Below are 115,343 nucleotides of genomic sequence, written 5' to 3' on the forward strand. Positions count from 1 at the left end.
CCATGCAACTGTCGTAACTATTGTAGGCGAATCGTACCGATTGAAGGATCATTTCGTTCAAGAGGACAAGTGATTTTGTACATCCTTAAACAAGCAAAAGTGTACATGTTTATGTTGACATTTACAATTCCAGACATAGCAAGCCGATGACAGAATGTATGACGAAATGTATGAGCAGACACCCTAACATCTTTAAATTTCATTTTTTGTCCTAGATACTTGAAAATCAACATCAATGCATTTTCAGTCATTTGGTTATTGTCTCTCTTCACAAAAACGAACTCACTTAAGTCTCCCCAATACTTCTTGCAATAAATTTGATATGATGCTAATTCCTTCGATAGCTTATCAGTTATCGGAAGGGTATCTCTTCTTCTACTTTTCCCGAAAACTGCAATTGTTTCATTGATGAAATCAATATCCGACCACTTTAGATTAATTAGTTCTCCTCGTCTAATCCCAGTCCCAAGTATGGTAACTATCATCATATAATCTCGATAAGCAACATAACTTTTTTCTCGTTGCTTTATTCGTCTGTAGAAGTTCAGCATCTGACGTATTTGGTCATCTGTGAAAACATCAATCTTAACATCTTCTTTTTGCATTTTAACTCGTTTAGCTGGATTCTTCGCTATAACTTCACATTCCACCATATAGTTCAGGAAGGCTCTGATTCGCATAAGTTTCGTATTGATTGAACCTGCTTTATTCCCCCGCTCCTGACATTCCATAAGATGCTGACGTACATGGTTATAAGTTATGTCCTCTACACTTACAACCTCTTGCTGATTACAATATCCTACAAACTCCCCAAGCATGGTTTGATAATTCCTAATGTTCTTTTCTGTTGTATTTTTAAAGCGTCTGTCATCAAGAAAATCCTGAAATGCAAATTTTAATAACATAAAAAAGACTACCTCCTGTTTTTAGGAAGTAGTCTACACTTTAGAAAATAGTTTTTAACGTAACCAGTTCTCAAACTGGGCTGAAATAGCCTAGACTACTTCACAAATATAGGGAGTGAAAACCCTACATCATGCCGCCCATTCCACCCATACCGCCCATATCAGGCATGCCGCCGCCAGCGCCTTTAGGCTCTGGTTTGTCAGCTACAACAGCCTCAGTTGTCAGGAACATAGCTGCAACGGAAGCTGCGTTTTGAAGCGCAGAACGTGTTACTTTAGCAGGGTCAACGATACCAGCTTCGAACATGTTTACCCATGTGCCAGTAGCAGCGTTGTAGCCTACGCCGATTTTTTCGTTTTTCAGACGCTCAACGATAACCGAACCTTCTTGGCCTGCGTTCGCAGCGATTGTGCGAAGCGGCTCTTCAAGGGAACGAAGAACGATGTTTACGCCTGTTTGCTCGTCGCCTTCTGCTTTCACAGCAGCAACAGCGTTGTATACGTTAATGAGGGCAGTACCGCCGCCCGATACGATACCTTCTTCAACTGCTGCACGAGTGGAGTTGAGGGCATCTTCGATGCGGAGCTTGCGCTCTTTCAATTCTGTTTCTGTAGCTGCGCCAACTTTGATAACTGCAACGCCGCCAGACAATTTTGCAAGACGCTCTTGAAGCTTCTCACGATCAAAGTCGGAAGTTGTTTCTTCCAGTTGAGCGCGGATTTGGTTCACGCGAGCAACGATGTCAGCGGAGTTGCCGCTGCCGTCAACGATGATTGTTGTTTCTTTTGTGATACGGATTTGACGAGCGGAACCTAGGGATTCCACGCCAGTTGATTTCAGCTCAAGGCCGAGCTCTTCCGTAATCACTTGGCCGCCTGTAAGAGCAGCGATATCTTGAAGCATTGCTTTACGACGGTCGCCGAAGCCTGGTGCTTTAACAGCCACGCAAGTGAATGTTCCACGAAGTTTGTTCACGACTAGAGTCGCTTGAGCTTCGCCTTCTACGTCTTCAGCAATGATTAGCAATTGCTTGCCGGATTGTACGACCTTCTCAAGAACCGGAAGGATCTCTTGAATGCTCGTAATTTTTTTGTCAGTGATCAAGATGTACGGGTTGTCAAGGATCGCTTCCATTTTGTCCGTGTCAGTAATCATGTATGGTGATACATAACCACGGTCAAATTGCATACCTTCTACAACTTCAAGCTCTGTAACGAAGCCTTTCGACTCTTCTACAGTGATAACGCCGTCGTTGCCGACTTTTTCCATAGCTTCTGCAATCAATTGGCCCACTTCATCATCAGCAGATGAGATCGATGCCACTTGTGCGATCGATTGTTTGCCTTCGATTGGTTTAGAGATCGCTTTAAGCTCTTCAACAGCAGCTTTAACAGCTTTCTCGATGCCTTTGCGGATAACCATAGGGTTAGCGCCTGCAGTAACGTTTTTCAAGCCTTCGCGAATCATCGCTTGAGCAAGAACAGTAGCGGTAGTTGTACCGTCACCAGCAACGTCGTTTGTTTTTGTAGCTACTTCTTTAACAAGTTGAGCACCCATGTTTTCAAAAGCATCTTCAAGCTCGATTTCTTTCGCAATGGATACACCATCGTTCGTGATAAGCGGGCTTCCGAATTTTTTCTCAAGTACTACGTTACGGCCTTTTGGACCTAGTGTAACTTTAACCGCATTTGCAAGAGCGTCAACTCCGCGCAGCATTGCGCGACGAGCGTCTTCGCTAAATTTAATTTCCTTAGCCATGAACAGAAACCTCCCAAAATAGTTTAAGTACAGATATTTCCCGTGTCTTGCTTTCTATGTGACCCAAATCGGGCTGCTATTCAAAAATCGCGTGAATTTCGCTTTCTTTCATAATCAAATACTCTTTGCCTTCGTATTTGATTTCAGTGCCTGCATATTTGGAGAAAAGAACGCGGTCGCCTTCTTTTACTTCCAAAGCAATACGAACGCCATCTTTCAGCGTACCGCTGCCTACTGCGATAACTTTGCCTTCTTGCGGCTTTTCTTTCGCCGAATCCGGCAATACGATACCGCTAGCGGTTGTTTCCTCTTTCGCGATTGCTTCGATCAATACGCGTTCACCCAAAGGTCTGATCATTGAAAATAGCCTCCTTCAAAATTTGTCGCTGCTTTTATTCTCGTTAGCACTCGAAACCTTCAAGTGCTAACAACTATTTTTATCATACTCATTTTCGTTCTTAATTTCAAGTGCTTGGTCTCAATTTTCCGTTTATTTACACTGTGAGGCCCAATACCTGCTGTAACATACGAAAAAACCGAAGAGGATGCCTCTAAGCCAGCATCCTCTTCCTATCATGCATCGCCGTTATTTGCGTTTTAATTTACGGTTGCGGATGAGAATAAAGGATACGCCCGCCAAAATAATAACGACTGAAATGATGGATGACGTCATCCATCGCTTGGAACTCGCTTTCACAGGTTCAGCTTCGCCAATGAGCTCGGCGCTGGTTAGCGTTGCATCTCCACCCACAGAGGCTGTGACGACCTCGTTTGTTTCTTCAGTCACTTCAGAGGAGGGCACCTCTGAAGGAGCTGCGCTTGCTTCTACGGCAGACTCCTCATCCGCTTTCGGAAAAGGCTCTACTACCGCAGTAGGCTCTGCTGTTGATTCTGCTGTGCCCGTCGAGGATGCCTCGGTTGGAGCAGGCTGATCTGTTGCCTTGCCTGCTTCCACAGCTGGCGAAGCGGCTGCCGTTTGAGCTGGCTTGCTTGTAGGTGCCGCCGTAGCAGCCCCCTGCTTCGTCCCTTCAGCTGGAGCCTGTGTCGCTTTTGGCGCAACTGTAGCTTTTGGCGCTTGTGTCGGCGCGGCCGTTGCCGCAGGCTTTTCTTCCTTAACAGCGGGCTTGCTCACTAGCTTCATGCTCTTTTGATCAAAATCAAAACGAATCGTATAATCATGATCATAGTCAATGTCCGGTACGGTTACGTGAATTTTAGATAGCATTGTGGAGGAAAGGTCAGGTACGCTGAATTGCGTCACACGGCTGTCCTCGGCTTTGTTGCTGCTAATCACTTTAGTATTGGCATAGCCGCCGCTGCCATCCGGAATCTTAAATTCAGTCACCCATTTGCTATGGTTAACGACGACTTGTATCGTTATTTTCCCATTCTCTACAATGACTTTGGCAGGCTTCTCCCAGTAGTCATTAGCCATGGATGCTGATTCATCCTCTGCTTTCTTAATCACATAGTCAATCGTATATGTACCGTCCTCAACCTCCGCTGCATGAACGGCAGGTACTGTGAACAGTATAACCAATAAAGCACAAAAACCGATTAAAAATGACAGCTTGCGCATGTTTTTCTCCGCCTCTCTTCTATATAAATAATGTATAGGTACAATCGCCTATTATGAAATACTCAATGGAATCATATATAAGCCCGTCTCTTCATCCTGTTTCATCACGACATCAACGCCATAGGTTTTCTTAACGACCTCTTCCGTAATCACGACTTCTGGGGTGCCTTCCGTCACGATTTGGCCTTCCTTCATGACAATAATCGTATCGCTGTAACGGATAGCCTGATTAATATCGTGCAGTACCATTACGATCGTTAACCCGTACGTTTGATTCAAGGCGCGAACGAGCTGCAAAATTTCAATTTGATAAAAAATGTCCAAAAATGTCGTCGGTTCGTCCAAAAACAAAATTTGCGTCTTTTGGGCAAGCGCCATGGCAATCCAAACGCGCTGCCGCTCCCCGCCGGATAGTTGATCCAGCTTGAGCGCCCGCTTCTGCTGCAAATTCGTACAGGTCAACGCCCATTCGATCGCTTGCTCATCCTCCTCCTCTGTCTGGCCCAGGAAGCTTCTGTGCGGCAGTCTGCCGAAGCTAACCAGCTTCTCCACCGTAAGATCGCTCGGTGCTTCATTCTGCTGGTGAACGACAGCCAGCCGCTTCGCCAGCTCTTTGGGCTTCGTCTGACTTAGTGCCTTCCCATCAAGCAGAATCTCACCCGCTTTGGGCTTGTAGTTTTGTGACATCACGCCCAGCAGCGTTGATTTTCCGCAGCCATTCGGCCCAATAATGGTCGTCACCTTGCCAGGTGCGATTGTACTCGAGATTTGCTTAAGCTGGTCGTTCTTCTTATCGTAGGAAAAGGTGACTTCTTTAATTTCCATGAACGCGATCACTCTTTCTAAGCATGAATATAAGGAAAGGGCCGCCGATTACAGTCATAATAATCGAAGCGGGAATCTCCGTTGGCGCGAGAATCGTACGTCCCAAAGTGTCCGCGGTTAAAATAAGCAAGGCGCCGCCCAGAGCCGAGAAGGGAATCAGAACTTTGTGATCCGATCCTACCAGCAAGCGGGCAATATGCGGCACAAGCAAACCAACAAACGCGATCAAACCTCCGATTGCTGTAGCGACAGATGCCAGCAGCACGGCGACGACCGAAATGAGCAAGCGTGCTCTCGTCACACGTAGCCCCAAATTTTTGGCCGTTTTGTCCTGAAGGCTGAGCATGTTGCACCAAGAGCTGAGCAGCAAGGAAAGCAGTAAGCCGACAATGCCATAAATGGCAATAATATTGACATCCTGCCAGGTCTTCATCGTGAAAATAGAGGATATCGCTTGGTTTACGCTTGTGACAGCATAGCTCCCCCGATAATTAAAGGACTGCCCCAGCCCAGTAAACGTGGCATTGATTGCGATCCCGACTAGAATCAGGCGCAGCGGACTGAGCCCGGATCGCCATGAGAGCGCATATACCAAGTAACAGGCAAACGCGCCACCAACAAACGAAAATAACGGCATCCAGAAAAACAGCCCTGGAAAAATCGTAACGACCAGCAGCGAGACCAGACCCGCTCCAGATGAAATACCGATCACCCCTGCATCGGCGAGCGGATTTTTCATGACCGCTTGCAAGAGGACACCTGATACGGCTAGCGCAGCGCCAGTGAGCATAGAAACGATAATGCGGGGAAATCTTAAATCTTTGATGACCTCTACATGCTCATTCGTTCCTGACAACAGCCCTTGAATAAGCTCGATGGCCGATACTTTAATGCTGCCTGTCATCGCAGATACAACGATGGCCGCCAACAGCAAAATGGCAATTATAACAAAGCTTCCGATCTTCTTAACCATAGCCAACTTCCTTCGTCTAGTGATCGATCTGCAAGCGTCTCTTTATACGCTTAGGGATAAAGCATGCCCATCAAAGCATCAATGGCATCTACCGCGAACAAATTGCCTGTCGTACCGAACAGAGACTCTTCCAAATCATACACACGATCATTTTGTACGGCCTTGAAATGCTTCCAAATGTCGTTTTTCTGGAATTCCTTGTCGAACATTTTTACGACCTCTTCAGGCATGCCATGCGCGGCGCGTAAAATAACATCAGGATTGGAATTATGTAAATATTCCGTGTTGGAAGCTAAGTATTCTACATCCACGCCCTGAGCGATATTAACCCCACCAGCCAAACGAACCAAGTCACCAATATAAGATTTTTCGGTTGCAACAAGATAACTGCCGGGTACGCCAAGCAAAATGAGTACGGTCGGTTTTTCTTTGCCTTCCGTCGCTTCTTTAATTTCTGCTACCTTCGCATCAAATCTATCTATAATGACTTGAGCCTGCGCTTGCTTGCCATAGGTTTCTCCAAGCTTTTTCAGCTCCAGATTCATACTTTCTACACTGGTCAGATTAAGAAAACCCGCTTGCATCCCTGCCGCTTCAAATACCGGCTTCAAATCATATTCCAACGTCGTGACCGACAATACCTCCGTTGGCTTGAGCGATTTCACCAATTCCATATCCGGGCTCATCGGATTTCCGACTCGTGTCACATCATCATACCGGGCAGGCAGTATCTTCGAGCTTGTCGGAACGCCTACCAAATCCACCTCTAGTGCATCAAGCATTTGCGTAATGGCTACTGTCGTGGAGATAACCCTCTGCTCCGGTGGAGCTGTGGCCTCAGGTATACTTGAAGCTTCTGCTTGCGTCTGGTTATTCGTAGCTGCGCTCCCCACATTAGAGCAGCCTGCTAGTAAAATAACGGCTAATAGCAGCATAAAGCCGTACCCTCTCTTCTTGTTCATCCGAACCGCTCACTCCTATCTATACATCGCTAATAGCATGACGAGGACGCCGGGTTTCCGGCATCCTCGCAGCAGCTATCGTGTAGTTTAGTTCATATGGTCCTTACTTTTGTTCAAGCAGTTTCATCACTAGCGTAAGCGCCTCAGCGCGAGTTGCGTTTGCGTTAGGGTCAAAAGTGTTGTTTCCTTTGCCTTGAATGAAGCCCGCTGCAACTGCTGCTGCAACCTCTTTCTTCGCCCAAGCAGGTACCGCGCTTGCATCCGCAAAGCTTAGAGCCGCATCCTCTTTCGTTTCGAGCTTAGCAGCTCGAACGATAATGACAGCTAGCTCAGAACGAGTAATTTGCTTGCTTCCGCGGAAGGTTTGATCGTCATAGCCGCCAACCAAACCGGCAGCTACGGCGCTTTCCACATGTGACTTCGCCCAAGTCGGAATTAGGTTTCCATCGTTGAACGTTGAAGCGGTATTGCTTGCCGGAAGCTTCAACGCGCGGCTGATAAGTACTGCGAACTCGGAGCGGGTAATCACGCCGTTCGGACGGAACTTGCCATCCTCGTAGCCAGCAACAATACCTAGGGACAAAGCCTTCGTAATGGCAGCTTCAGCCCAGTGTCCTTGAATATCTTTAAAGGACGTAGCGAGTGGTTCAGTTGCTTCTTCTTTGTCTTTGTCTTCGTCATCGTCTGGATCTGGCACGCCGCCTCCGCTTAACGGACTAATGCTAGCTTCATTAAATTGGATTTGAATGTTGTACTCGTGATTATAGCTCATTTCTGGCCAGTCAATTTTCACCCAGCCATCCATCACTTTCGATAGATCAGATACAGGGAAAGATACAACGCGCGTATTTTTATCTGCATTTCTGTTTTCAACATTTACATTCGCACCGTTAAACATCAAACCCGTAATTTGTTTATCTTGCTTCAACGTAAGATGGATACGTTTGTTGCCACCTGATACATGAAGCTTAGCTGTTGGAATAATGTAATCTTGCATAACCGAATTCTCATCCGTGCCATACTTCAAAATTCTAACACTGATGCTATACTGTCCATCCGCTAACCCCGTGCCCGGTGTTGTTGTTCCTGGATCTGTTCCAGGGCCAGTACCCGGTCCTGTCGTTACTTCCGACACGATATTAGCGAGCTGCATAGCGTAGCTTACCTCTGAAGTCGTTCCGCCTTCCGTAACATCAATAACGAGAGAGTAAGGAGCGTTAAGATCCTGCACCTTGAATTGAACTGGTGAAGTTACTGCAGCAGTTACAAATGTAGACGCAACCGAGAATAAAGCTGCTGTTTTGGAATAGGCCAGAGTCAATGCTTGAGGAAGCAAGGATGACCCTACCGGCAAAATTTCTTCATTGGTATTTCGGTTAATCAGCTTTTTAATCTGAACGCCCTCTTTTGGCGTAAAGCTAAGCGTGTTATTGCCATTTTCGATTACCAGGCTGCCTGCTGTTTCCAAATGCTTAGCGAAATCCTGGTTAGGTGATTTAAATTGAACCTCATAGCCACCGCTCGCAAAATGTTTGGACACTTTGAATGTATCCAAAGCTTGCTCAAGCGCCACTGTTGCCTCATTGACTGCTTGCTGGGAAACAAGCTCCGCTGCCGCTGTCTCAGCAGTTGTAATTGCCGTAGCCAGTATCGCTTTCGAGCCGGCAATGTAGCTGCCAGCTTCGCTACCTTCAACCGCTGCAGCATAAGCTGCTTTGGCGGTAATCAGCCCTTGCTTCAAGGTAGAAGCATCAACCTCTATCGGCGTATTTGGCTCTTCAATGTTCTCATTCGTCGCTTGCAACGAGCTTTCATCCAAACTCAGCTGAACATCATATTCGTGGAAATAATTCTGCTCCGCCCACTCGATTTTCACCCAGCCCTCAAGCTTCTCAGACAAGCTCGGCACTACAAAATAAACGACCCGTGTATTGTTCGCTTCATCATGGCTTGCCACTTGAACATTTTGACCGTTGAACTTCATGCCGGTAATTTCTTTGTCCTGTTTGACAGTAAAGAACAGCTTCTTCGTGTTACCTGATACCTTCAACAGGCCTGGGCTTACAACATAATCCTGCATGACAGAGTTCTCATCAGTGCCAAACTTTAAAATTTTAAAATCGATCAAATAATTCCCATCTGGAAGTGCGCTAATTACAGAATCTTTAAAGACAGTAACCGCTGCTTTAAGCGCAACTACTGCGCCATCAATTTGAGTTTGCGTGCTGCTAATATTTATTGCAATTGCGTTAGCTGCATCTATTGCGCTCTGCAATGTTGCCTTGGATTCAGCAGTGTATTCGCCTGATTCCGAACCAACCTTAGCGTTTTTGTGCACTTCTTTGGCATCGGCAACCGCTTGGGTTAGTTCGGCCCGGTTAATGTTGTTGAAGATCAAACGAATATCATGCGTAAGGTCATAGTTTTGTGCAGGCACGACCGTCCGAACCTTTGCCGCAATCGTTTCGGTCAAGCTCTCCAGCTTGAATTTCACGACTCTTTCGTTCGCTGCTTCGTTTGTGCTTAAAATTTCAGAATCTACAAACTCTCCGCCTTGCATGACTTTAAACTCTGCAACAGATGAGCTTGATTTGATCGTAAAGACCGCATAAGTCGAACCATTTTCTGTAAAGACTGTAGCTGGTTTAACGAAATAGTTCTCCATTGTGGAGTAAGCGTTATTGGTTGCATGCAACGCCGAGAAATAGACAAGTTTGGAATCCGTCTCTTCAATTACAGATGCTTTAAAGGCTGTAACTGCCGCTTTCAGCACAAGTACTGCGTCATTAATTTGCGCTTGCGTGCTGCCTGTATTTGCCGCAATCGCATCAGCTGAATTAAACGCGTTCTGCAACGTTGCTTTGGATTCAGTGGAATAATCTCCCGATTCCGAACCAACCTTAGCGTTTTTGTGCACTTCTTTGGCATCGGCAACCACTTGGGTTAGTTCGGCCCGGTTAATATTGTTGAAGATCAAACGAATATCATGCGTACGGTCGTAGTTTTGCGCAGGCACGACTGTCCGGACCTTCGCCGCGATCGTTTCGGTCAAGCTCTCCAGCTTGATTTTCACGACTCTTTCATTCGCCGCTTCGTTTGTGCTTAAAATTTCCGAATCTGCATAATTTCCGTCCTGCATCACTTTGAACTCTGCAACAGATGAGCTTGATTTGATCGTAAAGACCGCATAAGTCGAACCATTCTCCGTAAAGACGAATGCTGGTTTAGAGAAATAGCTCTCCATTGTAGAGTAAGCGTTATTGGTTGCATGCAGCGCCGAGAAATAGACTGGGCGAGAAGCCGACGTTTTGAATTGATCCATTGCGTTCTGCAAAGCAGCAGTCGCTGTCGTCAATTCCGTTTTGGTTGCTGCCGCATTGTCGCTAACTGATTTGCTGTTTGCTATCGCTGCTGCTAATGCTGCCTTAGCGCTTGTAGAATATTGGCCTGATTGCGTGCCTTCAATTGCTTGGTCATGTATAGCTTGAGCTGATGACTCCACAGCATTTAAGGCCGCTAGCTCTACATCATTAAAGTTCAAGTAGGCAACCTTTTGCTCCGCAGAACCTGTCAGATTGTAATAAACAGCGACAACCCCACTTGTAATCGCCGTATTGCTGCCATTAAATATCAATTGGCCCGTATAGGCTCCATTTGCTTCTTCGCTCTTGCTTACTTCTCCAAACTTTGATTGCGAAGCACTAAATGTAAGCAGTCCGGTGTTTCTAGGTTGCAAATAATAAACGCTCGATAGATCAACACCCGCACTATTTGGAATCGTGATGTTGGCATATAACTTGCTTCCCGATTTCAAAATGGTTGCTTTCGGCCCGAAATTAGCTATTTGCCCCGTAGATACAATCCCTGCTGGGCTAATCGCGTCAAGCACTTTAAGTGATACATCGCCTAGCGATACGATAGCATCGCTGTAAAAGTTGGTTAAATTATTTTTTAACAAGTAAATCGCTGAATCTATATGATCCTGCGTAGCCAGTTCAGAGTTCAATACCGTTTCGGCATTGACGATGTAGTCCAAGAAACTGTTTTTCACATTGGCAGGATATTCTCCAATAGACCGCACAGCTGTATTTCCGCTTGCTTCACCAAATATTTTTGCTTGCTGCTGACTAGCTCTGCTGTCCGCGATCAACTGCTGTAATTTATCTTTTGTTATGGTGACGAGCATTAGCTCGTAAGTTTGTGCTGCTTTAAAGAGTGAGGCATAGGCTGCCTGTATCGCATCATCAGCAGGATTGTTATCCGCTACCGCTTTAGCAGAAACAATGGCTTGATATAGCGAAACTTTTGAGCCAGGCGCATAATTTCCATTAGCCAGTCCCTCGCTAGTATTGTCATAAACTGATTGCGTTACGGATATCAGCTCATTAAGCATAGCCAAATCTGCTACTGGCGGCTCTTCATTTCCACCAGACTCCACGGGTACGATAGGAAGTCCTTCCGTATAGATCTGCAGTTGAGCATTATACCAGTTGTTGTAGGTAAAATTAGGTATGCTTGTAATATTAATATGCATAAGTATTTCTTTTTTCTTAAGAAGGTTATCAATCGGAATAGCGACGGTACCAAACGCCCCGTCCACGTTTGCAATCGGTGTATAGTCTTTGGCTACAAACTCATCCTTCTTGTAATCATCAGCCGATGCGTAAGTATAAGGAATGCTTTTCTCTTTCCCCTGTTCTAGATAACCTAGATACTTAAACCAATCATAGCTGCTAAACTCATTTTGAAAAGTAATGAAACCGTTTTTGACAATTAATTTACCTGAATCAGGAACAACAAAATTTTGCATGTAGGAGTCCTTATCAGAGTTATCCGCCAAATATCTGAATTTAACCGGATATTCACCATCCGCTAGCGTAACCGCTGGTGTCGCTGACACCGCTCCCACATTTACAATCGAAAGCAAGACCACTGCCGCCAATATCATAGCGACCCATTTTCTAAACTGTATCTTCAACTCTATGACACTCCTCTTTGTTGGTTTGAGAAGGCTAAATCACTAATTAGTAGCTAATGATTATCATTCTCAATATATTTTCAAAAAAAATAACTTACTCCACTGAAGCCTCCAAGACCTCCTCCATGTACTGCTCCGCTAACCTAGCATTGCTGTTCCATGATAGATATCATCGTAACCTCATGTCTCTACTTTTTGTCTTATAAACCCGCACCTCTTCCAAAAATGTTCGGCTCATTAAACTCGTTATAGATATTACTTCAAAATTTTAGCAACCGTCAACCGTTATTAAATTTTTAAATAGTGCGCATTTTCATGCACTAACTATGCTATCCTAAATGGAAATTATAAACAGATGATGCGGCAGAAATATATTGACAGAGTCAGCGTCTTTCACTATTCTATAAATGATATTGATAATCACTATCATTTATTTTTAGCTTGGAGGGCTCTATGAAGAAAGGCTTGTTTATTTGTTGTGCTGCTTTTTTATTATCACTTACTGCTTGCAGTGTTGGAGCGGGCGGCTCAGGCCAAGCCGCGAACCAACAGAATGCACTCATCCAAATTGAGGATTTTGCCAATCGCAAAATCGCATTCGATCAGGTCCCCCAAAACATTGTTGCGCTAAGCAACGGGGAGACTGACATTATTTATGCTTTGGGCGGAGAACTCGTCGGCAGACCCACCTCTACTACCCCGCTTGCAACAAAAGCGGCGGAACAAGTGGAACAGATTGGATCTGCGCATGAGGTGGACTTGGAGAAAATCACGCTGCTCCGTGCTGACGTCGTGCTTGGCAACAACCCGATGAATACGAAGGATGTGCCTATTCTCGAAGGAGTCGGTACCAAGGTCATTCTAACCAGCGCTAACTCGATTAACGAAATTGAGAAGCAGATCGAGCTGTTCGGTCAGCTCCTTCAGAAAGAAGAGCGTGCTTCTGAACTCGTTCAAGAAATAGAGAAAAAGTTGAAGCAGTATGAGACTGCTCCGGGAGGCACTAAGCCAAGAGCACTGCTCGTATACGGCGCACCCGGCACTTATATGGCTGCTCTGCCTAATTCCCTTAGCGGCAACATTTTAGAACTGGCCGGCGGTACGAATATCGCATCCGACTATCCCAGCCTGCAGAGCTACCCGCAGTATGCCCAGCTCAATTCGGAGCGAATTGTTGAGGCTAATCCACAGCTCATCCTGATTATGACACACGGCAATCCGGATGAAGTGAAAAAAGGCTTCCTTAAGGAAATGCAGACGAATCCTGCTTGGAGCAGCCTAGAGGCCGTTAAGCAAAATAAAGTGGAAGTGCTGCCGTCCGATTTATTCGGCTCCAATCCGGGAACCCGCATCATGGATTCGCTTGACTACCTGCATGAGAAGCTCGAAGGGTTAAAGCAATGAAAGGATTGACATGAATAAACAACTACGAACAAAAAGACGAAAGATTGCTCTAATTACAGCCCCTATCCTGCTGCTGTTAAGTGTGTTTTATGGCCTATCATACGGCTCAGTATCTATCTCTCTCAGCGAGATATGGACAATATTAACGACTGACGGACAATCCGCGCAAGACACAATCATTATGAACTTAAGGCTTCCGCGCGTACTCGTCGGTTTGCTCACGGGCGCATGTCTCGCAGCTGCCGGCGCTATTCTGCAAGGCGTCATGCGCAATCCGCTCGCCGATCCCGGCATTATTGGAGTTTCAGCTGGAGGCGGGCTTGCTGCTGTGGTTACGATGGTATTGCTGCCTCAGCTGAGCTATCTGCTGCCAGCAGCGGCTTTTGCCGGCGCGTTCGTTTCCTCTATCGTCATTTATCTAATCTCTTGGGACAAAGGAACTTCACCGGTCAAAATCGTGCTTGCCGGCGTTGCAGTCAACGCTCTGCTCGGCGCCATTATGAATGGGATTATGGTCGTTTACAGCGATCGTGTTCAGTCGGTTCTCCCTTGGCTATCTGGTGGCCTGAATGGACGCAGCTGGCATCATCTTTCTTTTATGGCTCCCTATGCCTTGGTTGGACTCGGGCTGACGCTGCTAGCCATCAAGCCTGCCAATCTCATGCTGCTTGGGGACGACTCTGCAAAGCTGCTAGGGCAAAAAGTCGAGCTTCAAAGGCTGCTGCTCATTCTGCTCTCTTCCCTGCTTGCGGGCGCTGCCGTTAGCGCTGCCGGATTAATTGGCTTTGTCGGGCTTGTTGTCCCACATGCTGTTCGGCTGCTCATCGGAGAGGATTATCGGTACCTTCTTCCAGTCTCTATTCTTGGAGGAGCAGCTCTGGTCGTATTCGCAGACACGATTGCGCGCACCTGGTTCGATCCTATCGAGCTTCCGGTTGGCATTTTGCTTGCATGCGTGGGAGCACCGTTCTTTTTAATTTTACTGAGGAAACGGAGTAATTGGAGGTGACTATGATGAATAAAGCGATTGATTTGAAGGATATTGAGCTGGAAATGGGGATGTTTCAGCTCTTTGACATAACGACTGCCATTCCCGAGGGCAAAATGACTGCCATTATCGGTCCCAACGGATCAGGCAAATCCACCCTGCTCAAAATCATCACGAAGCTGCTGAGCGCTGACAAAGGCGAGGTCGCTATTCAAGGGAAAGAAGCAGGCGACTACTCGAGAGCAGACTATGCGCGTACCATTTCGATGCTGCCGCAAGCCAAGGATATGCTGCCTGAGCTGACGGTCCGTGAGCTCGTCGCTTACGGGCGTTCTCCGCATAAGCGGCTGTTCAAGCAGCGCTTGACGGAGGAAGACCAGAAAATCATTGATTGGGCGATGAAGACGATGAGTATTCGCCGTCATGATGATCGTATGTTTCATACTTTGTCGGGAGGTGAGCAGCAAAAAGCGCGTATTGCGATGGCTCTCGCTCAAAAAACGGATATTATTTTGCTCGACGAGCCTACGACCTTTTTGGATATTTCCCACCAGCTCGAGGTCATGGGCATGCTGCGAAAGATCAATCAGGAGCATGGCATCACCATCGTAATGGTCCTGCATGATTTGCAGCAGGCTGCCGCCTATTGCGATCATCTCATTGCGATGAAGGATGGCGAGATTATCTCGACAGGAACGCCGCAGACGGTGATTACCTCTCGCTTTTTGAGGCAAGTATACGAGATTGAAGCGAAGGTCAGCTTCGATCAAAACTATCCCGTTATTATTCCAATCCCTAAAAATTATGAGGAGGATGCTACTATGATTATTGTAACGAACACGTCCCACATTACGAAAGGAAACGGCGATAAGCTTATCGAGCGTTTCGACAGAATTGGCAAAGTAGAAGGAATGGAAGGTTTCCTCGGACTTGAGGTTTTGCTGACGCAAAACACGGCTGAGTACGACGAGGTATCCGTCGTTACGCGTTGGAATTCCAAAGACGATTTCCAAGCATGGACACGAAGCGAAGCCTTCCGCGAATCCCATTCCCACCGCAAAACGCCGGATTACATTATTTCGAACAAAATTGTTTTCCAAGAAGTCAAAATCAAAAGAAATCCGCTTCCTCCTGTGCATGCTGAGGCCATCGCAGAAGCGAAAGCGCAATAACAGTCGCTACGGACTTCTTTCATTCCGTTCTTAATGATATGATCGGTCGATAAAAAAACAGGCAGACGACGGAGTCATCCATCGTCTGCCTGTTCTTTTTTTCCCATATACCTTATTTCAATGCCGTATCAAGCCTAAAGCCTAGCCCCGACCAGGCTTTCTTCGAAGTCCAGGGCTCCGCAGCGCCACTCCAAAATGGATGCGTGTCTGGTAAGCCCAAAGGCAAGAAGACTTCGGAGCATAGATATAAGCTTCCAGTCGATATGTAGCGTTCGCCAACCCCCGGCTGATGCCCGCAGAAGCCAATCGTTAGCCAGCCCGCAGCCGTAAAGTTACCTGGCACTTCCAGTGTACGGCGGATCGCTGCGGTTAATGCGCAGCGCACCTGCGCGCCGCTAACCGATTTCGGCAGTGTATCCAGATACGCACTTTGAGCTAAGCTTTGGAAGGCTCCAAAGCGATATGCCAGTGATCGTCCGATCGGCGGGTATGTGCCATCCGGCCCAATTAAACGCTCAAGCACCTCTGCATAGCGCTGTGCACGGCTCGTAATGGTAGGTCGCATAGCATCCCATTCCCCATATTGATCGCCAACCGCCGCAAGCACGTCAACCAGCATCGGCTGAATGACAAAGCTGTTGTAATAATCCCAGTGAAACTCGGGGCCATCGCCATAGGCACCATCACCAAGATACCATTGCTCATGCTGCTTTAGGGAGTAATCGACCCTCATCGAATCCCAATCGCTTTCGCCCAGCTTGAACAAAGCGGACTCTGTCGTTGCTGCAAACAGCAGCCAATTCGAGAAGACAGGCTTTCTTGAGCGCGTCTGCTTCAGCGCAGCTACCACATTCGCTCTCACGCGCGGCTCCAGCTTTTCTCCCAGCTCTATGGGCGCTCTCAGAATTGCCTGCGCTAGAAACGCCGCGTCCACAATTGGCTGTAAGCCTTCGCCGAAATTCATATAATCTGGCGACCTCGGATCAGTTCCCGCGTCAATCGCTGCCCGAGCAAGCTCCGCATAACGACTCCGAGTCTCCTCTTCAGCTCCAACGGACAGCTTATTCTCTAACCAAGGAGCCATGCCGGAAAGAAGGCGCCCAAGCGCCTCCAAATGGGTGAATTTAGCCCGATCAGCTAATAGTTCCGCTTTTTCCTCATTCGATGCTCCCGCCATTTGTGCGCATTCAATCGGCATTTTCTCTTTAAGTCGACGTTCGGAAAGTGCGTTAAGAACTGGATCGCTTATGGCGAGCATTTGCTCCAGCCAATATTCACGATCAGACAGTAGAGTGCTGCCCAGTTGATTCGATTGCAATGCCCTAGCCCCCATTCTACCAGAAAGTATCGGCATTTCCTCTTAGTCTCGCCAAGCCTTCAACAAAGAAATAATCTCCGTAAATTAGCGGTACATCCACGTTTCTTCGCTCCGGATAGTGGCTAGTCCCATGGAGAACCAACCCTTCTTCAGCATCATTATCCCAAGCTCCATAGTTTTCGTACATCGAGCGCAGAATCCGCTCGCCTAGCGCTTGATAAAGCTCTGCCTCCTCGCCTGGCACCGATCTTGCGATTTCAAGCAAGCCGCATGCCGCACATGCGCCGGCCGAGGTATCACGGTAGCGCTCAACGCCGGATGGCAGGCGGAAATCCCAATGCGGTACCGAATCCTCAGGCAAGTTTGCCAAGAAGAAATGGGCAACGCGCTTTGCAGCCTCCAAATATCTAGGCTCGCCGGTATATCGGAAGCTCAGCGCCATCCCATAGATCGCCCATGAGGCCCCACGTGACCATGCCGAGTTTGGAGCAAAGCCCTGTCCACCGTTTACGCTTACAAATTCACCCGTCTGTGGATGGAAAATAACGATATGATTGACGGAACCGTCCGTCCGGATAAAATGCTCAAGCACCGTATCGGCATGCTCCATCGCCAAATGCTTGAACCTCGGATCACCAGTCGTTTCGCTAGCCCAGTACAGCAGAGGCAAGTTCATCATACAATCGATGATCGCCCAGCCTTCGTTGCGATCGCCTTCGCTCCATGGATTCCACGCTCTAATATAGTTTCCTTTGACATTGAATCGTCCACTTAAAACGCTTGCAGCCAGCAGCGCTCGTTTGCGTGACTGTTCTTCTCCAAGCAGCTTGTACCTAGCAACACTCGTAAGTGACCACATAAAGCCGATATCATGATCCAACTTGTCAAATCCAGTTAATACTTCATCAAGCTGCTGCTCGCAAGCTTCTGCAATGTCTTTGTACCTCTCATCCTTCGATTCCGAGTCACGGTATAACAGCCATAACAAACCCGGCCAGAAGCCTGCGGTCCACCAATGAGGCGCCTCTAGCACATAAGTGCCATCCACGCTGGCATGTGGAAATCTAGCGCCAATGCGATTGCTCGTTCTCGTAACCTTCTCATGTACCTTTTCCCAAGCTTCATTTACCCAACTCGTTTGCACCATATTTCTTCCCTCTCCCTGCTGTATCCTTTTCGATCAGGATTCAAATTGAAAAACAAAAGTCCCAATGAGCGGCTTTGCATTAACTGCCGTCGCTTGAAAATCAAGGGTATGCCAGAAACGTTCAACGCCAAAATGGTCAATGTCGCTTCTAGCGGTTACGACAGGCGTCCAAACCAAAGGATCGTAAGACAAACTTAGCTTTCGCTTTCCTTCGATGAGGATTCGCCCTTCTCTATCTTGCATGGGAGTTAACAGCGTAATAAACCTCTCTGCTACGGCCCGCTCAGACGAATGGTTAACATTCATATCAAATAAAAAAGTATCGGTCAGCTCAAGACGAGGAAGCGCTTCCTTATTCCAGCTGAAGCTCCGCTCAAGCTGCTCCAAACCCGTGTCTGCATAGGCGGAGCTGAATTCCACTACTAGCTTATCAACATCATCGCCAGAGGTCGCCTCGATAATCTCAGACCGATAGGATAAACCACTTTGCTGGTAACGACCATCTATAATCGGAACCGAATGACCCTGCGATCCATTGCACCATAACGTATAACGCTCTGGGCCAAAATATTGCGCCGTATATTTACCGCTGCCGAGGTCTGCCAAATAAGCTTGTCCATCCGCATGCACCATAAAATGGCCAATATCGTTATGATTATGCGGTTCTTCATTGTGACCGCCTTTGGCTGCAAAGCTGTACAAAGCCCCATCCTCTTTGACATCCCTGGACAAAAGCCACTGCACATCAGGCAGATAATACGATTCAGACGGCCACATAGCCTTGTCTCCCGAGCTCGTCAGCCATTCTTCTTGCGTCCAAAGCAAATTGCGTATAGCCGGAGCCCAGCGCCCGCAATGGTCCGCAGCATACGACGCTCTCAAGCTCGCATCTGGCACGGCCACTTCTTCATACTCCTTATGCAAGCAGCAGCTTAATCCCATGAAGATGCCGCTGGAAGCGGGAGAATCCGAGAAATTGATAACCATGCTCCCGCTCGTAAAACATTTCTGCTGGAATAATGCGATTTGCTTAACCTTGTTGGCAGCAAACAAATCAATTTCGCCGGATGTCGCTGTCTTCAAGAGCTCGGCAAAATAAACATAATAGCCAAAGCCATACTGCCAATATAAATATCCTTCCGCGCAAGCCCCGTCTTCACCAAAGCCGCTTAAATAGCACGCGAGAGAACCAAGAACTCTCTCCAGTATAGCAGACAAACTTATTGAATCGTCCATGAGATGCAGTGCGGCTGCGCCAATTGAGCCCGCACATACCGCTGACCAATTATGATCAGCCGTTTCCCAGCCGTAAGAACCTTGCTCAAGAAAAGGTAGGAAAATCCTCCGCTCTACTTCGTCTGTAATCTTAGCTTTCAACAAGGCAGGCATCCGCTCGCCTAATAACGCCTTCACTTCGCTAAGCGCAAAGGCCGTCTCCGCAGCAAACAAATCAATGTCCGGTCTCACTGCACCCTCATTATAGTGGGCTGGAAGACACCAGGTAAACTCATTGCAGATGGACCAGACGATATTCCATGCCGCCTTCTCATAACCTGAATGTTGAGGCTCAAGCAGTGCCATAATAACAAAAGCATTCAACCTTTTGCGCCGCTCAAAATAAACCTTCTCGTAAGCTAGCCGCTCTCCCGTGTCGCCATATAAACGAAACAAATCGTAGGTGAGCTCCGGATCGGGCGTTTGCCCAAAATGGTCAGCCTCTGCTTTCATTTCATCAAGCAGCGAACGATTAACCTTAGAGCTGTGCAGCCTTGCAGCCAGCAGCTCAATTGAACTGTCGGGAGCAAACAGCGCAAGGCCTCGTTTTCTGCTGGTTTCGACAATTACGGCGATCTGATCGCGATTCATCTTATCCCTAAGCTCCTATTCTGACTGTCCTGTTTCTTCGTTCCGGATAACTATGTATTCGTTATAAATGCTTTGTGTTTGCAGCAACTCTTTCTCATGGCGTGCCACATATAAATTGTACCAGTATTAATTCCGATTCGTCTATCTTCATATGCCATTCCTCCATATAAAAAAGAATACCGCTTTGCGAATTCTCGCTAGCGGTATCCTGTAATCTTTATTTATCTCTATATTGCAATCCGCCCATGATGAACGTGGTTAAATCCTCAATCAACGGCTCCAATTCAGGATCAGCCTCTTCAAGTATGATAGACCAATACTCGGTATGCCTATGGAACAATAGCGTGCCAATAATGGACATTAATGCGGTATCGAGCGAGCGAAAATGGAATAAGCCCTGTTCCTCGCCCTGCTTAAGCCATTCCCGAAGCAGCCTCCACATCGGCATCACATGCTCCCGTATTTTTCGAATACGGTCTGTGTTCATAATAATTTCCTGCTGAATGATGCAAATAAGCTGACGATCGCTGAATCGGAATTTGGTTACTTCTCTGATAATAAGCTTAACCCCCTCGACCGGGTCCAGCTTTTGATCCACTTTCGAGATTTGATCATTGGGGAAAAAATGCTCGAATATGGCGCCAAACATATTTTCTTTTCCGCCAAAATGGTAGGACACGAGGGCGACATTGGCTCCAGCCTCCTCGCAAATTTGCCGTACGGTCGTTTTTTCGAAGCCGTACTTAGCGAACAGCTTTTTGGCAGCTAGCAAGATTTTAACTTTGATATCCGCATCTCCTGTTGACATGTCGGTCCCCCATTGAAGCGTATTTCCTTTATTTTGAACGATACTTAGTCAAACGGCAAGCGCCTAGCTAGATTAACGCTTCTGGCCTGCCACGACAACCGTTGGCTGCTGCTGAAGCACAGGCTGTTTCTTCATGGCTACGGCAAACATGCTAATCGCGATGGCAATCACTGCGATCAAGCTAAGCAAAAGGGCGTCAGAAGTAGCAGCTGGGCCGCCGAACAAAATATTCATTGTGCCTTCTACTGCATAGGTAGCAGGAAGGGCATCTCCTAGCTTGATGTAGAAGTCCGACAGCAGCTCGCGCGGAACGATGGCACCTGAAGTAACCAACTGCGCAGACAATAAAATAATATTAAACAGCATGCCAGCCATTCCAAACAAGTATAGAAATAACTGCGATACAAAAATAAACGTGAGTACGAACAACAGCTGGAATAACCAGATATGAAGGAAGCCCTGAACCATTTGGCCCCCGAAGGAAGCAAGCAAGGTGGAGCCAACCAGCGAAACAACAACCGCCGCGATTACATTAATTACGCTTCTTGCTGCAAATCGGCGCCATCTGCTTACCGATCCGCTTACAGCCATAGACGATTGTTCAAAGTTCATGCCCATAATCATGGCCCCAACATACGAAGCGAGCACCATCATCATCGGAACCATCTGGTTGTTCATTCCCTTTACCACGTTCGTCGATTGAACGTCCGATATGACACGCTGTGATAATCCTTGCGCCGCTGCTGCTGCTTGATCAGCCGGCATGCTCATATTGCCAAGCACGGTTTGAATGCCGCCTGCGACCGCTTGACCGTTAATTTGGGCCGTAATTTGCGCTGCCGCGCCGCTCATAATGCTTTTAATAAGCGCAGGATTCGATTCATTAATCAAATATTGAATGGAAGCCGTACCATCCGCTGCAGATGCTTTTTGAGTAAAATCAGTCGGAACGACAACGACCATCTGTAGCTCACGAGCATTTAGCTGATCCTTGGCATCGTCAAGGCTGTCGATTTTACTCATATTAAAAGGCAAGCTTTGAAGCAAGCCAGTGGAAATTTGCTGCCCCATTTGTTGATCCTCGCTGACTACGGCAATTTTCAATTGATCAATGCGATCCGTAACGCCATTATAGCCTGTCATCCAAATGACAGAGAAAATAACCTGGAACATAATGGCGGTAATAAGCCCAACCCAAGTCGTTGGACGTTTCATAAAGGCTTGTAATGCATTTTTCATTCCTATCCACTCCTATTGTCTATTTAAACGTTTGTTTTAAACACCTGTTTAAATACTACGAAGAATCTAAAGTTTTGTCAACAACTAAAAAAAAGGAGAAGAGGAATATCCTCTTCTCCTTTTAAGCCTTATGAAGCGAGTCGTCAAATTCAGATTCCCATTTTGCATCTGCAGCAAGCTGCTTCTTATGCACCGTTCCGGATAAAAACACACTAATCTCATACAGGATGATCAATGGAATAGCGACCAGAATATCCGAAATAAAATCAGGCGGCGTAATGACTACCCCGATAAACACCATGACGAAATAAGCAAACCTGCGCATCTTGCGAAGGCGTTTCGGGTTAACCAGCCGAATGGCCGTTAGAAACATAATAACTAGCGGCAGCTCAAACAGCAGGGAGATCGGTATTAATAAATTGAACATAAACGTAAAATATTGCGCAATACCGTACGTCTCCTCCAAGTTCAAATGCTGTGCAACCGTTCTTGTAAAGTTGAACGCGAGCGGAAATACGACAAAATAAGAAAAAGCCAGACCGATTAAAAACATAAGCAGAGCGAACGGCACGTATTTCAGTGTGGATCGCTGCTCATTTTTGCGTAGTGCAGGCTTTACGAACGCCCAAAGCTGAAAAGCAATCATAGGCAATGCCAAGATTAAGGCGATGACGAACGCAAATTTCATATACATGCCAATACCGTCCCAAAGCGAGAACGTATGTAAGGAGATGGTATTGGCTGGCTTCTGGCTCATCAGGAAATCATAAACAGGCTGCGCGAATACAAGTCCGACCACCAAGCCTAAAACCAATATAATCAACACGTAAACGAGTCGCTTTCTTAGCTCTCCAAGATGCTCAAGAAGCGGCATCAGCCCTTCTTCGCGAAGCAGCGCTTTACGTGACACCTGCTCTGATTTATTTTTTGCTTCCGTACCCACCTGTATGTACCTCCTTCACTTACCGTTTCCAGCTCTTTATTCAAGAAAAAAGCGGGCCCGATTAGTCCGGAAGCCGCTTGTTGTCTTTATCATTATTTTCTGAGCGATTCACTTCAGAACGGCTCGAATCCTTGTCCTTGCGATCATCATCGTCCATTATATCTCTTGCACCTGCTTTGAATTCACGCAGCGTCCGTCCGAAAGCACGGCCGAGCTCCGGCAGCTTGTTTGGTCCAAACAGCAGCAAAGCGACCAAGACTAGCAAGATAATACCCGTTGCACCTATTCCTGACATCTTATTACCTCCTCCAAGTCTTACGAATCCATATGGCTTCGTAAGCATTATAAACTTAGCAGTTGTTTAACCCGCCGTATCCCATGCTGACGATATCTTCACGCACAATCGTATCCCCCGCCAAAATCCGTGGCAGCAGCACATCAAAAGATGTATAGGGATCATGCATCACGCAGCCCGGCAACCCCATAATCGGCACTCCATTCAAATAACCGATGAGCAGCATCGAGCCTGGCAGCATCGGTGTTCCATAGCTTATAATCTCCGCGCCTGATGCTTTAATCGCGCCCGGCGTGCGGTCATCGGGATCCACCGACATTCCGCCTGTCACTAGTATCATATCATAACCTTGCTCAAGCAAATAGTGTATTTCCTTGACAATTGTTTGTCGATCATCCGGTGCAAATCTCTGCTCGCCTACTTCTGAGCCAAGAGCTTCTAGCTTGCTCCTCACGGCCGGACCGAATTTATCCTCGATTCTGCCGTTAAACACTTCTCCGCCAGTCGTTAATAGACCTGCTCGTATCGTCCGGAAAGGCTTGACGGTTAGAGGAGAAACTCCCGCATGTGCTGCGCGGTATTCAGCAGCCAGTCGTTCTACAGCTTCTACTTTTACTTTCGGAACGACAAGTGGAATCGCCCTTGTTGCTGCAAGCTGCTGTCCAGGCTTGACAACCGTATTGGTCTTAATCGTAGCTAGAGCGATTTCTCCAAGCTCATTAATGGCATCCACCATGCTTTTATCCACGATCGCCAATCCGAGAAGATTAGATTTGATGCTCACCTTGCCCTCATGAGGTTCGGATAGAAGAAGCTGATCATCTTGCAAAGCCTTCGCCATCCGAATCGCCGCATCATCCTCATGCAGTTCATTTTCGCCAAGCTCCATAATATAAATATGTTCTTTGCCGATATCAAGCAGGTTAGGAATGTCTGCCTCGGTGATCACATGCCCTCTCTTAAAGAGCCGTCCCTTGAATTGGCCGGGAATAATACGCGTCAAATCATGTGCAAGCCGCAGCCCGATTGCATCATATACGGATACTTCACTTAGAATGGTCGTTCCCAGTTGCTCGACTCCGTCGTTTGCCTGCTGCTGATTTTGACTCATCCGCTATGCTCCCCCAGTTGACCGGACAAAATGCCCAGTGCATGCGGCAGTTGATCCATAATCGCCATCAAGCTCTCATGAACGCCTTTTGGGCTTCCAGGCAAATTGACAATGAGCGAGCTTCCACGAATGCCGCAAACGCCGCGGGAGAGCATCGCCCTTCTGGTCTTCTGCAAAGCCCCCATCCGCATCGCCTCTGCAAGGCCTGGCACGGCACGATCAATGACCTTAAGCGTTGCTTCTGGTGTGACATCACGCTGGGCAAGCCCCGTCCCGCCTGTCGTTAGCACAAGATCGGCATGGAAATACTCCGTCATCTCAATAATAGCCGCCATAATTTCATCCTGCTCATCCGGAACAATCCGGTAATCCACAATTTCGCCGCCGAGCTCTTCCTCAATCAGTTCACGAATAACCTGAGCGCTTGTATCCTCGCGCTCCCCGCGTGAGCCTTTATCGCTTGCCGTTAATATTGCTACCTTCCACCGCATTTCCCATTCCTCCCATTCCTATTCCGCTCATGGGTTTGACGAAATTTGATAATCTCCGCTCTTGCCGCCGGTTTTGGACACCAGTTGCGTCGGCCCAATGATCATATCCTTTTGCAAAGCCTTACACATGTCATACACAGTCAAAGCCGCCGCAGAGACAGCCGTTAGGGCCTCCATCTCAACGCCTGTTTTTCCAGTCGTCTTTACAACACCTTCTATGTATAGCTCGTTCGCCCCATTATCAGTGAATATAATATTTATGCCTGTGAGCGGAAGCGGGTGACACATCGGAATCCAATCTGCTGTTTTTTTTGCTGCCATTACTGCTGCAATCTGGGCAACAGCCAGCACATCCCCTTTTCCGATCTTGCCTGCCTTAATTTGCGCTAATGTTTCCGGGTTCATGATTACTTTCGTCTGAGCAACGGCAGTGCGTGAAGTGACTTCCTTCTCGGTAATGTCAACCATCCGCGCCCGTCCCTGCTCATTAAAATGCGTCAGTTCCACTCCTATCACTCCTTCTGTGCAAATAAACCTCATGCTCAGTAATTAGCCCATCCATGACTAAATCATGTCTTTCTAGAGGAACCTCGTCAACAAGCTGTTCTTCAAATGAAGCGCCGAGCCACAGTCGGTGGTCATTTCCAGCTGCGCTGCCTTGCATTTGTTCAGCGAATCGGTCGTAATAGCCTCCGCCGTACCCCAATCGTCCGCCATTCCTGTCGAAAGCAAGGCCTGGAACAATAATTACATCCGGTGCAACTCCTGTTTCCACCCTTGGCGCTACTGACGGATTAGGCTCCATGATCCCATAGGCACCCGTTGTTAGTTCGTCCCAGCTTCGCAAATAATAGAGGTTCATCGAACGGTCAGCAGCTATACATTTGGGCACGATAACATCACGTCCCGTTCGCCAGCCCCATTCAATAAGCTCAGATAAATCAAGCTCGCTCCTAAAAGCAATGTATACCATAAAAGAATCGACAGATCTGCTTTCAAGCAGCATTTGTGCTTTTGCACAGGCAGCGGCTGAGGCTATTTTCCTCTGCTCAGCTCGCAGTCCGTTACGTTTCATGGCCATCTGTTTCCGTATGTAAGTTTTATTGCCAATTGGATTTGTTTCAGCCAAAAGCATTCACCTATTCTGCATTACATCATTTTTCTTTCATTAATAGTAGTTTACCACTGTTATGCAACTTTCGCCAATGCAAGCGCTCGTTTATGGTACACTAAGGAGTAGTGAAAGCCTACTTAATTTACAATTATTTGTTGGAGGTTTCAAAATGCTGCTACAGGTTTCTAACGTAACAAAGAGCTACGGCGTTAACGTCGTGTTATCCAATATTTCAATGCAGGTTCAAGAAAGAGAACGGATCGGCCTGGTCGGAGTTAACGGAGCCGGCAAGTCTACGCTCCTAAAAATTATCGCCGGTGAAATGACCGCTGATTCAGGTGCCATCCACAAAGCAAAAGAAACAAAAATCGGTTATCTCGCTCAAAACAGCGGTTTGCAATCCAGCCGCACGATTGAAGCCGAAATGCTAGCTGTATTTGCTCATCTGCTAGAAGCTGAACAGGAGCTTCGAGAACTAGAGGTCAAAATTGCTGATCCTGCGCTTCATGATGATGAGAAAAAATACACCGATATTCTGGACCGCTATGCCAAACGCTCCGATTGGTTTCGAGAGCAAGGCGGATTCGAAATCAATACCCGTATTAATAGCGTTCTTCATGGCATGGGATTTGGCAATTTTCCGCCAGACACCCTAATTTCAACACTTAGCGGTGGACAAAAAACCCGTCTAGCTCTCGCCCGTATTTTGCTTCAGGCACCTGATTTGCTCATGCTGGATGAGCCTACCAACTATCTTGACATTGAGACATTAACCTGGTTGGAATCGTATTTGCGCGGATATTCCGGCGCTATTCTTGTCGTATCGCATGACCGGTATTTTCTCGATGCGCTTGCACAGACGATTATCGAAATTGAGCGACATACCTCGAAACGCTATACCGGCAATTACAGCCGTTATATGGAGCTTAAAGCTGCCGAATATGAAATTACTATGCGACAGTTCGAGAAGCAGCAGGATGAAATTTCTCGGATGGAGCAGTTCGTCCAGCGGAACATTGTCCGGGCCTCAACTACGAAGCGGGCACAGAGCCGCCGCAAAGCACTCGACAAAATGGACCGTTTGGACAAGCCTCAGGGCGATTTGAAAAAGGCAAATTTCACATTCGAAATTGAACGTTCGACAGGTAAAGACGTCCTTGCCGTTCAAGATGTTTCCGTTACCTTCCCAGAGAAGGACTCTCCGATATTCCGCAACGTCTCCTTCCAGCTTACCCGAGGTGAAACCGTGGCATTAATCGGACCCAACGGTATCGGAAAATCGACCTTGCTGAAAGTTATTGTCGGACAAAATGAGCCTACGACCGGTACCGTCCGTTTCGGAACGCATGTCAAAGTCGGCTATTATGATCAGGAGCAAACTAGGTTAAACGGTAAAAACACTGTTCTCGAAGAAGTCTGGGGCAACTACTCCCATATGGAAGAAGCCCGCATCCGCACCGTACTTGGCAACTTCCTATTCAGCGGCGAAGATGTATTAAAACGGGTTTCATCACTAAGCGGCGGCGAGAAAGCACGTGTTTCGCTAGCCAAGCTTATGTTAGCTCAAGCGAATGTGCTTATTTTGGATGAGCCTACCAACCATCTTGATCTCTTCAGTAAAGAAGTGCTTGAAGCTGCTTTGCTCGATTATGAAGGCACCTTGCTATTCATATCGCATGACCGTTACTTCCTGAACAAGATGGCAGAACGAATTGTCGAACTTAAACCTACAGGAACTGATCATTTCCTAGGAAATTATGACGAAATGATAGAGAAAAAAATTGAAATCGAAGAAGCAAGGCTCGAAGCGCTGTCAAAACAGGCTACCCGCTCGAAATCTACAGCTATTTCCGACAATGCTCCTGCCAGCTCCTATGAAGCTGACAAGCAAGCCAAGCGCGAAGAACGTGCAAAACAGCGCAAGCTTGAACAGTTGGAACAAGAAATTGCTTCACTTGAGCAGCAAATTACGGAGTTGGAAGTGCAGCTTACAGATCCGTCGATTTTTAACGACTATATTCGGATTCAGGAAATTCAGGCGGTCATAGAAACACGCAAAGCTTCCCTAGCAGCCGCCTATGAAGACTGGGAGCAATACATGTAACCGATCAACACAATCGTGCAAGGAAAGGACGGATCATAGAAGACAGCCATTTTACAGAATAACTCTATGATGTCGAAACCGCGAACGCCAGAAGCCTTCCTATCCCATTCAAAATGTTAAGGCCATTACTTTTATCAGCTTACACATAAAACGGCAGGTTAAGGATAAATCCTTAATCTGCCGTTTATGATTAACCGGATAAATGCTTTGTTACATAAACTGTCCCAGCGTATCAAATTTAATATTGCTCTAGACTGATTAAACCTAGTCTTTGTGCCTCTTTGATCGCTTCTGAGCGCGAGCGGACATTTAACTTATCAAAAATTCGTGATAGCTGATACTCTACATTTCTTTGGCTGACATGCAGCATAGCTGCCAGCTCCTTATTGCTAACACCGGTTGCTACCTCGTGTAAAATCGTCTGCTCTTTCTCGTTGATCGATACATCCTCTATTGTAACTTCGGTCCTGCCAATGGTAACCTCATGCCGTCTAAGCTGCTTGAGAAGCGTAATCGGGATAACCGTATCTCCCCTCATCACGCATCGAATCGCATTGTGCAGCTGCTCTCTAGAAACCGTTTTGGAAATGAAGCCTGATACGCCTGACTCTATAAGCAAATTAAAATGCGAGCCAATTTCATAACCCGAATAAATAATAACTTTTCGTTCAGGGTCCTGTTGAATGAGACGCTTGGTTAGCTCCAGACCGCTAATGCCAGGCATGTTCAAATCGCATAAAATCAGATCAAAATGTTCCACCTGCACGATATCAAGCGCCTCGATTGCCGATAGGACAACCGCTACCGACATCTCGCAGTCTTGCTCAATCATCGTTTTTGTTCCTTCCCCAACGGAAGGATGGTCATCAACTAATAAGATACGAATCACGCGATATACCCCTCTCCGATATGCCGGTTGTCATTGTTTCTGGCAACAAAATAACAACCTCTAGGCCGTTACCGCGTTGAGAATAAAATGAAATGTCTCCTTCAAGACCCGTCACCCGTTCTTTAATGCCTGACAAGCCCATATGCTCGAAAGAAACTGTCATTTGATTTACATCCATACCTACACCGTCATCCTGATACCGGAAATAGATCGTTCCTTTACGCAGCTCTAGCTCAAGAATAACTAATTTAGCTTGTGAATGTTTGTCCGCATTGCGAAGCAGCTCTTGCACAATACGGTATATAGCTGTAATTTGCTCCTCATTTAGCGGACGATTAAACGACTTTGCACGGAAATCAACTGCAAAATTCACACGCATTTGAGTATGCTCAATTATGGATTCCACAGCCTCAACCACGCCCATTTCCTTCAGAAGGGGCGGACGAAGCTCATTGCAGGTCTCCCTTATTTGATGAATAACATCGAGCAGACCCTCCTTAATATCCTCAAGCTCTCGTCCCAAACTATCCGAAATCGGATAATCCATCATGATGGATTCAAGTTTCCGATACCATAACAGCTGGTCCTGCAGTGCTGAATCGTGCAAATCTGCAGCGAGTTTCCTTCTCTCATTCTCCGACAAGCAGAATAGCAGGCGAAGCACCCATGGTGAAGTAGACTGCTCCTTGCGAACCTCGGATTCCAGATCCTCGATCAGTCCCTCAATTAAATATAAGTTTTCAAAAACGATGCTGGAATAGTTCGACATCGTCTTGAGCCAGCGAAGCTCATCCGAGTTAAAGCGAGTATGGTTCGTCTTCATGCCGATCCAGAGAATATGATACCTAGACCGCTGCCTTCCGATTACCAGTCCTAGACCGTAAGGTAATTCAATCAGCTCTCCGACCTGAAGGGAATTAACCGTTCCCAGCAAAAATTCTGCCGTGATCAATTCCTCCGGATGCTCTCCCATCGGATAGACGGTATTTTCCGATTGCTCGACCACCATGAACGTAATGCGATTGACTGGCAATAGGTCAGCAATTTCCTGCTTCAGCACAGCCTCCAAATCGCCTTGCTTCATAACTCTGGCTATTTTACGAGAGAAGCGGTCAAGGCTATCCTGGTAGCTGTACATCGCCTTGAAAAGCTTTGGTCTAAAGCGTTGATCGATTTGTTCCTTGGCATATAAAAACAACGTCATTCCGATGTAGATGACAAAAAACACGCCAAACCATGCGGCCCATGACGGATTGTTCTCTCCTAGTAATACAAACGCTACAAGAGCAGACACAATGACTGCGGGTACAAAAGCAAGCGCCGTGTAATATTTAAATCTCGTTAAAATAAAATCAATATCAAATAATTGATTGGAGGTGGATAAATAAAAATATACAATTGGAAGAATAAATAAAAATAGTGCCGTAAATGCTGCCGGGAGAATTTGGCTTTTCCCAAAAATTTGAGGAAGCAAATTCAAAGTGGCGAATGGTGTAAATGCTACCAAATGCGATATCAGCGTTATGGTAAACAGAGAGTGCAGCTTGGTATTCCGATATTTCATAAACTTGCTGACTAGCTTAAAAACGCATACAAAATTGCCTAAGAGCACCATACCGCTAAAGGCCATTTCAATATAGTTATAAAATTGGATAGGAAACAGATTGGTCCAAATATAGAGTAAGCTAGACGCTCCGACTAGCCCTATTACAGTGAATAAAGTACGCAGCAATTTCTTGCTGATGAAATTAACGTCGAATCTTTGCAAATAAATATTCATAAAACTCATGAACAACAAAGGAATGGCAGGCAATATCAAATAAATAACGGAAATGCCTACTGGATCGCTTCGATAAGAAGCAGCTGAGCTGTAATAGCTAATCCCAATAGAAATAAAAAATAAAATAAGCATAATGACAGACTTGTCATTTCTTCGCTTCACATATAGAAATGCAGAGAACGCGCAAAAAATAACAAGCGATATTCCTGGAATATACAATTGAAGCAATAGTTCCCAAAGCGAATGGTCACCTGTCCATCCTTTTGAAAAGGATATGGCTTGCTGAACGTTATCTTTATGTAAGAGAAGAACATTATCGGCGTTCTCAATTGAATTATACTTCTTCACATTGCGGAACTCATTGACCGGCTCGCCGTTAACCTCTAGAATCTGATCGCCTACCCTTATTCCCTTTACTTCTGCCTGACCTGCTGGCTCTATCGACTTCACGATATAGCGATCGTCAGTATCCTGAATCAATACAGCACCTATGGAGGGGACTCTTACGATTACGGAAGTCAAATAGAGGAGCGAAGCGAGAAATATTGCTAGGAAGAGGATTGCAATCATGCGGTTCAATACTGTAGGTTTCATGCTGTCCTCTTCCCTTCAAGCATAATCAAAATTTTAGCTCCACATGTATGCGTATCCGCTGTTCTTTTCATTTTTTTCTTTAAGTTCGCCAAGAAGAGCTTTTTGTTCCGCCGCAGAAACACCTGCAATTTGCAATTGTCCACCCATAGCCATAGACATATTACCAGTGTTACTTACCAACTGACGAATCGTTTCTTTCAACATTTTAACTCCTCCGCTTCTCTACTAATATGATAAAATATGATACTTCTCTACTATAACAGGAATAGAATCGACAGAAAACGCAAAAGTGATTCGTATTTACCGAAACGGCTTTTGCGCGGTTTGTTTTTATGCAATTTCTTGGTTTAAAATAGATAAAAAAGTCGATTTCCAAGGACTTATCTCCTGAATCGTATCCAAGAGCTCTTCAAAGCGATTATAGTGCATGCGGCTCATCACTGATCCATACAATGTGACGCCCGTTCTCTCGCAAGTTTCGAGAAAAAGCTCGCGCTTTGCTTCGATGTCCTGAATGGAGATAAAGCCTTGAAAATAATCTTTTATCCAAAGGTCCTCTTCCGCTTCTCCTTCTATTAAATAAAGAGTAAGCAAAGTACGTTTTCGTTGAATAAAGTCGCTCTTATCATCCCATCTTAGTAAATCACGGAGATCATTTTGGATTTGAGCTGCCATACCGATCTCGAGTGAATATTCAGCTACGACTGAATTCCATGGCTGACCTGCGAGCAAAACGCCAGTCATGCAGGCGAATTGCAGCATCGTTGCTGATTTTTGCTTAACCATATCCAAGTAATCTTGTTCGTCCTCTACAACATTGGCCAAATCCAGCATTTGTCCATTTGCTGACTGAAGCAGCTGAGTATTCATCATTTCCATTAGAGCAAGTCGGATCTCGTTACTAGCACTGCTGACCAGCATAGCCTGTTGAGATAAGGTTAGCAATGCCGTCGCCACGTGAATTGCAATAGGCTGCGGCGCTTGCATCCACGACTTATGTGGAGCATCTTGGTCCTGAAGGTCATCGAGAATGTCCGAAGCAAGTACAAACAGTTCAACCGCAGCCGCGGCCTCGTAGGCTTCATCACCCATACCGCCAAACATACGGTAGTGAATGACAGTCAGCTGTCCGAATCGGATGGATTCTGCCAGCTTGTCCTTAATAAACAGCTCTGCATAACGGATAAGAGGCTCAGCTGTGAAGTATTGCTGAACCAGCCTCCGCATATGCCCGGCTATAAGTGGATTACAATTATTCACTATGAATCCTCCGCAAATCATGATCATACTATTATACTATGAAACCGTTAAGTAAACATACGCTGAAGCATCGTTACACATTGCCCTAATCTGTTAAGTATCCATACGCCGTTGCAGTCGATGATTCGTGTGCGCTTATTCTCCGTCTCGCTTTCTTTCTTCGGACTATCCTCCTCATTCATTTGATAAACTAAACTTGCGATCATCTCCATTCTCTTCTCTAGTAGCTTTCTGCGCTCGACTGACGGACTTTCGATGTGATCGCGATGATCCATTGACTAAAAAGCCCTCCTTGAGGTTTACGTGTGCATCTTAGGCGATTGCTGAATGACGTCTTCTCTTATACGCTCACACTCCCATTGATTTCTACTGCATGATGCATATAAACAGCTTCCATTGTCATGCCGCCGCCTGGCAGCTGAGCAATAAGCGTCGTTGGATTATCACAAGTAATAAACTCACCTTTGCGCATGACGCATACCCGATTGCAATTGCGCTGAATTTCCTCCATATCGTGGGAAGCAACAACAATTGTTTTTCCTTGCTGCTGAAGCAGTTGCAATAGGGACCAATAATCCTTTTTCGCTTGTGGGTCCAAACCAGTGGTTGGTTCATCTAGGAAAATGATTTTAGGATCGTTAACCAGCGCGATTGCCAAAGCCGTACGCTGTCTCCATCCGCCTGACAAACGTTTTACTAATTTATCGGAGTAAGGACTTAGGCCAAACTGTTCGATGATTTGGTTTAAATCATTTTTTCTTTTATAAAAGCCCTGAAAAAGCTCCATCGCTTCGCGGACATTCATTTTGTCGACCAAAGAAGTGCTTTGCAAATGAATGCCGATATCTTCCTTTAGGCGTTCCGCGTCAAGCACTACATCATGCCCGTAGATCCTGATGCTTCCTTGGTCCGGCATACGGATTCCCATTAACATTTCAAGCAGCGTTGTTTTCCCAGCACCATGCGTACCGATAATTCCAAACATTTCTCCTTCATTTACTTTAAAGGATACCTTGTCCACTGCTTTGTTCGCACCATAATACTTGCTGACCGAGCTTACCTGAATGATCGTTTCCTTATCCATTCTTTGGTTAACCTCCATTCACACTTAAACCTTGTATGATTGATATAATTTAAGGTGAGATTTATGTTTTGGTATGCGTCATAGTTTCACGATAACCGATAGCGTTAACTTTTTCACCGAAAACCTGTTTAGTATTTCCCGCAATTTTTTTGCGTGACCGCAATTGAAGCGCAAAACTGTAAAACTTATAAATAGCAATAATTAACCAAAATAAAAACAGTCTAAACACTAAAAGATAGTGATTTGACTGTTTTATTTTTGATATTAGCCATATCATTCTTAACCTATACGTTATCCACAAAGATATCAACAGTTCTGTATAAATTGTTAGTTAATTCAGTCGATAGCCTAGGCGAATTTCAGTAGTAATTTCGCGGATTTCGTCGTTTTATAGGTCAAAACTCATAAGTCCTCTGGATTTATCCACGTTATTCACACTATCCACAGATCTGAGTCAAAGAATATATCCCCTTTTCGCACACAATGTTAAGCGTTCGTAAATCCAGTGTTTTCGGGCATTTCTCCGTTTTATCCACATTTTAGCGCCTCATTGTGGATAACTTTGTGCACAACACTAAATTTGGTAAATTTATTCGATTATTTTCTTCTCCCGATATAAAGCAAATGCGAAGACATGCCAAGAATATGAGTATTTTCAGCGGAGTCATATAAGAATTGCATAAACCTCGCGTATTCTGCGTTACCGAGCGATTTCCAGTAATCAAATTGCTCCTTCCCAAGTGAGCCTGCTGCACTAGAGGAACCAATGAGCTTAATCGTTTCAAAGCCATGCGCTTCCATAAACGGCGTTATCTCATCCACATCGTAATAGTATGCGCCTGTGAATCTTCCTTCGTCGCCATGATTGAATATGCCCGATTCCATAAACGCGGAGATGTCCGTCATATTATCGGTGGGCCTCCAGCTCAGGGGATTGGCAAGCGCTGTAAGCGCATGCCTGATTCGGGTCATGAATGAAACAAATACATAGCCGCCGCTCCTTGTTACGCGGTGCAGCTCATTAACGGCTTGTTTCCTTTCTTCGAGCAGTTGCAGGTGGTACAGCGGTCCCATCATTAAAGAGGCATCGAAGCACTCGCTGGAAAAGAGGCTTAAACTCCTCGCATCCGCAACATGAAAGCCTTGGAAGCGTTCTGCAAGCCCAAGCTCTTCCGCTTTTGCGCTCGCCACCTGCACAAGCCTTGGCGTTAAATCGGTCAACGTGACCTTATAACCGCATTTTACCAGCTCCATTGCATATTTTCCGGGACCGGCACCATTGTCGAGGATGTGTCCACTTTGAGGTAGGAAGCGTCTGATATAATGCCAATTTATATGATACTCAAGTGGCTCACGATCGAGACGTCCCCATTCGTCAAACTGGTTGTAATAGTTTATCGTGCGGCTATTATCCATCTCAGCAGCTCCTTTACTCTCAACCTGCAATTTTTGAACAAGATGGTTTTCCCATAATAGAAATTCCCTTCTCTACTATGGAAAAACCGCTGTTTATTTCATTCTATGGATTAATTAGCTGCCTGTTTAGCGGCCGATTTAACCGTTCTGCTGCCAGTGGTCATAACCGCTTGATTACAAGCAGCAACATAGGCTTGTGCCGCAGCAAGGACAATATCGTTGTGGGCAGAGGTTCCGCGGAAGCGCTGCTGCTCATGCAGGATGCTGACGACTGCTTCGCCATGCGCATCCTCGCCCGTCGATAACGAATGCAGCTCTAGATCCTCAAATTCGGCTGCAACGGGAATCGCTTGCTGAATGGCATGAATAACCGCTTCAATCGGGCCTGCTCCCATGGCCACATAGGTTTGCTCTGCGCCAAACTCATTTTCACGAATCGTTACGGTAGCCGTGCGAGAGCGCTGTGTTCCGGCATGGACTTGAAGATCGACCAGCACATAGGGGTCAGGCTGCGACTGAGTCAGCTCACCGGCGATGCGGATTAATTCGTCATCCGTTACGATTTTTTGCACATCTGCGGCTTCCTTGAACTTATCGTATACATCCTGCAATTGAGCCTCTGTCATCGCAATGCCATACTCCGAAAGACGGTGCTTGATCGCATGGCGTCCAGAGTGCTTGCCCAGAATAATCATGTTCCGTGGAATACCCATTGCCTCAGGGTCCATAATTTCATACGTACTTCGGTTTTTCAGCAGTCCGTCCTGATGGATGCCCGATTCATGCTGGAATGCATTACGGCCAACAATCGGCTTATTGTAAGCAATCGGGAAATTCATTGCACGGCTAACCATTCGCGAGGTTTCATAAATCTCTCCAATTTGAATGTTGGTTTCCGCTTGAATGGTATCCTTCCTCGTTTCAATGGCCATAACCAGTTCCTCCAGGGAGCAGTTACCCGCACGCTCGCCGATGCCGTTTACCGTCACCTCAATTTGCGTTGCCCCTCCTTGAATTGCCGCAATGCTGTTCGCAACCGCAAGTCCAAGATCATTATGGCAATGCGCGCTGTACCTTACGGTGTTGCCGCCTCTGGCTTCTTTCCTGACCACGCGGAACAGCTCTCTCATTTCTTCCGGCATGGCGTAGCCCAGCGTATCCGGCAGATTAATGATTGTCGCACCTTCAGCAATGACCGCCTCAACCAGCTGAATCACAAACTCTCTTCCCGAGCGTGTCGAGTCCATAGCGGAAAATTCAATTTCATCCACAAACTGCTTGCCGTAAGCAACCATCTCGCGGGCAATTTGTACGACCTCATCCCGTGATTTCCGCAGTTGATGGTTCAAATGGATGTCCGAGGAGGATATAAAGAGGTGAAGCCGTCTGCGGGCCGCATCCTGCGTAGCCTTGACAGCCGCATCAATATCCACTTTCACGGCACGGGCAAAGCCGGCAATCTCTACATGCTGAAGCTCACGGGAAATTTGCTGCACCGCGGCGAATTCGCCAGGACTAGAGACGGGAAAGCCTGGCTCAATGACATCAATGCCGAGCTTGCCCAGCTGACGGGCAATAATAATTTTGCGTTCTGGATCAATGGAAGCACCTGGAGACTGCTCGCCGTCCCGCAGCGTTGTATCAAAAATCTGTATTTTTTTCATTTCGTTTGTCATTGTAATTTCCTCCCAGTGTTAGATGGCCGTTCATGTATTTCAAATATTCACCGTATGTGAAGCATGCAACTTCTTCATTTCTTTGCACCAAGGTGAAACGGCTGTTGCCGTCCTTTGGCGGCGCAGCGCGTTTCATTCCGAAAAATGTAGAGAAAGGAAATCCCAAAGGTATACTTTCCTATCTTTCAAGCAAAAACGCCTTCGGCGTCCTTTAGACGCTGAAGTAGCTTTGACGGTGAAATATAAGCCTTTTATAAGCTAACAAACTTATAAATTCTTATATTAAAAAAAGCTCGTCGTCTCCTTGTAAGAGACGACGAGCTTTCGCTGCCGTGGTACCACTCTAATTGACCGGAACCTAGGTGCAGATGCATTACCCGTAAGGCCTGTGTATTAGACAGTCACGGGGCTGCATGCTGCGGGTTCCGAGCCCGCTTAAATGCCTGATGACGGCGGCTAGCCGTTACGGTGTAGGCGGCTGCTCGCAAGCATTCCGTGTTCCACCGTTCCGCTCCCAGGCGAGATTCAAACCTCAGCTTCGACCGCGTCACACCATCCCGCAGCTCTCTTATGCAAATTCGGCAATCCCGTGCCTTGCATCCGGGATATTCTCGATTTCGCTTTGCCAGCCTACTGTTCTACTGCTCCTGTTCATCGCGTTTAACTCTATGTTGAATTTTTCTTATTTACCTTAAAGGTCAGCTACTCCACTTCCCAGACAACAAGAAAAGCCTGTCATCTCTATGAATCAAGAGACGACAGGCTATAAAAAACCCGCGCGGTACCACCCTTGTTGACACCCATACACTCACAAACGAGCAGGGAAGCCCAACTTAAGCATATGGCCAGCTCCGGATGCTGACTCACATGCACCTGATCACGGTGGTTAACCGTAACAATGTACCTGCATGGCACATGAACATTTCATCATGCCGCCATCGTTTCCATCGTTCCGCTCCCAGGTGAGCTTCAAGCATCCTTCGACTGCGTTGCACCATCCCGCAGCTCTCTGTGTTCCAGCATCGACGTTGAATGATGATCATTCCCCGTAAGCTGACAACGTTCCCGGACTCGCTTTACTGTTCCTGTTCTTTGCGTTTGTTTCGTATAGGGTTAAAGTTTGAAGTATTGCTGCTTATTATATGCTCTTGAAAATAGTCTGTCAATTCGGTTTTCGTATTTATTTGAAATTTTTTCTCGTCGTTAATCTACGCTGCTCTCGCTACCAGCAGCTACCGACCAACTCTCTAACGAAAAGCCGGGATCTGCTTTCATGTCAAGATCGGTAAATTCCGAACGCTTTAGCTTGAGGTGGGCAGCCGCACCAATCATCGCCGCATTATCGGTGCATAGTGCGTTTGGCGGAATAAGCAGGGGCAGCCTTTCTTTCTCGCAGCGAGCGGTCAAAGCGGCTCGCAAGCCGCGGTTAGCTGCAACTCCTCCGCAGAGAAGCAGCTGCTTCGCCCCATATGCCCGTACCGCGCGAAGCGCTTTGGTGACGAGCACCTCCGTCACCGATTCCTGGAATCCGCGTGCCAGAGCCGCCTCATCCAAGACTAGACCCTTCATTCTCGTTTGGTTAATAACGGCGAGTACAGCAGATTTTAATCCGCTGAAGCTGAAATCATAGCTGTCTGCCTCAAGCCAAGCGCGCGGCAGCACAATTGATTCCGCAGCTTCCACCGCAAGCTTGTCAATATGAGGCCCTCCCGGATAGGGAAGCCGCAGCGCCCGGGCTACCTTGTCATAAGCCTCTCCGACGGCATCGTCTCTCGTGCGGCCAACGACGCGGAAGTGCCCCTCGCTCTCCATCAGCACCAGCTCCGTATGGCCTCCGGATACAACAAGCGCCATGCTCGGGTATACGATGTCATGGACAAGCTCATTCGCATAAATATGTCCTGCAATATGATGAGTTCCAATTAATGGAATATTCAGTGCCATGGACAAACTTTTGGCAGCTACGATACCCACAAGCAGCGCGCCTACAAGGCCTGGCCCCTGCGTGACAGCGATGGCCGACATTTCCCTTAGCGTATAACCCGATTCCTTGACGGCTTGCTCGATAATAAGCGTAATGGATTCGACATGCTTGCGTGAAGCAATCTCCGGCACTACGCCGCCAAAGCGTTCATGGATCTCAATTTGACTGGACACTACGTTAGACAATATATGCTTGCCGCCGCGAATAACGGCTGCCGATGTTTCATCGCAGCTTGTTTCAATCGCCAAAATAAGTTCATTATTCCCTGCAGCATCGGCTGCCTTTTCTGACTGACTCACGTTCATTGCTCCCCTGCTTTCAAACGCTCATGGTCAAGCTCCGCCCACATAATGAGCGCATCTTCATTGTTATCCGAGTAGTAGCGCGGGCGTATACCGGCCGGTTCGAACCCATATTTGCGATACAGCTGCTGTGCGATTTCGTTGGAAGGACGTACTTCCAGCGTCATTTTGACTGCGCCAAAAAAAACCGCTGTCCGCTGCAGCTCAAAGAGCAAGCAGCTTCCGAGTCCATGTCCGCGATAATCCTCCCGTACGGCAATGTTCGTCACATGCGCCTCATCCATAATGACCCACATGCCGCCGTAGCCTATAATTTCGTCTTTATATTCCATAATCATATACCGAGCAAACAGATTGTTCATCAGCTCGTTCGTAAATGCCTCCGTGGTCCATGGGCTTGTGAACGCTTCCTGCTCGATCGCCACGATCGCAGGAATATCAGCCATCGTCATCGCACGGTATATCAGCTTCGTTACGTCTGCTTTCATACCTTGGCTTCACCCTCCTGCTTCGCCTTCCATACGACCTCCGCCTCAGTAAGCTGCGTGTAGTTCGGAATTAAAGTGTGCGGGTCTTCCGTCAGGCCGGCTTCAAGTCTTGCCAGGCCCAGCTTGGCAATCCATTTGCCTTCCTGTACAAAAGGAACAAGATGAATCATTACGCCTGCGTCCGCTCCAATCTGCTGCAACTGCTGTGCCCCTTGCTCATGAAGCGACAAATCCCCGACCAGTGACACGCTCAGCACGCTGCCTGCCGGCTGTGCAGCCAATCGCTGCCCTACCTGTTCCGCAAAATCCTTCATAAGCCGAACGCCGTCTTCTGACCAGCGGGTCCAACTCGCCTGAGCAGACATTGCAAAGCCAGCCGAGTATACTTGACCTCGCCTTGCATCCATAATCGGCAGCACCCAATGCTCTCCGCCTTGCTGCTTCGACTCCTCCGCTTGCTCGTCCAAAGCTTGATGCCAAGCTCCATAGGCTATCGCCTCAAGACTGGATACCGCGACAAGCGGTTTATCCCAGACCCATGCGAGTGTTTTGGCCACAGAGACAGCGATACGCATCCCCGTATAGGAGCCGGGACCATTGCCCACCGCAATGGCATCGATGCTTTTCTCGTCAAGCCCGCTGCTAGCGAGCATCTCCTTAATATGGCTCACAACATGGACGGAATGGTTTCTTTCGGCCATCGTTTGAATCTCAGCCCGTACCGTATCCCCGCTAATAATGGCAGCTGCCATGGCTGCGGTTGATGTATCCAGCGCCAAGATCGTATTCGTTAATACCTTCTGCTCACTTCTCATTTTCCTGCTCCTATCTCATTAACGGCTTCACACCAGCCTGCATACCTTTCGCCATAGCCGGTCAATTGAATACGCCGCGACTCATCGCCCAAATGCTCAATGTACAGCTCCAAACGCTGCTCAGGCAGCAGCTCCTTGATCAAGCTTGCCCATTCCACAACCGTTGCGCCTTCGCCAAAAAAATAATCATCCAGTCCCAGCTCGTCCGCTTCCTCCAGTGAAAGGCGGTATACATCCATATGATAAAAGGGAAGCTCTTTCCCTTCGTATTCCTTAATAATCGTAAAGGTTGGGCTGTTCACAATGCCCACTACCCCAATCGCAGCGGCAAAGGCTTGCGAAAATCTGGTTTTGCCCGCGCCAAGATCACCATCAAGCGCAAGAAGTGTGCCCGGTTGTACCCATTCAGCCAGCTTCCCGGCTAACGCTACCGTATCCTGTTCCGTTTGTGCCAGCCATATGGCTTGGCCTATCTTTTGTTCCATGCGATCCACCCGTTCATGACAAAAAATGATTGTACCCGCGCTTTTTAAGCTTGATGCGCTGTTCCTTCGCAGTGCCATGGCGCACGAGCTCTACATCCGGCTCGCCTGCCTCGGTTTCCCCAATAATAAAAAAAGGAATGCCTTCTTGATGAAAAGTCGCCTTTGTCGCTTCGGCATCCCTGGCATCGATCGTCCCAAGCAGGACATAATCCTCCCCGCCGTATAACATCCACTCCAGCGGATCTATGCCTACGCTGGACGCATAAGCCGCCATGCTGCCGCTCTTAGGCAGAAGCTTCTCCCTAAGCACAAGGCGCAGACCGGAGGCTTCCGCGATTTCCCAAGCCTCGCTCGCCAATCCATCGCTCACATCATTAAGAGAGCTGCAGCTTCCCTGCTCAAGGAGCAGCCTGCCAGCCCGTACAGACGGGCCCGGCCGCTGATGCGCCCGCACCAGCGGCGCAAGCGCCTGAAGAACCTCGCCTGCGCCAGCCTCTTCGCAGGCCAGTGCACCCCCGCGCGCCTCTTCGGCCAGCAGCGCGTGCAGCCCCGCCGCCGACATGCCTACGGCGCCGGTCACAAACACGGCATCGCCCGGCTTCGCCCCCGAGCGAAGCCGCTCCCGCCCCGCCTCCACGGTTCCCGTCAACGTGACGGCGACCACCAAATGCTGCGGCGACGACGTCGTATCGCCGCCAACAATGGCAACCCCGTAGCGCTCGGCGCACTCGTACAGCCCATCATACAGCCTCCGCATCCGCTCCGGCGTATAGGCAGGCGGCACGCTGACCGAGACGAGCGCATGCAAGGGCACGCCCCCCATCGCGGCGATATCGCTAATGTTGGCCGCAAGCGCCTTATAGCCGACATCCTCGTCCCGCATCGTCGCCGGCTTAAAGTGGACGGTCTCCACCATCGTGTCGACCGCCAGCAGCAGCCGCTTCGGCGCGGCTACGCCATCTGCCGCCGCCGACGGATCAACAACGGCCGTATCATCGCCGATGCCGATAACGACGCCGCGCTCCCGCTGCCACTGATCCGCTTGCCGTCCAGCTGTCCAGTGATGAATACTCGCAAACTCATCCAATGCCAATTCTCCCTCTTACCATCATTAGTGAATATCGCGTTTCTTAAACCGTCCGCCCTTCACATCGTGAATATTGCCTACAGCGAGGAAAGCCACCGGGTCCAGCTCATGAACGATCGACTTCATCTTGGCTTCCTCCAGCCGCGTTATGACACAAAAAATAACGCGCTTGCTCCCGCCGGTAAAGCCGCCTTCTCCATGCAAATAAGTCACGCCGCGCCCCAGCCTGCTCATGATTGCAGCACCGATTTCCTTTGCTTCCTCACTAATGATCCAGACGGCTTTCGATTCGTCGAAGCCCTCGATCGTAATATCAATGAGTCTGAAAGCAATGTAGTACGCAATAAGAGAATACATCGCGCGGTCCCAGCCGAACACGAAACCCGCGCTGCCTAAAATAAAGAGATTAAAGAACATGACCGTCTCGCCTACCGAGAATGGAAGACGTTTATTAAATAAAATAGCGACAATTTCTGTACCGTCAAGCGAGCCTCCGAATCGAATCACCATACCAACGCCAACACCCAAAATCACACCGCCGAAGATGGCAGCCAAAAAAGGCTCTACCGTCAGCGGAGGTACGGGATGAAGCAAAAAAGTGCCGATAGACATCACTGTGACACCGTACAATGTCGAAATGGCAAAGGTTTTGCCGATTTGCTTGTAACCCAAAAACAAGAAAGGTAGATTCAAAAGAAATAGAAAAAGACCGAGCGGCAAGGAAGACAAATGGGAAGCCATAATCGATATACCGACAATACCGCCATCGATAATGTGGTTAGGTACGAGAAAAATTTCCAGACCAACCGAAACCAGCGCCGCTCCGAGCGTAATAAACAATACTCTTCGCAGAACTTCGAGCTTCGATAGTCTGTGATGCTGTAATGTCCCCATATAAATGCACATCTCCTACTAGCTCTATTTCTCATTATTTTACCTTAAACGCATGCAGATATAAAGGTAGGCTACCATTATAGCAAAAAGAAACCTTCCAGCTTGCCCAGCAATCAATGCCGCTGCTTGGAAGGTTTCAGATGTTTTCTTTCTATCCGATGACCGCGAAAGCTTCTACGCCAGCCGGAATCGGTTTGGTCCGATAGACTCTGGCTAGGCTATCGTAGACCTGAATCGTATAGTCAACTGTCGTCAAGGTCGGCACTGAGCTAAAGAATACAACGCCAAACCGGTCGAAGGCTGCTGTCTGCACCAGCGTCGTGCCTCTGTAAATTGCTGCGAAAAATCCTGTCGTAATAAAGGGAACACCGTTATTATCCACCCATAGTACCGTCAGTCGATTGAATGTCGGACCGGTTTGCTTCTTAACGGCTTTTGTTTTTTTCAAAAGCGCTTTTTTTGTAACCATAGGCCCCAATAAGGGTGGTTTAACTCGAATAGCCATACTGTCCCTCCTTCCCGCATCTTCGTTACCATATGCGAGAGGGTAAGGGTTGGTATGGTCATGCTCCCAGCGAGAAAAACGAAATGTATCGCCTACAGCTCTTTGATAATCGTGATGTGCAGCTCATCCTTCAGCTCGATTTCGTAGGGCGAAGCGGGAGGCAGGCCACCCGACTCCATAATGATGCGCACGCGGGGACGGTGGACGGCAAGCTCATTATTTTCCGATACGACGCCAACCTGACCCGTACTCAGCAGAAGCGAGGTCGAAATCGGATAAATCGAGATATGCTTGCAAAAGAGCTTGATGAGGTCCAAATCAAAAAAGGTGCCTCCAGCTGCAAACAAAAACTCAATTGCTTCGCTGGCTGTATAACGCTTGCGATACGGCCGCGGCGAAGTTAAAGCATCGAACGTATCCGCTAAGCCAACGATTTGAGCATACATATGAATTTCATTTTCTTTAAGCCCGCGCGGGTAGCCCGACCCGTTAAATCGCTCATGATGCTGCAGCGCACAGTGAGCGGAAACGATAGAAATGTCATGGTATTTGCGCAGTATGTCAAAGCCATCCTTAGCATGGCTATGAAGAAGAATGCGTTCTTCTGCTGATAAACTCCCTTTGTTAGCCAGCAACTTTGGGGGCATCTTGGTCATCCCGATATCGAAGAGCAATGCGCCAATGCCAAGCTCCTCCAACTGGTTTCGGTTAAATCCTTTCGCAATGCCCATAATTCCTGCAAGCACTGCCACGTTAAACGAATGCTGAAACAAATAGGCGTCCATAGCGTGGATACTCGTGAGATTGACAAGCATATTCGGTCTGGATGACAAATCCTGCATGATTTGTCCGAATACAGCCCGAAAGTTACGCCCCATGTCAGGAGCGATTGTACGACCTTTTGAAACCGTTTGGTCCTTGAAGGAATTCATCGTTGTATAAATCGTATCGACTGCCTGCTTGCGCGTCTCATCTCGAATCGTATCCTCCGGTATCAAATCCGCCGTCAAACCGTCTTCGATGAATAGAAAATCAATGCCTAAGTTGAACAAGCGGTCGATATACCGATCATTCAGCTCAACGCCTTCTCCCAGAAGCACGTTTCCGTTTTCTTGAAAAATGGGCTTTGCCACTTTGTCACCAGGCTTGACCATTCCAATTTGCACTTTTCTCATTAGATTAGTTCCCGCCTTTGATAGTTATAGCGCTTGTAACCGGATAGCCTCTATTTTATCAGATGATTGTCCGACTGACTATGGAAAGAGCCTCAAGCGTAAACGGCTGGATATTAAAAAAAGGCCTGACCGCTTTCCGTTCAGGCACTCAGGCTAACTTGCGTTTGACCATTCGGTTCCGTCCATTGTACTTGGCCTCATATAATGCAGCGTCTGCTTGGGCTAGCAGCTCGCGTAAAAAAGCTTTTGGATCTGCAAGATCCGAAGGTTCAAAGTGCTCAATGGAAATAACACCCATGCTTATCGTAACCGAAATCGGCTGATCCCCGTTCCCCGTAATGACTTGATTATGTTCAACCGCTTCCATAAGCTGTTCTGCAATAAGATCCGCTTGCTCACGGTTCGTATGCGGCAAATATACCGTAAACTCTTCGCCGCCATACCTTGCCAATATATCTGTAAAGCGTAAAGTCTCCCTGACCGCAGCAACCGTACTGCAAAGCACTTCATCGCCTACTAAATGGCCGTATTGATCGTTAATCGACTTGAAATGGTCCAGGTCGAATAAAAAGATAGAGAAGGGAATGCCGTAACGAATATTGCTGACAACCTCCTCCTCCAGCTGATGCAGCAAATAACGGCGGTTAAAGCAGCCGGTCAATCCGTCGGTAATTGCCATATGCTCCAGCTTCTTATTCGCCTGAAACAGCTCGTCCTGCATGATAAGCAGGTCGCGGTTTCGATCCTGCAGTTGTTCATTTTGCGTATTGGTTTCCTGGACGAGCAATCTCAGTTCCGTGACGTCTTGGAAGGTGAGCACTCTGCCTACCAGCGTTTTCTTATTATTCAATATAGGTGCGGATTGAACGATCACATGCCTGTACTTGTCAAAATGAACGGCAATCTCAATCTCGCCCCGATCCAAAGGCTGCTTGCGCTGCGCTTCAAAAAAAGTCGAAAACTCTCTTACAGCATCCTTCTTGAATGGCGGGCCTAGGAGAGCGGGATTGAATTGGTCTCCGATACGAAGGCGAATGATTGATTTGATCACTTTATTAACCTCAATAATCGTATCATTCTCATCAAGCACAATAACGCCCATGGACATCGTATTCATTACATCCCGTTGCACCGTTTGAATAATATCCAACACCTTATTGCGCTTGATCGCGTGCACTAGGTATGAAGCGGCTAATGCCATTCCTATTGAAATCAAAGGAATGTAGCGCTCAAACTTTTCGATAATCAGCACATTGACAAGCAGGTCCGAAACCGCAAATAGAACAAGCACAAACATGCCATTGATCGCCGTCTTGATTAGCGTGCGCTGCCGCTCCGAGTTCTCTCCCCGGATCTTATGGAACATGATAATAAAGGATACCGTCACATAAAGGATTAACTGAATGATCATGATCCAATACAAGGGACCATGCTGCAGCTGCTTGAGGGGCGAGAGCTTCTCATTGATTTGCAGAAACATGCCGCCCGGATTGAAAATAACAACAGCAACTGAAATAAGGGCTGGAAGCGCAATTACGAACAACCGGCTCTTTCGGATCACGTACGACTGACCGGTAAGGAAAATAATAAATACAAACCAGCCGATCCCAAGCAGAGAAAGGCCCGTATAAGAAATCGATAGATAGAATATTCGATATAAGGTTGAAGTGGTTGTCTGTGAGACAAATTGAAAGAGTGTCCATACCATAAAAACGGTATGCAAAAATAAATAGATACGGTGCAATACCGTAACTGTGCCTGAGGCAAACACGTAGAAAAACAAGCCGAACAGCACTAGAAACATACTAAAGTCTAGCCAGATCATCCATCCCAATACGGTTCACCCATTCGTTTGATAGCCATCTTCTTCCATTGTATCAAATGTTAATTGTATCGACAATTACTTAAATTCATAATTAATAGCTTTCTGTTTTTCAGTCTTGCTTCGTGCTCGCTTCATGGCGACCAGGCCACCTGTCAGCAAGCATATGTTCTAGCGAAGGAGAGATGCTTAAGAACTGGCGGAACTGTTCATATTGCTCCCATTTTTTTGTTGAAACGCCATGCTGCTCGGTGCGAACGGCACGAATTAGCAAATTTTTCGGGGTATGCTCCGGATCTACGAATTCCAGCATTTGTACTTTATACCCGAGCACTTCAAGCAGTGTGCCACGGGCGGCATCGGTTGCCAGCGCCGCAAATCGCTCTTTCAGCAGTCCCTGCGACAGGATCGGCGACAGCGCATCATTGCTCACCTGTTTGAACAGCTCATGCTGACAGCAAGGCACAGACATGATAACGGATGCTCCCCAGTTCACGGCTTTGGCAAGCGCGGCATCCGTAGCTGTATCACAGGCATGCAGCGTAACGACCATATCCGCAGACTGCAGCTCTTCATATTCAGCAATATCGCCAACGAGAAATTTCAACTTGTCATAGCCGAGCTTCTCTGCCAGCTCTGAGCAAAAAGCGATCACATCCGCTTTCAAGTCCAATCCGATGATATTAATCTCTCGCTGCTGCTCCACGGCCAGAAGGTGATAAAGCGCGAAGGTCAAATAAGATTTGCCACAGCCAAAATCAACGATGGTCAGCTCGCGGTCCTTGGGCAAATAGGCAAGCACGTCCGTCACCATTTCTAGGAAACGATTAATCTGTCTGTATTTATCTTGTTTTTTGGCATGAACTAATCCCTCAGCTGTCATGATGCCAAGCTCAACAAGGAACGGAGCAGCCTTCCCTTCTGCCAGAACGCGCTGCTTCTGCCTGTTATGCTGCAGGCTTGTGGGACGAGCACCACCGGTAGGCGGTTTCTTCAGAATCGCTGCTTTTCCTTTCTTGCTAAAGAGCAGCTGCACATCAGCCTCAGTCGTTTTCACCAGCGCTTGGCGATAGCTTTCCTCAAGCTGGCTAATCATCATTGCAGCTGCTTGATCTGCCATTATATTTTCATGTGTAACCTTCGTAGGATAATGATATTCAAACTGGTAATGCAGACCATTCTTCAGCTCTATTGGACGAATAACCGTCTTGGGCGAGGCTGTTCCGTCCTTGCGCCTCGGCTGGCTGAACGTAGCCTGCAGCAGCTCTCCGCTATCGATCCAATTCATGATGTCTTGCTGCCATTGTTCCGTCATGCCCGACCACTCACTTCCAAATAAAAGTATTTAAAGCTGCGCTTGCTCCTTAAGCAGGGATTCTAGCCCCTCCTCAATTTCCTCGCGCGGCAACCCGCCTGCCTCAAGCCGTTCATTAGCTTGCAGCAGCATCCGTCTATAGATGGCTTCTGCTTCGTGAACGGTTAACGCGTCATCTCCGAGCAGCTCATGCATTATATTTTCCGCCAAATCGTAGTGCCCTTCCGCTTCCTGCCACTCCAGCAGCAGACGCTTCGTAGGCAAAGGCAGCTCATAAGGGAGGAGCTTCTCAAGCAGCTCAGCGATTTGCTCCCTAGGCTCCACAATGGTCGGCTCCGCATCAGCTAGCGACAAGCGAATGAAGAGATGCAGTGCCTTTACGTAGGCAACAAAGCTATCGTCCTCGCGGCCTAGCTCGCCATTCAGCTCAGCCTCTTGCCGCATTAAAACGGCAATGGCTTGCAGATGATCGCTTTCTAATATCCCATTGGTTGTCATGACTTTCATTAGATCCTCATCGGATAAAGAGCGGATCAGCTTGCTGCTGAGTCGAAACCGCTTGTCGAGAAGCTCGTCGATAAACAGAAGTGCATCCTCGTGTTTCTTCTCCCGCCGCAGATTTAAGATTTGGCCAACGGCCTCCGTCATCTGTTCAATCATTCTCATAAAATAATCCCGCTGGAACATCGGACTCCTCCTCTCCCGGCAATCTAAGGTTTAGTCTTAATGAATTCCAGTATGGCCGACACCAGTTCCTTCGGCTCTTCTGCCATGCTCATATGACCTGCGCTCTTCAGCTCAACTTTAACAGTTGCCGCATTGGCAGCGGCGAAAACATTTTCCACGGGAATCACTTTATCATTAGCTCCGGCTACCAGTAGAACAGGAAGGTCCGATTGCTCAATAACATGTTTGCGATCAACGCGTGTTTTCATTCCTTTTGCGGTACCGATTGCCCCTTGCAGCGCTGTGCCATAACCGATTTGCTTGCCTCGTTCAACCTCTTCGGCTAAAGTTTCGACATGGTTGGGAGCAAACAGCTTTGGAAGCAGACCATCCACAAATGGCTTAATCCCGTTTTCCTCCAAAGCAGCAACTGCTTTGTCGCGATTCTCTTTCGCTGCATCGCTGTCCGCAAGCGGAGTCGAATGAATCAGACCGAAGGCGGAAAGCTTCTTCGCATATTTCTCCGCGAAAGCAAGGGTAATATATCCGCCCAATGAGTGGCCAAGCATGACCGCATTATGGATTTGCAGACCGATTAACAATTCAGCAACGTCATCCGCATACTTTTCCATCGTATAGATTTCATCTTCAGGCGCTGAGCTTCTTCCATGCCCGCGGCCGTCCGGCGCAATCACTCGAACGTAGGGCTCCAAATCATCTACGATCTTCTCCCAGTAAGCTGAACTCCCGCAATAGCCATGAAGAAGAACCACTGTCTCTGTGAGACCATCCGCTGCTCCTCCGTCATCCGGATGGGAGTCATAATAAGCGAGCTGTACTCCGTTATTTAAAAACAGTTTGCGCTGCGCAATCGAATAAACTTCTGTGGACATGTAACGCACGCTCCTTTATATTACTGGAATTTGGGAATCTTGCTTTTGCTCTGCCGCTGTAATTCCTGTCGTTCTATTCCAAGCAGAGTCAATGGCGATAACAGCTTCTTTTGCCATTCTCAGCACCTGATATAACGATGTTGTTTGCAGCATCCAATAAGCCTTGGGACCATTCATATTTACAACGCCTGCCACACTATAATGCCCAACGGCTGGCAATCGACGGCCAATAGCTTTACCCGGCTGAAGCGGTCCGTCGGCAACGATGAACCGCCCCACAGAGACTGGCCTGCCAAGACAAGCGTCAATCGCGATAACAATCGAGGCTGCATCCAGCGCTTGCAGCTCCCGCTCAACCCCATGTGCATCGCAGGGGTTGTCCAAAGTACCGATAACATTCGGCCAGCCGCTCTCCTTTAACATCGTGCCCGTCAGCGGCCCGAAGGAGTCGCCAGTAGAACGGTCACTTCCGATACAAACAAATACAATACGGCTGACATCGCTGTGCCGGGCGGAAATAGTCTCAAAAAATTGCTCAATCTCACTTCTCATCGGTTGTTCCGTTTTCTTGCACCTGCCTTGTGTTCATTTGTTGATCATTTCTGCTTTCAATTGTATCCAATTTTAAGTTCCTGTTCAATTTATGGTCTTTCCCTTTTGAAACATGTTACAATTACTGCAAAGCAAGATGTGCGGATAAGCCCGTGCTTTGAGTGCCGATGACGGCCAGCAAACCAAATTCAGGAGGCAAACCATGACCAATTTAGAATTACAAACCCAAGAAAATGTAGCATTCATGATTGAAGTTATAAAAACAAAGCTGAAAATGGCTTCTGCAGCAGCAATGCAGGCTTCAAACTTCGACCTGAATAAATATGAGGATATTAAAGATCTCTATGAAGTAGTCGCCTCCAAGGAGAAATTCAGCATCAGTGAAGTTGAAGCCCTAGTGTCAGAGCTAGGTAAGCTGCGTATACAATAAAGTTCTATTTTCAAGCAAATTATTCCAGTATCAGACATTTCTTTTCATTTTTCTACATTAAAAGAACCGAGCTTGGCAATACCGCCAAGCTCGGTTCTTCTCCTAATTAGGCTATAAGCTATTCCTGCTCTTCCGTTTCCTGCTGAACGCCTTCAATGGACAGCTTAATCGAGATGTCCTTGTGCTCGCCCTTGAGGAAATGGGCAATACGCTCCAGCTTATCCGCCAGCTCTGGACCGCTTAGTGTTGTATTCAGATGGTAATCAAAGTTGTCCGACGGCAGCTTGCGATCCGAATAAGCATTCGACCCGCTCCAGCCGCGATCTCCGCCAGCACTTGCTCTAGCTGCAAGCTGCTCTTGAACCGGATAGAACTTATCTGATTTATTCACTACTCTCTCATAAATACGCAGCTTCTTCAGCAGCATATAATATTGCGCAGAATGCTTGAAGTTCCAAGCTTCGCGAATGTCTTTGAGCGTATAATCCATTTTCCAGCGCTTTAGCTTTTCCACTTGCTCATCCGTGTTCAGTTGCAAAAAGTCATCCAACGGCAGCATTTTTTCGGGCATCTTGACCCCTCCGATAAATAGTTAATAACGTTATGAAATAATAATTTATAATGCTTTGTTTATCATATAAAAAATACCATAAATTTTGGCTGTTTACAAATTAATATAATTTCACAATACATGATAATCAAACTTCGCAAAAAAAAACTCCTCAACAACAAAACCTCCATTCAATCGCCAGGCTTTCAGCGCAAATGGAGGTTTAGGCTTATTTATGATTTTTGGAGCCCAATTGTTGTAAGAAAGCGTTCAAATGCTGCGATGCCGTCGGCTGTGCGCTTGTACACGCCTGCATCCTTCAGCACTTCCAAAAACTTGCCGCCCGTCTCTGATTCCACAATCGTTTTTGCCTGCTCCGTGCTGTTGGATGTGCCAAAGCGCTCTACAAGAGAGAGCAGCCAGTCCGCATGCTTGTGGAGCGGATGAACGTCTGAGTGAAGCTCTGCTGCCTCAGCCGCTGTTGATCCTGTCAGGTAAGCCGCAATCAACTCCAGCTCCTCCTTCAGGCGCCCAGGCAGTACCGCAAGCCCCATCACTTCAATCAAGCCGATATTCTCTTTCTTCACATGATGCAAGTGCTGATGCGGATGGAAAATTCCGTCTGGGTGCTCATCGTTCGTACGGTTGTTCCGAAGCACCAAATCCACCTCATACTCGCCGTTGTCACGAAGCCGTGCAATCGGTGTAATCGTGTTATGAGGGGTACGTGATCCGTCTGCTTCTTCCGTGAACGCAAGAACTTCAGCCGATGCGTCGCTGTATCCACGCCACTCATCCAAAATGCGGCAGGCTGCGCTATGCACATCCGCCTTGGAAGTGCCGTTGACCCTCACGACAGACATCGGCCAGTTCACGATGCCAAAGCGTACGCCAGGAACTTCAGGGTCGACAAACAGAGTGTCGGTGGACGCTGCTTCCATCGGGAACACATGGCGGCCCCCTTGAAAGTGATCATGGCTTAGAATCGAGCCACCAACGATCGGCAAATCAGCGTTTGAGCCTATAAAATAGTGAGGGAATTGCTCAACAAAATCAAGCAGCCTCGCGAAGGACGAATGCGAAATGACCATAGGCTCGTGCGCGCCCTTGAAAATAATGCTGTGCTCGTTGTAATACACATACGGCGAGTATTGGAAATACCATTGCTCCGCTTGCAATGTAAGTGGCAATACGCGCAGGTTCTGACGGGCCGGATGATCGGGGCGTCCGGCGTATCCGACATTTTCAACACATAACAAGCATTTCGGATACTTCGCTTGAGGCATTGTTTTGAGAAGCGCGATCTCCTTCGGGTCCTTCTCGGGCTTCGAAAGATTAATCGTAATCTCAAGGCTGCCGAATTCCGTCTCATGAAGCCAATACTGGTTCTTGCGGATACGGTCCATTCGAATATAATTGGAATCGATGCTCAGGCTATAGAAGCCATCCGTTGCTGCCTTTAGCCCATCTTCCTTGACCTGACGATTGAATGCAGCGACAGCCTCGGATGGACGCGGCAGCAGAAAGCCCATAATGCGGGCATCGAGCAAATCGCGGTAGGTTGTCGTATTGTCAGGAAACAGTCCAATTTCATAAGCATAATCAAGCAAAGGCTCCAATAGCTCCACGGCGCTGTCCAAAGCTTCCTCTTGGATTGTACCCTCGTAAGGCTCCGTAAAGCGGAATAAATCAAGCAGCTCATTTCTTGCCGCGTGCACATCCAGCCGATCGTGCAGCAGCTTGCGCTGCACGGCGAATTGCAGCAGTCTTTCTATAAGAATCAGCGCATCGCTTGCTGATGTCGCTTGTTGTTCATTTGCCACGTGATGCAGCTCCCTTCGGTTTAGCAGCGATAATTAATCGTTATAGCCCTCTGGATTAGCTTCGTGCCAGCTCCAGGCGCTCTTAATAATGTCCTCCAGCTTGTCGCGTTTCGGATTCCATCCGAGCTCCTTGCGAGCGCGATCGGACGAAGCGACAAGAGTGGCAGGGTCTCCAGCACGGCGAGCCTCGAACACGGCAGGAATTTCCTTGCCTGTTACGCTGCGCGCGATATCAATGACCTGCTTCACAGAGAAGCCGGTTCCGTTACCAAGGTTGTACACAGCGCTGTCTGCCCCGCTGCGAAGGCGATCCACAGCGAGCACATGCGCGTCAGCCAAATCGCTCACATGGATATAGTCACGGATGCAAGTGCCATCCGGAGTCTCATAATCCTCTCCGAATACAGAGATGTGTGGACGCTGTCCAAGTGCTGCTTGCAAAACGATTGGAATCAAATGCGTTTCAGGGCTGTGGTCCTCGCCGATTTTTCCGCTCTCGTGTGCGCCAGCCGCATTGAAGTAACGAAGCGAGACAAATTTGATTTGGTGAGCAACGTCGAACCATTTCATCATTTTCTCCATCGCCAGCTTGGTTTCGCCGTAAGCATTTGTAGGAAGCGTACGGTCATATTCATCAATCGGTACGTTCTCCGGCTCGCCGTAAGTAGCCGCTGTCGATGAGAATACGATTTTGCGTACGTTGTATTCGTTCATTTTCTCCAGCAGACAAAGCGTGCCGAATACATTGTTATGATAATATTTTCCTGGATCCTTCATGCTTTCGCCTACCAGCGAGTTCGCTGCAAAGTGGATAACGGCATCGATTTCGTTTTCCTTGAAGACGGTATCCATGAAAGCCGCGTCGCGAAGGTCGCCAACGTACAGCTTACCTCCAAGCAATGCCTTGCGGTGCCCTTGCTGCAAATTATCGACAATTACGATTTCCTCGCCACGTTCCTGCAATGCCGCCACAGCATGCGAACCGATATAACCGGCTCCACCCGTTACTAATACTGCCATTGTTCATTTCCCCTCTCCGAGCTGTTTATGATTTAAACGAGACGCTCTACGCCATTTCCAATCGTACACACATAGAAGTCAGCCGTAAGTCCAGTTGCTTCATTGTATTTGCGTCCTACCTCTGCCTTAAAAGCCTCAACGCTGTCTTCATGCACAAGCGATACCGTACAGCCGCCAAAACCTGCACCTGTCATACGGGACCCAAGCACGCCGGGTACTTGACGAGCAGCTGCGACCATCGCGTCAAGCTCTTCGCCCGTTACTTCATAAAGATCGCGAAGCGAATCATGCGAACCGTTCATCAATTGGCCGAACTGCGCCAGATCGTTTGCTTTCAGCGCTTTCATCGATTGAAGCACACGATCGATTTCCTCTACAACGTGTTGTGCGCGGTTGCGAACGATATCGTCCTTAATCAAATGCTTGTTCGCGTTGAACTGCTCCAAATCGATTTGTCCAAGCAGCGTTAGCTCAGGAAATGCTCCCTGTAAATCCTGAACGGCTTGCTCGCATTGGGCACGGCGTTCATTGTACGCAGAATCCACAAGGCCGCGGCGCTTGTTTGTATTGCCGATCACGAGCTTGTAGCTGCCTGAGTCGAAAGGCACTAGATCATATTCCAGCGTATCGCACATCAAGAGAATCGCATGGTCCTTTTTGCCGTTTGCAACCGCAAACTGATCCATGATTCCGCATTGGACACCGTTAAACTCATTTTCGGATTTTTGCGCTAGCAAAGCGATTTTCACTTTGTCCGTCTCCAAGCCTTCAAGCGTTTGAAGCGCAAATGCCGTTACAACCTCGATGGATGCTGAGGAAGATAGTCCCGCTCCGTTAGGAATTTCACCATGGAAAAGCAAGTCGTAGCCGTTCTTAAACTGCACACCACTTTGTTGAAGCTCATATACAATTCCTTTTGGATAGTTCATCCAATCATCAGCGTCGTCATAAACGATGGAATCAATCGCAAAGCTCTTCGATGCCGGGAAGTTAGTCGTTGCAAGACCAAGCTGTTTATCAGAGCGAACGCGGATGAGAAGGGTCGTTCCAAAGGTTAGAGCTGCTGGAAATACATAACCGCCGTTATAATCCGTATGCTCACCAATCAAGTTCACGCGGCCTGGAGCGTGGAATACTGAAATATCGCCAGCTTCTCCGCCGTATTGCTGTATAAATTGCTGTGTTAGCGTATCAATGTTTGCCATTTGCTATCACGTTCCTTTTTTTGTTTTTTGTGGTTTGTTTATATGTTCAGTATAAGGTAACCGGCTCAAAAACGAAATGGCGGTAAGTGCTTTTTGTATGGATTAATGTGACTTCCCGCATAGCTTCAGGACATGCTATTATAAGGAAAACCCTATAGTTGTTCGCATTCCCAAACAAATATAAAGCAGGTGTAAAGTAAAATGCAACAGGATATGTATACCGTGGCCTCCAATCCGGTTATCACTGGCGGGGAGCAGGCTCCGCTTAATGTTTTATTTGCTGGCGAGAGCCAGACGAAGCCGCTTCATAGACTCGGTCCGAAGGTTTATGATTTTTACCTGATGCACATCATTTTAGAGGGAAAAGGCCTCTTTGTATGCGATGGGGAAAAGCATGAGCTTCGTGCCGGGCATACCTTCCTCATCGAGCCGGAGCAGCTCATCAGCTATGAATCGGATGGTACTGAACCTTGGCGGTATCGGTGGGTTGCTTTCACTGGCCAGCATTCAGCCGCTCTCGTATCCGCTGCCGGCTTCTCCGCCGAACAGAAGATTGTCTTCACTTCTGACAAAAGACGGGCAGCCTTGTTGTTCCGGCGGATTTATGAGACCTTTCGGCTTGGCGGAACGGCAGCTGATATGATGGCAGCCGGTTACTTGCATTTGCTGCTGGCCGAATACAAATCCGTGCTGCAAGCCTTAAGCGGCAATCCGCTCCGCACTGCCCAAGCGGAAGGTGATCATTTGCTGCAGCAGGTTGTTCATTACTTAACCACGCAATATGCACACCCTGTTTCTATTGAGCAGATGGCGGAATCGCTTGGCTACAACCGTGCGTACCTCTCACGCTTGTTCAAGCAAAGAACAGGTGTGTCACCCGTCAGCTTTCTGCTCAAGCTCCGCATTGACAAGGCTCGCCGCATGCTTCGCGAGCGGCCGGAGCTAACTATTGAGCAAGTCGCGGCATCTGTCGGACTGCAGGACGCACTTTACTTTTCCAAGCAATTCCGGCGTCTTCATGGTCAGTCCCCCACCGCATATCGGGAAGCCATGAGAAGCTTAGGTGGCCAAGAAAGGTAGATAAAACATAAGAAAAAAACACAGTATTATTATCGGCCAGAGTCAGCTTCATATTCAGGATTTCGGGTAATACTACTTTAGGGAGTGATGTCCAATGAAGGAGTTATATACCGGTAACCTATACTGGCCGGTCACACTAAAACCTACAAGTGAATACCCACCGCTTCGCCAAAACAAAAAAACAAAGGTAGCCATCATTGGAGGAGGCATGTCTGGCGCGATTTGCAGCTCAATCTTTATGCAAAACGGATTATCGACGATCCTTGTCGAACGGGGCGAAGTGGCAGGCGGGAGCACTTCTGCCAATACGGGACTGCTGCAATTCTCCAATGATATTATGCTCTGCGATTTAATCGAGCAGATCGGGGAGCGAGATGCCCAAATCTTCTACAGAGCTTGTAGGGATGCTGTGCAAATGCTGGAGGAAGCTGCCCGCTCGCTCCGTATTGATGTAGGATTCATTAGAAGAAACAGCCTTTATTACGCTTCATCCGAGCAGGATCTGCCCAAGCTTAGAAGAGAATACGATGCGCTTAAAGCTTGCGGGCTGAACGTTGAGTTCTGGACGGCAGATGACATATCCAAGCACTTTCCATTCCGTAAGCCCGGCGCCATCGTCACGCATGGCGATGCTGAGGTTAATCCTTTCCAATTCGTTAATGGATTAACAGATGCCTCCGTCGACCAAGGGCTTGAAATTCATGAGCAGACCGATATCATTGCCCATGAGACGCTTACGAGCGGACTTCATCGATTGATAACCTCGGATGGTTATGAGATTGAAGTTGAGCATGTCGTATATGCCGTCGGCTATGAGCCGGAAGAACTTCGCGGCAAGCTGATCAAGGCGGAAATCAACCGTTCATTCGCTCTTGTGACCGGCGTACAGCCTAATCTTCAAAGCTGGCATGAACGCTTTCTCATATGGGAAACCGCTCGTCCTTATCTCTACATGCGAACGACAGTAGACGGTCGTGTTGTCGTTGGCGGTTTGGATGAGGAAATCGAGGAGCCTCTGCATAGCGATGGCGAGCGTGCCAAACGAAGCGGGAAGCTCCATCAACAGCTCAAAGCGCTCTTTCCCGATTTGCAAGCTCCCGTCGAATTCGAATGGAGCGCAACCTTTGGGGAATCGCGAGATAGCCTGCCCTTTATCGGAGCAGACCCTGCTTGGAAAAATGTTTATTACTGCTTAGGGTATGGCGGCAACGGGACAGTTTACAGCATGCTGGCAGCCCATTTGATCAGCAACCTCATCCAGGGAAAGGAGCATCCGTTAACGGAAATTGTGAAGCTGGACCGTCAATCCTTGGCTAATGTCTAAACTAAGAAGAAGCCTCATCCCGGTCTCAGGGGGAACCGTTCCCACTGCGTCTAGAATGAGGCTTCTTATTGCGGCTCTTTTATTCAGGTCGTGCTTATACTCCCGCTGCAATTGACGATGCATTGCAGGCTCGAAACACTGCCTCTGCTGCGCCAAGCCGCGATAGATCCGGACCGCCATCTTTATCCAGCAGAGATTTGCTCTCATCCGTTTCTACAATAACAGCGATGGAACCGCTTTGCAGCTCTTTGGCGCATATCTCTGCTTCCTCGTCATCAAGACCCAGCGCGCGAAGCGCTTCGCTATGTTCGTCATCACCAAGCAGCATGGCTGCTACAAAAGGATAACCTCCCGCATTATAGGGTGCTGATCCGTAACCGGCCATCCCATAGACTGCATTTACGCCAGCGCCGGCATAACCGGTGGCTGCTGCCATTCCGAAAATGCCTAAATCATGGCGATCAGGCATGTCCTCGAGTTCTCTAAGCTCATCGACATGGATATCGCTTTCCGATTCAATGCGCCGCGAATGCTCCGAGTCTTTAGCCAGCACTTTAAGCTCGCCTTTTACAAAGCCTGCCTGCTCCAGCTGTTCAATTGCGGTAATGGCTTGCTGCTCCGTATTAAAAAAACCAATTTTTCTAGCCATGTTGTTTCCCTCCAGATGCTTTTGCCTATGCAAGTTTTTTTCGGCCGCGTCTGCTCAAAAAGCATAAATGGCGTACTTTCCTATACGTCAAAAAAAGCTACTGTTGGTATGCCCTGATTTTGACGAATTAAGTCGTTTTTTGTAGGTTTGATATCGGAATGTTAGAAGGATTTGTCTAATATGGCGATCTGGTTGTGCAACCTCGCCGTTCGCGGTATGATGGTGGAATAGATATCGGAAAATCGGACAAGCAGGAGGCAAAGCGATGATCCATCGGATGCTTCGCTATCCCGCAGGATGGGAATGGCATGTGCTGCAGCAAGCTCGAATGCAAGCTGCAAGGAAAGAACCTTTGCCAAGCAGAAAAGATGCCCAGAAAAACGCGGCTTCACGCGAGGAGCAAACTGCTTTTAAAGCGATAACAAAGACAGGCCAGGAACCGCATCAGCAGCAATTGGAAGAGCTGAAGCAGCTATTTCCAGCTTGTGCGAACTGGGTAGATGAATGTTCGGGCAGAAGAACCAATAGCATTTCTGTTGGCGAGCTGGCGGACTCTGAAAAACTCGTTTATGGAACGCTTATGTTTCAGGTTTCAGATGATCAAGCGGATGTTCAGCCCTTTCACTTTTGGCTCGCGGGACAACGGCTCATTACAATTCATGATGACATGCGTCTGCCGCTGCGGCTGCAATCTATCGAGCATAAGCCGAAGTTTGAAGAATGCGGGACTGCTCCGGAAGCTTTTTTCATCATGATTAGCATTATTCTGGAAACCTTTCATAATGGACTTGACGGCTTTGAGAAAAGACTTGGAGAGCTTGAAACGACGATGCGCAAGGAAAATCGGACAGGGCTTATCGATACGATTTTTGAGAGACGTTATGATTTACTGCATTGGAGTCATCTTTTCATTCCAGTGAGAGAAGTACATAGCGCAGCCCAGGAAGCGTTTATGGAAGAGCTTACTGATACGGACAGCTTCAAGCGGATCACGCACAAGATGGAGAGAATTGACGCCCTTCTAAAACATTACGCACTGGAAATCGATACCTTGATTTCTATGGATGATGCCATCTCCAACTTTCGCGGCAACGATATTATGAAGACACTGACGATTTTCACGGTACTCTTCCTGCCTGCAACCATTATCGGCGGCATCTGGGGAGTCAACTTTGATAACCTGCCCTTTAAGGATGACAAATGGAGCTTCGCGGCAATGATCAGTGTTATTTGCATCATCACATTATTGATGTATATCTGGCTTTGGAAGAAAGGCTGGACAGGTGATTTGCTTAACGGACGCAGTCCGAAGGAAATCGTTGCCGATGAGGCTTCCACCAGAGCAGGGCGATCCCGCAGCTCGAAATCAAATAAAGGGCGATCAGATTTTACTAAGCCTGCTGCGTCTGAGCATTCCGGAATGAAATCCCGTTCTCAAAGAAATCGCAATTAATTCTTGAACTAAGGTGCTCCGCACTGCAATGATAGTGCCAAAACACATCAAAAAACGTCCGCAAAGGGGTTACCTTCGCAGACGTTTTTTTGTGCTACTGCTTACAGCTTGATGGGCAGTCCGGTACGAGCCGAATCATTCGCCGCAATCGTAATTTGATGTGTTCGATAGGCATCTTCATAGCTTGAGAGAATACGGGACGTATCCCCTGTTCTAATCGCATGTAAGAAAGCCGCGTTCTCCAGCTCGTAGGGATCCGTCTGATTCGCGTATTCCGTTTTGCGACCGGCTTCGATATCAACCAAACCGCCATGCCCAAGCTCGAGAACCCCTTTATTCGTATAAATATGCAATCCCGCTTTGTCTCCTGCCGGAATGGCGCAAGTATTGCTAATCGTAGCGACCGTCCCACCCTCTAGTTTCAAAGTAACCGTTCCAACATCAGGAACACTCACCCCGTCCTCTATGGTGTGCATGTAACGATTGCCATAGGCGGCGTATACTTCGCTTACTTCACCAACCGTATAACGAAGCAAATCCACGATATGAGTGGTCTGCTCCACAAACTGGCCAGCAGAACCTTCCATTTTGCGCCACCAGCTTACTCCCGGCATAGATCCCATCCAATAACCGAGCGACATCAACGCTGTGCGCTCACGTAGAATTTCGCGCGCACGCGCTGTTCCGTCCATATAGCGGAAGTGATATCCGACGGATGTAATCAGCTTCTTCTCTGTAATTCCCTTCAGTATGGCAGCAGGCTGCTCATTATCAAGCGCTATAGGCTTCTCCACCAGGAACGGTATTCCCCGCTCAACTAGTGCGCTTTCAATTTCCCCATGTGCAAATGGAGGCACACATACATAAACCGCATCCAGCTTGCGGTCATCTAGCATCGTATGAACGGTATCATAGCCTTTTGCCCCTTCAAAGCGCTGTGCAGCCTCATCTGCTTTCTGTTGATTTGTCGCTGTAAAAGCAGTTACTTTAACGCCATCGAGTTTAGCCAGCTTCTCTGCATGCATCATGCCGAACCAGCCTGTCCCAACTATTCCTATTTGAAGTGTCATGAATGAATCCCCTTTCATAATGGGTTGCTTCTAACGATTATACTTGCAGACCCGCCAAGAAGTCCATGTTTTATCCGCAGGTACCCATCCGCAGGCTCTGTCATACAATACAACATCGATAACACCAGGGTCGAATGAGCGGAGGGATGTTTATGGGTGTCAACACCAGGAATGCGCAAGCAGCGCAGGAGCTCGATCTTCGAACTGCCCTATTCTTGGCTGCGGTTTGTGGTCAAACGTACATGCAATACAACAATAAGGATGGGCTTTTCCTTGTGCCTAGAGGATATAGTCTTGTCAGTGAATTTACTGCAAAAGCATACGATAACAGCGAAGAAAGGTTTGGTTTTGTGCTTACATCGGAACGAGCCTCCGTTCTTGCTTTCCGCGGCAGCGGTTCAGCAGTTGATTGGGTCTCTGACTTTATCGCGCAGCAAACCGTCTATCGTCCCGTCAAAAATTCTGGATTAACTCATAAAGGTTTTACCGATATTTATATGTCAGCCCGAGTCCAGATCATTGAAATTTTGAAGCAGCTTCCCACTCAGAAGCCTTTGTTCATAACCGGTCATAGCCTGGGCGGTGCTCTTGCCACGCTTGCAGCTCTAGACGTCGCCGCCAACTCCCCATTTTCTGCACCTATTGTTTATACGTTTGGCGCACCCAGAGTCGGTGATCCCAAATTCGCAAGCAGCTATAATGCAAAGATAGCCACACACTGGCGTTTCCAAAACGAATTCGATATTGTGCCTCATCTCCCTACACTCGTATACCAACCCCCAAAAACCAATCAAACCTACTATTACATGCATGCAAAGGGGGAGGTTAAACGTTCCTTCCGTATGGGCTCTGTTGCAGGAAATCACATCTTGTCCAGCTACTTCGCCGATCTTGTGAACGAAGATCCTGCCTTTGCCATGTCGATCTGTTCCGAGCCCCCCGGCTGGTGCCCGTCAATTGAGCTGTAATCTTATGAAAAATAATACGATTGAAACAAACAAAGGACATCCTGCTGGCATGCAGCTGTCTGCATGTCAACAAGGATGTCCTTTTTTTTTGTGTTGTTTAAGCCGGCAGTACGTAAAGCAAAATGGCGAAGAAATGGACGATCGAGCCAGCAAGAACAAATAAGTGCCATACCGCATGATGGTAGGGAAAGCTTCTCCACATATAAAAGATGGTACCAAACGTATATAGCAGCCCCCCGGTTACAAGCAGCTGTACGCCTCCAGGTGCAAGATGAGTAGTTAAAGGCTTCCAAGCAAACACGATGATCCAACCCATCGCAATATAGATCAACGTGGATGTAAATAGAAACCGCGAAGCGAAAAATGCTTTAAACACAACCCCTGCGAGTGCTGCTCCCCAAACGATGCCAAAGAGCACCCAACCCAGCTTTCCTTGCACAATATGAAATAAGATCGGAGTATAAGTCCCAGCGATAAATACATAAATAAAGGAATGGTCAAGCGACTCAAACACCCGCTTCGCCTTACCCTCCGGAAAGCTATGTACGAGCGTGGACGCAAGGTAGAGCAGCAGCATTGCTGTCCCATAGATCGTAAAACTCACGACATGAAAAGCGGTTCCTTTCGCCGAAGCGAATACGATCAGCAGCACCAGCGCCGCAATGCTCAAGCCTACCCCGATGCCATGCGTAACTGCATTGGCGACTTCTTCCTTCTTGGAGTACGTATGGGTATTAGCCATAAGAGACTCACCTCCTAAGTTGCAAGCAAACGGTCATAAGGCTATGAATCGCTGCTTGCTCTCCCTTAGTTTAAAGGATCACACCCACCCTTTCAACCAGCCGCGCATCCGATCGATCGTTTTGTCCAGATTGCAAATGGCTTCCTGGTCTGTATAATCCTGCGTATGACGGAAATAATCCGCGTGTCCGCCCACCGTCGGAATGCCCTCCACATAACCTGGAGCATATTTCATCCGATTCCACTTCGGCATCGCATACTTTGATTTGCTCCATCCCCCCCACGTCCCGATGCGGCTAATCGGATCATTAGGCTTGCCCAGACTGTCAATGGAATGAAAATAGCTGACATGCTCTTGCAGCTTAGGTTCGATTGGCGTTCTCGGCGAACCAATTTGCACGATTCGGAAATCCGCAATTTTATCCTGCTCATACAGCATTTTGGCCGCTTGGTAAGCAGCCGCTCCGCCTCCGCTATGTCCAATTAAGAGCAGGCGCTCGCCCGAGAGTGTCTGTTTGATCTTGGATAACGCATGCTGACCGCCTACCCTTCCCGCTGTTAAGCGGTTGGACAAGTCGCTTTTCACCTCCAGCACCTGCCTGACCAAACTGCGACTAGCATCTCCGTATGGAAATATGACATGTATTGCCGTTTCGTATCCTTCGGATTGAAACAAGCTTTCAAGCTTTATTTTGCACTCCGTGAATATACTATTGGATGTTGCGACACCGGCAAGCAAATAAATACTCATTCGTGATGGTTTGTCCGCCGTCATAACGAATCCCTCCGTAATTAAATCATTAACTAATAATCATTATGTGGGAATGCTGTTCATTTCATTCGTGTATATATATGTTATTCCCGTGTAGATTTACCTGATATCCAAGACCCTTGACAGTCTTCCTCAGAGGCAAGGCGTTTATCTCACGATAATTGAGTCTACATAGATGACCCCATTCTCCTCAAACAGACCGCCTCGGTAAGTAAATCGCTGCTCCACCTTCTGGTTTGAAGCTTCTGAAGTTTTATCTAGCTTGCTTAGAAAGTACCCGGACGCCGTTACTCTACGGTAAGCTTCCAGTAGTTCAAGCTCGTTGGTTAAAGAATAGTCATTCACCTGCCGTGCTTTATTATAAGCTGTAATATTATTTACATCAAAGTAATAGACAGCCTTTACTCTCGGGTAATCATTTTTCAAATGTCGATATAACCGCGACATGCGGTTCACCGGAAATGCGAGCATCGTCCATACCATAGCCACTTTTGGAGCTTCCTTCTCAAAATATCATGAACCATTCGCCAAGTATCCTTATAACTTGTTGGATTACCGCTCCACAAAAACCTGTTTTACTCACCATTCGCTATTGCGTTTGTGCTTATTCTAAGCTACCCAATTGAGTGTTTATCTGGAAGCACCAAAAAGAAGAGCGCACGGCTGTTGCCAGCCGGCGCTCTCCTTTGTTGCTCTTACTGTGCCGCAATTAAGCGGCTCCAGCAGCTATACACCCATTTTTTTACGCTGATTATTGACCTTCTTCGTGTTTTGGCTTTTCAGTGCCTGCGTCCCCGTAGATAGGTGCGTTTGGCCGGGAGCTCCGCCAGCTTTGTTTTGCTTCTTCTGAGCGAGCAATTGCTTCGCTTTCTCTGCTTGAGATAGCTTTTTCGGCTGCTCTGCAGATTCGTTTTGATCGATTGTAGACATAGGTTCACCTCGCTTCATGCACTACATAGTCTTATTCTACTACACTTATATATCTGGTAAAAGAGGCTTTACTCAGGGTTGTGCTTTTCTTTAAGTACCAAGAGGCCAACTCCAGCTGCCGCTCGATTGGCTGAGTCGTAACAATGACCGCCCGTTTTGCATATTTTCTTAGGCTCTCCAGCATGAGAAGCTGCTCTGATTCGGGCAGAACGGAGCATAGATTATAAGGCATATCCACGATAGCGGTATCGTAGTTCTCCTTGAGCAGCCTCATATCGCCAAGCCGAACCCGATCAGGATAACCAAAATGAGCAAGATTGACTCTGGCTCCCTTTACAGCGAGCGGATTGAGATCCATCCCTTCGATATCGATGCCCATCGATAGAGCTTCAATTAAAACAGTTCCCATCCCGCAGCAAGGATCAATGAGCCGCTGGGAGCTTATTTCACTGCCTGCCGCTAAATTAACGATCGCCCGAGCGGCTCGCGTGGGCAGCGCTGTCGAATAATTTTGCGGTTTGCTCTGGTGCTTGAGCCATAGTGCGTTGTTCTCGGCCGCTTTCCCGAAATACCAGCGCCCATTCAGCTTCATTAATCCAAACAGCCGTTCAGCCCTGCGCATATCCGCGGTTCCTCGGATCACTGCGCCTGCAGCACGCTCCAGTTGTCTCCGCTCATCGTAATTGAAAGAATCGTCGCCGCTCGTATACAGCACCTTGAACGTCTTTCCATCGAGCTCAATATGGGGAAGCTTGAGAAGAAGCTCCTCAAAGCTGTCAGCTTGCAGCTCTGCCGCAATACGCCGCTTGATAAATGGACTTCGGTCCACGGATAGCTTAATAGAGCTGCAAACTACGCCACCTCGAGCCTGCTCTCCGAAGAGGATCTGCAGCTCCAGCTGACACAAAGCAGCTTCCTCCTCATGGCTTGCGTACGTATAAATATACATGATTGGCCCCGCGATCTTGGTATCAGTTATTCTGTTTTTGGCACTGCTTCTGCTTCGGTCGGCTCAGTACGCAGCATAGCCTTGGTCAAGCCCAGCCGCTCAGCTTCAACCGTTAATTCAGAAAGCTGCTTCTCCAAAGCTTTGACCGTTCTTTTCAGGCGAATTTGACGAATCATGCCCAGCAGTCCTACGGTCAAGCCTCCCAGCAGCGTCGATGCCAGAATGACGAGAATAAGCGGCAGTGTCGTCTTCGTAAAGAGGAAATTCACCTCTACAGAATCGACATTAATAACAGCAAATATCGCGATGAGAAGCGCGAATACTAAGGCGGATATCAATATTCCTTGACTCTTCACGCCGATCCCTCCCTTTTTGCAAAATCATACCACAAACTCGATCAGTTCGCCTATCTTCTGCCTGCCTGATCGGATTTACGCAGTTGGGTCAAAGTTACTTTAACTAAAATAAACACAAGAACTGCTAGTTGCGGAAGCGTGCTCTCCCAAGTCGGATATACACCTAACGCTCCGATGGTCGGCATACCAGCCGTAGTATGCGAGGATACCCATCCAGAAACCTGCAAAGAGTGGATGCTCTCGCCAAGGAACCGGATAACCAGATAATAGATAAGTGCAGATGCGACCAGAAAAAAGGGCCGCACAGGCAGCTTCGCACTGAATTTGATGATGGCAAAGCCCAGCGCAAGCAGCAAAATAAACGTAACGCCAAAACCTAACGCCAGCTGGAGGGGATCAATGAACGGCGCCATCCCCACATAAAAAATCGTCGTCTCCGCTCCCTCACGGAAAATCGCTAGTCCCGACACCGCGAATAACGACCATAGACTACCCTTGGCAAGCGCGCTGCCCATTCGCTCATTAATATAGCTGTTCCAGTTGTTCATATTGGACTTGTTGTGCAGCCAGTTGCCGACCGTTAACATTAAAGCAACCGATAATAAGCCCGCTAGCCCTTCAATCGATTCCCTAGCACTTCCAGCAGCTACCTGCGCGATCGCATACGTCAGCACTACCGCCATTACACCACTTAACAGGAGGCCTGCCCACACGCCGGACCAAATCCATTTGCGCTTGTCATGATTCCCCGTTCGCTGCAAATAAGCCAGTAAAGCCGCCAGCACCAGTATCGCTTCAAGCCCTTCCCGCAGCAGGATCATTCCCGCGTCCCAAGCTGTATAACGCGTCTCCTGCATCATAGGTTCAAGCTGACCCAGCATTTCAGCAATGTTTTGCTCCGCCTTGTCCGCTACCGGAGGCGTTGAACGCAAATAACCGCCAGTTTCCGCCATTCGGATTTCGATACTGCTGTAAACAGCAGGAGCGCGCAATTGCACCGTTCCTTCTATCGCAGGCCACTGGGCAATAAATATCTCCATTTGCCCTGCTGCTTCCGGGTAATGTCCCAGCTGGATATCCTTAAGCGCTTGATTCAAAATATCAACGGCATCTGTAACAGTAAGGCCTGAATCCTTAGGAGCAGCTGCGATTTTACCATCACGGTAATCCTCAATCAGCTTGATTAACGCCTCTGCTTCCGTTGTTGCTTGCTCGGCACGCGGAGGATCGGCCTGAATGGCAATGCGGAGCATGCTCATGCGAGTCTCCATACCTCCATATACACTGAAATTATCCGCTCTAACCACTGCTTCAATGGAAGGCCAACCCGCATTCATCTCGCGGTACCCCGCACTCGCTTTTTCCCATTGTCCAGCCTGCACCTCTTCAAGCAGCTCCTGAACGAGTGGCAGCAAGCTTTCTGCCGCTTCTTGCCCGGAAAGCTGCGGTGTTTCTTCTTGAACGCTTTTCACATATTTATTTATCGCCTTCGCGAGCGCAGACAGTGAATCCTTAGCCACTGCCGGATCGCTCTCCGATGCCTTTATTGCTCGGATGGCTTCAGCCATCGCGGAATCGACAGCCACCGACTCTTTCGACGCCGTTGGTGCAAGCTGTTTCCATTTGGCCGCAGCATCCTCAACATGCACAGCTGCTTCCTTCCATTTTCCTTGTCCAGCCTCAACAAGCGCTCCGCCTACAAGCGGAAGCAGGCGATCGATCCCTTCCGGCTGCCCGCCTTCCGCATACGTATGCCCTCCGCCACCACTTATCATTATTAACAGAAAAAAAACGGAAATAAAACGGAGCCATTGCCGTTTCATTCCGTTGCCATGTTGTGCGAACATCCTCGTCCGCCCCTTTCATCGTAGAGCTTGATTTTAAAACAGAGATTCACCAATATAGCCGCCTTCACGTACGCCAGGAAAGCATGCAAACAGAGCGCTACCCGTATGAACGATATATTCGTTCAGTAGATCGCTTTGCCCAAGCTTCTGCTGCATCGGAATAAACTGCTTGTGCGAATCCCGATTAAAGCAAATGAACAAAAGACCCGCATCGAGCTGACCTGTTTTATGATCCATTCCGCTTGAGTAGGAGAAGGATCTTCTTAAAATTTTGACCGAGCCATCGCCATGGGCTAAGCGGACATGAGAATTCATCGGCATAACCGGCTTGCCCTTCTCATCCTGCTTGGCCAGATCAATCGCATCGAATTCCTGCTTCGACCCGAGCGGAGCCCCACTGTTCCTATGGCGCCCAAAGGTTGCCTCCTGATCTCCAAGCGTAGAGCGATCCCACACTTCAATACGCATACGGATCCGCCTAACGACCATATAGCTGCCTTGATCCATCCAGGGTGTTCCATCGGATGCGGCGGCCCATACAACCTTGTTCATTTCTGCGGCATCGCTGACGTCAGGGTTGCCTGTACCATCGCGAAACCCCATCAGATTGCGCGGCGTGGCACCGGCTGGGTCTGCTCCACTCGTCCGCTGGAAGCCTTCCTGCGTCCAGCGCAGTACCGCCTTGCCTCTAGCAATGCGGGCAAGATTGCGTATCGCATGGAAGGCAATTTGCATATCATTAGCGTTAACCTGTACACCGATGTCCCCGCCTGACCATTCCGCGCGAAGCTCATCGCCGCCGAAAGCTGGCAAATCCGCAAGCGCGGCTGGCCTTTTTGCTGCCAAGCCAAAGCGGCTGTCGAAGAAGGAAGCGCCCACCCCAAACGTAATCGTCGTACGCGAAGGCGAAAGCCCCTCGGCCTCCCCTGTGTCGGAAGGCGGCAAATTCAAATTATCATTCGTACTGCCCAGCATTTCTCCGCTTGCCATCGCTGCTGAAGCCTTTGTCCAAGCTTGAAACAGCTTGCGAACCTCGTCCAAACTGCCTGCCGTCAAGTCAAATGCAGCAAATACGATAAAATCCTGAGGAGGCGTGACAATGCCAGCCTGATGTTCGCCATAGAAGTTGACGATTTGATCTTGGCCAGCCAAAGCCGCCTTGGAAGCCGACTTAGCTTCGCTGCGTTCCTTTGCGGCGAACAAGCCTCCGACTCCTGAAGCGCCTAACAGCAGTCCTGCTCCGCCAACCCCAGCCATGCGCAGCAAATCCCTACGGCTTATTTTCTTTTCAATCAACCCGGTCTTGCCTTCTCCATTTACTTCCGAATCCCGAGAATCCGACATTTCATTACGCCTCCAAAATGGTCCCCATTTGCGAAAGAGGCTCTGCAAGCGCATCAATGAGCTGGCTTAGCTTCTTCGTGTCTTCCTCTTTCAAATCCAAATACGAGACAAAACCGTCTCCCGATTTATAAACGGACAATGCTTCCTCTAGGTCAGCAAAACCTTTGCCGATCTGTTCATCCAGAGCAGCGTCCTTCTTGTTCAGCTCAACTTTAACCAACTGATAAATTTTATCTGCTCCTTGAACGTTAGCGGCAAAATCGTAAAGATCCGTATGAGAGTAACGTTCTTCCTCACCCGTCACCTTTGATGAAGATACCTCGTTAAGCAGCTCTACCGCTCCTGTAACGAGCAAGCTTGGCTCAACTTCTACCGTCTCCATCAGTGCGCGCAGAAGCTTAACGTCCTCTAGGAGGCGGTCGGCATAATCGCCCATCCCCTCGGTACTGTTCTTCTCCCACAATGACTGCTCAATACGATGGAATCCTCGCCAGTCCTTTTCTTCCACATCATTCTCACGCGCATCTATGTTCGGGTCCAGATCGCCAAGTGCATCGGCTATCGGCTCAATCCGCTCAAAATACATGCGAGTCGGCGCATAAAGCTGCTTAGCTGTCTCTACATCTCCGCCCTTGACTGCTGTAACAAACTTCTCCGTCTCTATAATGAAGGTATCGGCTTGCTCAATCGTAAATTGGCGATAACTCTCGAGAATCGGTGCCCAAGTTTCCTCAGACACTGCTGCTCCGGCTTCTGTGTTGCTCGGTGCCTGTGTGGCAGCCGCTTCATTTTTTTCTTCACCACTCGTGCTGCATCCTGTAAACACAATTGTACAAGCAAGTAAAAAAGTCATCATTTTAAGTCTCATTATAATTGCTCCTCTGCTTCCTGAATTTCGTTCAGATTTTATACTAAAATGAAGTATAATCGCAATTGATAATCATTGTCAATTGAATATTTCAGTACTAAAGAATCGGGCATTCCCGTATGCTCTACGCATCCAGAAAAGCCCAATCCTTTATACTTATTTCCTCGTCACATATTCTTTCAAATAGTCCAGCGATGTCTCTTCCAGCTCACCCAACCGCCAGATAGCTACCTTACTGTATCCCGCTTGCTGCGCAGTATCGTTCCATTGCTTCAAAGTTTCCTCATCTGCGTACCAGACCTGATGCTTGAGCTTATCCTTGGCGGTATAGTCAAAGTACACGCTGCCGCTAGCATCGTCCCGCTTCAAATCGCTATCCGTCTCCTTTAGCAACAGAGCTGCCTGCTTCTCGGTAAGAGCCTTCACTTTCCCATTCTCATCCCAATCAAAGCCCCCGACTGAGAAAGCCATAGCTGGCTTGCCGGGAAGGTGCTTCATGCGGTCTGCCAAACCGGTAATAAACGCAAGATCCGCCTTCGGTCCCGGACCGCTGTGATAGCCATACAGATTATAAGCCATCATCACATACTCCGGCCCTTCCGGCAGCTGTAGCTCTTCGATCTTCACTTTGGGCTCCAGTACGATGCGCAGCGCTTTTCCTTTTGCCTGCAATTGCTGGTACAGCTCGGAGTAAAAGAGCAATACCTTATCCCAGTCCGCATCCGGTATTTGCTCGTAATCAATCTCCATGCCGCCGAAGCCGAGTCGGTCAACCGCAGCGACTAGCTCATCCACATGCTTGCTCCGGCTTTCACTTGTTGCCATCAGCCGAGTAATTAACTCTGGGCTTTTTTGGATCGCAGCACCATTTTCCTGAAATTGATCATTCACGATCGTCAAATACAAGCTTTGGAGCTCCACTGGAGCATACAGTTTCAAAATCTCAGGGAGAGCCTCTTCGAACTCCTCGGTAAAATGGAGCTGATCAGCCGCACCGAAGTAGGAGGCAAACAGCTGCAAGCTCGTCAGGCCTTCCTTCATTACCTTCAAGTCCGCTAGTCCTGTCTCCCACTCCCAATCCGCAAGCCAGGCTGAAAGCTCAGGTACAGCGGCCGCTTCTGTTGGTTGCGGCTTCGCTTCGGGAGGTTTTATCGGTTCTTCCGCAAGCTTCCATGGCTTAAACCATAACAATATAGCCCCCACAATCAAAATAATCAGGCATGTTACGATCAAGCCTCCACGATTTCTCTTCAATCCGGGCACCCCGCTTTATGATGTTGCCTTTTAAGCTAGAAGGTGTCGATCGCCCAGTCAAAGGAAGCATTGATCGCGTTTTTGATCCTGCTGATTACCCCTTCAACGCCGGCATATCCATTCGTGAACAACTTTTCTTGCTCACTGCCATCTTCCGTTATCTTTACTATTTTCAAATTATCGAATACCGCATCATAAATATCGTCCTTCGCATTCTTGCTGCTGGCCTTCGCCTCCAGAGCAACCTGTCCGCTTTGAATAGATTCACTAAGCTGCTGATCGCTGACGAGCAGTAGGTCATCTACCGTTATCGACGCTTTATCGCCCTTCAAGACCACTTCCATTTTTTTGGAACGGGCTGCTGCCTGATCATCAAGCTTAACCGCAAATACCTGCTCTACCTTGCCGCCGGCCGTCTTCTGATCCATTAGAATTTCATTATCCAAAATAGATACGCGGATAAAAGCGTCCTTCTTTCGGTCATATCGAAGATACACCGATTGATTCCCTATGGAATGTCCACCCAGTTCTGCCGTAAGCTTAACATCTTTATAAGCATCGCTGTCCTTCAGAAGCAGCAAGCCCTTGCCTCCCGGCAGAGAAGTTAGCGCAATTCGGTTTTCGTCAAACTCCGCCGCACCCGCTACGGATTCAAAGTTGGCCGCTCGATGTTTGTCACCTGTCACAAAGTTAACCTGCTCTCCGGTGTCCTTGCGGATTTTCATAAGCAGGTGATTGGTATACCAATACGAAGCGGGCTGCACACGCGTCAGATCGTATAAATCTTTATCGCTCCCGTTAAGCATATTGCCTTCCCGGTTGAAATGCATGCCGAATATCGCTTTGATATTCTCGGAATTGACGTTTTCCACTAGCCGATTCATGCCCCCATATAAATGGTTTGCATGCATAATCATATAGACAGGAGGTACGAAGCCCAGCGTGTTGGTGTACAGCTCCTTCATCGATTTGTAATCCGCATTGACGCGAGCTTCCATTTCCTTGCGGTTCTCCACCGGCACATGGTCCTCATCCCGGATGAAATCCATCAGATAATGGGTGTAATAGCTCGTATTTTCCCTATCCTTAAATTCCTTCTCGTCCTTCACGCCGATCAGTTTGCCTGATTTGTCGAAAATATTAATATACGTCAATCGGTAGCCGTTGCTGCCTAGCTCCCAATAGCCGGTTTTCATCATCTTAAGCATATCCTTTGGCTGCAGAAATTTTGATTCCTTGCTGCCGATTTTGTTCGCATAGGATAGAATCGTCGCTTTAAAATTGTATTTCTCCAGAAGGGGCTGGGCAAACAAGCTAGAATCATTACGCCCATCCTCAAACGAAAGAAACAGCGCTTTGGGCGGCAAAGGTTTGCCTTTTTGATAATAATCCAAAACATCCTGCTGCGATATGGTCGTGTAACCATGATCATACAACGCCTTCAGCTGCTCATCCAATCTTTTTTTGGCAATTAGCTCTGTGGTGCCTTTGCGCGCCACGCCAAAATAAGACAGCGATATGAATCCATTATCATTGGTCCATTGTGTTTTGTCAGGCTCTGTATAGTGCTTGGCATCAAAAATAGCATGATAAAGAAAATAGCCGAGAATTAACAAAATGATCGCTTGCAAGATCGTTTTGGTCATCTTTTTTTTGTTTTTCCGTTCAAAGTCAAAGGCCCTACTCTCATCCTTGTTCTTCATAGCGGCCATCCTTCATTTCAGCGATAGGTGCATGCACGCATTATAGCGGCACGTCGCTATTCTTATTGTTTTTGTTCTTTCTTGCTGCTTTTTTATTTTTCGCCTCGATATCCTGCGGCGTTTCTCTCGTTCCCCAAGTTGATTTCCAGAAAGTAACCCATGCTACCGGCATCTGCCACAATAGTACCAGCTCATAGAACACACAAAAGACGAGCCCGAAAACCCACAGCTTGCTCTTGCGGAATATCAGATGGGCAAAGCTCATAAGCAGCGCCATTAGAAGCAGTCCCATCAAGAAGGTGCTCGGAAATACTTGGTGTACGATTGGCACATATAATAAGTTGTACAGCACGATGACAGGAGCGGCGATCGGAACGACAAGCCCGATATAAAAGAACAAAGCCATAAACGGCTCTTTCCGCCAAATAAAACCGCCAGCGCGCAGCGACTCCCGCAGCCAGGAGCGTTTCCAGCGCATTTGCTGCTTAAGAAACACATTCATTTCAGAGGGGACGATCGTCGAGCAGATTGCCGTATCCTGATAGCCTGTACGATGCGTTCTGAGTATAAAATTAGTCATGCTTCTGTCATCGCCAAACGTCGCTGGTTGTCCAAGAAATTTCTGGTTCAGCCACGCATCCTTATGCTTTAGGATTAAGGACTTCCGGTAACAGGACAATGGCCCCGACAAGCAGGTTACACTGTCAAAATAAGATTCCGCCGCCTTCATAATCCGGAAGGCAATATAGTAGCGGACAGTTTGCAGCTTCGTAATCGAATTTGTATATTTGTTCTCTACATCCGTCCGTCCGGCAACGCCGCCCATCCGCGGATCTTGGAAAGGCTGCACCAAATGCCTGATCGCAGTCGGCTCCAGAAAGCTGTCCGAATCGACAAAGACGACCAAATTATGCTTTGCCATCTCTACGCCTTTGACGAGCGCAACGCGCTTGCCCCCATTTTCAGCTAGCACATGAAGCTTTAGGCGGTCCTGCGTAGCATAGCGCTCGGACTCTTTATTAATGAGCTCCATCACCTTCTCGATCTGCTCCACGGATCGGTCCTTGGAGCGGTCATCAACCACAATGACCTCAAGCTTATCAATCGGATAATCCTGATTAATACAACTCAAGATCGTCCGATGAATCCATTCCTCTTCATTAAAGCAGGGAATGATAATCGACACACCAGGGGTGTAGTGACGGGTAATCGGAATATCCCGGTGCAGCGCTCCAAAAAAATAACGAGTCAGAAGGAATGCCGCAGCTGTAATACTGTATAAATAAAGCAGAAAATTATATTTAAAATAAATGATGCTCTCTACACGCATCAGCATAATAATGCCCACGGCTACAAATAGCAGACTGCTGGCCATATAGACGGAATAACCCCATCTTTTCCGCTGCAAATATTCAGACAAAGGCTTCTCGAATTGGAAAGCAATCATCTGCTTCGGTCCGCTTTCGCCTTCCCGCATAAAGGCTCTGATACTGACAGCCTTAATTTTCACCGCTGATTCGTAACCCTCAGGCATCGTGCCGGCAGGAATATCAAAGGTTAGTTGATATTTCCCGCCTTCTCTAACCGTATCGCTAACATTTGCAGGATCAAGCTCCACCAGCATGCCCGTTGCCGAAATATCAGATGCTTTGCCCATTACCTGCTTTCCCTTGCTTCTTCCGCTCCGCAGAACCTTTACGTCAAAGCTCGCTTCGAACCTCAAGCTCAGCTCACGCAGCTTCTTCATATACTCCGTATCTTCCTTGCTACTGCTGTCTTTCAAACTGGCAACAGCTCTGCGGTCTGCGTTTAATCGGATTTTCTCCGGATCAGGCACATTGGATAACGTGCGCCTGTCCGACTTCGGAACAGACAGCACCTCTACCGGTTTTTTCTTTTCTTTCTTGAACATGGCTGCTGCCCTCCCATCTGGCGCTTACAGACTCCAATAATCATAGCCGTTCCGCTCGAATTCGCGTTTATCGTACATCCCTTTAACATCGATGATCAGCTTCCTCCGGCCCTTGTCGAACAGCTTATCGAAGTCCTTGACGTCCATCTGTACAAACTGGCTATGGGGAACGGCAACAACGACCACATTCAATCCTTGAAGATCGTCCAGCTCCGTCAACTCGATGCCATATTCCGCATACACCTGATGTTTATCCACGTTTGGATCAGCAACCAAAGTAGTCATGCCATACTCCTCAAGCTCATGAATAATATCCGTAACCTTCGTGTTGCGGATATCCGTGCTGTTCTCCTTATACGACAGACCGAGAAAGCCGATTTTAGCCGTATTAATATTTTCCTTTTGCTTCACGAGCTTCTTTATAATTTGCTGAGCCACATATTTGCCCATGCCGTCATTAATATGGCGTCCAGCCAAAATGATTTTGGAATGATAGCCGGTATCCTCTGCTTTATAAGTGAGATAATAGGGATCTATGCCGATGCAATGCCCGCCTACCAACCCGGGAGTGAAAGGAAGGAAATTCCACTTGGTGCCAGCCGCTTGCAAGACAGCCTTCGTATTAATCCCCATATTATTAAACAGCATCGATAATTCGTTCATAAATGCAATATTGATATCACGCTGGGCGTTCTCGATAACCTTGGCGGCTTCAGCCACCTTAATGCTCTCCGCTCGGTAAACGCCCGCTTCAATGATAAGTCCGTACGTCTTCGCTACGATATCAAGCGTTTCCTCATCCATGCCGGAAACAATCTTTGTGATGTTTTCCAAGCGATGTACCTTATCCCCCGGATTAATTCGCTCTGGCGAATAGCCGATCTTAAAGTCAACCCCACAGTTCAGTCCAGACTCCGCCTCCAAAATGGGGACACAGATCTCCTCCGTCACGCCAGGATACACCGTGGACTCAAATACGACTATGGAACCCTTGGCAAGGTTCCTGCCTACGGCTTGGCTCGCGCCTTGCAAATATTTCAAATCAGGAACGTTGCCGCCTTGAACTGGCGTTGGCACAGCAACGATGAAGAAAGAAGCTTCGCCAAGCTTTTGCTCATCTGTTGTGAAGTAGGCAGTACTTTCCTTTAACACGTCATTACCCACATCACCTGTTGCATCGATTCCGCTCCGGTAAGCCTCAATCTTAGTTTGGCTAAGATCGAAGCCGATAACTTCTGTTTTTCTAGCAAAGGCTACTGCAATCGGCAATCCAACATAGCCTAGTCCAATGACAGCTATTTTCTTCTGTCTGTTAACGATTTCCTCGTATAATGTCATATGCCTATCCCCAGACTGTAAGAAAATGTTATTTAAGTTTCATATGCGACATTGGAACGAACTTGTAGCCTTTGCTTTTCAACTTCTCAATTGCAACAGGCAGAGCCTCAATCGTATGAATATCATCAAGCATGTGGAGCAAAATAACGCTGCCGTTAACGGTTTGCTCCATAATTCCGTTGACGATATGGTCAGCATCATTCGCAGAGTTCCAGTCAAAGACCGTGACATCGTACATCGCTATCGACTTATAGCCAGTAGCCGCAACAATGCGAGCACCCTCATCGTCGATTTCACCCGTAGGCGGTCTGAAGAGCATCACCGGTTTCTGCTGAATCGCTTCCGTAATGATCTTGTGCGCCTTCACGATCTCATCCTGCAGCTCCTCTGGCGTCAACTTCGTAATGACGGGATGGCTGTACGTATGATTGGCGATATCATGTCCCGCTTCAGAGATGGACTTAGCCAAATTCGGGTTTTTCTCCACTCCGTTTGCTCGCAGGAAGAAGGTCGCTTTGACATTTTCCTTATCCAAAATATCAAGCAGCTTCGTCACGGTGTAATCCGTTCCCCAGTCGTCAAACGTTAACGAAACGATCTTCTCGTTGTTCTCCCAGTTATATATGAGCTCGTAATCTGCGTTTTTGTAATTCAAGTTCATTTTGGCCGCATCATAACCCGGAATTTCCTCTAACGGCTTTCGTTCATGCCCACTGGCAACAAGCTGCTCCAGCGGTACAAGCTTATAGCCCACATCTGCTGCTGCCGCTGCGATCAAAGGAATCGACTCAAGCACATGCGCATCCAGCTCCGTATCGAGGGCAATAATCCCGCCCCGGGTGACGTATTTTTTCACATATTCCGCCTTTTCCTTCTCCGTTTCTCTTTGCCATTCATGCAGATTAAGGCTGTAGGTGACGACAGCAGAGAGCCCGCTTTGAGCAGCAGCTAAACGAACCATATCATTGTAATCGCCTGATCTGGTTCTCATATACTTAGGCGTTACACCAACTTCCTGCTTAATCACATCGTTGCTAACATGAATTTCTTTATACACCTGCTCATAACTTAAATTGGTCAATTCCAGCCTGTTCAGCGTGTTGTTTTCAATTTCATGCCCTCTATCCAAAATTTCCTTGGCGATATTAGGCTCCTCCGCGACTCTCATCCCCGGCAGAAAAAACGTCGCTTTAATCCCGTATTGATCCAGCTCATCCAGCAGCTTGCCCATCAAGACCTCGTCGCCCATACCGTTAAAGGTGAGTGACAATTCTCGGTTTGTCGTGTATACAAAGGGAATCGTTTTGCTCTTCTCACCCGTGTACGGGGTTATAGGTTCGTTCGTTTCATCGCCGTTAGTGTTGCCAGGAGCATTCGAATTGCCGCTGCCTCCGAAAAGGCTGCATCCAGAGAGCATAGAAAAAGAGAGAATTAGCAAAAGGAGCATCATTATTGTTTTTTTGTAATTTGCATTGGATTCGGTTGACATTTGCATACTCCTTCGTACCCGCATTCCTTCATATAAGAAACAGATTCAGTCTTCTATTTAAAAAAACCTCAAAATGACATTATACTACAATATTCTATACAAACTCTGAACATTCGACATTTAACCGTTAAAAAAGACTCTACTCATTTAAAAATGAGTAGAGTCTTTTTAATAGGATTATTTTATCATAAGGAAGCCAAAACTCCCTTATGAAATTGGTACCAAATTTGTATGCTAATTGAACCTTTACCTGTCTTCGCTCCAAGCTTGTTTTTCCGTATGCACCGTTTGTCCTGTTTCAACCGCTGTCCCCATTAACAACGCCAAATAATGGTCCTGTGAGGCATCAGCCAAACTGTAGAAGGAAGAGCCGCTGCCTGAAGCGTAATCCCCCATTTTCTGCAAACAAGTGGCAATTGCAATTTCATCATCGCTCAGCCTAGCTGGAGCTGCGGGATTCTGGTAAAGCCATTCTCCTTCTGCCATCACACCGCGATGATAGTAGCCTTCCAAATTCCCATGATGCCCTGTGTCGACGCGTCGAAGTTCGGTATGAACGGGAGTCTCATAATCTTTTAAATAGCTGACCTCACAATCCACCAGCTCTCCTTTACTGCCTCTTACGAGCATTCTGCTGCGACGGATCCATGAGAAATATTGATCGCCTGTAAAATCATAGACAGCCAGCTTGTCCCCAAAGCGAAATGTCGCGATCCGCTGTACAGACTGAACGATTCTCTCTTCGTGGGGATCTCCTTGCCTGCTTGGTCCTTGCATAATGGTGGATTCAAACTGCTGTCCGCTGATGGAAGCAGGCTCGAACCCTACGCCAAGCAGCTGCCTGATCAGACTAATGCCGTGGTAATCATGGGCAGCTGAAACCTGTGCATGCGTCACCTCACCCAGCTTGCCGGAGCGGGCCATTTGAATCCGGGCCGCATGCATCGGTTGGAACAAATATTGCTCGGCGACCTGGACCTTTGCGTCACGTGGCAGTGAAAGATACAACTCCGTAAGTGCTGAAAGATCAGAAGCCGGCGGCGTCTCAGCAAGAACAGGGATATGCTTCTCTGCTAGGTCTCGGATCATTTGAGGGGCAACCGTGCGAGGCACGGATACAACCGCAAAGCTGAGGCTGGCAGCCTCTGCCGTAAATTCCTGCATGGTCCGGACCGTGCGAATGCCCCATTTTTTTTCAATCGCCTGGCCCTTACCTTCATCCCGCACCAGCATCGAGTGGATATGAAAACGTTCTGGGAGCGCCTTCGCGATTCGTATGTAAAACTCTGCCCGCCAGCCTCCGCCGACGATACCGAAGCTTATGATTGACATTTTAGTTTCGCCTCCTGTTATTTGGGGTATAAAGTACCACGCAAAAAAAAGAAAAAGATCTCCTCAACAGAGATCTTCTTTATGCTGTCCGGAAAGTACCAGTCGCTTTAATTTCCTCTTGGACACCTGTATAGGCATGAAGCTTGCCGTTGTATACTAACTCAAGCAAAGTGGTATTCTCAAGATCTGCCGGGGTAACAAATAGCGATGGCTTGTTGACCAGATTCACGCCGCTTTCCTCGAAGACCGATGCCACAAATTGCGAGCAGAAGTATGCGTAATCCCGTTTCATCTCGATATTTAGCATAATGCCGAGCATGCCCAGCAGATTGTATTTATATTGATCCCTATTCTTTTCCATGTAATGAATTTGATTTCTAATGTTAATATAAGCGCAGTGGCTGATTGTGCAGCGGTATAAGGCACAGGTGGAATGCTCGAAAAACTCGCCGCGCACATCCTCTTTCACAAAACCCGCAAAAAAAGGATTGCTAGGATTTTTCCTGCCAAAGCTATAAACCTCATTCAGATCGCTGTCAAATGCTATAGAAGCATGGTTTAGCATATTCTTCGTATACCATCTGATCGTCTTTGAAAATAATGTCCCCGTATTCGTCAGGAGCACATAAATTTCCATATCTCTATTCATGCCTTACTACCTCCACATTAAAGAACTTTCATCTAGGTATTAACTTTAATGCAGGAGAACTAAATTCTAAACCTGCTCAGGTAATAGGCTGATCCTCGACCTTAGTCCAGTTTTGCAAGCATAGTCTGACAGAGGACTGTCTATGAAACTTTCCTATTTTCATAACCTCTCTCCATTTTACTGGATTTTCTTATTTTACTCAATAAGTAGTTAGCCCTTTTCTCCCTCATGCTTAAAAAAATGTTAACATTTTCTTGTTTCTATAATGATATAGTAGGGAAAGATGGACACCTTTCATAACCTATTTATATGCATGGAATCGTATTTTAGTATTAGTGAAGCCATCATTTCTAACTGCAGCGGAGGGAAAGACAATGGAATGGTATACCCGTTATAAAGAAGTGCTGGAGCAAGTATACAGACAAGCTGAGGCCCGCATCACCTTATTTCCGGAACCGCTGAACCGTATCGGCCTTGCTTTTGCAGACAAATTCAATCCGGTCAAACATGAAAGCGGCAAAGATTATATTTGCAGCCTGCTTCCCTTCTGGGTGAAGGAGCCAAGCGGAATTAGTGAATCCGAGTGCGAGCAGCTTACACTCGCTAATGTATATGGAATGCTTTATTTTTTTATTCAGGATGACCTGATGGATCATGCTCCTACTTCCCATTGGAAAGAACAGTTAGCGCTTGGCAATCTGCTTATGCTGGAGATGTTTCGCGTATTCCGCGGTCTGTTCCCCTCGGATTCGCCTTTTTGGAACTATTACAACGGGTATGTCACAACGTGGTCCGACAGCGTAATTAACGAGGATCGCCACGATTACTTCATAAACTCGCCAATTCGAACTGCCGGCAAAGCCGGCCCTGTTAAAATTGCCAGCACAGGCGCTCTCCTGCTGTCGGGACGTGAGGATCTGATTGAAAAACTGGAAAGTGCCATCGACATTGTCTTAATGACGCTTCAAATGTCTGATGACTATGCAGACTGGAAAGAAGATTTGGCGGAGGGCAGCTATAACGGCTTACTCGCTATGATTGCGGCTGAACAGCCTACAGGTACAGCCTTGACCGAAAAAGATGCGGAAAACGCCATTTTCATTCGGGGCTGCATGAAGCGTTACGTCCAGCTCGCCATCGATAATCATAAGAAGCTGATCGCTATGGAAGCTGGAGCAAGTGAATTAATAGATTTTCATGGTTATATGGTGAATCATTTGAACCATGTGAGCGAGACAATAGATACAAATAAACGTTTGCTTTTAAAAGGAGGATTTAACTACTTTCTGGCTAATCAAACCATTTAAAAGGGACGTAAGAATCTATTATTTGTCGAAATATAGAAAATTAATATAGATATTGTCGAACGGACATGCTACACTGAGTATGGTAAACATATACATATTCGGAAGGAATGATCACTGTGTCCGCAACTCAAACATTAAAGGATCAAATTATTCAAAAAGCCTGGGAAGATGCAGAATTCAAAAAGCAGCTTCTAGCTAATCCGAAAGCAGCCGTTAAAGAGGCTTTTGGCGTTGACGTACCTGACAACATCGAAGTTGAAGTGGTCGAAGAGTCAGCTAATAAATTCTATTTGGTACTTCCGCAAAATCCTGCTGAAGTTAAGGATAATAACAACGTAGATGTTCCTATGTGGTAATCAAATTTAAATTCATTTACAGCGTTTATGCCTTGTTCATAAGAGACATAAACGCTATTTTTGTGCGACAGCTGGTAGATAAATAACAACCTCTGTGCCGATATCTTTCTTGCTTTTAAAAACAATCTTACCTTGCATTACTTCTATTATCCGGAAAGTGACCATTAGCCCTAGACCTGTTCCCTTACTTTTCTTTGAGTAATATGGCTCTCCTAATCTTTTCAAATCTTCTTCGTGCATCCCTTCGCCATTGTCTCTAATAGAAACAAGAATCTGACTCTCATCTGGATCCTCATACGCTTTAATATCAATTACTCCGTCTTCTCCTAAAGCCTCAATGCTATTTTTAATAATATTAATAAGAGCTTGCTTTAATTTAGTAGAATTACCGCGAACATATAAATCTTTACTCATCTCAACATTCAGTATGCCTCCTTGCATTGTAGCCAGAGGTACAAGTATGCCTTCAATTTGATGTAATTCTTCCTTTATATTTAATACTGTCGTAGTCTCAGGCTGCGGTTTCGCAAAAGTCAAAAAGTCAGTTATAATTTCAGATGCACGATCAAGCTCATCAATAGCAAGTACCATATAGCTTTTGTCTTTACTGTTATTTGTTTTAGCTCCAAGTAATTGTAGGAACCCACGCGTAACCTGAAGTGGATTCCGAACCTCGTGAGCAACAGATGCAGCAAGTTGGCTAATCACTTCCATCTTCTCAGAGCGCTGAAGTTCATTATTGAAAACTTCTAACTGTTTTGAATATTCAACAACCTGCTCATAATTCCGAGAAATCCGTCTGGCTAAGATTACTACCAGAGAAATTAAAAATCCAAGGATCCCAAATTTCCAATAAAACATAATGTGCAATGTCCCACTAGCGTAAAACCAAATCAATTCCGCCCCACCGATTCCAGCAAAAATCGATAGGCCTGCTGACATAATAATGGCATCTTTATTTCCTTTTTGACAAAAAACAATTAAAGAACATATAAATAACAGATTCCCGATAATAACCGAAGCTGCAAATGAAAACACAGCAGCATAAGAATACATCTCATATACACTATCCCATTTGAAACTGAGAATTAGCCAAAAAATACTTATTATAGCTATTACTACCTGAATTTTTCTAAAACGAGTGATTAAGCTGTATGGGCCTCTCCCAAATATTTTCTCAATAAAAAAGAATAAAGATGGCATTAGGAGTGTAGAAGCAACATCAAATAAATAGTAACTTACTCGTCCGTATTGGCTATAATTTGTATGTAAAAAAGGTGAATAAGTCAATATCATTAAACCAACCGACATAATAACAGTTCCTAGCGAACTCCATCCTTGTATGAAAGTCCGATTTAAAAACAACATACTAACTAACATAGAAATGGATATAAAAAACAATGCTGCTCCTAAAATAAGATCAAATAAGTCTTTTTTCATATACTCTTTTGCAATGACTTGGTATTCTCCGATAATAATTTTATCTTGTAAGCCAATCCTTTCCGTAGAGGTTTCTAATTTTATATAAATGGTTTGTCCAGAAGCACTCCGATCCAAAGGGAGTAAAAATTGATTTTTATCATATGAGTAATCTCTATTCGACTCAAAAACGTTTTGTTGATTTATAAATATCTTCACCTTTGATGCATACAGCTTATTAACAGATAGAACAGGAACAGACCAGGTTAGCTCTGGCAAGTCAAATTTGATCCAAACAGCATGAACACCTGAAGGATGTACTGGATATTTGTCTCCGTAATTAATTTTAATCCATTCGTTTTCACTAGTCGGAACATCCTGAACTGTAAGATTCCCAACATGATCCCACATAATTTCCCAATCTGTTATTGTAACAGAAGAAGACCCTGACAATGCTGAAGAAGAGTCTATATTTAAAAAATTATAGAGAAGAACAATAAAAAAAATACTTATTACAGTTTTATGTAAAACCTTCATTTAGACACCTCTTATTGTAAAAAATGCAAACTGTTTTATGGTACTATATTTCGACAATCTTCGATTTGGCTCCTTCTTCATTATCACTAATTTCAAAAAAAAATTGTAAACAATATAATTTTCAACAACCTTATAAGCACATTTCTCAATCAGCGACTTTAGATATATAAACCTCCCGAAAAATAATAGGGTATTTAAAACTAATTTTATTCTATTCACTTTTTTCGAAAGGTACAATAGTAACTATTTTTTGTCGAATTATTGTTTTTATTATAGATTTTGTCGAACGTACGTGCTACACTTGAAATGGCAATCTTATACATATTTGAAAGGGTGATCGCGTTGTCTACTTATGAGATATTACAGGAGCAAATCATTCAAAAAGCTTGGGAAGATTTAGAATTCAAGAAACAGCTAATTGAACATCCAAAAGCTGCTTTAAAAGAAGCCTTTGGCATTGAAATCCCTGATTCTATTGAATTAGAAGTCTTAGAAGAAACAACAGATCACTATTATCTCGTTATCCCTCAAAATCCAACATCTGCTCAAAGCATAACTACAGCAGAAGGAGCCGCATGGCAATAAAAAAAAAAGCGCATGACTGCTTATTATAAGCAGCCCGCGCTATTTTTTTGCCGATGGGATTTGAATGACGGCCTCTGTCCCTATTCCTTTTGTACTAAAAAACTCAACCCTGCCCTGCATGACTTCAATGATTCGGAACGTCACCATTAATCCGAGGCCCGTTCCTTTCGTTTTTTTCGAATAATACGGCTCCCCCAGCCTTTTCAAATCGTATTCATCCATCCCTTCACCATTATCCCTAATGTTGATTATCACATGATTAGAGTCATCTAAATACGCACGAATTGAAATTGACCCGCCAGTAGCGATAGCTTCGATGCTATTTTTAACAATATTAATTAGAGCTTGTGTTAGCTTGGAAGAATTACCGTGCACATAAAGATCCTCAGCTGTATCAACTGTTAGGACCCCGCCCTGCATATTGGCTAACGGGATTAACATGCCTTCAATTTTCCGTAATTCCTCACTGACGTTTAAGATCGTCGTTTGCTCAATCTGAGGTTTGGCAAACGTTAAAAAATCAGTAATAATATCCGAGGCTCGGTCAAGCTCATCAATAGCCAGTACCATAAAGCCTTTTTCTTTATTGTTTATTGAAGTCTCTCGAAGGAGTTGAAGAAATCCTCTGGTCACTTGTAACGGATTACGCACCTCATGAGCAACCGAAGCGGCAAGCTGACTGATAATTTCCATTTTCTCTGAGCGTTGCAGCTCGTTATTAAATACTTCAAGCTGTTTTGAATAGCTTACTACTTGCTCGTAGTTCTGTAATATTCTTCTCGCCAAAATAATAACTAGCGCTGCAATAAAGCTAAATATCCCAAATTTCCAAAAAAACAAATCATAATTCATATTTTTAATAAAGTACCAAACGATCTCTAGTATTCCGATTAACGCAAAAAAACCAAATCCCGTTGTGATTATGATAGCTTCTTTATTTTTTTGCAGACAAAATCTAATTAAACAAACAAATATCAGTATATTGCCAATAACGACGGTTCCGGCAAAGGAGATTGTCGTCACTAATATATAAGAGCTCTTAATTTCGCTTGAAATAAACGATGCAAATAACCATAAAATAGATACGGCAGACACGATTACTTGAAGCTTTCTAAAACGCGTGATCAGTCCATAAGGGCCTCTCCCGAATATTTTTTCAAAAAATATAAATAATGAAGGCATTAATAAATTCGAGCCTATATCAAACATATAGTAAATCACTTGCCCATAATCTCTGTATGCCGTATGTAAATAGGTTGAAAGCGAAAGAATCATTAATGCAATACAAAAAATAACAGCACCTAGCGAACTCAGTCCCGCCAAATAGGATCTGTTCAGAAATATAAAACATAAAAACATGCCAAGAGAGATGAGCAGCAATGTCCCGCCAATAACTACATCCAGCATATCTTTTTTCATGAAAATTTTGCTTAATGATTGGTCTTCGCCCAATATAATTGGTTTTTTCAAACCTAACCAATCCGAATCCGTATGCAGTAGAATATATACCATCTGATTAGCTTCACTTTCGCTTACAGAAAGCAAAATTTCATTTTTATTATAAGGATAGTTACGATCCGACTTATATATGAGCTTCTTATTAATAAAAATAGAAACATCTTTAGCTGTAAGCTTGCTGATCAACAAGGATGGCCTAGCAAAATCATAATCAGGAAGTTGAAATCTAAGCCAAGCTGATTGAATATTTGCTGGCTTCTCAGGCAATGAATCCTCGAAGGAAAAAGATTGCCACTGGGCTGTGACCGCAGACGGGGCTCCATTTTGGGCAGCTTGGTAAGGGTCATTTTCCCAAATCATTTCCCACTCTGTGATGGCTGTCGTTGCTGCAGTAGATAATGCATAGGAGTGTGCACCAAAATTAGAAGTAACCGAAATCAACAAAAATATGAATACGATTACAATTTTTTGAAAAAAATTCATTCTGCACCTCAGAGTGTCCAATATACAAATCTTTCTTTTCTACTATATTTCGACAATCTTCGATAAAGCTCCTTCTAAATCTTCTCTATTTCCAAAAAAAAGTACAATTATTTATCCTTGCCTAAAATAATGAAAAAGACCACCCCCAAAGATCATTACGATCCTTAGAAGCAGCCTTGCATGTAACAAGCTAAAACGTTTTTCTCTTAATCGCTACGCGCCGCAGCATCATAAAGTTCACGAGGACGATTAGCCCCAATATAAGCAAGGCTAGCAAGACGAGAGCAGCAAGTGGAGTTCGCTGAACTTCTAATACCGACTGCATCAAACTGCCCATCCAGTCCGAGGATAATAGGACCTCCATTGCGATTGAGGGCAGCAGAGCTACAAGTGTTATCAGTACGCCGATTCGCCAATTGAAGCGATAGAATCCAGTGCCAATGAGCCAGCCGCTGCCGAAATAAGTAAAGAACAAGCAGAAGTATTCAAAAAAGATCCAGCCTAACTGAGAGGTTGATGTAAACAAATGCGGATTGCGCAGCTCAAGCGGCCAATTGTTTTGGTCATAAATCAGCTGCTCGATCGGATATCCCGCTGTCATCATTACAGCGAATATAGCTGAGAAGGCTGCGATGCTTACACTCACACCGAGTACGAAATGTCTCCTTGTTATCCCGTTGGATACAAAACTTGCAAGCGACATCGGAGTCAATAAAATTCCAATGACTAACAAAAAGATTTTTGGAGAAACAGATGCCCCTTCCCAAACTCCAACTTTATCCATGTCTTCATCCACAATAATGTTGGAATTAAGCAATATTCCAATACCGATATAGATCATGAGGAAAACAATCCAATAACCAATGATCGTCCAGCGGTAACTGTACATTAAATGATCGGTTATGTTTAACACTGGATGCTTTCTTTTGCCGCTCATTGCCCATCCCCCCGTTTCTTTGTCAGGTGCACGAACAGATCCTGCAGCGATACAGGCCCAAGCTCCAAACCTTCGGCATGCGCTCGCTTGCGTATTTCATCCGTTAGCTCGCCATATACGGTAACGGACTTTGTTTTGCCGAGCTTCTGCTCCCCAAGCACCGTCAAGCCCTGGACGAAACCATCCACGCTTTCGATTGGTCCTGTAATAGCGGCTCCGCGAGCACGCAGCGTCTCCGTTTCTTCATGAAGAATGAGCCTCCCCTGATCCAAGATGAGCACTTCCTCGAATAAAGTACCTACCTCCTCAATCAAATGGGTGGATAAAAGGAAGGTTCGAGGTGTTTCCATATAATCATTTAGTAGCTCTTCATAGAACGAATAACGGGAAGGAGCATCCATACCGAGATAAGCCTCATCGAAGATCGTAATGGGTGCCCTGCTCGCAAGCCCTAGCGTTACGCCAAGCGCAGACTTCATTCCGCGAGACAACGAGGTTACCTTTTTTTTAAGTGGCAGCTCATAGTGCTTAAGAAGTCGTGACGCATAGTCGGCATCCCAATTCGGCCAGCAGCTTGCCGCGAGCTTCAACACATCTTTCACACGCGAAGTATCGTTCATATAGCCACTTTCCTGTATAAAGCAAACCTGCTCCATAATGCCAGCATTCTCAAAAGGCGCCTCTCCACCAATCGCTACGCTGCCTTTGGATTGCTCGCGGTATGACGCCAATATGGACAGCAGGCTTGTTTTTCCTGACCCGTTTCTCCCAAGCAATCCATAAATCTTGCCCCCCTCTAGTTGAAAGCTAAGATCGTGAAGAGCGGTAAAGGAGCCATACTTCAGCTGCAATTGCTTTACCTCAATGCTGAGTGTCATTCCTCATCCCTCCTTTTTCCTTGTTCAATATGGCCAATGATATCCGTTACCGGCACGCCAATTTTTGCAGCTTCCTCCAGCATCTGATCCACTACCTCTTCGAAAAAACGATCCCTCCGCTGCGCAAGCAACGATTGCCTTGCTTCACCGCTCACAAACATGCCGATTCCCCTTTTCTTATACAAAATGCCTTCCTCGGTCAATAAATGAAAGCCTTTGGCTGCGGTAGCCGGGTTTATGCGATAAAAAGCTGCATATTGATTCGTCGACATGACCTGCTCATCTTCTTGTAAAACACCGCTTATGATATCGTCTTTAATTTTGTCAGCAATTTGCTGGTAAATGGGACTTCGGTCATCAAACACTTGCTCACCACCTTATTTGGTTCATTACTTATGTAACTAACCATACAACCATGACCATTTCTTGTCAAGCCTATTTGCTTAAGGGCTGTCCGAGTGGATCCTGTTCTTTGCGTACACGGCAAAAAAGCCGCCTCTGGTCATGGACCTTTTGAGGCAGCTTATTTCGAATTGAAACTATTTTAAATACAGCGGAACGTTTAAAGTTACTGATCTGCCTGAAGCTTTTTCATCCACGCAAGCAAATCCTCACTCACCTGATCCAGCTGCTCCTGCGGCTTGATACTGGCCTGCTGATCGCCTTTTTGCGGGCCGTAAGAGCCAAACTGCCCATGATTTCCGCCTTCAATCGTGACATACTCTGTCTCGGATGGCATAAACTTTTTCCCATTTTCCCATGCTTCGCTATTAAGAACCCCATCCATTGACGCTGTCAATTGAAGTGCAGCAAGATTCGTATTCGCCAGGCTGCCAGCCTCATCCGCGTAAGCCGCTAAGAAGAAAACGCCGCTAAGCTGCTCAGCATGCTCCGCTGCATATCGGGAAGCGAATACGCCGCCAAGGGAATGCCCACCGATGATGTAGCTCTGTTCCGGGTGCTCAGCGATAAAGTCATCCGCTTTGTTTTGCGACATGAAAGCAAGGTTAAGCGGCATGCTTGCCACATAAACGCGATGACCTGCCTCTGCGAGCTTGCGCGCAAACGGAGCGTAGCTCTTCGGATCAACCAACCCGCCAGGGTAGAAAATAACATTAGGCTCCTCAGCTTCGCCGACCGGCTCGAAGCGGTAACCTGCCTGTCCGATGCTTACTGACACCTTATCGTCACTTTTCATTGCAGCCTTCGCTTCAGGAGATGGCGCATAAACCATAACCTGATAGATGATGATCAGGCTCAATACCAGAGCGAGGAAAATGCCCAAACACAATATCCATACTTTTTTGGCGCGCCCTCGCTTCGGCTTTGCCAAAGACTTTGACTGCTGACTCATTTCATGCACTCCTTTTATTCCAACATGCTCAATAGCAACTGCTGTGATTTTAGCGCTTCCCCTGCATCAACGATAGGCTTCTTATCCTGCAAAATACATTGCATAAAGTGCTGCACTGCATCCTCGAAGCCCCTCTGCTTCAAATTGGTCTGCCAGGCCGGGGGTACAACCGTTGACAAAACATCCTCTTCTTCAAGCTCCAGCACATTCATGTTTTTCACACGAAGCACTTGGCCACTTCCTACGATTTCAAGCTGCTCCAAGCTTGTTCCAGCCTGGCGGTGCATAGCAGAGGAAAGCATGAAACCAGTTCCGCTGTCATAGTGATGCTGAGCATACAGCATCTCCAGCTGTTCATTTACTTGAACAGTCCCATGCACGACGGTTGCCGATCCTTCGGACAACCAGCGAACCGTATCGACCACATGCAAATAATCGTCAAGCATCGTAGCCCTTACAGTCTCCGGGCCGATAGCATTCGAACGGTGCTTCTCCATCCGAATCCAAGCTGGGTGTTCGATCCGCTGCTTTGCCTCTACATAGAGTGGACAAAAACGGCGATTGAAGCCGACCATGAGCTTTCTCCCCAATCTAGCACTGAGCTCTGCCAGCTGTTCTGCCTGCTCCAAAGTTTCGGCAAGCGGCTTGTCCACGTAAACATCCTTCCCAAGCTTAAGCAGCTCTGATACTACCTCGTAATGGGTAGCTGTCGAACTATGGACGAATACGGCATCGCATCGCGCTGCGAGCTCAGTCAAGCTGCTAATCGGGGCTATCCGATACGTCTCGCAAAGCCGTTCACGCTTCTGAGCATTCGGGGAATACGCTCCAACGAGCTTCCATTCCGTAGCTTGCGACAACAGAGGCAAATATGCCTTTTGTGCAATGCCTCCTAACCCGACTACCCCAACCTGCGGTTTGTTCATTTGCTACACCTCTTTTTAGTTTCAAGTAAGCCTATAGCCTGTCGAATAAATTTTACGGCACTAACATTTCCATTTTCTTACTCACAAGCCCGCTTCTTCTGTTAAAATGATTTTATACTAAATCGTCCGTAGACAGAAAGAGGATCTTCATGACGCTCCAAGGCATACATGCCAGTAGTAGAAAAAGACTGATCACGCTGCTATCTGTCATCCTTATATTAGCCTTACTTACTTCCATACCTCTGCCTTATTATATTTACCAGCCGGGTACTATCGAAAATCTGAATGCCCTAGTTCAGGTTCAAGGCGGCCAGCCTTCGAGGCAAGGCAGCTTTAATCTTACGACTGTTTTGAGCTCAAAGGCAAATAATGCGCTTATTCTTCTGTACGGACTGCTCGCAAAGGACTCCGAGATTAAACACGCCGAGAAAGTGCGCGGCACATTAACCGATGAACAATACGGGGCTTTGCTTAACCATATGATGACTACATCGCAAAACAATGCCGTCGCAGCTGCGCTCGCGGCAACTGGCACGCCTGTATCTCTTACCTACACTGGCGTATTCGTACAAGCGCTATATCCAGAATCCAAGGCTGTAGGCGTGCTTTTCCCAGGCGATGTCATCATTGAGGCAGAAGGAATGCCTGTTACAAATATAAATGAGCTGGCCATCGTCCTAGTGGAAAACAAAAAAGCTGGCGATTCGATTGAATTAGTCGTTCTGCGCAATAAGGAAGAAATCGATTTACAAGTAGAACTCTACCAGGCAGCCGTATCTGCTTCCGATTCGAAAGCTGGCAGCATCGCTCGTATCGGAATCGTAAGCGAGGACCAGTATACGCTTGATACGCCCGTAACGATACATTACGCGGTTTCGGCTATCGGTGGGCCTTCGGCTGGTTTAATGTTTTCGCTTGAAATCATTGATCAATTGACAGACGGTGAGCTCACAAAAGGAAATTTCATAGCCGGCACTGGCACGATAGACACGCAAGGCAATATTGGACAGATCGGCGGCATTGAGGACAAAATCATTGCAGCTGCGCGCGCAGGAGTTGATATTTTCTTTTGCCCCGCAGATGTAAAAGACAGTGACTCCAACGAAAAATCCGTGAAGGAAGAAGCCCGTCAAAGGGGCTTCAACGACGTAACGATTGTACCAGTTCGCACTCTCGATGAGGCGTTAAGCTACTTGAAGCAGTTAGACGAGTAAGCAGCTTCATAGTTATGAGCAGGTACTTTGGTGGTGACAGCGGCTAAGACTACGATTACAATGGCAGTAGGTGAAGCACACCGTCCATTCGAACGCAGGTTTGAAATGGGACGGTGTGCTTTTTTTTATTTTAATAGATAGGAGAGGAAAAAACGTATGGAAAATCAACACGTTTCCAAACATTTTGAAAACAAAATGGATATCCGTAACGAGGCTGCGGATACAGCCTATGCCCTGTGGGTTTCCAAGCACATGGAGCTTCGCACCACTGACAGTGAGCGCAGAAGGCGGTTAATCGAGAGGGATGACCATAGTGAGAAACAGTTCGCTATCCGCGTGTGGTGGCCTGTGCTAGGCAGCTTCGAGCATCTGCATCCGGAGTATGAAGTGGATGATTATCGAGACGGCAGCCGCTTTTTAGACTTTACGTATGTTCGTCCTCCACACCGGATTTCCATTGAAATCGATGGCTATGGTCCACATCACAAACATGCCTCACGCCGCAAATTTTCCGATGACCGCTTTCGCCAAAATCAGTTAATCCTTGATGGCTGGATTGTGGTGCGCTTCTCCTACGATGACCTGCAAGAGCGCCCTAAACAGTGCCAACAATTTATTCAGCAGTTGCTTGGCAAGCTCTATGGCATTGGGCGCGAAGATGTTTACGATGTGCAGCTGCCTGCCAAAATGCTGGAGCTTTTACGCTGGGCAAGCCACCGTATCAACGAGGCCCCCTTCAGCCCGAAGGATGTAGAGCAGCAGCTCCATTTCAGCCGCTGCTCCACTCTCCAATACTTAAAGGCGCTGGTTCAGCACGGTCTACTCCGCAAAGCCTCTGGAGAACAACGCATTCGTACCTACCAGCTAACTCCCAAAGCATCACGTCTGCGACTATAAACTTAGCCATTTTAACTAACTCGTTGTATTCAACTACGAGTGCGCAGTAGTTAGATGTGTGCTCTGTGCTGTGTGCTCTGTGCTCTGTGCTCTGTGCTGTATGCTGTGTGCTGTGTGCTGTGTGCTGTGTGCTGTGTGCTGTGTGCTGTGTGCTGTGTGCTGTGTGCTGTGTGCTGTGTGCTGTGTGCTGTGTGCTGTGTGCTGTGTGCTGTGTGCTGTGTGCTGTGTGCCGCAAATTATAAGCTTGTTGACAAATTAGATCTACTTTTTAGATCTATTTATTCAATTTTGCCCTTTCCAGCTGATTTAGATCTATTTTTTAGATCTAATTTCCAGAAAAGTGTGCTGAATGAGCGTTTTGGGGAGGGGTTCGCCGGATTAGATCTATTTTTTAGATCTATTTTCCAGAAAAATGCGCTGAATGAGCGTTTGGGGCAGGGTTTCGCCGGATTAGATCTACTTTTTAGATCTATTTATCCGATTTTGCCCTTTTCAGCTGATTTAGATCTATTTTTTAGATCTATTTTCCAGAAAAGTGTGTTGAACGAGCGTTTGGGGCAGGGTTTCGCCGGATTAGATCTACTTTTTAGATCTATTTATCCAATTTTGCCCTTTCCAGCTGTTTTAAATCTATTTTTTAGATCTATTTGTCCGAGCATAATATTCCTACGCTGCCAGGGCTACATAGAGCTTAATACAACGCAATACAGCAGCTGCAATTGTTGGAAGGGAAATATAGCTAGTTGCAATCCTAGTAAATAAATACAGTAAAGTTAGCCACGCGGCATCCCAAATTTGGTACACTAGTAGAAAATAGCGATCAAAGGATGATGACCATGTCGGATCACAACGACCACGATGAGCTTGCCAATCGCCGTCGCAGAAAACGGAAGATGCTTCATTTTGATGCAAGCGGCAGAGATTTGGTAGAGTCAGAGAAACCAGAAGAAACCTTCGCGGATGTCGGCGGCCTTGAGGACGTCAAGAAAAAAATCCGGATGAACTTTATTTTACCGCTGAAGCAGCCCGAATTGTTTGCCGCCTACGGCAAGGAGGCAGGTGGAAGCTTGCTGTTGTACGGCCCTCCCGGCTGCGGCAAAACGTTCCTTGCGAGGGCGGTTGCCGGCGAAATCGATGCCAACTTCATGCATATCGAATTGCAGGCCATACTTGGCATGTATGTGGGTCAAAGCGAAAATAACTTGCATGATATATTCGAGAAGGCGCGTGAGAATAAGCCCTGCGTTATTTTTATCGACGAGTTGGATGCTATGGGCGGCAGCCGTAATCAAATGCGGCAGCACCATGACCGCATTCTCGTCAACCAGCTTCTTATGGAGCTGGACGGGCTTCGGACCTTTAACGATCAGGTGTTTGTCATTGGCGCTACGAACACCCCTTGGTACCTGGACTCGGCACTGCGCAGGCCCGGCCGCTTTAATCATATGATCTTCGTACCGCCCCCAGAAGAGGCGGAGCGGTCTACGATTCTCCAGCTGAAACTCGACGGCAAGCCGTTGTCTTCGCTTGACCTGGGCAAAATAGCTAAGGAAACGAAATACTTTTCGGGTGCGGACCTGGAGCAGATCGTAAAGGATTCGGTGGAAAGCGCAATGGAGCGAACATTTGAATCCGGAGAAATTGAACCGATCACGCAGGAGGACTTGAAGAAAGCGGCCAAGCAGCGGAAAGCAACGACGCTGGACTGGTTTGCCACAGCCAAGAACTACGCTACGTTTAGTGATGTCAACCAAGACTATCAAATCGTGCTGGACTATATGAAGCAAAGCGGTTTGAAATAATTCCATTGGCGAGGTATTTCTATTGATGATAGAAGAAGAAAACACGCAGCGGTATGAGCGAATCCAACAGCTCATGCAGTGGAAAAAGTATAAGGAAGCGACAAACGAAGCGATGTCGCTCATTCGGGAAACGCCGGAGGACCCCTACGCTTATGCTTTGCTGGGCAATATCTTCCTGCGAATGGATCAGCTGGACCAAGCCTTGCACTGGTCGCAGGAGTCCTTGCAGCGTGATCCTGAGAATGAACTCGGCTGGTTTGTGCGGGTCAACGCCTACTATTCGCAGCCAAACTATAAGGCTGCCATTGAAGCCATTGCAGAAGCCCAGCGGATTGATCCGTATGAGCCGCATTACTTTTTCTTGCTCGCCAACATTTACAATAAAACAAAAAAATACGCCGAGTCTCGCGAGCTTCTCCTTAAAGCGCTGGAGATCTCTCCCGAAAATGCGCTGTATCTTGCCAACTTAAGCTACAACGAGGCTCTGCTGCTTCATTTTGCCGAGTCGAAGCAGCTTTCCGATAAAGCGCTGCGGCTCGACGTGGAATCGGACTTAGTTTATATGTATCTGGCCTGGTCCGCCGAGAGGCGCAATGATTACGAGAATTATTTGCTGTATCTGAAGAACGCGATCCGGCTGGACCCCGAGGATAAGCAAATCCGCGAGGAGTATTTGGAAGGGCTGCAAAAAAGCTATCGCTTTTATCGGATTATGCTTATGCCAGGCAATCTCCTCAAGCGAATGAAAACCTGGCAGATTATCGTATCCTGGATTGTATTATGGATCTTATTTCGGCCCTTCATCATTATTTTCATTCTTTTATACGGACTGACACATTTGGTAACGAAACTGCTTGTTCATGTGAAGGTATTCGGATGGAAAAGAAGAAGGTGAGCGCTTCATTATTCCCTTCAGCATTTCCCCTAACCGACAAAAAAAGACGCCCTGCTGGTCTGTTCAGACCGAGCGGGGCGTCTTTGGCTGCGTGCTTTTGTTACTATTGCAAAGCGTTATTTAAACGAGTGATCGTCATATATGCTTGCTGACGTGTATACGTGCCTTTTGGGCTAAACGTATTGTTGCCTGTGCCATTCATAATTTCGAACATGGATACAAAGTCCACACTCGTTTTGGCCCAGCTTGCAATGCTGCTGTTATCTGCGAACTTGGAAGCGTCTGTCAGCACATCATAGCCAAGCACCTCTGCCGTATTCGTCAGCATGACTGCCGCCTCTTGTCTTGTGATACTGCCGCTCGGGTCGAATTTCCCGTTCCCTTTGCCGTTTACGATTCCCATAAGATTAGCTGCAATGACTTCCTTCACGCTCGTATCCGTAAACGGATTATCATTAAGGCTAACCTCGTTATCTGCTAAAATCTCATCAATCGTCTGGCCTGTTTGCACTTCCAGCAGCTTAATGATAATTTTTGCAAAATCGGCGCGCGTGATCTTTTGCTTGTAGCCGCTTTGCAAACCTGCCGGTACAAGCCCCGCCGCAATGGCTTCCTCTACTTCTACTTTGGCCCACGCATCCGGTTGATCTGTCGATACGGTTCCTTTATCAACCTTGAAGAAGAAGCTGGATGTTGTATCGTTTTTTTCATCAAGCACAATGAACTCATAATAAGCTAGACCAGAATTAAATGATACCGTAGCTGTTGCATTTGCAGGAAGGCTTTCTTCCACCGTCTGCTTGCCATTATTCGACCATGGAAGCTGCTCTGTGACCAAAATACCATCTTTCATGCTATAGCCGAGCAGTACCACACTGAAATCAACCTTTGCCTTAAACGTTAATACGGCATCAGTTGGAACAATGATCGACGTGACTTCCAAGTCCTCGTAGACTTCACCATCATCTTCAATCGTCAGCGTCTCGCTCACTTCTCCGGATTTTTTGGAAAGGCTGTACGTATAGCTTTCTTTTGGAATATCAGCCGCTGAAGCGGGCAGTACAAAAGATAACGTCAATACACCCACCAGCATCATTATAAAAAAAGCTCTTTTACTTCTTTTCACAATCCTACCTCCATTGAATCTTTAATATGTAACCGATACTACTTCCACAGCTGGCATCAAAATCCCTTCATTTCCCTTATTAAGAATCTCAATACCTCATCAGTCGGCTGAATAAAAAAAAGGACATTTCAGCATTTTCATGCCAAATGTCCTTTAAGCTGCACAGAGGAGCAGTGTTGTTACTGGTACCGCTGAATCAAATCATGCTTTAATCCCCAGACCGCTTCGCTTAAATTAACGCGATACGCCTCTGCGTTTAACTTGCGCAAGTATTGCGGCCAAAACAGCTCGAACTGGCTTTGATGATAGGTACGGATTTGCTCCAGCGTTGGCAGCTCGTAAACCAGTTCCCCTTGGCTGAATATTGGCTTTAACAAGGAAATGGCCTCATAGTGCTCTATATATTTGTGAATATAGGAATGAACAGGATCAAACAGCTTAATCCGTTCTCCTTTGGCAAGCTGCTGCTCGTCCTTAAGCGTGATGTAATCTGCCTCTGCTTTTCCCGTATCCGTATTAATAATTCGGTACAATGCTTTGAAGCCTGGCGTCGATACTTTCTCGGGATTGGCTGAAATTTTGATCACTGGCTCGTAGCTTCCATCCTTCTCCCGTGCGACAAGCTTGTATACCCCTCCAAGTGAGGGCTGATCTGCAGCGGTAATCAGTTTCGTACCAACGCCCCATACGTCGATCTTCGCTCCTTGCGACTTCAGGTTGGAAATGATCCCCTCATCAAGGTCATTCGATGCAACAATTTGCACGTAAGGCAATCCCGCTTCGTCGAGCATCTTCCGGGCCATCTGCGATAAATAGGCAAGATCGCCGCTGTCGAGCCGGATGGCATTCATCCGCTTGCCCTTTTTCTCCAGCATATGCGCGATCTTGATCGCATTCGGAACCCCACTTTTCAGCGTATTGTAGGTATCCACCAGCAGCGTCACATGGTCAGGCAACGAATCTGCATACGCACGAAAAGCTTCTTCCTCTGAATCATGCCCTTGTACCCAGGAATGGGCATGCGTGCCTTTGGCAGGAATGCCGAAGAGCATCCCCGCACGCATATTCGAGGTGGCATGAAACCCTGCAAGATAGGAAGCACGTGCTCCCCATACCGCCGCATCCGCCTCCTGTGCCCGCCTAGTCCCAAATTCAAGCAAGATATCATCAGGAGCGACCTGCTTGATCCGAGCTGCCTTCGTCGCTATGAGCGTCTGATAGTTCATCATATTAAGAATAGCCGTTTCCACCAGTTGTGCCTCGAATACACGAGCTTCCACGCAAAGTAGCGGTTCGTTCGCAAAAACCAATGTTCCTTCCTCTACGCAGAAGAGATTCCCAGTGAATCGAAATCCCCGCAGCTCCTCCAGAAACCCTTCTTCATAGTTCTCTTCCTGTGAACGCAAATAGGCAATTTCCTCGTCGCCAAAGCGCAGCGAGCGGATATATTCTACGATTCGCTCAAGGCCTGCAAATACTGCAAACCCATTTCCAAAGGGGAGCTTGCGGAAATAAGCCTCAAATACCGCCTTCTCATTCTTACTCCCTTGCAGCCAATGCGCGTACATCATATTAATTTGGTATTTGTCTGTATGTAGTGTTAAATTTGTATAGCTCATACCCTAAACTCCCTTCCTCTTATTACTCTTTCCTGATTTTGCTTCTACCACTCCGATGGAAACAAAAATACGCCTGAGAGACGCTTATGAAGCTCCCGCTGGCGTATCATACTATATGCTTCCGTCTTTTAATTCACTCCGTGCCCGCTTTACGCCAGACCTTCATTTGAACCAGCCCTTCTCTTTAAAACGGGTAATAGCCTCGATTCGATTGCTAACGTCCAGCTTATCGAGAATGACTGAAATGTAATTTCGGACGGTTCCCGTCGTAATAAACAGCTCGCTCGCAATCTCCTTCGTGTTCTTGCCGTCTGCAACGAGAATCAGCACTTCCTTCTCGCGCTCGGTCAGCGGATTCTCTTGGCCGTAGGCTTCATCGACAAGCTCCGAGGCAAAGATGCGCCGGCCTTCCATGACACTGCGTATGGAATTGGCAAGCTCCTCGCTCGGACTATCTTTGAGCAAATAGCCGCTTACACCCGCTTTCAGCGCGCGCTCGAAGTACCCTGATCTAGCAAACGTCGTCAAAATAATAACCTTGCAGCCGTGGCCTTTCAGTTCCTCAGCAGCATCGAGCCCCGTCTTTGCGGGCATTTCGATATCCATAACGACGATATCTGGTTGATGCTGATGAACGAGGCTTATAGCGTCTTCTCCATTGCTCGCCCTTCCGACGACCTTCATGTCATCTTCCAAATCCAGCAATGAAGCGAGGGCGCCCAGCAGCATGCGCTGATCCTCGGCAATAACAATTCTAATCATGACCCTCTACCCCTTCGTTCGCTAAGCTTTAGCTTTGTTTAATGACATTCGGTACTCGAATAACGAGCGTTGCGCCATTATCTGACACAATATCCAACGTACCATTGACGAATTCAAGTCGCTCCTTCATGCCCTGCAGCCCATGTCCGCGATAATCTCTGGCTGACTCAGCAATTCCGACCCCATTGTCCTTCACCTTAAGCAAGAGCTCGGTACGCGACAAGTCAATTGTAACGATGCATAGGCTTGCTTCGCTATGCTTTACAACATTCGTTACTGCTTCCTTCAAACACATGCTCAGCACATTTTCAATCAGTAAATCCGTGTTGCTAAGCTTCAATTCACCTTCAAGCTCAAACTCAATTTCTGCAGCCTTTAAAATTTGCTTGATCCGAAACATTTCATCCTCAAGCCTCGTGCCCCGCATTTGAGTGACCATCTCCCGCACTTCTTTCAAGGCTGTCCTAGCGGTTTGTCTCACGTCATTGATCTCCGCCTGAGCCTGTGCAGGGTTCTTGATCATCAGTTTTCCTGCCAAATCGCTCTTGAGGCCAATAAGGGAAAGCTTCTGCCCGAGCGTATCATGCAAATCACGCGCAATCCGCTGCCTTTCCTCCAGCTTGACGAGCTCGGAGATCCGCTTATTCGCATCCTCCAGCTGGCCTTCAAGCTGTCCCTGCTTATTGCGGCTGTACGTATTGAATGGAAGCAAAATGACGACAATCAGGCTAATCAGAATAAAGGGAAACTGCGTGAAGAACAAGCTGTTCTGCGTGGCGAATCCGTAATTAACCGTCACAAACGTGCTCACAATATGAATCGTATACAGCGTAAAAAATCCAGCCCTGTTCTGTATGTTGCCGATAAAAAAAGCTAGGAAAATCGAAAAATAAACGTAACTGAACAGCATCGTCATTGCAATCGATATCACGATCTGCACACTCGTCCAGAAATAGACGAGCCAGCCCTTGGATACAAATGATAAGCGATAACAGATAAAGAAAAGGATGATCATAATAAAACCCGATACAACCTCATAGGGCGAGGATGAGCGAAAGATAAAGTAAAAGGGAAGAATACAGAAAACGACCCAAACATACGGGCTTAGACCTGTGTTTTTATGAAAAATTTGATACCACTTATTCATGGTCTTCCACCTTTTTCGTTGACTGCTTGGGCAGATTTGTTTAGCACTATTTTATCATACACGTTTCTTTAAGTATTTATTTCCCTTGCAGTCGAAAGCAGCAGAAGCCACCCTATGACGGTATGGCTTCTTGTGGAATTGGTCTCTATGTTTTCAAGCTTGGACGTGTGGTCTTCAGTTTATCTGCGGCAGCATCCAGCTTCCGGAGACGGTGCTTAATGCCCTTGAAGCTGACAAATTTTTTCTCCGTTTCATCCCATAGGCGGAATTGGAGCGACTCCAAGCTTTCGCTTATCGTGATCGTTGTCGCTTTATGAAGCGGAGGCGTTGCGTTATGCGCCTTCTCCAGATTGTAGTTAGGCACTTTCGGGCTCAAATGATGCACGTGATGGAATCCAATGTTGCCTGTGATCCATTGCAGCACTTTAGGCAGCTTATAGTATGAGCTTCCGTCAACAGCAGCCTTTACATAGCTCCATTCGTCTTCTTTTTCGAAATAAGAATCCTCGAATTGATGTTGTACGTAGAACAGCCAGATGCCAAGCAGACCCGATACAAAAAACACAGGACCCTGCACCAGCAGGAACGCTTGCCAGCCAATTGCCCAAACGAGCAGTGCATAGACGGCTACGATCAAGGCATTTGTTAAATAAGTATTCATTTTCTCTTTGCGTCTAGCGCCCTTCACATTGAAGCGATACTGAATAAGAAATACCCCGATTGGGCCTAGTCCAAACATGACAAGCGGATGACGATACATCCGGTAAGCTAGTCTACGGAAAAATGGTGCAGCCGCATATTCTTCTACAGTCAGAATCCATAGGTCGCCGATACCGCGCTTGTCGAGATTACTACTCGTTGCATGATGAATTGAGTGAGAATTTTTCCATTGTCTATAAGGAACAAGCGTAATAACGCCTGTAATGGTTCCGAAGATATCATTTGCTTTCTTGCTCTTGAAAAACGATCCGTGGCAGCAGTCATGGAAGATGATGAATGTTCGAATGACGAAACCGGAAGTAAGCAGCACCAAAGGAGCAGTAAGCCAGTACGAAATCGAAAGACTTAAGTATGCCGCGTACCAGAGAAGCACGAGAGGCACCAAGGTGTTAATAAGCTGTCTGACGCTCGACTTTAAATCTGTTTTCTCAAAGGGGGCAACTTCTTTCTTTAGGTGAGCATGTTTCGGCTCTGTCATAACATTCTTCCTCCTCAATATGACGCTTGGAGAGTATCCCGGACGTCTAACGCAATATTCTATCTTTATTGTAAAGAATAATATCATGTCATCACAGTCATAAACGTCAATACGAAGACATGACAACTGTCATATACTTTTATGAAAACCCGCCAAGGAACTGTATGAAATCCCAGTAAACAGCAAAAAAACTACCCAAAAGAGGCCATTGCCTCTTCAAGATAGCTTTTTGCACCATGACACTCATGACACTCATGACACTTTAAACATCGGCAAGCGTTAGATAGCCCAGTTCCCTTTGCGGAAGATCGGCACAACTTTGCCGTCCTTCGTTATTCCGTCAATGTCCATCTCCGATGAGCCGATCATGAAATCGTTGTGCGTAATGCTCGCATTCACGCCGCTAGCTTCAAGCTCCTCCGGTGACATCGTTTTGCCACCTTCGATGTTGAACGCATAACCGCTGCCGATAGCCAGATGATTCGATGCGTTCTCGTCAAACAGCGTGTTGTAGAACAAGATATTGGACTGGGAGATTGGCGACTCATGCGGCACAAGCGCGACTTCCCCAAGATAGTGCGAGCCTTCGTCGATATCGACCAGCTGCTGCAAAATCTCCTGTCCATCCTCAGCCTCCACCTTTACGATGCGGCCGTTCTCGAACGTCAGCTTGAAGCGGTCAATAATATTGCCGCCGTAGCTAAGCGGCTTCGTGCTGGACACGTAACCGTTGACGCCGGTTTTGAGCGGCACGGTAAAAACTTCTTCCGTTGGCATATTCGCCATGAACGATACGTTATTTACGTTCGTGCTGCCCGCAGCTACCCAGATATGCTTCTCCGGGAGCTCGATCGTAAGATCGGTGCCAGGGGCGGTGTAATGCAATTTTTGAAAACGGTTCTGGTTAAGCGTCTCGCCTTTACTGTGCAAACTCTCGTTATGCTCTTCCCATGCCTTCACCGGATTTTCCGCATGAAGCCTTACGGAATCAAAAATCGCTTTCCATAGCAGCTCAACGGCTTCGTCTGCTCCCGCTTCTGGGAATACCTTCGCTGCCCATGTCTTGCCAGCCGCTGCAACGACAGTCCAGCTTACCTTGTCCGACTGAATCGCTCTACGGAATTCCTTGAGCCCTTGGCCCGATGCCTTCTGAAAGCTCGAGATGCGTCCGGAATCAATGCCTTTCAGCAGGTCGGGGCTGGAAGAGACGATCGAAATAAACACGGCTCCTCGCTCCACGAATGAATTGCGCTTGCTCGTCTCCCACTCTGGGAAACGCGTAAACACTTCATCCGCTGCCTTCTCATATTTCAATCTGGACAAGGAATCGTCGGTCCAATCCACATGCACATTGCTTGCTCCAGCCTCATACGCTTTGCTTGCGACAAGTCTGACTAACGCTGCCTGATCCACGGCCCCTGTAATAAATACCTCTTGTCCTTGCTGTACGTTCACACCGATCTTCACAATTAGCTCTGCATACGTATCTAAATGTTGTTCAAATCCGCTCATAATATTGGATACTCCTCTCACTAAATGCTGTTATGTAGTTTCATGCTGCCCTTTAAATTGTATCGAAAGGACGAGCCCCTAGTCAAATGACTGAAGTGCAGCATAAAAGCAAAACAGCTCTCCGCTAAAGGCTTTCCCTTTACTCCTCAACCCTATACCACTGAGCCATCGCTTTTGCCTCTGCCTTGACCTTCTCTCTCAGTTCCACCGGAGCAAGCGCCGCCATTCGCGAGCCGAAGCTAAGAATAATTCCGCAAGCGGATACCAGCGTTTGAAACTCCACCTTCACCGTCATCCAGCCCGGCCGGTCGTCTGGCGCGCTTTCCAGCACCTTGACGTATCGCTCTCTTGAGAGCCTCTCCAACACTGATTCTTGCACAAGCAAGCTTGCTGGATATTGCGGCAGTCTTTTCCTGAAATCTCCCATGGATTGCTCCCAACAGCTTGCCAAATCAAAGGCCAGTGGCCTCTCGAATCGCTCCTCCAGCATAACGGCGTCGATCAGCCTGGCAATGCGGTACGTGCGCTGCTCACCTTCCGCCAAACCAACCAAATACCATACGCTGCGCTTGGCGACAAGACCTAACGGCTGAACAATGCGCTTTGCGATCCCATCCTCCCGCTGGTAGGACAGCTGCAGAAGCCGATCTTCCCACACCGCCTCCTGAACGACAGACAAGAACGGCACGGATTCCTGCTGCTGGTGCCAGCCAGCTCCATCAATGTGGATCTTCTGCCTCATGAGCGCCGCGCTCTTTCTAACTTCTGCCGGAGAAGCCGCGAGCAGCTTCTGCATAGCCGCATGATGCTGCTTTTCGATCCCTAGGTCTCCGAGCAATGAGGTATGGCTGGCAACGATCACTGATACAAGCTCGTCCGCATGCATCCCCGTCAAGTTCGTCCGGTACCCTTCCGATAAGCACCAGCCTCCATTTGTGCCTCTTTCCGCATAGACAGGCACGCCCGCGGCGCTAAGCGATTCCATATCGCGCATAATCGTCCGCTCGGATACTTCGAGCCTCTCCGCCAAATCCTTCGACGTCATTTTACCTTCGTTTTGCATCAGTAAGACAATAGATATCAATCGCCCCGCCCTCATCCGATAGCCTCCCACGCCGCTCTAGTTTTTTTCATTGTAGCATGAATATATGTCAATAGATGTCGTATATCGTTTGGTAAACTGACGAAGAGTAAAGCAATAAGCAATGGAGAGGGAGATATCATATGAAACCATTACAAGGAAAAGTAGCGGTCGTCGCCGGTGCCACGCGTGGAGCGGGACGCGGTATTGCCGCAAGCCTAGGGGAAGCGGGAGCAACCGTTTACTGCACGGGAAGAAGCGTTCGCGGACAGGCATCGGACTTAAACCGCTCAGAAACGATCGAAGAAACCGCAGAGCTTGTGACGGCCAAAGGCGGACAGGGCATACCCGTAAAGGTGGATCATACCGTAGAGGCTGAGGTTGAAGCGCTGTTCGAGCGAATTAAAGCCGAGCAGAATGGGAAGCTTGATGTGCTGGTCAATAATATATGGGGAGGCGAGCAGCTGACCGAGTGGAGAAAACCTTTTTGGGAGCATTCCTTGAGCAAGGGACTGCTGATGCAGGAGCGCGCGGTGAAGGCTCATCTCATTACAAGCCATTATGGAGCACCCTTGATGGTGGATAGAAGAAGCGGGTTGATTATTGAAGTAACGGACGGAATCGATTACCGTTATCGCGGCAGCCTCTTTTACAGCCTAGCCAAAATCTCGCCAATCCACCTCGCGGAGGCCATGGCCGCAGACTTGAAGCCTTATGACGTATCAGCCGTGGCGGTGACACCAGGCTTTCTTCGTTCTGAGGAAATGCTGGATCACTTTGGCGTAACCGAGGAGCGCTGGACCGATGCGGTCCAAAGTGGAATACCGGATGCCGAGCACTTTAGCCAGTCTGAAACACCTTATTTCGTTGGCCGCGGCATCGCCGCGCTTGCAGCGAGCAAGGATCTACTCCAGCGTTCGGGACAAGTATTCCCAAGCTGGCAGCTGTCCGACGAGTTCGGCATCATCGATGTCGACGGCAGACAGCCGCACTGGGGAAATTATGCGAAGCTTCATGGCTTCCTATAAAGTATGCGTTACCCGTTAACGACTTCGCCGCCGTTAATATGGAGAATTTGGCCTGACATATAACTGGAGTCGTCACAGGCCAGATAAACGTAAGCGGCCGCCAGCTCATGCGGCTGTCCCGGCCGCTTCATTGGTGTGTCGGAGCCAAACGTAGCCACGGACTGATCATCAAACGTCGCTGGGATAAGCGGCGTCCAGATTGGTCCCGGCGCAACGCCGTTTACCCGAATGCCCTGCTCTGCAATATTTACCGAGAGTGCTCTCGTGAAAGATACGATTGCCCCCTTGGTCGCTGAATAATCGATTAGCGTCGGATTTCCGCGATATGCCGTGATAGAAGCTGTATTGATAATTGCGCTGGACTTCTTCAAATGCGGCAGCGCCACAATCGTCAGATAGAACATGCTGAATACATTGGTACGGAAGGTGGCAACGAGCTGATCGGACGTAATGTCCTCCAGCTTTTGCTGCACATGCTGCTCAGCAGCGTTGTTAACGAGGATATCGAGCTTGCCAAATTCCTTAACGGTCTGCTCGATTACGCTTTTGCAGAATGCCTCGTCACCGACATCACCGGCAATGAGCAAGCATCTGACGCCTGCTTTCTCGACGATCTCCTTCGTCTTCTTCGCATCCTCGTGTTCATTCAAGTATACGATCGCCACGTCTGCGCCTTCCTTCGCATAAGCAACGGAAACCGCGCGGCCAATCCCGCTGTCTCCTCCAGTAATAATAGCCGTTTTGCCTTTTAGTTTACCGGCTGCCTTGTAGGAATCCGACTCATAAACCGGAAGCGGGGTCATTTCGGACTCAATGCCCGGCTGGCGATTTTGATGCTGCGGCGGGTTTACCTGCTTTTCGGAATTAGCATTAGACATAACATGATCAGCTCCTTATATTTTTTCCATAAAAGATTTCGTCCATTTCGGTTTTCAATCTTCTCGTAATTTCCTCTTGTTCCTTGATCGACAGGGAATCCTTCGTGTAGCCGAACAAATAATTATTCAGGTCAAATTGCTTCAGCTTGCACTTGGTATGAAACACGTTTTCTTGGTAAATATTAACGTCGATCATGTCATACAAAAGGCATTCTTCCTTCGGTATGTAATTTTGAATCGAGTTGATATCATGATCAATAAACAATTTGTGCCCGTTAATATCACGAGTGAAGCCCCGCACCCTGTAATCCAGCGTCATAATGTCGGTATCGAACGAATGGATGAGGTAGTTCAGCGCTTTCAAGGGCGAAATTTCGCCACAGGTCGACACGTCGATGTCAGCGCGAAACGTACTGATCCCTTCATTAGGGTGATATTCAGGATAGGTATGGACTGTTATATGGCTTTTATCCAAATGCATGACGACTGTATCAGGCAGCGGACCTGGCGATTCCTCAAAGGATTCATTAGGGCCGCCCATAACTGGCCCTTCCGATACGAGCAGCGTTACGCTTGCGCCCTGCGGCTCATAGTCCTGCTTGGCGATGTTCAACACATGCGCGCCGATAATATCCGACACGGTGTTCAAAATTTTGGTCAGCCTGTCCGAATTGTATTGCTCATCAATATAGGCAATATATGCTTCGCGCTCAGCCTTGGTCCTTGTATAACATACGTCATACATATTAAAGCTGAGTGACTTCGTTAAGTTATTGAAGCCATGCAGCTGAATTCGCTGTTCTGGTGTTAATTTCAAGCGCATATGCCCCCTTTCTCCATAACTACTATTTCCTTTTACCCAAAGAGCGATGCGACCAAACGGTTATCGGCAATAAAAAAAAGCATCCTGCCTCGGCCTTAGCCGAATGCAAAATGCTTTTTCCCAACTGAATACTACTCCGTTGCTCGCTGTACACCTTTAATTTCAAGGCCAAACGCTAGTGCGCGCTTCAGCGAATCCTCGGTAAATTTCGATTTTGGATATTTTTTCTCCACTTCCTCTTTCGTCAGCGGTATCCATCTGAAATCCTTATTTTGATACACGTATTTTTTCATGCCCCAATCCACATGGATCGTTCTGCTCGCCACCTTCGTGACCAAACCAATCTCTGTCACGAGATTCGTAGATCCGAATGTTTTGACGCAAAATTTATTTATGATATCGTTCATGCTCTATCTCTCCTTTCCTAGCCCTGCTTACAACGTATTTAATTCGTTAAGATAGCTGTTTCAATTCCTTTATGCGGAGAATGGGATCGCCCACGTATACTTGAGTTTGAGGCAAAATGCCGTCGCGCTGCTTGATCGCAAGCAAATTCAGCGCATTGACGAGCTCATCCTGCTCCTTCTCTTTCAGCTGAAATTGGATGCCGTACTCATAAATATCATTGTCCAGTTCATTGTACCAGACTACGACGCCATATAGCACGTACATTTGATTGACAATTTGCGTCTTGAACATCAAGACAATATCGCTGTTCACAGGCAGCTTGACGCCTACCATAAACCTTAGGCCGCCTGGCCCGATGTTGCGAACAAGCACCTCAGTGCTCCCAAGCCGAACGCTTCTGCCCTTGAACATCGTAATCGTCATCTCTGCCAACAAGCAATGCCTAAGATTGATTCGGAAATATTGCCTCCGATTGACAGTAGGCTCCTTGTGACGTTGAAGCGCTGCCGGCTCTAGAAATGTTTTGTTTCGCAGCAGTTGAACAATGGCATCCGGTTCGACGGCTCGGCTGAAATAATAGCCTTGGATCTCATCGCAGCGCTGCTCTCGCAAATAATGGAATTGCTCCTTGTTCTCGACTCCCTCCGCTACCACCTGCATTTTCAGCGATCCGGCTAATTGGATGATGCATTCAATGATGCTTTTATTGCTTGGATCAGTCATCATTTCTTCCACGAATGATCTGTCGATTTTGATTGTATCCAGCGAGAGGCGCTTAAGTAAATAGAGGGCGGAGTAGCCTGTTCCGAAATCATCCAACGACACCTTAATCTTTCGTTTCCTCAGCTCAAGTAGCAGCTCCGTAACCGCCTTCTCATTGCTAATAAATGAGCTTTCCGTAATTTCAATTTCCAGTCTCTCCGGCGAGAGTCCCGCTTCCTCTACGATCTGGTCAATTTGCTGTAAAATATTTTGCGTCAGCAGCTGCTGAACCGAGAAATTGACCGATACGGTAATTGGAGGCAAGCCCATCGCCTGCCATCGTTTATTTTGCAGGCATGCCTCGCGAAGAACCCATTCTCCGATTGGAACGATAAGGCCCGTCTCCTCTGCAATGGGGATGAATTCCGATGGTGACACAAGGCCCCAGTCGGGATGATTCCACCGAAGCAGCGCCTCTACGCCTACCATTTCCATCGTTTGCGCATGCACTCGCGGCATATAATGGAGAAAGAGCTCCCCTTTATCCATAGCCTTGCGCAGATCATTGCTAAGCGAAAATAGCTTAAAGGTCTGCACATTTAAGGAAGAGCAGTAATACTGGGATTGATTGCGACCTTTGGATTTGGCAAAATACAGGGCCGCATCTGCGTTTTTCATCAATGACTCTACCGTATTCCCATCTTCCGGCGATTGGCTGATGCCGATGCTCGCCGTGACATTAAGCTCATATCCCTCGATAACAAACTGCTCTTTCACTAGTTTGATCATCATATCTGCGGCATCGTTTACATCGCTTTGCTGCTGCACATTGCTCATAATAATCGCAAACTCATCGCCTCCCAGCCGGTAGGCGGATTGGCCTTCACCTAGCTGGTTGACCAACTTTCCTGCAATTCCCCTGAGCAGCGCATCCCCTACCGGATGGCCTAACGTATCATTCACATATTTGAAGCGGTCCAAATCAATGAGCACGATGGCCAGCTTTTGGTTAAAAAAATCGCTTATTCGCAGCTGTTTGTCCAGTTGCTCCTCAAACATGCGGCGATTCGGCAAAGAGGTCAAATAATCGTGATAAGCCAAATATTGATTCAATTCCTGAGCTTTGCTGCGCTCCGTGACATCCAGAACGATGCCAAAAATTGCCCGCTCCCCCATATGGGATATGCCCTGATAGTGAACTTCGCATTGGATGATCGCTCCATCGTGCTTAATCGCCCGGTGGCATAGGTTGGTAAGGGATTGGCCTTCGGTTAAGCGCATAACTTGACTGGAAATATCCTGTTGCTCTTCATTATGGATAATTTCTTCTATGGATACGCCGACAAGCGAATCATAACCAAGCATTTTATTCAGCTGATTATTTGCATACACGAAGGTTTTTCGCTGCGCTACAAAAATGCCCACGATGGACTGCTCGACGATGCTGCTGTATTTCAATTCCGTTTCGGTTAGCGAGCGTTCAATCGTTTTCTCAAGCGTAATATCCTTGGCAATCCCATACACGCCAACCAGCTCATTTTCAATAATAAGCGGAATGTTGGTAACGTTAACCTCAATCCTCTGACCGGATTTCGTAACGCCCCTCGTATTATAATTTTGGGAGACAAGTGTCCTCACCGTTTCATTGAACATATGGTTCGTGTAATCCAAAAAGTCCTTATCAACAAAGCGCTCAAAGCTGCTTTCCACGATCTCCTCTCGAGAATATCCGAACATCTGCTCGAGAGCGGTATTGCAGGATAAGAAACATCCTTCCATATCAAATAAGAAGACCGCATCCGGGTTATGCTCAAAAATAGATTTATAGCGCTGTTCCTCAGCGGAAAGACGATGCTGCAGCTGTTTGTTTTCTGTTATATCCTGTATCGTACCTAACGTTACTTTAATTTCACCGTCCGCTCCAAGCACAAACGTAATATGCTCCGTCACATGCCTGATCTCTCCGCTTGGGCGAATAATTCGATATTCTTTCACACTCTCTTTCTTTGAGTCCAGCGACGCATAAAACTGACTTTGTACCCAGTTGCGATCCTCCGGATGGACAAACTTAAAAAAATCATCCTGGGTTCGAGTGAAGTCGGAATCCATGCCATATATATCAAACATTTGATTTGACCAAGAGGCTTGCTCATGGATATGGTCAAACTCCCAGTAACCGAGATTAGCTATTTTTTGTACGAGATCAAAGCTGTTGCTATGGCCATTAAAGCGCTTAAGACTCTGTTTCATTGCTGCTTATCCCTTCCTATGTCATCGCATTTGGGGCACACTGAAGCTATAGGAAGAGGATATAGATCCATTATCACTTTTCCCTTTGGCAACCCAGCCACCTTTGGATACTCCTTTAGGTCTGTTGGCTTTGCGTCATTGTCTTTCGACAACTTTGCTCTTTACTAGGACTTTTTACTTATCTGATTATTTCATATAATCACAAGATATACCATGATCATTTTTGGATCGAATTTGTATATTTAATCCAAAAAAACCTCCAATAATAGGAGGTTTTCATGTTTTCATTACCTATTGACTATAGCCGAGGATCGATTTCCTTCTCCCTCGCTACCTCAAACAAAAGATTCGCAGCTGCTGCTTGATAACCCTCATGGTCCGGGGTAATATCGGCATAAGGAATGTCCAGCATGCGCTGTCCCAGCCTATACTCATTCAACGAGGTTCTCAGCTTCATATGAATGCTCTTTTGCTTGATCAGCTTGTTATACTTATGCGGGAAGCGATAATCGTAGCCGTAAATGATCGACATATAGCTTGCATTCCTGACCTTCATATAAGGAACCGCTTGGGATTGCACTTCTTCCGGCTTGATGACGACACCTTCCATATGCTGATCAACGGTCAAGGATTTGAAATAAAGCTCAGCCAGTTCTTCGCAATTCGGATGATCCAGCTCCAACTTTATAAAAGCATCATCGGAGAGGAAACGATACATGTCGGAGGTATTCCACTCTGGCCGTTCTTCCCTACCATCGTTGTATACCAGCTTGAGCAGGGCAAACGGCTTATATTCAAGCTCCCCTGCTTCCGCGTACAGCTCCAGCTGACGCTTATACGTTTGATAAGCTTTGACATGCTCGCCTAGCGGCTGATGCTTCTCAATGACCGCATGAACATGCTTATAGTTCTGATAAATGGCTAGACCATGCTTTTCATTCAATGCCCCTTTGTTAAGGTGGAATTGGTCCTTCTCAAAGCCGCTTGCCTGGTAGTCCTGCGTAAGCTTGGCAAAAGCTTCTTCAAATCCATTTGCTTGCAAGAAGGCAAGCTCGGTCTCCAGTGCCCTGCCAATCGGCTTAAACTGTTTGTCGATAAGCCCTTCCCCAAGCGCCTGCCAAGGCAGCAGCTCTCCATCGAGAAGGAGCATGGCGATATCGTTTTGCTTCATATAATCGCCGAACCTTTCCAGCAGCGTTTGATACACCCCGGTCAAATCCAGCTTATTGATTTTGTAGCCATTGCGGCTAACCGCAAAGCATTGCTCCAGCTCCGCGTGCAAATAAACATTGCATCTCGATCCCATATATTTAGGCTGCAGCACAACTTCCTTCACGCCGCGATCGCGAAAATAGCTCAGACCTTTGCTTAGCGACTCCAGCTCCTGCGCAGCCTCATCCTTGTCCGCTGGCGCCATCGTGCCGGATATAAAGTTGATTTTGTGACTGGAGCAGTATTTCAGCCTGCGCGCTTCATCCTCGCCCAACTCCTGCAAGGAAACCTTGCGTTCCTCTTGAAACAGCGCAGGCAGCTCGCCTTCCATGACCGCTTGCCCGGATTTCACCGATTTGTAGATAGGCTTCGATCCTAGAATGACCGAGGTTAGCAGATTGCCGTGCACCGCTCCTGAATCAAGATGGATCTTATTGCGGATCCGGAACGCGTTTTTGGCGGCGACATGCCCGAAAGCGTGATAGGGCTGATTGCCCCCTGCGTCCCGCTTTAGAAATTGAAGCTGCTCCTCCAGCGGCGCGGAGCGGTTGATCCGGAAATTTCGCTGCGCCCGTACCGATAACGTATCCAGCTTGCCAATGTATTTGTTCTCGCATGGCGCATGCGTGACGTAATAAGAGGAACCGTGCTTGCCGACCATGCGATAGAAAGGTCTGGAGAGGGATACCAGCTGATTAAACCGCTGCAGCAGCTCTTCATCTCCGCGAAGAACCTCTGTTGAATCGAAGTACGCGTGGAGCAGTTCCTCCTCCACCCCTTTGATTTCACCGCGCATATACTTGTAGACAAAGTTCTCATGATTGCCCAGCACGAATAGAAAATGCTCCTGGTTCGTATGGAGAAAATCGATGATTTCCCTCGTTCTATTCCCTTTGTCAATCCAATCCCCGACCAGCAATACCTTCGTACCGCTTACCTTCCCCGAAGCAAGAAGCCGATCATTCTCCATTTGAAAGCCGTGGCTGACCAAAAGTGCTTTCAGCTCATCCACACATTCATGAACATCGCCTACGATAATCGTTTTCTGATCCAAAGGCAGCGCAGCGGCCAAGTAGTCGTTGACGTCCTCAATGACGATGCTATAGTCCGAATTCGCTATCCCGTCTGCCGGGGAATAAAAGTCTTTGGCGCGTACCTTGTGCACTTTGGCATAACGCTCCCGGGACAAAGAACCCAGCACCTCCTTGCGCAAGCGGTTGATATGGCTCGTAATCAGCTTCTTCGAGCGCTCAGATGCGTAATAATCATCCCGATTGCGGTAATCAAACAAGATAACCTCCAGGTTATAATGATTGTCCCTCGCAATCTCTCTCACCTTTGCCCGAAAATCCTCCGCCAAGCCCGTTGTATCTACCACTACAAACTCCGCATTGATCGGATAAGTGGTCACAAGACGCAGCTTCTCGAACAGAAGGCGGAACGCTTGTTCACTAGCCTCCAGCATGATTTGATCATATTTATCGTATTCGTTTCCAAGCAGCTCCTGCCGGATGCCGTCTGAGGATATATATTGTACATTCGCATGGACACCTTTGGCCTCATCTTGAAAACGCAGCTGCGGGATCAAGACCTCATTGGCAAACGTCGTTTTGCCGCATTCCGTCGATCCGATCAGCATAAATATCGTATGGACTCTCGTTTTTATTTCCATTTTTGCTAGCTCCTCCTTTTCCGCAAAACCGCACCCTGCGTCGTCTGAACGCCGTTTACGCCATCACCGATAGCAATAAAGGTACATTCTGCGTCTTGCCCGTTAATTGCTTCGAGCAGCCACTCTTGAAACTCCGTGCGCCCAAGCTCCCACTTGTGGTCATCATGCCGGAATTCGCTGAGCTCATAATAGGCGTTAAACTCAGCATTCGGTGTCGTCAGCACAAAATAATCAAAATCAATCTGCCCGCATATTTGCCGGATCAGTGTCCCCGCCTCTTCAAGGCTCATATGCTCAATCACTTCAGTGAGCACGACGTCGACCAATTCCCCGTTATATTCCTCCAGGAAATGCTCAATTGAAGGAAACGTCGCGATGTTGTCCAGTTCCTTCGCCTTAGCCTTGCGCTGTACGATCTCAAGCAGCGGCTCCTCAATATCAATCGCATAGTAACTGGCCTCAATCTTCGAGGCATAAGGGATCGCATAAAATCCTTCGCCACAGCCGATATCCACGATCGATTTATCGAACGGAAGCACGCTTGCGATATAGCTACGCCGCTGCTGCGCCGTACCGCCAAAGGCCAGCTGAACCGCATAGCGGCCCGTCTTCTCAAGCTCTTCTTTATATTTCTTGAAACGCTCTCTGGTGGACAGAAAGTGACGCGCGAACAAGCTGCGAATATAGAACGGCGCATCCATAATTTGAACGCTCTTAATATATTTCTGCAAGATATCATCGGAGATATCGATATATTCATCGCTGAACATGCTCAGGAACAAGCAGAGTACGCTCATAACATGCATAAGTTCGTATAGCGGCTTCTTTGTCATAACCGTCAGTGAGTAGCTTTTGTCCGCTTGATGGACCGTTTCGAACGAATAATCCGTCAGATGCTTCTCAAAAAAATGAATGTACCGCAGAAGCTGGATATGGATCATGTTAATGTGGAAGGTATGCTCGTAGTGCTCCGTATCCTTATCTGCCTGTACCTTCAGCGGCGCCGCAAAAAACTCATTTATCGCCGCCAGTACGAAGAGCGGCGTGTTATATCGGGAAACGTTCAAATATTCGAATTGATCCTCTCTATGCTGCTTATATGAAACCTCATTGTCCGCATCCTTGAAATAGACATTAAACGTCCCTTTATCCGAGTACCAGCCGTAGGCCATCCCTTTGCGGACGGCGCGCAGCAGCATGCCGGAATGCGGATTTTTTCTGATAATAAACGAGAAATCCGGGTTCGTGGACTTCAGCTGTACGATTGCCATTCTGCACTGCCCCTTGCTATCAAATTGTTTTCTTTACCGTTAACACCATACTTCATTTAGCGCATTGCGGAACAAGCAGTCCAGCAGCTCATCCCTTGTTCCCTCTCCTTGCCCCAGAGCGAGCGCAATACCCTCAAAATAGGCCAGCCGCTCCTGCAAATAATCATTGATGGGCTGGAGCTTCGGCTCATAATCCAGCTCATCTCCTGCTTTCTTGCGCTGAAGCAAATGTGCAATAACATTGTGAAGCTCGCTGTTTTTCGGAATAAGAGCATCGACCAAGTCATCAAAGGCCATCGGCGGCATCGTGTTATATGCCTCAATCCATCCGCACGCCAAGATCGGCCTCAACACGTAAAAATACTTTTTGATTTTCACGCGCTCTCCCTGCAAATATTCCCGGTAATTTCCCTTCGCCATATTGAGATAATGGTACATGCATGACTTCGGCGAGAATGTTAACGGAGAGATGCTGCGGATCTGCCTCGCAACCGAATATTTTGTATAATACGGAATCGGCGATTGCAGCCATTCCAGCAGCGGCGGGTTGGATTTGCGGAACAAATTGAGCGCTTTGCGCAAATCCCAGCCGTTAATATCGAGAAGATTGCTGATTGGCCTCTCAATGACGTCTCTGTGGTCAAAGATGGATAAATACCACTCCACCGGTCTGACATAAATAAAACGAACATCGTAGTCGCTGTCCTTGGAAGGAAAGCCCCAAGCTCGGCTCCCCGATTCGCAAGCATACACAATACGCACCTGCTCCTCCTGCTCGATGCGATCCAGCTCGTGCAAAATGTCCTTATGTAAAATAGCCTTCATTATTTTATTGCCTCCTTAATACAGGTGTAAAAAAAAGACCATGGACATCATCGTCCATGGTCAGGCGGTATAGAAGGCGAATAGCGAGCGTGGCAGGATGCCAGCGCAGCTTATTCCACAGCTACCAAATGACGGGTTCGATGGGTAGAGCTATTTTCGGTATAGGATAAGAACGATTGAGTGTTCCCATTTTGAATTAGATGCTGATTCACATGTAATTCCCATTCTTCCATATATTTCTTTAGCATTCTACCCGTACCCCCTCTGTTCCTCTATTTTACGTTCCTTTTACTGCTGCGAGCGGCGTGCATTTGGCAACGACCTGTGCGAGCCCTGCGCCTACCACGCTCTCAATAATTTGATCAACGTCCTTATAAGCCTGTGGCGATTCATCCACGAGTGATTCCATGGAACGCTGGTTCACAACGATTTCATCGTCCATCCCAACCCGCATCACAGCCGTTACCTCTTCTACTGAAATCAGCTGCTTCGTCGCGTTGCGGGAGCGAATGCGTCCTGCCCCGTGGCAGATGGAATAATGATTCGCTTTTCCTTCGGGACTGCCCACCATAATATAGGAGGACGATCCCATTGATCCCGGAATAAGCGCCGGATGCCCGGTGGTGCGGTAAGGCGCCGGATTGTCCGGATGCCCGGCTGGCAGAGCTCTTGTCGCCCCCTTGCGGTGAACGAAGTACGCCTGATCATCTTGCACCTCTTCCCATGCATAGTTGTGCATGAGGTCATACAGCGTCCGCAGCTCGAACTTCGGACCGAACACTTCCTTGCCCGCCTCGCGTACAGCGTAAGCGATTAAATGGCGGTTGACGACAGCGTAGTTCAACGCGGAATACATCAGATTTACATAGGTTTGGCCGAGCGGATGCGACAATGGAGCGTAGAGCAGCTTGGGATCAGCCGTGCCGATCCCATCTTGCTTCATCATTTTGGCGATGTCGGTACTGCAATATTGACTAACCGCCCCTCCCCAAGCACGGGAGCCGGAATGGATCATCACAACAACTTGGCCGTCGAACAGTCCCCAGCCCTCTGCAATTTCCCGATTCTCCTCCGCAATCTCAATCGTTTGAATCTCCACGAAGTGGTTGCCGCCGCCAAGCGTACCCAACTGCCTATGGGCCCGGTGCCAGACGGCCTCAGGAAAAGTATCCAGCACCTCTTCGTCAAAATCAAACCGGCTGCTCTCCACATGCGTCAGCGAGCTCGCCTTGCGCGGCGTGTAAGCATCAGGAATATATTTTTTCGGCAAGCCATGCAGGCCTTTCTTCACGACATGCTCTAAACGTATATCAGAGAAATGCCCCCGCGCATGCTCCTCAACAGGCATATGCTTCTCGATCGCCCGAACCAGTTTTCGCCGCAGCTTCACCTCTTTCAGGTCATCCTTGTGCAAGCTCGTGAGCTGCACTCTCATTCCGCAGCCGATGTCGCTGCCGACAATCGATGGCGACACATAGCCGTCCTCGGCACGCCATACCGCCGTTGTCCCGATGCAGGTTCCGACACCCACATGAACGTCAGGGGTATAGCTCATATAAACCTGATTCGGAATTTGCAAATTGTTATTCGCCATTTCAAATACTTTATAATCCAGGGACGCGAACAGCTCAGGTCCCGCGTAGACATGCACCTGCCCGGAAGGCAGCTTAACGTTTTGGTAATACGATTCATTCATAAACTTGTTATCTCCTCAATCATCAAATGAACACAAAAAAGCCATGGACCTCAAAATGTCCATGGCTTTACTTGCGCCTTTGTTTCCTAAACCTTGCAGCATGCAGCATACAAAATTTTAGAAAGCAGTCACAGGCCCCGTTGAGGAGGCCAATGCTATGGACTTGCTGTATGAAACTGCTTGTAATTCTAAATTAAACTGGAACATAGCCATCGGCCTCCCTTCATTTGATTTACAATATCATAATCCCGTTACCCAACATTTGTCAACCTTTTTATTATCAGGATGCTGGTTTTACAAATAAGCTAATAAATTCGCGCGAACCTCCGCCAAGGTCATATCCTTCACTAGCTTGCCGTCCTCGAA

General features: G+C 47.3%; 102 protein-coding genes and 1 riboswitch (1 of these 103 running past the window's edge). Of the genes, 17 read left to right on the forward strand and 85 right to left on the reverse strand.

Going from position 1 to position 115,343, the window contains the following annotated elements:
• Positions 1-17: 17 nt before the first annotated feature.
• From E0496_RS14585 to E0496_RS14620, 8 genes are all read right to left on the reverse strand, one after another.
• Positions 18-905, reverse strand: coding sequence for a tyrosine-type recombinase/integrase (locus tag E0496_RS14585; protein ID WP_141502544.1), 888 nt, complete (start codon positions 903-905; stop codon positions 18-20).
• A 124-nt stretch (positions 906-1,029) separates the two neighbouring features.
• Positions 1,030-2,664, reverse strand: a complete 1,635-nt coding sequence (groL, locus tag E0496_RS14590; RefSeq protein WP_139992719.1) for a chaperonin GroEL — start codon at positions 2,662-2,664, stop codon at positions 1,030-1,032.
• A gap of 76 nt (positions 2,665-2,740) precedes the next feature.
• On the reverse strand, positions 2,741-3,022 hold the full coding sequence (gene groES, locus E0496_RS14595) for a co-chaperone GroES (protein ID WP_054026679.1): 282 nt from the start codon (positions 3,020-3,022) through the stop codon (positions 2,741-2,743).
• Between the two features lie 228 nt (positions 3,023-3,250).
• The gene (gene isdC, locus E0496_RS14600; protein WP_141502545.1) at positions 3,251-4,243 is read right to left on the reverse strand and encodes a heme uptake protein IsdC; all 993 of its coding nucleotides are present in this window, start codon (positions 4,241-4,243) and stop codon (positions 3,251-3,253) included.
• Positions 4,244-4,294: 51 nt separating this feature from the next.
• Entirely contained in the window at positions 4,295-5,068 is a 774-nt protein-coding gene (locus E0496_RS14605; protein ID WP_141502546.1) for an ABC transporter ATP-binding protein, read from the reverse strand.
• Positions 5,058-6,041: a FecCD family ABC transporter permease gene (locus E0496_RS14610; RefSeq protein ID WP_139992725.1), complete on the reverse strand. Its 984-nt coding sequence runs from the start codon at positions 6,039-6,041 to the stop codon at positions 5,058-5,060. The genes E0496_RS14605 and E0496_RS14610 overlap by 11 nt, the downstream gene beginning before the upstream one ends.
• Before the next feature lie 50 nt (positions 6,042-6,091).
• Positions 6,092-7,003 (reverse strand): heme ABC transporter substrate-binding protein IsdE, encoded by a 912-nt coding sequence (isdE, locus tag E0496_RS14615; RefSeq protein ID WP_241674810.1) that lies wholly within the window; start codon positions 7,001-7,003, stop codon positions 6,092-6,094.
• A gap of 103 nt (positions 7,004-7,106) precedes the next feature.
• Positions 7,107-11,981, reverse strand: coding sequence for an NEAT domain-containing protein (locus E0496_RS14620; protein ID WP_141502547.1), 4,875 nt, complete (start codon positions 11,979-11,981; stop codon positions 7,107-7,109).
• Positions 11,982-12,434: 453 nt separating this feature from the next.
• On the opposite strand from E0496_RS14620, the gene E0496_RS14625 reads away from it, so the two are divergent.
• From E0496_RS14625 to isdG, 3 genes are read left to right on the forward strand one after another with little or no spacing between them, the layout of a single operon-like run.
• Positions 12,435-13,385, forward strand: a complete 951-nt coding sequence (locus E0496_RS14625) for an ABC transporter substrate-binding protein (protein WP_141502548.1) — start codon at positions 12,435-12,437, stop codon at positions 13,383-13,385.
• 10 nt (positions 13,386-13,395) lie between these two features.
• The gene (locus tag E0496_RS14630; protein WP_141502549.1) at positions 13,396-14,394 is read left to right on the forward strand and encodes a FecCD family ABC transporter permease; all 999 of its coding nucleotides are present in this window, start codon (positions 13,396-13,398) and stop codon (positions 14,392-14,394) included.
• Between the two features lie 5 nt (positions 14,395-14,399).
• A complete protein-coding gene (gene isdG, locus E0496_RS36880) occupies positions 14,400-15,545 on the forward strand; it encodes a heme oxygenase (protein ID WP_141502637.1) in 1,146 nt (381 codons plus the stop codon).
• 112 nt (positions 15,546-15,657) lie between these two features.
• On the opposite strand, the gene E0496_RS14640 is transcribed toward isdG, so the two are convergent.
• The 11 genes from E0496_RS14640 to E0496_RS14690 form a co-directional block, all read right to left on the reverse strand.
• Positions 15,658-16,878, reverse strand: a complete 1,221-nt coding sequence (locus E0496_RS14640) for a DUF2264 domain-containing protein (protein WP_141502638.1) — start codon at positions 16,876-16,878, stop codon at positions 15,658-15,660.
• A 1-nt stretch (position 16,879) separates the two neighbouring features.
• Positions 16,880-18,010 (reverse strand): glycoside hydrolase family 88 protein, encoded by a 1,131-nt coding sequence (locus E0496_RS14645; RefSeq protein WP_141502550.1) that lies wholly within the window; start codon positions 18,008-18,010, stop codon positions 16,880-16,882.
• Positions 18,011-18,043: 33 nt separating this feature from the next.
• On the reverse strand, positions 18,044-19,876 hold the full coding sequence (locus E0496_RS14650; protein WP_141502551.1) for a heparinase II/III family protein: 1,833 nt from the start codon (positions 19,874-19,876) through the stop codon (positions 18,044-18,046).
• Between the two features lie 217 nt (positions 19,877-20,093).
• On the reverse strand, positions 20,094-20,684 hold the full coding sequence (locus tag E0496_RS14655) for a TetR/AcrR family transcriptional regulator (RefSeq protein ID WP_141502552.1): 591 nt from the start codon (positions 20,682-20,684) through the stop codon (positions 20,094-20,096).
• A 72-nt stretch (positions 20,685-20,756) separates the two neighbouring features.
• Positions 20,757-21,923 carry a YhgE/Pip domain-containing protein gene (locus E0496_RS14660; RefSeq protein ID WP_141502553.1) on the reverse strand — a complete coding sequence of 389 codons (1,167 nt, stop codon included), beginning with the start codon at positions 21,921-21,923 and terminating at the stop codon, positions 20,757-20,759.
• Between the two features lie 121 nt (positions 21,924-22,044).
• Entirely contained in the window at positions 22,045-22,797 is a 753-nt protein-coding gene (tatC, locus tag E0496_RS14665) for a twin-arginine translocase subunit TatC (RefSeq protein ID WP_141502639.1), read from the reverse strand.
• 130 nt (positions 22,798-22,927) lie between these two features.
• On the reverse strand, positions 22,928-23,161 hold the full coding sequence (tatA, locus tag E0496_RS14670) for a twin-arginine translocase TatA/TatE family subunit (RefSeq protein WP_141502554.1): 234 nt from the start codon (positions 23,159-23,161) through the stop codon (positions 22,928-22,930).
• Between the two features lie 55 nt (positions 23,162-23,216).
• Entirely contained in the window at positions 23,217-24,272 is a 1,056-nt protein-coding gene (locus E0496_RS14675) for a molybdopterin-binding protein (RefSeq protein WP_141502555.1), read from the reverse strand.
• Positions 24,269-24,763 carry a MogA/MoaB family molybdenum cofactor biosynthesis protein gene (locus tag E0496_RS14680; protein ID WP_139992749.1) on the reverse strand — a complete coding sequence of 165 codons (495 nt, stop codon included), beginning with the start codon at positions 24,761-24,763 and terminating at the stop codon, positions 24,269-24,271. The genes E0496_RS14675 and E0496_RS14680 overlap by 4 nt, the downstream gene beginning before the upstream one ends.
• A 27-nt stretch (positions 24,764-24,790) precedes the next feature.
• Positions 24,791-25,270 (reverse strand): cyclic pyranopterin monophosphate synthase MoaC, encoded by a 480-nt coding sequence (moaC, locus tag E0496_RS14685; RefSeq protein ID WP_141502556.1) that lies wholly within the window; start codon positions 25,268-25,270, stop codon positions 24,791-24,793.
• Positions 25,251-25,898, reverse strand: coding sequence for a 5-formyltetrahydrofolate cyclo-ligase (locus E0496_RS14690; RefSeq protein WP_141502557.1), 648 nt, complete (start codon positions 25,896-25,898; stop codon positions 25,251-25,253). Before E0496_RS14690 ends, moaC begins: the two co-directional genes overlap by 20 nt.
• 148 nt (positions 25,899-26,046) lie before the next feature.
• On the opposite strand from E0496_RS14690, the gene E0496_RS14695 reads away from it, so the two are divergent.
• The gene (locus E0496_RS14695; RefSeq protein WP_141502558.1) at positions 26,047-27,981 is read left to right on the forward strand and encodes an ABC-F family ATP-binding cassette domain-containing protein; all 1,935 of its coding nucleotides are present in this window, start codon (positions 26,047-26,049) and stop codon (positions 27,979-27,981) included.
• Positions 27,982-28,219: 238 nt separating this feature from the next.
• Here E0496_RS14695 and E0496_RS14700 read toward each other — a convergent pair whose 3' ends face one another.
• From E0496_RS14700 to yyaC, 21 genes are all read right to left on the reverse strand, one after another.
• Entirely contained in the window at positions 28,220-28,870 is a 651-nt protein-coding gene (locus tag E0496_RS14700; protein ID WP_141502559.1) for a response regulator transcription factor, read from the reverse strand.
• Positions 28,848-31,244, reverse strand: coding sequence for an ATP-binding protein (locus E0496_RS14705; protein WP_141502560.1), 2,397 nt, complete (start codon positions 31,242-31,244; stop codon positions 28,848-28,850). Before E0496_RS14705 ends, E0496_RS14700 begins: the two co-directional genes overlap by 23 nt.
• Positions 31,245-31,277: 33 nt before the next feature.
• Entirely contained in the window at positions 31,278-31,448 is a 171-nt protein-coding gene (comX, locus tag E0496_RS35600; RefSeq protein WP_161601433.1) for a competence pheromone ComX, read from the reverse strand.
• Between the two features lie 126 nt (positions 31,449-31,574).
• Positions 31,575-32,504 (reverse strand): polyprenyl synthetase family protein, encoded by a 930-nt coding sequence (locus tag E0496_RS14710; protein WP_161601434.1) that lies wholly within the window; start codon positions 32,502-32,504, stop codon positions 31,575-31,577.
• A gap of 47 nt (positions 32,505-32,551) precedes the next feature.
• Positions 32,552-32,779 (reverse strand): hypothetical protein, encoded by a 228-nt coding sequence (locus E0496_RS14715; RefSeq protein WP_139992763.1) that lies wholly within the window; start codon positions 32,777-32,779, stop codon positions 32,552-32,554.
• A 65-nt stretch (positions 32,780-32,844) separates the two neighbouring features.
• Positions 32,845-33,588 (reverse strand): ABC transporter ATP-binding protein, encoded by a 744-nt coding sequence (locus tag E0496_RS14720; RefSeq protein ID WP_139992765.1) that lies wholly within the window; start codon positions 33,586-33,588, stop codon positions 32,845-32,847.
• Positions 33,589-34,185: 597 nt separating this feature from the next.
• Positions 34,186-35,004, reverse strand: coding sequence for a class I SAM-dependent methyltransferase (locus E0496_RS14725; protein WP_141502562.1), 819 nt, complete (start codon positions 35,002-35,004; stop codon positions 34,186-34,188).
• 110 nt (positions 35,005-35,114) lie between these two features.
• Positions 35,115-36,680 carry a 2-isopropylmalate synthase gene (locus E0496_RS14730; RefSeq protein WP_141502563.1) on the reverse strand — a complete coding sequence of 522 codons (1,566 nt, stop codon included), beginning with the start codon at positions 36,678-36,680 and terminating at the stop codon, positions 35,115-35,117.
• A 1,203-nt stretch (positions 36,681-37,883) separates the two neighbouring features.
• Positions 37,884-38,963: a tRNA (adenosine(37)-N6)-threonylcarbamoyltransferase complex transferase subunit TsaD gene (gene tsaD / locus E0496_RS14735; RefSeq protein ID WP_241674812.1), complete on the reverse strand. Its 1,080-nt coding sequence runs from the start codon at positions 38,961-38,963 to the stop codon at positions 37,884-37,886.
• A 2-nt stretch (positions 38,964-38,965) separates the two neighbouring features.
• Positions 38,966-39,454 carry a ribosomal protein S18-alanine N-acetyltransferase gene (gene rimI / locus E0496_RS14740; protein ID WP_141502565.1) on the reverse strand — a complete coding sequence of 163 codons (489 nt, stop codon included), beginning with the start codon at positions 39,452-39,454 and terminating at the stop codon, positions 38,966-38,968.
• A complete protein-coding gene (tsaB, locus tag E0496_RS14745; RefSeq protein ID WP_141502566.1) occupies positions 39,451-40,269 on the reverse strand; it encodes a tRNA (adenosine(37)-N6)-threonylcarbamoyltransferase complex dimerization subunit type 1 TsaB in 819 nt (272 codons plus the stop codon). The genes rimI and tsaB overlap by 4 nt, the downstream gene beginning before the upstream one ends.
• Entirely contained in the window at positions 40,266-40,754 is a 489-nt protein-coding gene (gene tsaE, locus E0496_RS14750; RefSeq protein ID WP_141502567.1) for a tRNA (adenosine(37)-N6)-threonylcarbamoyltransferase complex ATPase subunit type 1 TsaE, read from the reverse strand. The genes tsaB and tsaE overlap by 4 nt, the downstream gene beginning before the upstream one ends.
• A gap of 13 nt (positions 40,755-40,767) precedes the next feature.
• Positions 40,768-41,847: a thiamine-phosphate kinase gene (gene thiL / locus E0496_RS14755; RefSeq protein ID WP_141502568.1), complete on the reverse strand. Its 1,080-nt coding sequence runs from the start codon at positions 41,845-41,847 to the stop codon at positions 40,768-40,770.
• A gap of 18 nt (positions 41,848-41,865) precedes the next feature.
• Positions 41,866-42,735, reverse strand: coding sequence for a YitT family protein (locus E0496_RS14760; protein ID WP_141502569.1), 870 nt, complete (start codon positions 42,733-42,735; stop codon positions 41,866-41,868).
• Between the two features lie 151 nt (positions 42,736-42,886).
• Positions 42,887-43,240: a hypothetical protein gene (locus tag E0496_RS14765; protein ID WP_141502570.1), complete on the reverse strand. Its 354-nt coding sequence runs from the start codon at positions 43,238-43,240 to the stop codon at positions 42,887-42,889.
• Between the two features lie 92 nt (positions 43,241-43,332).
• Positions 43,333-44,415, reverse strand: a complete 1,083-nt coding sequence (locus tag E0496_RS14770; protein ID WP_141502571.1) for an HD-GYP domain-containing protein — start codon at positions 44,413-44,415, stop codon at positions 43,333-43,335.
• A gap of 148 nt (positions 44,416-44,563) precedes the next feature.
• On the reverse strand, positions 44,564-46,219 hold the full coding sequence (locus E0496_RS14775) for a histidine kinase N-terminal 7TM domain-containing diguanylate cyclase (protein WP_206669780.1): 1,656 nt from the start codon (positions 46,217-46,219) through the stop codon (positions 44,564-44,566).
• 130 nt (positions 46,220-46,349) lie between these two features.
• The gene (locus E0496_RS14780) at positions 46,350-47,552 is read right to left on the reverse strand and encodes a class I SAM-dependent methyltransferase (RefSeq protein ID WP_141502573.1); all 1,203 of its coding nucleotides are present in this window, start codon (positions 47,550-47,552) and stop codon (positions 46,350-46,352) included.
• A gap of 30 nt (positions 47,553-47,582) precedes the next feature.
• Positions 47,583-48,239, reverse strand: a complete 657-nt coding sequence (locus E0496_RS14785) for a DUF6483 family protein (RefSeq protein ID WP_141502574.1) — start codon at positions 48,237-48,239, stop codon at positions 47,583-47,585.
• 23 nt (positions 48,240-48,262) lie between these two features.
• On the reverse strand, positions 48,263-49,111 hold the full coding sequence (locus E0496_RS14790; RefSeq protein ID WP_141502575.1) for an alpha/beta fold hydrolase: 849 nt from the start codon (positions 49,109-49,111) through the stop codon (positions 48,263-48,265).
• Between the two features lie 15 nt (positions 49,112-49,126).
• Positions 49,127-49,663, reverse strand: a complete 537-nt coding sequence (yyaC, locus tag E0496_RS14795; RefSeq protein WP_141502576.1) for a spore protease YyaC — start codon at positions 49,661-49,663, stop codon at positions 49,127-49,129.
• Positions 49,664-49,865: 202 nt separating this feature from the next.
• On the opposite strand from yyaC, the gene E0496_RS14800 reads away from it, so the two are divergent.
• The gene (locus E0496_RS14800; RefSeq protein WP_139992793.1) at positions 49,866-50,093 is read left to right on the forward strand and encodes a DUF1128 domain-containing protein; all 228 of its coding nucleotides are present in this window, start codon (positions 49,866-49,868) and stop codon (positions 50,091-50,093) included.
• A 118-nt stretch (positions 50,094-50,211) separates the two neighbouring features.
• Here E0496_RS14800 and E0496_RS14805 read toward each other — a convergent pair whose 3' ends face one another.
• From E0496_RS14805 to E0496_RS14820, 4 genes are all read right to left on the reverse strand, one after another.
• Positions 50,212-50,664, reverse strand: coding sequence for a hypothetical protein (locus tag E0496_RS14805; RefSeq protein ID WP_141502577.1), 453 nt, complete (start codon positions 50,662-50,664; stop codon positions 50,212-50,214).
• A gap of 212 nt (positions 50,665-50,876) precedes the next feature.
• The gene (locus tag E0496_RS14810; RefSeq protein WP_175598061.1) at positions 50,877-52,466 is read right to left on the reverse strand and encodes a UDP-glucose--hexose-1-phosphate uridylyltransferase; all 1,590 of its coding nucleotides are present in this window, start codon (positions 52,464-52,466) and stop codon (positions 50,877-50,879) included.
• A gap of 33 nt (positions 52,467-52,499) precedes the next feature.
• Complete coding sequence (gene galE / locus E0496_RS14815) at positions 52,500-53,486, reverse strand: UDP-glucose 4-epimerase GalE (protein WP_141502579.1); 987 nt, start codon at positions 53,484-53,486, stop codon at positions 52,500-52,502.
• 32 nt (positions 53,487-53,518) lie between these two features.
• A complete protein-coding gene (locus tag E0496_RS14820; RefSeq protein ID WP_141502580.1) occupies positions 53,519-54,691 on the reverse strand; it encodes a galactokinase in 1,173 nt (390 codons plus the stop codon).
• Positions 54,692-54,892: 201 nt separating this feature from the next.
• Here E0496_RS14820 and E0496_RS14825 point away from each other — a divergent pair, with 201 nt between their 5' ends.
• Positions 54,893-55,771, forward strand: a complete 879-nt coding sequence (locus tag E0496_RS14825; RefSeq protein ID WP_141502581.1) for an AraC family transcriptional regulator — start codon at positions 54,893-54,895, stop codon at positions 55,769-55,771.
• A 94-nt stretch (positions 55,772-55,865) separates the two neighbouring features.
• Complete coding sequence (locus E0496_RS14830; RefSeq protein WP_141502582.1) at positions 55,866-57,095, forward strand: NAD(P)/FAD-dependent oxidoreductase; 1,230 nt, start codon at positions 55,866-55,868, stop codon at positions 57,093-57,095.
• 94 nt (positions 57,096-57,189) lie between these two features.
• Here E0496_RS14830 and E0496_RS14835 read toward each other — a convergent pair whose 3' ends face one another.
• A complete protein-coding gene (locus E0496_RS14835; protein ID WP_141502583.1) occupies positions 57,190-57,744 on the reverse strand; it encodes a general stress protein in 555 nt (184 codons plus the stop codon).
• Between the two features lie 265 nt (positions 57,745-58,009).
• Here E0496_RS14835 and E0496_RS14840 point away from each other — a divergent pair, with 265 nt between their 5' ends.
• Positions 58,010-59,197 (forward strand): magnesium transporter CorA family protein, encoded by a 1,188-nt coding sequence (locus tag E0496_RS14840; protein WP_141502584.1) that lies wholly within the window; start codon positions 58,010-58,012, stop codon positions 59,195-59,197.
• Positions 59,198-59,298: 101 nt separating this feature from the next.
• On the opposite strand, the gene E0496_RS14845 is transcribed toward E0496_RS14840, so the two are convergent.
• Entirely contained in the window at positions 59,299-60,267 is a 969-nt protein-coding gene (locus E0496_RS14845) for a Gfo/Idh/MocA family protein (RefSeq protein ID WP_141502585.1), read from the reverse strand.
• Positions 60,268-60,419: 152 nt separating this feature from the next.
• Here E0496_RS14845 and E0496_RS14850 point away from each other — a divergent pair, with 152 nt between their 5' ends.
• Positions 60,420-61,235 carry a lipase family protein gene (locus E0496_RS14850; protein WP_141502586.1) on the forward strand — a complete coding sequence of 272 codons (816 nt, stop codon included), beginning with the start codon at positions 60,420-60,422 and terminating at the stop codon, positions 61,233-61,235.
• A 97-nt stretch (positions 61,236-61,332) separates the two neighbouring features.
• Here the strand turns inward: E0496_RS14850 and trhA are convergent, their stop codons facing one another.
• From trhA to E0496_RS14930, 16 genes are all read right to left on the reverse strand, one after another.
• Positions 61,333-61,977: a PAQR family membrane homeostasis protein TrhA gene (gene trhA, locus E0496_RS14855; protein WP_141502587.1), complete on the reverse strand. Its 645-nt coding sequence runs from the start codon at positions 61,975-61,977 to the stop codon at positions 61,333-61,335.
• 78 nt (positions 61,978-62,055) lie between these two features.
• Positions 62,056-62,751, reverse strand: coding sequence for a hypothetical protein (locus tag E0496_RS14860; RefSeq protein ID WP_141502588.1), 696 nt, complete (start codon positions 62,749-62,751; stop codon positions 62,056-62,058).
• Positions 62,752-62,895: 144 nt separating this feature from the next.
• Complete coding sequence (locus E0496_RS14865; RefSeq protein WP_141502589.1) at positions 62,896-63,237, reverse strand: hypothetical protein; 342 nt, start codon at positions 63,235-63,237, stop codon at positions 62,896-62,898.
• Between the two features lie 237 nt (positions 63,238-63,474).
• On the reverse strand, positions 63,475-63,678 hold the full coding sequence (locus E0496_RS14870) for a hypothetical protein (RefSeq protein ID WP_175598062.1): 204 nt from the start codon (positions 63,676-63,678) through the stop codon (positions 63,475-63,477).
• A gap of 31 nt (positions 63,679-63,709) precedes the next feature.
• The gene (locus E0496_RS14875; RefSeq protein WP_141502591.1) at positions 63,710-64,627 is read right to left on the reverse strand and encodes a TRM11 family SAM-dependent methyltransferase; all 918 of its coding nucleotides are present in this window, start codon (positions 64,625-64,627) and stop codon (positions 63,710-63,712) included.
• 26 nt (positions 64,628-64,653) lie between these two features.
• Positions 64,654-64,983 carry a LapA family protein gene (locus tag E0496_RS14880; RefSeq protein WP_241674813.1) on the reverse strand — a complete coding sequence of 110 codons (330 nt, stop codon included), beginning with the start codon at positions 64,981-64,983 and terminating at the stop codon, positions 64,654-64,656.
• A 50-nt stretch (positions 64,984-65,033) separates the two neighbouring features.
• The gene (locus tag E0496_RS14885) at positions 65,034-66,830 is read right to left on the reverse strand and encodes an FTR1 family iron permease (RefSeq protein ID WP_141502593.1); all 1,797 of its coding nucleotides are present in this window, start codon (positions 66,828-66,830) and stop codon (positions 65,034-65,036) included.
• Positions 66,831-66,863: 33 nt separating this feature from the next.
• Entirely contained in the window at positions 66,864-68,174 is a 1,311-nt protein-coding gene (gene efeB / locus E0496_RS14890; RefSeq protein ID WP_141502594.1) for an iron uptake transporter deferrochelatase/peroxidase subunit, read from the reverse strand.
• 4 nt (positions 68,175-68,178) lie between these two features.
• A complete protein-coding gene (gene efeO / locus E0496_RS14895; protein WP_421923956.1) occupies positions 68,179-69,048 on the reverse strand; it encodes an iron uptake system protein EfeO in 870 nt (289 codons plus the stop codon).
• Between the two features lie 150 nt (positions 69,049-69,198).
• Entirely contained in the window at positions 69,199-70,296 is a 1,098-nt protein-coding gene (locus tag E0496_RS14900) for a glycosyl hydrolase family 18 protein (RefSeq protein ID WP_241674814.1), read from the reverse strand.
• Positions 70,297-70,331: 35 nt separating this feature from the next.
• Complete coding sequence (locus E0496_RS14905) at positions 70,332-71,999, reverse strand: polysaccharide deacetylase family protein (protein ID WP_141502596.1); 1,668 nt, start codon at positions 71,997-71,999, stop codon at positions 70,332-70,334.
• Between the two features lie 40 nt (positions 72,000-72,039).
• Positions 72,040-73,911, reverse strand: coding sequence for a glycosyltransferase family 2 protein (locus tag E0496_RS14910; protein ID WP_141502597.1), 1,872 nt, complete (start codon positions 73,909-73,911; stop codon positions 72,040-72,042).
• Positions 73,912-73,935: 24 nt separating this feature from the next.
• Entirely contained in the window at positions 73,936-75,249 is a 1,314-nt protein-coding gene (locus E0496_RS14915; protein WP_141502598.1) for a nucleotide sugar dehydrogenase, read from the reverse strand.
• A gap of 28 nt (positions 75,250-75,277) precedes the next feature.
• On the reverse strand, positions 75,278-76,738 hold the full coding sequence (locus E0496_RS14920) for a polysaccharide deacetylase family protein (protein WP_421923940.1): 1,461 nt from the start codon (positions 76,736-76,738) through the stop codon (positions 75,278-75,280).
• Positions 76,739-76,984: 246 nt separating this feature from the next.
• A complete protein-coding gene (locus E0496_RS14925; protein WP_141502600.1) occupies positions 76,985-78,070 on the reverse strand; it encodes a Gfo/Idh/MocA family protein in 1,086 nt (361 codons plus the stop codon).
• 79 nt (positions 78,071-78,149) lie between these two features.
• On the reverse strand, positions 78,150-78,719 hold the full coding sequence (locus tag E0496_RS14930) for a C40 family peptidase (protein WP_141502601.1): 570 nt from the start codon (positions 78,717-78,719) through the stop codon (positions 78,150-78,152).
• Between the two features lie 374 nt (positions 78,720-79,093).
• On the opposite strand from E0496_RS14930, the gene E0496_RS14935 reads away from it, so the two are divergent.
• Both E0496_RS14935 and E0496_RS14940 read left to right on the forward strand, forming a co-directional pair.
• A complete protein-coding gene (locus E0496_RS14935; RefSeq protein WP_141502602.1) occupies positions 79,094-80,026 on the forward strand; it encodes a hypothetical protein in 933 nt (310 codons plus the stop codon).
• 107 nt (positions 80,027-80,133) lie between these two features.
• Positions 80,134-80,382, forward strand: coding sequence for an NHLP leader peptide family RiPP precursor (locus tag E0496_RS14940; RefSeq protein ID WP_141502603.1), 249 nt, complete (start codon positions 80,134-80,136; stop codon positions 80,380-80,382).
• A gap of 54 nt (positions 80,383-80,436) precedes the next feature.
• Here E0496_RS14940 and E0496_RS14945 read toward each other — a convergent pair whose 3' ends face one another.
• A complete protein-coding gene (locus tag E0496_RS14945) occupies positions 80,437-82,338 on the reverse strand; it encodes an ATP-binding protein (protein WP_141502604.1) in 1,902 nt (633 codons plus the stop codon).
• 333 nt (positions 82,339-82,671) lie between these two features.
• Between E0496_RS14945 and E0496_RS14950 the strand changes: the two genes are divergently transcribed.
• Positions 82,672-82,923, forward strand: a complete 252-nt coding sequence (locus E0496_RS14950) for an NHLP leader peptide family RiPP precursor (protein WP_421923958.1) — start codon at positions 82,672-82,674, stop codon at positions 82,921-82,923.
• A gap of 39 nt (positions 82,924-82,962) precedes the next feature.
• On the opposite strand, the gene E0496_RS14955 is transcribed toward E0496_RS14950, so the two are convergent.
• The 6 genes from E0496_RS14955 to E0496_RS14980 form a co-directional block, all read right to left on the reverse strand.
• Positions 82,963-84,864: a sensor histidine kinase gene (locus E0496_RS14955; RefSeq protein WP_141502606.1), complete on the reverse strand. Its 1,902-nt coding sequence runs from the start codon at positions 84,862-84,864 to the stop codon at positions 82,963-82,965.
• A 190-nt stretch (positions 84,865-85,054) separates the two neighbouring features.
• Positions 85,055-85,801 (reverse strand): hypothetical protein, encoded by a 747-nt coding sequence (locus E0496_RS14960; protein WP_141502607.1) that lies wholly within the window; start codon positions 85,799-85,801, stop codon positions 85,055-85,057.
• Positions 85,798-86,679 carry an ATP-binding cassette domain-containing protein gene (locus tag E0496_RS14965; RefSeq protein ID WP_141502608.1) on the reverse strand — a complete coding sequence of 294 codons (882 nt, stop codon included), beginning with the start codon at positions 86,677-86,679 and terminating at the stop codon, positions 85,798-85,800. Before E0496_RS14965 ends, E0496_RS14960 begins: the two co-directional genes overlap by 4 nt.
• The gene (locus E0496_RS14970; protein ID WP_141502609.1) at positions 86,676-87,044 is read right to left on the reverse strand and encodes a GntR family transcriptional regulator; all 369 of its coding nucleotides are present in this window, start codon (positions 87,042-87,044) and stop codon (positions 86,676-86,678) included. The genes E0496_RS14965 and E0496_RS14970 overlap by 4 nt, the downstream gene beginning before the upstream one ends.
• Before the next feature lie 203 nt (positions 87,045-87,247).
• Positions 87,248-88,033: an alpha/beta hydrolase gene (locus E0496_RS14975; protein ID WP_241674815.1), complete on the reverse strand. Its 786-nt coding sequence runs from the start codon at positions 88,031-88,033 to the stop codon at positions 87,248-87,250.
• 14 nt (positions 88,034-88,047) lie between these two features.
• Positions 88,048-88,959, reverse strand: coding sequence for a Gfo/Idh/MocA family protein (locus E0496_RS14980; RefSeq protein WP_141502610.1), 912 nt, complete (start codon positions 88,957-88,959; stop codon positions 88,048-88,050).
• 149 nt (positions 88,960-89,108) lie between these two features.
• On the opposite strand from E0496_RS14980, the gene E0496_RS14985 reads away from it, so the two are divergent.
• The 4 genes from E0496_RS14985 (at position 89,109) to E0496_RS15000 (ending at position 93,767) form a co-directional block, all read left to right on the forward strand.
• Positions 89,109-90,173 carry a SepM family pheromone-processing serine protease gene (locus tag E0496_RS14985; RefSeq protein ID WP_141502611.1) on the forward strand — a complete coding sequence of 355 codons (1,065 nt, stop codon included), beginning with the start codon at positions 89,109-89,111 and terminating at the stop codon, positions 90,171-90,173.
• 156 nt (positions 90,174-90,329) lie between these two features.
• Positions 90,330-91,070, forward strand: coding sequence for a DNA-binding response regulator (locus tag E0496_RS14990; RefSeq protein WP_141502612.1), 741 nt, complete (start codon positions 90,330-90,332; stop codon positions 91,068-91,070).
• A gap of 836 nt (positions 91,071-91,906) precedes the next feature.
• Positions 91,907-92,872: an ATP-binding protein gene (locus tag E0496_RS14995; protein ID WP_141502613.1), complete on the forward strand. Its 966-nt coding sequence runs from the start codon at positions 91,907-91,909 to the stop codon at positions 92,870-92,872.
• Positions 92,873-92,897: 25 nt separating this feature from the next.
• Positions 92,898-93,767: a tetratricopeptide repeat protein gene (locus E0496_RS15000; RefSeq protein ID WP_141502642.1), complete on the forward strand. Its 870-nt coding sequence runs from the start codon at positions 92,898-92,900 to the stop codon at positions 93,765-93,767.
• Between the two features lie 103 nt (positions 93,768-93,870).
• On the opposite strand, the gene E0496_RS15005 is transcribed toward E0496_RS15000, so the two are convergent.
• The 7 genes from E0496_RS15005 to E0496_RS15035 all read right to left on the reverse strand — a co-directional run bounded on the left by E0496_RS15005 (position 93,871) and on the right by E0496_RS15035 (position 102,230).
• Positions 93,871-94,893, reverse strand: coding sequence for an S-layer homology domain-containing protein (locus E0496_RS15005; RefSeq protein ID WP_141502614.1), 1,023 nt, complete (start codon positions 94,891-94,893; stop codon positions 93,871-93,873).
• 179 nt (positions 94,894-95,072) lie between these two features.
• Complete coding sequence (locus tag E0496_RS15010; protein WP_141502615.1) at positions 95,073-96,512, reverse strand: nicotinate phosphoribosyltransferase; 1,440 nt, start codon at positions 96,510-96,512, stop codon at positions 95,073-95,075.
• Positions 96,513-96,674: 162 nt separating this feature from the next.
• Positions 96,675-97,274 carry a response regulator transcription factor gene (locus E0496_RS15015; protein WP_141502616.1) on the reverse strand — a complete coding sequence of 200 codons (600 nt, stop codon included), beginning with the start codon at positions 97,272-97,274 and terminating at the stop codon, positions 96,675-96,677.
• 28 nt (positions 97,275-97,302) lie between these two features.
• Positions 97,303-98,421: a sensor histidine kinase gene (locus E0496_RS15020; RefSeq protein ID WP_141502617.1), complete on the reverse strand. Its 1,119-nt coding sequence runs from the start codon at positions 98,419-98,421 to the stop codon at positions 97,303-97,305.
• Between the two features lie 145 nt (positions 98,422-98,566).
• Positions 98,567-99,619 carry a Delta(5) desaturase DesA gene (gene desA, locus E0496_RS15025; RefSeq protein ID WP_141502618.1) on the reverse strand — a complete coding sequence of 351 codons (1,053 nt, stop codon included), beginning with the start codon at positions 99,617-99,619 and terminating at the stop codon, positions 98,567-98,569.
• Positions 99,620-99,898: 279 nt separating this feature from the next.
• Entirely contained in the window at positions 99,899-101,131 is a 1,233-nt protein-coding gene (locus tag E0496_RS15030) for an aminopeptidase (RefSeq protein WP_141502619.1), read from the reverse strand.
• Between the two features lie 139 nt (positions 101,132-101,270).
• A complete protein-coding gene (locus E0496_RS15035; protein ID WP_141502620.1) occupies positions 101,271-102,230 on the reverse strand; it encodes a helix-turn-helix transcriptional regulator in 960 nt (319 codons plus the stop codon).
• A 125-nt stretch (positions 102,231-102,355) separates the two neighbouring features.
• Here E0496_RS15035 and E0496_RS15040 point away from each other — a divergent pair, with 125 nt between their 5' ends.
• Positions 102,356-103,240, forward strand: coding sequence for an SDR family oxidoreductase (locus tag E0496_RS15040; RefSeq protein WP_141502621.1), 885 nt, complete (start codon positions 102,356-102,358; stop codon positions 103,238-103,240).
• Between the two features lie 8 nt (positions 103,241-103,248).
• On the opposite strand, the gene E0496_RS15045 is transcribed toward E0496_RS15040, so the two are convergent.
• The 9 genes from E0496_RS15045 to E0496_RS15085 all read right to left on the reverse strand — a co-directional run.
• Positions 103,249-104,118: an SDR family oxidoreductase gene (locus E0496_RS15045; RefSeq protein ID WP_141502622.1), complete on the reverse strand. Its 870-nt coding sequence runs from the start codon at positions 104,116-104,118 to the stop codon at positions 103,249-103,251.
• A 7-nt stretch (positions 104,119-104,125) separates the two neighbouring features.
• Positions 104,126-104,935, reverse strand: a complete 810-nt coding sequence (speD, locus tag E0496_RS15050; RefSeq protein WP_175598063.1) for an adenosylmethionine decarboxylase — start codon at positions 104,933-104,935, stop codon at positions 104,126-104,128.
• 137 nt (positions 104,936-105,072) lie between these two features.
• Entirely contained in the window at positions 105,073-105,348 is a 276-nt protein-coding gene (locus tag E0496_RS15055; protein WP_141502624.1) for a hypothetical protein, read from the reverse strand.
• Positions 105,349-105,394: 46 nt separating this feature from the next.
• Positions 105,395-108,301: an EAL domain-containing protein gene (locus E0496_RS15060; RefSeq protein WP_141502625.1), complete on the reverse strand. Its 2,907-nt coding sequence runs from the start codon at positions 108,299-108,301 to the stop codon at positions 105,395-105,397.
• Between the two features lie 84 nt (positions 108,302-108,385).
• Positions 108,386-108,470: riboswitch (cyclic di-GMP riboswitch) on the reverse strand.
• A 129-nt stretch (positions 108,471-108,599) separates the two neighbouring features.
• Positions 108,600-111,185, reverse strand: coding sequence for a metallophosphoesterase (locus tag E0496_RS15065; RefSeq protein WP_141502626.1), 2,586 nt, complete (start codon positions 111,183-111,185; stop codon positions 108,600-108,602).
• A gap of 5 nt (positions 111,186-111,190) precedes the next feature.
• Positions 111,191-112,456 carry a class I SAM-dependent methyltransferase gene (locus E0496_RS15070; RefSeq protein WP_141502627.1) on the reverse strand — a complete coding sequence of 422 codons (1,266 nt, stop codon included), beginning with the start codon at positions 112,454-112,456 and terminating at the stop codon, positions 111,191-111,193.
• 39 nt (positions 112,457-112,495) lie between these two features.
• Positions 112,496-113,281: a nucleotidyltransferase domain-containing protein gene (locus E0496_RS15075; protein WP_141502628.1), complete on the reverse strand. Its 786-nt coding sequence runs from the start codon at positions 113,279-113,281 to the stop codon at positions 112,496-112,498.
• A gap of 277 nt (positions 113,282-113,558) precedes the next feature.
• Entirely contained in the window at positions 113,559-114,977 is a 1,419-nt protein-coding gene (locus E0496_RS15080; protein ID WP_141502629.1) for an RtcB family protein, read from the reverse strand.
• A 294-nt stretch (positions 114,978-115,271) separates the two neighbouring features.
• On the reverse strand, positions 115,272-115,343 hold the final stretch of the coding sequence (locus E0496_RS15085) for a nicotinate phosphoribosyltransferase (RefSeq protein ID WP_141502630.1). 1,413 nt of this gene lie beyond the right edge of the window; the window shows 72 of its 1,485 coding nt (coding positions 1,414-1,485); its start codon lies beyond the right edge, outside the window — the gene reads right to left on this strand; it ends in the stop codon at positions 115,272-115,274.

The organism is Paenibacillus luteus (assembly GCF_006542765.1).
GTDB classification, from domain to species: Bacteria; Bacillota; Bacilli; order Paenibacillales; family Paenibacillaceae; genus Pristimantibacillus; species Pristimantibacillus luteus.

Coding starts and splice junctions, on each gene's coding strand:
- E0496_RS15070 (WP_141502627.1), bottom strand. CDS start 112,456: ATGGCAATCGTACAGCTGAAGTCCACGAACCCGGATTTCTCGTTTATT.
- yyaC (WP_141502576.1), bottom strand. CDS start 49,663: ATGAGAAGTGAGATTGAGCAATTTTTTGAGACTATTTCCGCCCGGCAC.
- E0496_RS15030 (WP_141502619.1), bottom strand. CDS start 101,131: ATGAGCGGATTTGAACAACATTTAGATACGTATGCAGAGCTAATTGTG.
- E0496_RS14805 (WP_141502577.1), bottom strand. CDS start 50,664: ATGCCCGAAAAAATGCTGCCGTTGGATGACTTTTTGCAACTGAACACG.
- tsaE (WP_141502567.1), bottom strand. CDS start 40,754: ATGGAACAAAAGATAGGCCAAGCCATATGGCTGGCACAAACGGAACAG.
- E0496_RS14860 (WP_141502588.1), bottom strand. CDS start 62,751: ATGACGGCGGACAAACCATCACGAATGAGTATTTATTTGCTTGCCGGT.
- E0496_RS14655 (WP_141502552.1), bottom strand. CDS start 20,684: ATGTCAACAGGAGATGCGGATATCAAAGTTAAAATCTTGCTAGCTGCC.
- E0496_RS15080 (WP_141502629.1), bottom strand. CDS start 114,977: ATGAATGAATCGTATTACCAAAACGTTAAGCTGCCTTCCGGGCAGGTG.
- comX (WP_161601433.1), bottom strand. CDS start 31,448: ATGTTGAAAGAAACGATTCGTCAGTTGGTAAGTAACACTGGTAATATG.
- E0496_RS14630 (WP_141502549.1), top strand. CDS start 13,396: ATGAATAAACAACTACGAACAAAAAGACGAAAGATTGCTCTAATTACA.
- E0496_RS14875 (WP_141502591.1), bottom strand. CDS start 64,627: ATGTATATTTATACGTACGCAAGCCATGAGGAGGAAGCTGCTTTGTGT.
- E0496_RS14785 (WP_141502574.1), bottom strand. CDS start 48,239: ATGTTCCAGCGGGATTATTTTATGAGAATGATTGAACAGATGACGGAG.
- isdC (WP_141502545.1), bottom strand. CDS start 4,243: ATGCGCAAGCTGTCATTTTTAATCGGTTTTTGTGCTTTATTGGTTATA.
- E0496_RS14975 (WP_241674815.1), bottom strand. CDS start 88,033: ATGAGTCAGCAGTCAAAGTCTTTGGCAAAGCCGAAGCGAGGGCGCGCC.
- galE (WP_141502579.1), bottom strand. CDS start 53,486: ATGGCAGTATTAGTAACGGGTGGAGCCGGTTATATCGGTTCGCATGCT.
- E0496_RS14960 (WP_141502607.1), bottom strand. CDS start 85,801: ATGAGCGGCAAAAGAAAGCATCCAGTGTTAAACATAACCGATCATTTA.
- E0496_RS14585 (WP_141502544.1), bottom strand. CDS start 905: ATGTTATTAAAATTTGCATTTCAGGATTTTCTTGATGACAGACGCTTT.
- E0496_RS14705 (WP_141502560.1), bottom strand. CDS start 31,244: ATGAAACCTACAGTATTGAACCGCATGATTGCAATCCTCTTCCTAGCA.
- E0496_RS15065 (WP_141502626.1), bottom strand. CDS start 111,185: ATGGAAATAAAAACGAGAGTCCATACGATATTTATGCTGATCGGATCG.
- E0496_RS14885 (WP_141502593.1), bottom strand. CDS start 66,830: ATGTTCGCACAACATGGCAACGGAATGAAACGGCAATGGCTCCGTTTT.
- isdG (WP_141502637.1), top strand. CDS start 14,400: ATGAATAAAGCGATTGATTTGAAGGATATTGAGCTGGAAATGGGGATG.
- E0496_RS15000 (WP_141502642.1), top strand. CDS start 92,898: ATGATAGAAGAAGAAAACACGCAGCGGTATGAGCGAATCCAACAGCTC.
- E0496_RS14775 (WP_206669780.1), bottom strand. CDS start 46,219: ATGTTTCTAGTGCTGTTCGGCTTGTTTTTCTACGTGTTTGCCTCAGGC.
- E0496_RS14930 (WP_141502601.1), bottom strand. CDS start 78,719: ATGAATAGAGATATGGAAATTTATGTGCTCCTGACGAATACGGGGACA.
- E0496_RS14990 (WP_141502612.1), top strand. CDS start 90,330: ATGGAAAATCAACACGTTTCCAAACATTTTGAAAACAAAATGGATATC.
- E0496_RS14640 (WP_141502638.1), bottom strand. CDS start 16,878: ATGGGGGCTAGGGCATTGCAATCGAATCAACTGGGCAGCACTCTACTG.
- E0496_RS14850 (WP_141502586.1), top strand. CDS start 60,420: ATGGGTGTCAACACCAGGAATGCGCAAGCAGCGCAGGAGCTCGATCTT.
- E0496_RS14690 (WP_141502557.1), bottom strand. CDS start 25,898: ATGCTTTTGGCTGAAACAAATCCAATTGGCAATAAAACTTACATACGG.
- E0496_RS14770 (WP_141502571.1), bottom strand. CDS start 44,415: ATGAGAAAAGTGCAAATTGGAATGGTCAAGCCTGGTGACAAAGTGGCA.
- trhA (WP_141502587.1), bottom strand. CDS start 61,977: ATGGCTAATACCCATACGTACTCCAAGAAGGAAGAAGTCGCCAATGCA.
- E0496_RS14945 (WP_141502604.1), bottom strand. CDS start 82,338: ATGAAGGTTTTACATAAAACTGTAATAAGTATTTTTTTTATTGTTCTT.
- E0496_RS14610 (WP_139992725.1), bottom strand. CDS start 6,041: ATGGTTAAGAAGATCGGAAGCTTTGTTATAATTGCCATTTTGCTGTTG.
- E0496_RS14910 (WP_141502597.1), bottom strand. CDS start 73,911: ATGTTCAAGAAAGAAAAGAAAAAACCGGTAGAGGTGCTGTCTGTTCCG.
- E0496_RS14645 (WP_141502550.1), bottom strand. CDS start 18,010: ATGGTGCAAACGAGTTGGGTAAATGAAGCTTGGGAAAAGGTACATGAG.
- E0496_RS15075 (WP_141502628.1), bottom strand. CDS start 113,281: ATGAAGGCTATTTTACATAAGGACATTTTGCACGAGCTGGATCGCATC.
- E0496_RS14675 (WP_141502555.1), bottom strand. CDS start 24,272: ATGAGTCAAAATCAGCAGCAGGCAAACGACGGAGTCGAGCAACTGGGA.
- E0496_RS14695 (WP_141502558.1), top strand. CDS start 26,047: ATGCTGCTACAGGTTTCTAACGTAACAAAGAGCTACGGCGTTAACGTC.
- groES (WP_054026679.1), bottom strand. CDS start 3,022: ATGATCAGACCTTTGGGTGAACGCGTATTGATCGAAGCAATCGCGAAA.
- E0496_RS14830 (WP_141502582.1), top strand. CDS start 55,866: ATGAAGGAGTTATATACCGGTAACCTATACTGGCCGGTCACACTAAAA.
- E0496_RS14680 (WP_139992749.1), bottom strand. CDS start 24,763: ATGCGGTGGAAGGTAGCAATATTAACGGCAAGCGATAAAGGCTCACGC.
- E0496_RS14715 (WP_139992763.1), bottom strand. CDS start 32,779: ATGGATCATCGCGATCACATCGAAAGTCCGTCAGTCGAGCGCAGAAAG.
- isdE (WP_241674810.1), bottom strand. CDS start 7,003: ATGAACAAGAAGAGAGGGTACGGCTTTATGCTGCTATTAGCCGTTATT.
- E0496_RS14780 (WP_141502573.1), bottom strand. CDS start 47,552: ATGACGGAACAATGGCAGCAAGACATCATGAATTGGATCGATAGCGGA.
- E0496_RS14955 (WP_141502606.1), bottom strand. CDS start 84,864: ATGAATTTTTTTCAAAAAATTGTAATCGTATTCATATTTTTGTTGATT.
- E0496_RS14965 (WP_141502608.1), bottom strand. CDS start 86,679: ATGACACTCAGCATTGAGGTAAAGCAATTGCAGCTGAAGTATGGCTCC.
- E0496_RS14935 (WP_141502602.1), top strand. CDS start 79,094: ATGGAATGGTATACCCGTTATAAAGAAGTGCTGGAGCAAGTATACAGA.
- E0496_RS15010 (WP_141502615.1), bottom strand. CDS start 96,512: ATGAGCTATACAAATTTAACACTACATACAGACAAATACCAAATTAAT.
- E0496_RS14605 (WP_141502546.1), bottom strand. CDS start 5,068: ATGGAAATTAAAGAAGTCACCTTTTCCTACGATAAGAAGAACGACCAG.
- E0496_RS14835 (WP_141502583.1), bottom strand. CDS start 57,744: ATGGCTAGAAAAATTGGTTTTTTTAATACGGAGCAGCAAGCCATTACC.
- desA (WP_141502618.1), bottom strand. CDS start 99,619: ATGACAGAGCCGAAACATGCTCACCTAAAGAAAGAAGTTGCCCCCTTT.
- E0496_RS14725 (WP_141502562.1), bottom strand. CDS start 35,004: ATGGATAATAGCCGCACGATAAACTATTACAACCAGTTTGACGAATGG.
- E0496_RS14720 (WP_139992765.1), bottom strand. CDS start 33,588: ATGGATAAGGAAACGATCATTCAGGTAAGCTCGGTCAGCAAGTATTAT.
- tatA (WP_141502554.1), bottom strand. CDS start 23,161: ATGTCAGGAATAGGTGCAACGGGTATTATCTTGCTAGTCTTGGTCGCT.
- E0496_RS14925 (WP_141502600.1), bottom strand. CDS start 78,070: ATGTCAATCATAAGCTTCGGTATCGTCGGCGGAGGCTGGCGGGCAGAG.
- E0496_RS15040 (WP_141502621.1), top strand. CDS start 102,356: ATGAAACCATTACAAGGAAAAGTAGCGGTCGTCGCCGGTGCCACGCGT.
- E0496_RS14905 (WP_141502596.1), bottom strand. CDS start 71,999: ATGAAGAACAAGGATGAGAGTAGGGCCTTTGACTTTGAACGGAAAAAC.
- E0496_RS15035 (WP_141502620.1), bottom strand. CDS start 102,230: ATGAGGGCGGGGCGATTGATATCTATTGTCTTACTGATGCAAAACGAA.
- E0496_RS14870 (WP_175598062.1), bottom strand. CDS start 63,678: ATGTCTACAATCGATCAAAACGAATCTGCAGAGCAGCCGAAAAAGCTA.
- E0496_RS15045 (WP_141502622.1), bottom strand. CDS start 104,118: ATGTCTAATGCTAATTCCGAAAAGCAGGTAAACCCGCCGCAGCATCAA.
- tsaB (WP_141502566.1), bottom strand. CDS start 40,269: ATGAGAAGTGAGCAGAAGGTATTAACGAATACGATCTTGGCGCTGGAT.
- E0496_RS14790 (WP_141502575.1), bottom strand. CDS start 49,111: ATGTCCACAGAAGTTTATTCGATTGCGCAGCGCAAACTGTTTTTAAAT.
- E0496_RS14845 (WP_141502585.1), bottom strand. CDS start 60,267: ATGACACTTCAAATAGGAATAGTTGGGACAGGCTGGTTCGGCATGATG.
- E0496_RS14730 (WP_141502563.1), bottom strand. CDS start 36,680: ATGACAAACGAAATGAAAAAAATACAGATTTTTGATACAACGCTGCGG.
- E0496_RS15015 (WP_141502616.1), bottom strand. CDS start 97,274: ATGATTAGAATTGTTATTGCCGAGGATCAGCGCATGCTGCTGGGCGCC.
- E0496_RS14985 (WP_141502611.1), top strand. CDS start 89,109: ATGACGCTCCAAGGCATACATGCCAGTAGTAGAAAAAGACTGATCACG.
- E0496_RS14840 (WP_141502584.1), top strand. CDS start 58,010: ATGATCCATCGGATGCTTCGCTATCCCGCAGGATGGGAATGGCATGTG.
- E0496_RS14940 (WP_141502603.1), top strand. CDS start 80,134: ATGATCACTGTGTCCGCAACTCAAACATTAAAGGATCAAATTATTCAA.
- E0496_RS14625 (WP_141502548.1), top strand. CDS start 12,435: ATGAAGAAAGGCTTGTTTATTTGTTGTGCTGCTTTTTTATTATCACTT.
- E0496_RS14800 (WP_139992793.1), top strand. CDS start 49,866: ATGACCAATTTAGAATTACAAACCCAAGAAAATGTAGCATTCATGATT.
- rimI (WP_141502565.1), bottom strand. CDS start 39,454: ATGAAAGCAGACGTAACGAAGCTGATATACCGTGCGATGACGATGGCT.
- E0496_RS14820 (WP_141502580.1), bottom strand. CDS start 54,691: ATGGCAAACATTGATACGCTAACACAGCAATTTATACAGCAATACGGC.
- E0496_RS14760 (WP_141502569.1), bottom strand. CDS start 42,735: ATGGGGACATTACAGCATCACAGACTATCGAAGCTCGAAGTTCTGCGA.
- E0496_RS14980 (WP_141502610.1), bottom strand. CDS start 88,959: ATGAACAAACCGCAGGTTGGGGTAGTCGGGTTAGGAGGCATTGCACAA.
- E0496_RS14915 (WP_141502598.1), bottom strand. CDS start 75,249: ATGACATTATACGAGGAAATCGTTAACAGACAGAAGAAAATAGCTGTC.
- E0496_RS14920 (WP_421923940.1), bottom strand. CDS start 76,738: ATGTCAACCGAATCCAATGCAAATTACAAAAAAACAATAATGATGCTC.
- E0496_RS15055 (WP_141502624.1), bottom strand. CDS start 105,348: ATGAACGATATCATAAATAAATTTTGCGTCAAAACATTCGGATCTACG.
- tatC (WP_141502639.1), bottom strand. CDS start 22,797: ATGCCGCTTCTTGAGCATCTTGGAGAGCTAAGAAAGCGACTCGTTTAC.
- E0496_RS14765 (WP_141502570.1), bottom strand. CDS start 43,240: ATGGCTATTCGAGTTAAACCACCCTTATTGGGGCCTATGGTTACAAAA.
- E0496_RS14660 (WP_141502553.1), bottom strand. CDS start 21,923: ATGAAAAATGCATTACAAGCCTTTATGAAACGTCCAACGACTTGGGTT.
- E0496_RS14650 (WP_141502551.1), bottom strand. CDS start 19,876: ATGAATCGCGATCAGATCGCCGTAATTGTCGAAACCAGCAGAAAACGA.
- E0496_RS15060 (WP_141502625.1), bottom strand. CDS start 108,301: ATGAAACAGAGTCTTAAGCGCTTTAATGGCCATAGCAACAGCTTTGAT.
- efeB (WP_141502594.1), bottom strand. CDS start 68,174: ATGTCGGATTCTCGGGATTCGGAAGTAAATGGAGAAGGCAAGACCGGG.
- E0496_RS14995 (WP_141502613.1), top strand. CDS start 91,907: ATGTCGGATCACAACGACCACGATGAGCTTGCCAATCGCCGTCGCAGA.
- groL (WP_139992719.1), bottom strand. CDS start 2,664: ATGGCTAAGGAAATTAAATTTAGCGAAGACGCTCGTCGCGCAATGCTG.
- E0496_RS14825 (WP_141502581.1), top strand. CDS start 54,893: ATGCAACAGGATATGTATACCGTGGCCTCCAATCCGGTTATCACTGGC.
- E0496_RS15020 (WP_141502617.1), bottom strand. CDS start 98,421: ATGAATAAGTGGTATCAAATTTTTCATAAAAACACAGGTCTAAGCCCG.